The 112,050-nt window shown below is 72.5% G+C and carries 121 protein-coding genes and 1 pseudogene (2 of these 122 running past the window's edge); 32 read left to right on the top strand and 90 right to left on the bottom strand.

The genetic code is table 11. The features are described from left to right. Positions 1–468, top strand: partial view of an alpha/beta hydrolase gene (locus FB454_RS04465; RefSeq protein WP_013475373.1) — the 3' portion only. Its footprint begins 342 nt before the window's first position; the window shows 468 of its 810 coding nt (coding positions 343–810); the start codon falls outside the window, past its left edge; it ends in the stop codon at positions 466–468. Positions 469–472: 4 nt separating this feature from the next. On the opposite strand, the gene FB454_RS04460 is transcribed toward FB454_RS04465, so the two are convergent. The 5 genes from FB454_RS04460 to mce form a co-directional block, all read right to left on the bottom strand. Next, positions 473–1,570 (bottom strand): AI-2E family transporter, encoded by a 1,098-nt coding sequence (locus FB454_RS04460; RefSeq protein WP_174361816.1) that lies wholly within the window; start codon positions 1,568–1,570, stop codon positions 473–475. A 403-nt stretch (positions 1,571–1,973) separates the two neighbouring features. Further along, complete coding sequence (locus FB454_RS04455; RefSeq protein WP_145822565.1) at positions 1,974–4,070, bottom strand: hypothetical protein; 2,097 nt, start codon at positions 4,068–4,070, stop codon at positions 1,974–1,976. Between the two features lie 172 nt (positions 4,071–4,242). After that, complete coding sequence (locus tag FB454_RS04450; RefSeq protein WP_013475376.1) at positions 4,243–5,493, bottom strand: DivIVA domain-containing protein; 1,251 nt, start codon at positions 5,491–5,493, stop codon at positions 4,243–4,245. 263 nt (positions 5,494–5,756) lie between these two features. Continuing rightward, a complete protein-coding gene (gene ccrA / locus FB454_RS04445) occupies positions 5,757–7,112 on the bottom strand; it encodes a crotonyl-CoA carboxylase/reductase (protein ID WP_145822564.1) in 1,356 nt (451 codons plus the stop codon). Between the two features lie 300 nt (positions 7,113–7,412). Beyond that, positions 7,413–7,877, bottom strand: a complete 465-nt coding sequence (mce, locus tag FB454_RS04440) for a methylmalonyl-CoA epimerase (RefSeq protein WP_145822563.1) — start codon at positions 7,875–7,877, stop codon at positions 7,413–7,415. A 318-nt stretch (positions 7,878–8,195) separates the two neighbouring features. On the opposite strand from mce, the gene FB454_RS04435 reads away from it, so the two are divergent. Together FB454_RS04435 and FB454_RS04430 are read left to right on the top strand one after the other, a co-directional pair. After that, positions 8,196–8,432: a hypothetical protein gene (locus FB454_RS04435; protein WP_145822562.1), complete on the top strand. Its 237-nt coding sequence runs from the start codon at positions 8,196–8,198 to the stop codon at positions 8,430–8,432. Continuing rightward, positions 8,429–9,253 carry a tyrosine-type recombinase/integrase gene (locus FB454_RS04430; protein ID WP_145822561.1) on the top strand — a complete coding sequence of 275 codons (825 nt, stop codon included), beginning with the start codon at positions 8,429–8,431 and terminating at the stop codon, positions 9,251–9,253. The genes FB454_RS04435 and FB454_RS04430 overlap by 4 nt, the downstream gene beginning before the upstream one ends. A gap of 209 nt (positions 9,254–9,462) precedes the next feature. On the opposite strand, the gene FB454_RS04425 is transcribed toward FB454_RS04430, so the two are convergent. The 3 genes from FB454_RS04425 to FB454_RS04415 all read right to left on the bottom strand — a co-directional run bounded on the left by FB454_RS04425 (position 9,463) and on the right by FB454_RS04415 (position 12,276). Further along, positions 9,463–9,771 carry a hypothetical protein gene (locus FB454_RS04425; protein WP_145822560.1) on the bottom strand — a complete coding sequence of 103 codons (309 nt, stop codon included), beginning with the start codon at positions 9,769–9,771 and terminating at the stop codon, positions 9,463–9,465. A gap of 716 nt (positions 9,772–10,487) precedes the next feature. Then, on the bottom strand, positions 10,488–11,831 hold the full coding sequence (locus FB454_RS04420) for an NsdA family TPR-like regulatory protein (RefSeq protein ID WP_145822559.1): 1,344 nt from the start codon (positions 11,829–11,831) through the stop codon (positions 10,488–10,490). 184 nt (positions 11,832–12,015) lie between these two features. Beyond that, positions 12,016–12,276 (bottom strand): hypothetical protein, encoded by a 261-nt coding sequence (locus FB454_RS04415; RefSeq protein WP_145822558.1) that lies wholly within the window; start codon positions 12,274–12,276, stop codon positions 12,016–12,018. Between the two features lie 182 nt (positions 12,277–12,458). Here FB454_RS04415 and FB454_RS04410 point away from each other — a divergent pair, with 182 nt between their 5' ends. Both FB454_RS04410 and FB454_RS04405 read left to right on the top strand, forming a co-directional pair. Further along, a complete protein-coding gene (locus FB454_RS04410; protein ID WP_145822557.1) occupies positions 12,459–12,995 on the top strand; it encodes a hypothetical protein in 537 nt (178 codons plus the stop codon). A gap of 71 nt (positions 12,996–13,066) precedes the next feature. After that, complete coding sequence (locus FB454_RS04405; protein WP_145822556.1) at positions 13,067–13,366, top strand: response regulator transcription factor; 300 nt, start codon at positions 13,067–13,069, stop codon at positions 13,364–13,366. Between the two features lie 15 nt (positions 13,367–13,381). Here the strand turns inward: FB454_RS04405 and FB454_RS04400 are convergent, their stop codons facing one another. The 64 genes and pseudogenes from FB454_RS04400 to FB454_RS04100 all read right to left on the bottom strand — a co-directional run bounded on the left by FB454_RS04400 (position 13,382) and on the right by FB454_RS04100 (position 54,397). Then, a complete protein-coding gene (locus FB454_RS04400; RefSeq protein WP_145822555.1) occupies positions 13,382–13,681 on the bottom strand; it encodes a hypothetical protein in 300 nt (99 codons plus the stop codon). Positions 13,682–13,907: 226 nt separating this feature from the next. Next, positions 13,908–14,369 (bottom strand): hypothetical protein, encoded by a 462-nt coding sequence (locus FB454_RS04395; protein ID WP_145822554.1) that lies wholly within the window; start codon positions 14,367–14,369, stop codon positions 13,908–13,910. Between the two features lie 2 nt (positions 14,370–14,371). Continuing rightward, positions 14,372–14,641 carry a hypothetical protein gene (locus tag FB454_RS04390; RefSeq protein WP_145822553.1) on the bottom strand — a complete coding sequence of 90 codons (270 nt, stop codon included), beginning with the start codon at positions 14,639–14,641 and terminating at the stop codon, positions 14,372–14,374. After that, positions 14,638–14,922: a hypothetical protein gene (locus FB454_RS04385; RefSeq protein WP_145822552.1), complete on the bottom strand. Its 285-nt coding sequence runs from the start codon at positions 14,920–14,922 to the stop codon at positions 14,638–14,640. Before FB454_RS04385 ends, FB454_RS04390 begins: the two co-directional genes overlap by 4 nt. Then, positions 14,919–15,317 (bottom strand): hypothetical protein, encoded by a 399-nt coding sequence (locus FB454_RS04380; protein WP_145822551.1) that lies wholly within the window; start codon positions 15,315–15,317, stop codon positions 14,919–14,921. Before FB454_RS04380 ends, FB454_RS04385 begins: the two co-directional genes overlap by 4 nt. Next, on the bottom strand, positions 15,317–17,053 hold the full coding sequence (locus FB454_RS04375; RefSeq protein WP_145822550.1) for a hypothetical protein: 1,737 nt from the start codon (positions 17,051–17,053) through the stop codon (positions 15,317–15,319). Before FB454_RS04375 ends, FB454_RS04380 begins: the two co-directional genes overlap by 1 nt. A 76-nt stretch (positions 17,054–17,129) precedes the next feature. Beyond that, complete coding sequence (locus tag FB454_RS04370) at positions 17,130–18,191, bottom strand: glycoside hydrolase family 183 protein (protein ID WP_145822549.1); 1,062 nt, start codon at positions 18,189–18,191, stop codon at positions 17,130–17,132. A 20-nt stretch (positions 18,192–18,211) separates the two neighbouring features. Continuing rightward, a complete protein-coding gene (locus FB454_RS04365; RefSeq protein WP_145822548.1) occupies positions 18,212–20,779 on the bottom strand; it encodes a hypothetical protein in 2,568 nt (855 codons plus the stop codon). 12 nt (positions 20,780–20,791) lie between these two features. Next, positions 20,792–21,457 carry a hypothetical protein gene (locus tag FB454_RS04360; protein WP_145822547.1) on the bottom strand — a complete coding sequence of 222 codons (666 nt, stop codon included), beginning with the start codon at positions 21,455–21,457 and terminating at the stop codon, positions 20,792–20,794. Beyond that, complete coding sequence (locus FB454_RS04355; RefSeq protein ID WP_145822546.1) at positions 21,454–22,596, bottom strand: hypothetical protein; 1,143 nt, start codon at positions 22,594–22,596, stop codon at positions 21,454–21,456. The genes FB454_RS04360 and FB454_RS04355 overlap by 4 nt, the downstream gene beginning before the upstream one ends. Then, complete coding sequence (locus FB454_RS04350; RefSeq protein ID WP_145822545.1) at positions 22,593–22,976, bottom strand: hypothetical protein; 384 nt, start codon at positions 22,974–22,976, stop codon at positions 22,593–22,595. The genes FB454_RS04355 and FB454_RS04350 overlap by 4 nt, the downstream gene beginning before the upstream one ends. Positions 22,977–22,989: 13 nt before the next feature. After that, the gene (locus FB454_RS04345; protein WP_145822544.1) at positions 22,990–25,494 is read right to left on the bottom strand and encodes a hypothetical protein; all 2,505 of its coding nucleotides are present in this window, start codon (positions 25,492–25,494) and stop codon (positions 22,990–22,992) included. An 18-nt stretch (positions 25,495–25,512) separates the two neighbouring features. Next, positions 25,513–25,752 carry a hypothetical protein gene (locus FB454_RS04340; RefSeq protein ID WP_145822543.1) on the bottom strand — a complete coding sequence of 80 codons (240 nt, stop codon included), beginning with the start codon at positions 25,750–25,752 and terminating at the stop codon, positions 25,513–25,515. Between the two features lie 11 nt (positions 25,753–25,763). Then, positions 25,764–26,387 (bottom strand): hypothetical protein, encoded by a 624-nt coding sequence (locus FB454_RS04335; protein ID WP_222433923.1) that lies wholly within the window; start codon positions 26,385–26,387, stop codon positions 25,764–25,766. 22 nt (positions 26,388–26,409) lie between these two features. Next, the gene (locus FB454_RS04330) at positions 26,410–27,006 is read right to left on the bottom strand and encodes a hypothetical protein (protein ID WP_145822541.1); all 597 of its coding nucleotides are present in this window, start codon (positions 27,004–27,006) and stop codon (positions 26,410–26,412) included. After that, positions 27,006–27,488, bottom strand: coding sequence for a hypothetical protein (locus FB454_RS04325; protein ID WP_145822540.1), 483 nt, complete (start codon positions 27,486–27,488; stop codon positions 27,006–27,008). Before FB454_RS04325 ends, FB454_RS04330 begins: the two co-directional genes overlap by 1 nt. A 13-nt stretch (positions 27,489–27,501) precedes the next feature. Then, the gene (locus FB454_RS04320) at positions 27,502–27,807 is read right to left on the bottom strand and encodes an HK97-gp10 family putative phage morphogenesis protein (RefSeq protein WP_145822539.1); all 306 of its coding nucleotides are present in this window, start codon (positions 27,805–27,807) and stop codon (positions 27,502–27,504) included. Further along, on the bottom strand, positions 27,807–28,262 hold the full coding sequence (locus FB454_RS04315) for a hypothetical protein (protein WP_145822538.1): 456 nt from the start codon (positions 28,260–28,262) through the stop codon (positions 27,807–27,809). Before FB454_RS04315 ends, FB454_RS04320 begins: the two co-directional genes overlap by 1 nt. Continuing rightward, on the bottom strand, positions 28,259–29,089 hold the full coding sequence (locus FB454_RS04310) for a hypothetical protein (protein WP_145822537.1): 831 nt from the start codon (positions 29,087–29,089) through the stop codon (positions 28,259–28,261). Before FB454_RS04310 ends, FB454_RS04315 begins: the two co-directional genes overlap by 4 nt. 3 nt (positions 29,090–29,092) lie before the next feature. Beyond that, entirely contained in the window at positions 29,093–29,560 is a 468-nt protein-coding gene (locus FB454_RS04305; protein ID WP_145822536.1) for a hypothetical protein, read from the bottom strand. A 15-nt stretch (positions 29,561–29,575) separates the two neighbouring features. Next, entirely contained in the window at positions 29,576–29,983 is a 408-nt protein-coding gene (locus FB454_RS04300; RefSeq protein WP_145822535.1) for a hypothetical protein, read from the bottom strand. Beyond that, the gene (locus tag FB454_RS04295) at positions 29,983–30,219 is read right to left on the bottom strand and encodes a hypothetical protein (RefSeq protein WP_145822534.1); all 237 of its coding nucleotides are present in this window, start codon (positions 30,217–30,219) and stop codon (positions 29,983–29,985) included. The genes FB454_RS04300 and FB454_RS04295 overlap by 1 nt, the downstream gene beginning before the upstream one ends. A gap of 17 nt (positions 30,220–30,236) precedes the next feature. Then, positions 30,237–31,661 (bottom strand): phage major capsid protein, encoded by a 1,425-nt coding sequence (locus FB454_RS04290; RefSeq protein WP_145822533.1) that lies wholly within the window; start codon positions 31,659–31,661, stop codon positions 30,237–30,239. Between the two features lie 138 nt (positions 31,662–31,799). Continuing rightward, a complete protein-coding gene (locus FB454_RS04285; protein ID WP_145822532.1) occupies positions 31,800–33,464 on the bottom strand; it encodes a head maturation protease, ClpP-related in 1,665 nt (554 codons plus the stop codon). Beyond that, a complete protein-coding gene (locus tag FB454_RS04280) occupies positions 33,461–34,750 on the bottom strand; it encodes a phage portal protein (protein WP_145822531.1) in 1,290 nt (429 codons plus the stop codon). The genes FB454_RS04285 and FB454_RS04280 overlap by 4 nt, the downstream gene beginning before the upstream one ends. Next, a complete protein-coding gene (locus FB454_RS34765) occupies positions 34,732–34,896 on the bottom strand; it encodes a hypothetical protein (RefSeq protein ID WP_186461526.1) in 165 nt (54 codons plus the stop codon). Before FB454_RS34765 ends, FB454_RS04280 begins: the two co-directional genes overlap by 19 nt. A gap of 19 nt (positions 34,897–34,915) precedes the next feature. Next, entirely contained in the window at positions 34,916–36,574 is a 1,659-nt protein-coding gene (locus FB454_RS04275; protein WP_145822530.1) for a hypothetical protein, read from the bottom strand. A 478-nt stretch (positions 36,575–37,052) separates the two neighbouring features. Then, the gene (locus tag FB454_RS04270) at positions 37,053–37,367 is read right to left on the bottom strand and encodes a hypothetical protein (RefSeq protein WP_357087279.1); all 315 of its coding nucleotides are present in this window, start codon (positions 37,365–37,367) and stop codon (positions 37,053–37,055) included. Beyond that, a complete protein-coding gene (locus FB454_RS04265; protein WP_145822529.1) occupies positions 37,364–38,056 on the bottom strand; it encodes a hypothetical protein in 693 nt (230 codons plus the stop codon). Before FB454_RS04265 ends, FB454_RS04270 begins: the two co-directional genes overlap by 4 nt. 3 nt (positions 38,057–38,059) lie before the next feature. Then, entirely contained in the window at positions 38,060–38,293 is a 234-nt protein-coding gene (locus FB454_RS04260; RefSeq protein ID WP_145822528.1) for a hypothetical protein, read from the bottom strand. Next, a pseudogene (locus FB454_RS35275) lies at positions 38,290–39,002 on the bottom strand (DNA-methyltransferase). Before FB454_RS35275 ends, FB454_RS04260 begins: the two are co-directional and overlap by 4 nt. Before the next feature lie 50 nt (positions 39,003–39,052). Beyond that, positions 39,053–39,295, bottom strand: a complete 243-nt coding sequence (locus tag FB454_RS04250; RefSeq protein ID WP_145822527.1) for a hypothetical protein — start codon at positions 39,293–39,295, stop codon at positions 39,053–39,055. Between the two features lie 3 nt (positions 39,296–39,298). Continuing rightward, positions 39,299–39,709: a DUF6085 family protein gene (locus tag FB454_RS04245; protein ID WP_145822526.1), complete on the bottom strand. Its 411-nt coding sequence runs from the start codon at positions 39,707–39,709 to the stop codon at positions 39,299–39,301. Between the two features lie 3 nt (positions 39,710–39,712). Further along, positions 39,713–40,027 (bottom strand): hypothetical protein, encoded by a 315-nt coding sequence (locus FB454_RS04240; protein WP_145822525.1) that lies wholly within the window; start codon positions 40,025–40,027, stop codon positions 39,713–39,715. Further along, entirely contained in the window at positions 40,024–40,158 is a 135-nt protein-coding gene (locus FB454_RS35270; protein WP_357087273.1) for a hypothetical protein, read from the bottom strand. The genes FB454_RS04240 and FB454_RS35270 overlap by 4 nt, the downstream gene beginning before the upstream one ends. Further along, complete coding sequence (locus tag FB454_RS04235) at positions 40,155–40,352, bottom strand: hypothetical protein (RefSeq protein ID WP_145822524.1); 198 nt, start codon at positions 40,350–40,352, stop codon at positions 40,155–40,157. Before FB454_RS04235 ends, FB454_RS35270 begins: the two co-directional genes overlap by 4 nt. A gap of 10 nt (positions 40,353–40,362) precedes the next feature. Beyond that, entirely contained in the window at positions 40,363–40,860 is a 498-nt protein-coding gene (locus FB454_RS04230; protein WP_145822523.1) for a hypothetical protein, read from the bottom strand. After that, a complete protein-coding gene (locus FB454_RS35265) occupies positions 40,857–42,011 on the bottom strand; it encodes a hypothetical protein (RefSeq protein ID WP_435817923.1) in 1,155 nt (384 codons plus the stop codon). Before FB454_RS35265 ends, FB454_RS04230 begins: the two co-directional genes overlap by 4 nt. Further along, the gene (locus FB454_RS04215) at positions 42,008–42,370 is read right to left on the bottom strand and encodes a hypothetical protein (protein WP_145822520.1); all 363 of its coding nucleotides are present in this window, start codon (positions 42,368–42,370) and stop codon (positions 42,008–42,010) included. Before FB454_RS04215 ends, FB454_RS35265 begins: the two co-directional genes overlap by 4 nt. Further along, positions 42,370–42,804 carry a hypothetical protein gene (locus tag FB454_RS04210; RefSeq protein WP_145822519.1) on the bottom strand — a complete coding sequence of 145 codons (435 nt, stop codon included), beginning with the start codon at positions 42,802–42,804 and terminating at the stop codon, positions 42,370–42,372. The genes FB454_RS04215 and FB454_RS04210 overlap by 1 nt, the downstream gene beginning before the upstream one ends. Next, on the bottom strand, positions 42,804–43,106 hold the full coding sequence (locus FB454_RS04205; protein WP_145822518.1) for a hypothetical protein: 303 nt from the start codon (positions 43,104–43,106) through the stop codon (positions 42,804–42,806). Before FB454_RS04205 ends, FB454_RS04210 begins: the two co-directional genes overlap by 1 nt. Then, positions 43,103–43,423 carry a DUF6197 family protein gene (locus tag FB454_RS04200; protein ID WP_145822517.1) on the bottom strand — a complete coding sequence of 107 codons (321 nt, stop codon included), beginning with the start codon at positions 43,421–43,423 and terminating at the stop codon, positions 43,103–43,105. Before FB454_RS04200 ends, FB454_RS04205 begins: the two co-directional genes overlap by 4 nt. After that, positions 43,420–43,872, bottom strand: coding sequence for a hypothetical protein (locus tag FB454_RS04195; RefSeq protein WP_145822516.1), 453 nt, complete (start codon positions 43,870–43,872; stop codon positions 43,420–43,422). The genes FB454_RS04200 and FB454_RS04195 overlap by 4 nt, the downstream gene beginning before the upstream one ends. Continuing rightward, positions 43,869–44,189: a hypothetical protein gene (locus FB454_RS04190; RefSeq protein ID WP_145822515.1), complete on the bottom strand. Its 321-nt coding sequence runs from the start codon at positions 44,187–44,189 to the stop codon at positions 43,869–43,871. Before FB454_RS04190 ends, FB454_RS04195 begins: the two co-directional genes overlap by 4 nt. Positions 44,190–44,223: 34 nt before the next feature. Next, positions 44,224–44,466: a hypothetical protein gene (locus FB454_RS04185; protein WP_145822514.1), complete on the bottom strand. Its 243-nt coding sequence runs from the start codon at positions 44,464–44,466 to the stop codon at positions 44,224–44,226. After that, positions 44,463–45,059 (bottom strand): crossover junction endodeoxyribonuclease RuvC, encoded by a 597-nt coding sequence (locus FB454_RS04180; RefSeq protein WP_186461525.1) that lies wholly within the window; start codon positions 45,057–45,059, stop codon positions 44,463–44,465. Before FB454_RS04180 ends, FB454_RS04185 begins: the two co-directional genes overlap by 4 nt. Positions 45,060–45,204: 145 nt before the next feature. Continuing rightward, on the bottom strand, positions 45,205–45,495 hold the full coding sequence (locus FB454_RS04175) for a hypothetical protein (RefSeq protein ID WP_145822512.1): 291 nt from the start codon (positions 45,493–45,495) through the stop codon (positions 45,205–45,207). After that, a complete protein-coding gene (locus FB454_RS04170; RefSeq protein ID WP_145822511.1) occupies positions 45,492–45,962 on the bottom strand; it encodes a DUF3846 domain-containing protein in 471 nt (156 codons plus the stop codon). Before FB454_RS04170 ends, FB454_RS04175 begins: the two co-directional genes overlap by 4 nt. Next, positions 45,959–46,174, bottom strand: a complete 216-nt coding sequence (locus FB454_RS04165; RefSeq protein WP_145822510.1) for a hypothetical protein — start codon at positions 46,172–46,174, stop codon at positions 45,959–45,961. The genes FB454_RS04170 and FB454_RS04165 overlap by 4 nt, the downstream gene beginning before the upstream one ends. After that, entirely contained in the window at positions 46,171–47,100 is a 930-nt protein-coding gene (locus tag FB454_RS04160) for a recombinase RecT (protein ID WP_145822509.1), read from the bottom strand. Before FB454_RS04160 ends, FB454_RS04165 begins: the two co-directional genes overlap by 4 nt. After that, a complete protein-coding gene (locus tag FB454_RS04155; RefSeq protein ID WP_145822508.1) occupies positions 47,090–47,311 on the bottom strand; it encodes a hypothetical protein in 222 nt (73 codons plus the stop codon). The genes FB454_RS04160 and FB454_RS04155 overlap by 11 nt, the downstream gene beginning before the upstream one ends. Then, on the bottom strand, positions 47,292–47,435 hold the full coding sequence (locus FB454_RS34760; protein WP_162881454.1) for a hypothetical protein: 144 nt from the start codon (positions 47,433–47,435) through the stop codon (positions 47,292–47,294). Before FB454_RS34760 ends, FB454_RS04155 begins: the two co-directional genes overlap by 20 nt. Continuing rightward, positions 47,425–47,811: a hypothetical protein gene (locus FB454_RS04150; protein ID WP_145822507.1), complete on the bottom strand. Its 387-nt coding sequence runs from the start codon at positions 47,809–47,811 to the stop codon at positions 47,425–47,427. The genes FB454_RS34760 and FB454_RS04150 overlap by 11 nt, the downstream gene beginning before the upstream one ends. Next, complete coding sequence (locus tag FB454_RS04145) at positions 47,808–48,851, bottom strand: YqaJ viral recombinase family protein (protein WP_186461523.1); 1,044 nt, start codon at positions 48,849–48,851, stop codon at positions 47,808–47,810. Before FB454_RS04145 ends, FB454_RS04150 begins: the two co-directional genes overlap by 4 nt. Continuing rightward, positions 48,848–49,204 (bottom strand): DUF6197 family protein, encoded by a 357-nt coding sequence (locus tag FB454_RS04140; RefSeq protein ID WP_145822505.1) that lies wholly within the window; start codon positions 49,202–49,204, stop codon positions 48,848–48,850. The genes FB454_RS04145 and FB454_RS04140 overlap by 4 nt, the downstream gene beginning before the upstream one ends. Continuing rightward, positions 49,197–49,406: a hypothetical protein gene (locus FB454_RS04135; RefSeq protein WP_145822504.1), complete on the bottom strand. Its 210-nt coding sequence runs from the start codon at positions 49,404–49,406 to the stop codon at positions 49,197–49,199. The genes FB454_RS04140 and FB454_RS04135 overlap by 8 nt, the downstream gene beginning before the upstream one ends. Further along, on the bottom strand, positions 49,396–49,992 hold the full coding sequence (locus FB454_RS35260; RefSeq protein ID WP_486485394.1) for a hypothetical protein: 597 nt from the start codon (positions 49,990–49,992) through the stop codon (positions 49,396–49,398). The genes FB454_RS04135 and FB454_RS35260 overlap by 11 nt, the downstream gene beginning before the upstream one ends. Next, complete coding sequence (locus FB454_RS34755) at positions 49,989–50,153, bottom strand: hypothetical protein (RefSeq protein ID WP_186461520.1); 165 nt, start codon at positions 50,151–50,153, stop codon at positions 49,989–49,991. The genes FB454_RS35260 and FB454_RS34755 overlap by 4 nt, the downstream gene beginning before the upstream one ends. Continuing rightward, positions 50,150–50,395, bottom strand: coding sequence for a hypothetical protein (locus FB454_RS04125; RefSeq protein WP_145822503.1), 246 nt, complete (start codon positions 50,393–50,395; stop codon positions 50,150–50,152). Before FB454_RS04125 ends, FB454_RS34755 begins: the two co-directional genes overlap by 4 nt. Next, a complete protein-coding gene (locus FB454_RS04120; protein ID WP_145822502.1) occupies positions 50,395–50,748 on the bottom strand; it encodes a hypothetical protein in 354 nt (117 codons plus the stop codon). The genes FB454_RS04125 and FB454_RS04120 overlap by 1 nt, the downstream gene beginning before the upstream one ends. Next, positions 50,745–51,062 (bottom strand): hypothetical protein, encoded by a 318-nt coding sequence (locus tag FB454_RS04115; RefSeq protein WP_145822501.1) that lies wholly within the window; start codon positions 51,060–51,062, stop codon positions 50,745–50,747. Before FB454_RS04115 ends, FB454_RS04120 begins: the two co-directional genes overlap by 4 nt. A 79-nt stretch (positions 51,063–51,141) precedes the next feature. Then, positions 51,142–52,764, bottom strand: coding sequence for a hypothetical protein (locus FB454_RS04110; protein ID WP_145822500.1), 1,623 nt, complete (start codon positions 52,762–52,764; stop codon positions 51,142–51,144). Positions 52,765–52,883: 119 nt separating this feature from the next. Then, complete coding sequence (locus tag FB454_RS04105; protein WP_145822499.1) at positions 52,884–54,020, bottom strand: DUF932 domain-containing protein; 1,137 nt, start codon at positions 54,018–54,020, stop codon at positions 52,884–52,886. Positions 54,021–54,154: 134 nt separating this feature from the next. After that, complete coding sequence (locus FB454_RS04100; protein WP_145822498.1) at positions 54,155–54,397, bottom strand: helix-turn-helix domain-containing protein; 243 nt, start codon at positions 54,395–54,397, stop codon at positions 54,155–54,157. Between the two features lie 123 nt (positions 54,398–54,520). On the opposite strand from FB454_RS04100, the gene FB454_RS04095 reads away from it, so the two are divergent. Genes FB454_RS04095 through meaB form a run of 3 tightly spaced genes read left to right on the top strand, consistent with a single transcriptional unit; the run spans position 54,521 to position 57,013 of the window. Next, the gene (locus FB454_RS04095) at positions 54,521–54,778 is read left to right on the top strand and encodes a helix-turn-helix domain-containing protein (RefSeq protein WP_145822497.1); all 258 of its coding nucleotides are present in this window, start codon (positions 54,521–54,523) and stop codon (positions 54,776–54,778) included. Positions 54,779–54,812: 34 nt separating this feature from the next. Continuing rightward, on the top strand, positions 54,813–56,006 hold the full coding sequence (locus FB454_RS04090; protein WP_013288221.1) for an acetyl-CoA C-acetyltransferase: 1,194 nt from the start codon (positions 54,813–54,815) through the stop codon (positions 56,004–56,006). A gap of 5 nt (positions 56,007–56,011) precedes the next feature. Next, positions 56,012–57,013 carry a methylmalonyl Co-A mutase-associated GTPase MeaB gene (gene meaB / locus FB454_RS04085; RefSeq protein ID WP_013288220.1) on the top strand — a complete coding sequence of 334 codons (1,002 nt, stop codon included), beginning with the start codon at positions 56,012–56,014 and terminating at the stop codon, positions 57,011–57,013. Positions 57,014–57,046: 33 nt separating this feature from the next. On the opposite strand, the gene FB454_RS04080 is transcribed toward meaB, so the two are convergent. Beyond that, complete coding sequence (locus FB454_RS04080) at positions 57,047–57,694, bottom strand: TetR/AcrR family transcriptional regulator (RefSeq protein ID WP_013288219.1); 648 nt, start codon at positions 57,692–57,694, stop codon at positions 57,047–57,049. 151 nt (positions 57,695–57,845) lie between these two features. Here FB454_RS04080 and FB454_RS04075 point away from each other — a divergent pair, with 151 nt between their 5' ends. The 4 genes from FB454_RS04075 (at position 57,846) to FB454_RS04060 (ending at position 62,978) form a co-directional block, all read left to right on the top strand. Further along, complete coding sequence (locus FB454_RS04075) at positions 57,846–59,981, top strand: DUF3533 domain-containing protein (RefSeq protein WP_145822496.1); 2,136 nt, start codon at positions 57,846–57,848, stop codon at positions 59,979–59,981. 91 nt (positions 59,982–60,072) lie between these two features. Further along, complete coding sequence (locus tag FB454_RS04070) at positions 60,073–60,483, top strand: Asp23/Gls24 family envelope stress response protein (protein ID WP_013288217.1); 411 nt, start codon at positions 60,073–60,075, stop codon at positions 60,481–60,483. A gap of 114 nt (positions 60,484–60,597) precedes the next feature. Beyond that, entirely contained in the window at positions 60,598–61,314 is a 717-nt protein-coding gene (locus FB454_RS04065; RefSeq protein ID WP_225319458.1) for a FadR/GntR family transcriptional regulator, read from the top strand. Positions 61,315–61,505: 191 nt separating this feature from the next. Beyond that, entirely contained in the window at positions 61,506–62,978 is a 1,473-nt protein-coding gene (locus FB454_RS04060; RefSeq protein ID WP_145822495.1) for a P1 family peptidase, read from the top strand. 698 nt (positions 62,979–63,676) lie between these two features. On the opposite strand, the gene FB454_RS04055 is transcribed toward FB454_RS04060, so the two are convergent. From FB454_RS04055 to FB454_RS04045, 3 genes are all read right to left on the bottom strand, one after another. After that, entirely contained in the window at positions 63,677–65,194 is a 1,518-nt protein-coding gene (locus FB454_RS04055) for an ABC transporter substrate-binding protein (protein ID WP_145822494.1), read from the bottom strand. 124 nt (positions 65,195–65,318) lie between these two features. Next, positions 65,319–66,281, bottom strand: a complete 963-nt coding sequence (locus FB454_RS04050) for a formylglycine-generating enzyme family protein (RefSeq protein WP_071097935.1) — start codon at positions 66,279–66,281, stop codon at positions 65,319–65,321. 7 nt (positions 66,282–66,288) lie between these two features. Beyond that, positions 66,289–67,377, bottom strand: a complete 1,089-nt coding sequence (locus tag FB454_RS04045) for a 3-isopropylmalate dehydrogenase (protein WP_071097937.1) — start codon at positions 67,375–67,377, stop codon at positions 66,289–66,291. Positions 67,378–67,562: 185 nt separating this feature from the next. On the opposite strand from FB454_RS04045, the gene pdxR reads away from it, so the two are divergent. The 9 genes from pdxR to FB454_RS04000 are packed head-to-tail and all read left to right on the top strand — an operon-like array spanning position 67,563 to position 78,506. Further along, the gene (gene pdxR, locus FB454_RS04040; RefSeq protein ID WP_013288211.1) at positions 67,563–69,089 is read left to right on the top strand and encodes a MocR-like pyridoxine biosynthesis transcription factor PdxR; all 1,527 of its coding nucleotides are present in this window, start codon (positions 67,563–67,565) and stop codon (positions 69,087–69,089) included. 11 nt (positions 69,090–69,100) lie between these two features. Then, complete coding sequence (locus tag FB454_RS04035) at positions 69,101–70,345, top strand: M20 family metallopeptidase (protein WP_071097939.1); 1,245 nt, start codon at positions 69,101–69,103, stop codon at positions 70,343–70,345. Next, positions 70,342–71,784: an aldehyde dehydrogenase family protein gene (locus FB454_RS04030; protein WP_145822493.1), complete on the top strand. Its 1,443-nt coding sequence runs from the start codon at positions 70,342–70,344 to the stop codon at positions 71,782–71,784. Before FB454_RS04035 ends, FB454_RS04030 begins: the two co-directional genes overlap by 4 nt. A gap of 22 nt (positions 71,785–71,806) precedes the next feature. After that, entirely contained in the window at positions 71,807–72,751 is a 945-nt protein-coding gene (locus FB454_RS04025) for an ABC transporter permease (protein ID WP_013288208.1), read from the top strand. Continuing rightward, entirely contained in the window at positions 72,748–73,632 is an 885-nt protein-coding gene (locus FB454_RS04020; protein WP_013288207.1) for an ABC transporter permease, read from the top strand. The genes FB454_RS04025 and FB454_RS04020 overlap by 4 nt, the downstream gene beginning before the upstream one ends. Positions 73,633–73,637: 5 nt before the next feature. Continuing rightward, on the top strand, positions 73,638–74,624 hold the full coding sequence (locus tag FB454_RS04015; RefSeq protein WP_244879673.1) for an ABC transporter ATP-binding protein: 987 nt from the start codon (positions 73,638–73,640) through the stop codon (positions 74,622–74,624). Continuing rightward, positions 74,621–75,445: an ATP-binding cassette domain-containing protein gene (locus FB454_RS04010; protein ID WP_013288205.1), complete on the top strand. Its 825-nt coding sequence runs from the start codon at positions 74,621–74,623 to the stop codon at positions 75,443–75,445. The genes FB454_RS04015 and FB454_RS04010 overlap by 4 nt, the downstream gene beginning before the upstream one ends. After that, positions 75,442–76,197 carry an SDR family NAD(P)-dependent oxidoreductase gene (locus tag FB454_RS04005; RefSeq protein ID WP_121685035.1) on the top strand — a complete coding sequence of 252 codons (756 nt, stop codon included), beginning with the start codon at positions 75,442–75,444 and terminating at the stop codon, positions 76,195–76,197. The genes FB454_RS04010 and FB454_RS04005 overlap by 4 nt, the downstream gene beginning before the upstream one ends. A gap of 8 nt (positions 76,198–76,205) precedes the next feature. After that, positions 76,206–78,506, top strand: coding sequence for an arylsulfatase (locus tag FB454_RS04000; RefSeq protein ID WP_145822492.1), 2,301 nt, complete (start codon positions 76,206–76,208; stop codon positions 78,504–78,506). Positions 78,507–78,583: 77 nt separating this feature from the next. Here the strand turns inward: FB454_RS04000 and FB454_RS03995 are convergent, their stop codons facing one another. From FB454_RS03995 to FB454_RS03975, 5 genes are all read right to left on the bottom strand, one after another. Next, positions 78,584–79,861 (bottom strand): dihydrolipoamide acetyltransferase family protein, encoded by a 1,278-nt coding sequence (locus FB454_RS03995; protein ID WP_145822491.1) that lies wholly within the window; start codon positions 79,859–79,861, stop codon positions 78,584–78,586. A 14-nt stretch (positions 79,862–79,875) separates the two neighbouring features. Next, positions 79,876–80,844, bottom strand: coding sequence for an alpha-ketoacid dehydrogenase subunit beta (locus FB454_RS03990; RefSeq protein ID WP_145822490.1), 969 nt, complete (start codon positions 80,842–80,844; stop codon positions 79,876–79,878). Between the two features lie 27 nt (positions 80,845–80,871). Continuing rightward, positions 80,872–82,002, bottom strand: a complete 1,131-nt coding sequence (locus tag FB454_RS03985) for a thiamine pyrophosphate-dependent enzyme (RefSeq protein ID WP_145822489.1) — start codon at positions 82,000–82,002, stop codon at positions 80,872–80,874. Between the two features lie 118 nt (positions 82,003–82,120). Further along, the gene (locus FB454_RS03980) at positions 82,121–83,452 is read right to left on the bottom strand and encodes an aspartate aminotransferase family protein (RefSeq protein WP_052166165.1); all 1,332 of its coding nucleotides are present in this window, start codon (positions 83,450–83,452) and stop codon (positions 82,121–82,123) included. A 20-nt stretch (positions 83,453–83,472) separates the two neighbouring features. Continuing rightward, on the bottom strand, positions 83,473–85,005 hold the full coding sequence (locus tag FB454_RS03975) for a CoA-acylating methylmalonate-semialdehyde dehydrogenase (protein WP_145822488.1): 1,533 nt from the start codon (positions 85,003–85,005) through the stop codon (positions 83,473–83,475). Between the two features lie 107 nt (positions 85,006–85,112). Between FB454_RS03975 and FB454_RS03970 the strand changes: the two genes are divergently transcribed. Beyond that, positions 85,113–86,756: a PucR family transcriptional regulator ligand-binding domain-containing protein gene (locus tag FB454_RS03970; RefSeq protein ID WP_145822487.1), complete on the top strand. Its 1,644-nt coding sequence runs from the start codon at positions 85,113–85,115 to the stop codon at positions 86,754–86,756. A gap of 4 nt (positions 86,757–86,760) precedes the next feature. Here FB454_RS03970 and FB454_RS03965 read toward each other — a convergent pair whose 3' ends face one another. Further along, complete coding sequence (locus tag FB454_RS03965; RefSeq protein WP_013288196.1) at positions 86,761–87,141, bottom strand: hypothetical protein; 381 nt, start codon at positions 87,139–87,141, stop codon at positions 86,761–86,763. A gap of 318 nt (positions 87,142–87,459) precedes the next feature. Between FB454_RS03965 and icmA the strand changes: the two genes are divergently transcribed. The 3 genes from icmA to FB454_RS03950 all read left to right on the top strand — a co-directional run bounded on the left by icmA (position 87,460) and on the right by FB454_RS03950 (position 91,474). Further along, positions 87,460–89,148, top strand: coding sequence for a coenzyme B12-dependent isobutyryl-CoA mutase large subunit (icmA, locus tag FB454_RS03960; RefSeq protein WP_013288195.1), 1,689 nt, complete (start codon positions 87,460–87,462; stop codon positions 89,146–89,148). Between the two features lie 180 nt (positions 89,149–89,328). Further along, positions 89,329–90,246 (top strand): tetratricopeptide repeat protein, encoded by a 918-nt coding sequence (locus FB454_RS03955; protein WP_145752849.1) that lies wholly within the window; start codon positions 89,329–89,331, stop codon positions 90,244–90,246. A 58-nt stretch (positions 90,247–90,304) separates the two neighbouring features. After that, positions 90,305–91,474, top strand: a complete 1,170-nt coding sequence (locus tag FB454_RS03950) for an arginase family protein (RefSeq protein ID WP_013288193.1) — start codon at positions 90,305–90,307, stop codon at positions 91,472–91,474. A 10-nt stretch (positions 91,475–91,484) separates the two neighbouring features. Here the strand turns inward: FB454_RS03950 and FB454_RS03945 are convergent, their stop codons facing one another. Next, the gene (locus tag FB454_RS03945) at positions 91,485–93,452 is read right to left on the bottom strand and encodes a penicillin-binding transpeptidase domain-containing protein (RefSeq protein ID WP_145752847.1); all 1,968 of its coding nucleotides are present in this window, start codon (positions 93,450–93,452) and stop codon (positions 91,485–91,487) included. Positions 93,453–93,740: 288 nt separating this feature from the next. Here FB454_RS03945 and FB454_RS03940 point away from each other — a divergent pair, with 288 nt between their 5' ends. Next, the gene (locus FB454_RS03940; protein ID WP_145752845.1) at positions 93,741–98,804 is read left to right on the top strand and encodes an NAD-glutamate dehydrogenase; all 5,064 of its coding nucleotides are present in this window, start codon (positions 93,741–93,743) and stop codon (positions 98,802–98,804) included. Positions 98,805–98,868: 64 nt separating this feature from the next. Here the strand turns inward: FB454_RS03940 and FB454_RS03935 are convergent, their stop codons facing one another. Together FB454_RS03935 and FB454_RS03930 are read right to left on the bottom strand one after the other, a co-directional pair. Beyond that, complete coding sequence (locus FB454_RS03935) at positions 98,869–99,648, bottom strand: class F sortase (protein ID WP_145753062.1); 780 nt, start codon at positions 99,646–99,648, stop codon at positions 98,869–98,871. 79 nt (positions 99,649–99,727) lie between these two features. Next, on the bottom strand, positions 99,728–100,966 hold the full coding sequence (locus FB454_RS03930) for a hypothetical protein (protein WP_486481514.1): 1,239 nt from the start codon (positions 100,964–100,966) through the stop codon (positions 99,728–99,730). A 648-nt stretch (positions 100,967–101,614) separates the two neighbouring features. Between FB454_RS03930 and FB454_RS03925 the strand changes: the two genes are divergently transcribed. Then, positions 101,615–103,423: a glycoside hydrolase family 6 protein gene (locus FB454_RS03925; protein WP_013288188.1), complete on the top strand. Its 1,809-nt coding sequence runs from the start codon at positions 101,615–101,617 to the stop codon at positions 103,421–103,423. A gap of 108 nt (positions 103,424–103,531) precedes the next feature. Here FB454_RS03925 and FB454_RS03920 read toward each other — a convergent pair whose 3' ends face one another. From FB454_RS03920 to FB454_RS03900, 5 genes are all read right to left on the bottom strand, one after another. Further along, entirely contained in the window at positions 103,532–103,915 is a 384-nt protein-coding gene (locus FB454_RS03920; RefSeq protein ID WP_013288187.1) for a hypothetical protein, read from the bottom strand. A gap of 74 nt (positions 103,916–103,989) precedes the next feature. Further along, complete coding sequence (locus FB454_RS03915) at positions 103,990–104,313, bottom strand: hypothetical protein (RefSeq protein WP_013288186.1); 324 nt, start codon at positions 104,311–104,313, stop codon at positions 103,990–103,992. A 17-nt stretch (positions 104,314–104,330) separates the two neighbouring features. Continuing rightward, positions 104,331–105,989: a sodium:solute symporter family protein gene (locus tag FB454_RS03910; RefSeq protein ID WP_013288185.1), complete on the bottom strand. Its 1,659-nt coding sequence runs from the start codon at positions 105,987–105,989 to the stop codon at positions 104,331–104,333. A gap of 125 nt (positions 105,990–106,114) precedes the next feature. Then, positions 106,115–107,191: a hypothetical protein gene (locus FB454_RS03905; RefSeq protein WP_145752841.1), complete on the bottom strand. Its 1,077-nt coding sequence runs from the start codon at positions 107,189–107,191 to the stop codon at positions 106,115–106,117. Positions 107,192–107,204: 13 nt separating this feature from the next. Beyond that, positions 107,205–107,804: a hypothetical protein gene (locus FB454_RS03900; RefSeq protein WP_013288183.1), complete on the bottom strand. Its 600-nt coding sequence runs from the start codon at positions 107,802–107,804 to the stop codon at positions 107,205–107,207. A gap of 303 nt (positions 107,805–108,107) precedes the next feature. Between FB454_RS03900 and FB454_RS03895 the strand changes: the two genes are divergently transcribed. The 5 genes from FB454_RS03895 to FB454_RS03875 all read left to right on the top strand — a co-directional run. Then, positions 108,108–110,456 (top strand): nitrate- and nitrite sensing domain-containing protein, encoded by a 2,349-nt coding sequence (locus FB454_RS03895; RefSeq protein WP_145752838.1) that lies wholly within the window; start codon positions 108,108–108,110, stop codon positions 110,454–110,456. Further along, positions 110,456–110,878 carry a roadblock/LC7 domain-containing protein gene (locus FB454_RS03890; protein ID WP_013288181.1) on the top strand — a complete coding sequence of 141 codons (423 nt, stop codon included), beginning with the start codon at positions 110,456–110,458 and terminating at the stop codon, positions 110,876–110,878. Before FB454_RS03895 ends, FB454_RS03890 begins: the two co-directional genes overlap by 1 nt. Beyond that, a complete protein-coding gene (locus tag FB454_RS03885) occupies positions 110,868–111,257 on the top strand; it encodes a DUF742 domain-containing protein (protein ID WP_120573470.1) in 390 nt (129 codons plus the stop codon). The genes FB454_RS03890 and FB454_RS03885 overlap by 11 nt, the downstream gene beginning before the upstream one ends. After that, complete coding sequence (locus FB454_RS03880; RefSeq protein WP_047890560.1) at positions 111,238–111,840, top strand: GTP-binding protein; 603 nt, start codon at positions 111,238–111,240, stop codon at positions 111,838–111,840. The genes FB454_RS03885 and FB454_RS03880 overlap by 20 nt, the downstream gene beginning before the upstream one ends. Positions 111,841–111,941: 101 nt before the next feature. Next, positions 111,942–112,050, top strand: the start of a protein-coding gene (locus tag FB454_RS03875; RefSeq protein ID WP_186461518.1) for a lactonase family protein. The gene runs 926 nt beyond the window's last position; only the first 109 of its 1,035 coding nucleotides appear in the window; it begins with the start codon at positions 111,942–111,944; the stop codon falls past the right edge of the window.

The raw sequence follows: 112,050 nt of genomic DNA, 5'->3' as shown, positions 1-112,050 counted from the left end.
TTCCACGAGCTGCCGAACATCTGGCTGGTCGGGTGGTCGTTCGGCACCGACCTGGCGCTGAAGTACGGCTGCGACCCGGCGGTGGCCGGCGCGATCCTGCTCTCCCCGCCGCTGCGCTACTCCGCGCCGGAGGACCTGGGGGTCTGGGCCGAGACGGGTAAGCCGCTCACCGCGCTGGTCCCCGAGTTCGACGACTACCTGCGCCCGGAGGAGGCCCGGGAGCGGTTCGCCGCCGTGCCGCAGGCCGAGGTGGTGGGCGTGGACGGCGCCAAGCACCTGTGGGTCGGCGACGCGGAGAAGGTGCTGGACGAGATCGTCCGGCGGGTCGCCCCCGGCGTACCGCTGCCGCTGCCGACCACCTGGGACGGCCCGATGGAGACCGGCGACGTCAGCGCGTACGCCGACCGCACCGTCGCCGCGTTCGCGGACACCCCGGTTCCCGGCCCGGCCCAGCGGCGCGCCGAGTAACCGCTCAGCGGGCGTCCTGGCGGGGTAGCACCACCTCGCGCAGGATCAGCTGCAACGCGGCCACGGTGGGGATCGCGATGAGCGCGCCCACCACGCCCAGCAGCGCCACCCCGAGCAGCGCGGCGAGCAACGCCGCCACCTCGTTGACCGACACCGCCCGGCGCATGATCTTCGGGTAGATCAGGTAGTTCTCCACCTGCTGGTAGAGCACGAAGAACACCAGGCAGGCGATGCCCACCGGCAGGTCCGTGGCGAGCCCGACGAGCGTCACCACCACCGCGCCGAGCGTCGCGCCGATCTGCGGGATCAGATCGGTCACCGCGACCACCACGGCGAGGGCGAACGGGTACGGCAGGCCGACCGCCAGCGCGAACACGAACGTCGTCACCCCGGCCAGCACCGCGATGGCGAGCGCGCCGACCATGTACGCGCCGACCCGGGTGAGGATCTCGTCGCCGATCAGCCGGACCCGCTGCCGGCGCGAGCGCGGCACCATCGCGTACCCGAGTTCGCGCAGCTTGTCGAAGTACGCCAGGAAGTAGATCGTCAGCACCAGCACCGTGAGCAGGCGGAAGATCGTCCCGAAGATCAGTTGTGCCCCGCCGAGCACGCCGCCGAGCGCCCGCCCGATCGTGTCCGCGTTCGCCGCCGCCTGGACCCGCTCCATCACGTCGTACCGGATCACCAGGTCGTTGACAGTGGGATTGCGGCGCAGCTCCTCGACGTAGCCGGGTAGCTGCTGGAGGAACTGGCCGGACTGGGTCACCACCGGCGGCACCAGCGCCAGCAGGCCGGCGACGATCAGCAGCACCACGGTGAGCGTCACCACCGCCACCGCCAGCCCGCGCGGCAGGCCCCACTTGCGCAGCCGGACCACCGCCGGGTGCAGGCCGACCGCGAGGAACAGCGCGATCACCACGAGCACCAGGATGCCGGCGGCGTTGCGGATGCCCAGGAACAACGCGTACGCCAGCAGCACGCCGAGCGCGCCGGTGAACCCGACCAGGAAGGCGCTGCGCCGCAGCGGCCGCCCCGGTACGCCGAAGCGCCCGCTCGGCTCGAACTCACCCGGCTCGACGTCGACGGGCCGCTCGCCGCTCATGCCGGTGCCGGTCCGCGTGTGCTCCGCGGTGCGCGTGGTCTCACTCGCGGTGCCCGTGGTGTCGCTTGCGGGCCTCGCGTCGCCGGTGGGGGAGCCGGAGGTGTTCACGTCCGCGGCCTCGTCGTCCCGGGCGGCGGAACCCTCCTGTGACACCCGTGCCTCCCCGCTGCCCGGCTCGCCCGCCGGTGCCGTCCCCGGCCGACGCGCGGCCCTCTGCCCGCAGGGTAGTCGCCGCCGTCCGCCCCGACCATCCCACCACCACCCGCCGGGCCGTCCCGCCGGGCCGTCCCGGTGGGCCGCCCTGGCGCGGGTCGCCCGCCAGTTCGGGGAGGTGGTGTGGTCCGGGTGGGTGGGATGCCGCCACTTCGCCGACGTGGCGCTGGGCCCGCCAGTTCGGGGTGGATCAGTCCTTGTCGACCGTCACCGTGCTGGGCTTGGCGCTGCGCTCGTCGGTGGTCGGCTTTGTCGGGCGCTTGCCGTTCTCACCGGTGCTGGTGATCTTCGTGGGGGTGGCGCCCCGGCCGCCCTCACCCGGCACGGCAGCCACAGTGGGCTCCCCGTCGACGCCTGCTCCGCCAGGGGAGTCCATCGTGGTCACCGGTTCGCCGACCGGCTTCGCCTTGCCCGCGTCGGCGGGCTCGCCGTCACCCTTGGCCGGCCCGGCGCCGTTGGGGACCGCGGTGGCGGTGCCCTTCGCGGCCACCGGCGCACCGCCGCCGGCCGGGGTGTCGCCGGGGCTCTCCGCGCCGCTGGTGACCGGCGTGCCCTCGCCCGCCGGCGTGCCGTCGCCGGTGGACCGGCCGGTGGAGGCGGCGGCGAGATCGTCCGGGTCGACCGGGGTGGCCGCGATCCCGGCCGAGTCGGCGTCGCGCCGCAGGTCGGTGAGGCGGCGTTGCAGGTCGTCGGACTCCTGCCGCGACTTCCACGTCTCGGTACGCAGGTCGGCCAGCTCCTGCTGAGCCTTGGCGATCTCCAGCATCACGCCGGCGAGCTGCTGCCGGCCGGCGGCCACCTCCTGCTGGGTGGCGGCCAGGTGCTGCTGCGTCGTGGCGAGGTGCTGCTGGGTCGTGGCCGCGTACTCCTCGAACTGGCGTCGCGAGGCCGCGACGTGCTCGTCGGCCTTGCGGCGCTGCGCGCCGGCGTCCGCCTCGGCGCGGCGCAGCAGCTCGGCGGCCTCCAGCTCGGCCTGCTGCCGCATGCTCAGCGCGTCGGCCTCGGCGGCCTGCCGGACGTCGGCGGCGGTGCGCTCGATCTCGTCGCGCCGCGTGGTGTACGCCTGCTCCAACTCCTCCTGCCGCTTGGCGTGCTGCTTGTCCAGCTCGTCGCGGCGCTTGGCGAACTCCTGCTCGGCGGCGGCCCGGCGCTGGGCCAGCTCCTTCTCCGCGCCGTCCCGCCGCTCGGCGACCTCCTTCTCCACCCCGGCCCGCCACGCGCCCAGCTCCTGCTGGGTCTGCGCGCGGGCCTGCTGCACGTACGCCTCGGTCTCGGTGCGCATGCGCTGCACGTACGCCTCGACCTCGGCGCGGTTGCGCTTGCCGGCGTCGGCGGCCTCGGTGGTGAGCCGGTTGGCCTCGCTGCGGGCCCGGCCGCGGGTGGCCTTGGCGGCCTCCTCCGCGTCGTCCACGATCTTCTTGGCCTCGGCCAGCGCCTTGGCGTGCGTGGCCCGGCCGGCCTCGGCGGCGGCGTCGGTGAGCCGCTTGGCCTCCTGCTGGCCCTTGGCGTGCACCTCCTTGGCCGCCTCGCGGAGCTGGCTCGCCTCCTGCTGGGCCTTGGCCAGCGCCTCCTTGGCCGCCTCGCGCAGCCGCGCGGCCTCCTGCTGTGCCCGGGAGTGGATCTCCTTGGCGGTGTCGCGGAGCTGGGTGGCCTCCTGCTGGGCCTTCGCCAGCGCGTCCTGGGCGGTCCGGCGCAGCTTCTCGGCCTCGTCCTGGGCCGCCGTCCGCAGCCTCGTCGACTCGTCCTGCGCGTCCGTGCGCAGCTTCGCCGACTCGTCCTTGGCGGCCTTCAGCGTGGCCTCGGCCTCGGCCTTGCGGGCGGCGGTGTGCCGCTCCTCCTCGGTCCGGCGGGCCGCCAGCGCGATCTCGAAGTCCTTGAGCGCCTGGGCGGCCTGCTCCCGGGCCTCCTCGACGATGTGCTCGGCGGCGGCGCGACGGGCCTCGATCTCCTCGTTCGCGGCGGCCAGGATCTCGTCGGCCTGCTCCTCGGCCATCGTGAGGATCTGCTCGACGCGCGGACCCAGGTGCCGGAACGACGCCCGGTCAACGACCGCCGCCTGCTTGCGCACCTGGGCCAGGTCGCGCTGGAGCACCTCGACCTGACCGGCCAGCTTGTGGATCTGGGTGTACGCCTGTTCCCGCTCGGTGGTCAACGCCGCGATCTCGTGCTCCGCGCGAGCGACGTAGCGGTCGACCTGTCGTTTCTCGTATCCCCGCAGGGCGGACTCGAAGCTGGGCTCCGTCGTCACGTCCCCGCCGAGCGCGAACAGTTCCTCGCCGTGCGACATGCCCCCATCCTCACACGCATCCGGCTCTGCTGGGGCGATACGGACGCCCCTTCTGGGAGCTACTTCACCCTCCTGGCGAAACGGGCCGCACAAGCATGACGGCGCGGGGCGACACCGGTCACCCGGTGTCACCCCGCGCCGTGGCTCATGCCCCCGACAGCGGGTGTTCCGATCAGCCGGCCGACTCGGCCGTCACCTTCTGCCCGGAGGCGTCCGCCTTCGGCGTCTCGGCCTTGCCGCCGGCCGGCACGCCCGGCACGATGCCGGCCAGGCCGGACAGCATCTGGCCGAGCTGCGAGGTGACCGCGTCCTTCTGGCGGGTCAGGTCCTCGACCTCGCGGCGGGCCGCCTGCGTGGTCAGCTCGGCCTCGGTGCGGGCCTCGTTGAGCACCCGCTGCGCCTCGGCGCGCGCCTCGTTGAGCGTCTTGTCGGCCAGCGCCTTGGCCTTGTCAACGGTCTCGTTGGCGGTGCGCTCGGACTCGACCCGCCGGGCCTCGGCCCGCTGCTCGATCTCCTTGGCGCGCTCCTGCGCGGCACGGGCCCGCTGCTCGGCCTCGTTCACCAGCTTCTGGGTCTGCGCGACCTGGGCGGCGTGCCGCTCCGACTCCTCGCGCTCGGCCTTCTCCCGCCGCTCGGCGAGCTGGAGCTCCAGGGCCTGGAGGTCCTTGTCGCGCTTGTCGCGTGCGTCGGTGAGCAGCTTGGTCGCCTCGGCGCGCTTCTCCTCGGCCTCCCGGGCGGCCTTGGCCCGCTGCTGGGTGATCTCCCGCTCGGCGGTGGCGCGCAGCGTGGCGACCTCGCGCTCGACAGTCGACTTCAGCTCGGCCACCTCGTGCGCGGTGACCGTACGCAGCTGCTTGGTCTCGCGGTCGGCGTCGGCGCGCAGCGTGTCGGCCTCACGGCGGGCCTGCACCCGGACCTCGGCGGCCTCGCGCTCGGCGGCGGTGCGGACGCTGCCGGCCTCGCGCTCGGCGGTCGCCTTCATGGCGGCGGCCTCGGCGCGGGCCTTGTCGGTGATCTCACGCGCCTCGAGGCGGGCGGCGGAGAGGATGCCCTCCGACTCGCGCTTGGCCTCGTTGCGGTGGTCGTTGGCCTGCTCCTCGGCCAGCCGCAGGATCTGCTCGACGCGAGTGCCCAGGCCGGAGAGCGTCGGCCGGCTGTTCTCCTCGAGCTGCTTGTTGGTCTCGGTGAGCTTCTGCTCCAGCGCGCTCTGGCGCTGCTCGGCCTGCCGCAGCCGGCGCTGCGCGTCGTTCATCCGCTGCTCGGCCTCGGCACGGGCCTGCTCGGACTGGCTCAGGGCGGCGCTGAGGCGGCCGATGAAGTCGTCGACCTGGTTGGTGTTGTAACCACGCAGGCCAACGGTGAAATCGGGCTGTGAGTTCGCGTTATCGAAGAACGCAAGAGGGGAGGACTGCTGCTGGGGCATTGGGACATACTCGCAGACCCCCCAGGGTGGTTCGCAAGAGTGGTCGGCAGCTTTCGCGTCCGGTTTACATGGTCAACTCCGTCGGCCGTGCGGACCGGACCAATCGGCGATCTTGGCAGCTCCCGCGCGGGTCGGTCGAGTGGGACGTCACCGGGGAAGGTGGCGCGAAAGGGCCGCGGGTCGGAACCCGCGGCCCTTTGTTGCGTACGTCAGTCGAATGGTGACCGGGTCGGCCGGAAAGGCAATCCGGGGCGACCGTACGGTCAGTGACCGCGGAACCGGTTGATGGCGCTTTCGTGGCGCGAACGCATCTCGGTGTCGCGGACGCCGAGCCCGTCGGTGGGGGCGAGGCACCGCACGCCGACCTTGCCCTGGTGCGCGTTGCGGTGCACCTCGTACGCGGCCTGGCCGGTCTGCTCCAGCGCGTACGTCTTCGACACGGTCGGGTGCACCTTGCCGAGCGCGACCAGCCGGTTGGCCTGCCACGCCTCGTGGTAGTTGGCGAAGTGGCTGCCGACGATCCGCTTGAGGTGCATCCACAGGTAGCGGTTGTCGTACTGGTGGTTGAAGCCGCTGGTGGAGGCGCAGGTGACGATCGTGCCGCCCTTCTTGGCGACGTAGACGCTGGCGCCGAACGTCTCCCGGCCCGGGTGCTCGAAGACGATGTCCGGGTCCTCGCCGCCGGTCAGCTCGCGGATGCGCTCACCGAAGCGGCGCCACTCGTCCTGGTCCTGGGTCTGCTCGTCGGACCAGAACTTGAACCCCTCGGCGGTGCGGTCGATGACCAGCTCGGCGCCCATCTTGCGGCACAGCTCGGCCTTCTCCGGGGAGGAGACCACGCAGACCGGGATCGCGCCGCCGTTGAGGGCCATCTGGGTGGCGTACCCGCCGAGGCCGCCGGAGGCGCCCCAGATCAGCACCACGTCGCCCTGCTTCATGTTCGCGCCGTGGTGCGAGACGAGCTGCCGGTACGCGGTGGAGTTGACCAGCCCCGGGCTGGCCGCCTCCTCCCAGCTCAGGTGGCGCGGCTTCGGCATCAGCTGGTTGGCCTTGACGATCGCCAGCTCGGCCAGGCCGCCGAAGTTGGTCTCGAAGCCCCAGATCCGCTGCTGCGGGTCGAGCATCGTGTCGTCGTGACCGGCGGAGTCCTCCAGCTCGACCGACAGGCAGTGCGCCACCACCTCGTCGCCGGCCTTCCACTTGGTCACGCCCGGCCCGGTACGCAGCACCACGCCCGCGGCGTCCGAGCCGACCACGTGGTACGGCAGGTCGTGGCGGCGGGTCAGCTCGGAGAGCCGGCCGTAGCGCTGGAGGAACTTGAACGTGGGCAGCGGCTCGAAGATGCTCGTCCACACCGTGTTGTAGTTGATCGCGCTGGCCATCACCGCGACGAGCGCCTCACCCGGGCCCAGCTCGGGGGTGGGCACCTCCTGCACGTGCAGCGCCTTGCGCGGGTCCTTGTCGCGGGTGGCCATGCCCTCGAACATGCGGGTGTCCTCGGCACGCACCACCACGCCCCGGTAGCTCTCCGGCACGGGCAGTCCGGCGAGGCCGGCGAGCTCCCGCTCCGGCTGCGACGAACCCTCCGCCGCCATGATCGCTTCGAGGATGTCCTGCACGGTGACCTCCCGTTAGTCCACACCCGCACGACGCGGGCAGGGGTGCTGCCATCGTCGGCGCCGGTGCGACGGGACCGCCATGTCGGCAATCGACACTTCCGGCACCGGTCGCCGCTGCTGTTCGGGCGGACGTTACTGAACGGTAGCTAAAGCGGGAACCCCTCTGTGAAAAACTGCATCCACCGATGCGTGGAGGTGTCCGTGGGAACGTGCAAGCGCGCACTGCCGCGCGTGTTCCCACGTGTTAGGAAGGGCCCCTTCTTAACAGACGTCTGTTAAGAAGGGGCCCTTCCTTACACCTCAGGCGGGCTGGACCAGCTCGATCAGCACGCCGCCGGCGTCCTTGGGGTGCACGAAGTTGACCCGGGAGTCCGAGGTGCCGCGCCGGGGCGCGTCGTAGAGCAGCCGTACGCCGCGCTCGCGCAGCGCCGCGCAGGCCACGTCGATGTCCGCCACCGTGTACGCGACCTGCTGGATGCCGGGACCACGCTTGTCCAGGAACTTGCCGATCGTGGTGTCCGGCGAGAGCGGGGCGAGCAGCTGCACCATGCCGCCGGAGGCGTCCGGGCCGACCGCGAGCATCGCCTCGCGTACGCCCTGCTCGACGTTGGTCTCGGTGTGCACGCAGCGCATCCCGAACGTGCGCTGGTAGAAGTCGATCGCGGCGTCCAGGTCGGCAACGGCGATCCCGACGTGGTCGATGCGGCGCAGGCCGATGTCTGTGACAAACTCGGCAGCGGGCTCGACGGGGGAGTTCTCAGCCATGACGCTAGTCTGACCGAACAATCGTTCGGAAGCCGTGCCCAGTCGGCCATCTCACGCCGCTGAACGGACCACGCCCGAACGTCCCCGCCGCCCCCGTCCGCCGAACGGCCGACCTGCCGGCGAGTCCACCCGCCCGGCATCGGCCGTCCGCCCGACCCAGCGCAGGCCGAGTCCGGTTCGTCCGCCCGGCCGCCCGATGCACCGCTGACCAGCCTCGGAGCACGATCCGAAGCGGAACCCCGACAGCCAGTAGTCGGCCCCCGGTCAGCGACCGCACCGCAGACCGAGGGCCTTGATCGGACGACGGAGGTCCGACCCATGCGCACCCTAACCACGCCCAACGCGAAGCCGGTCAGCGAGATGACTTTCGCGGAGATCGATGCCGAGATCCGGGCAACGGCGCCCCCGCCCACGGACTACGAGCGCGGCCTGATCCAGGGGCAGATCATCGCCTTGGAGTCGCTGCTCGAAGCGCTCGCCGACGACGCGCCGGACCTCATCCAGGTACTGCTGACGCACTCGCGGCGGCGCGCGGCCGAGCGGGGCATCCGGTGACCGATCCGTACATCGCCGAGTACCTCCAAGACCTGCGCGCGAACGGCAAGCACGCCGACAGCACCCTCAGCACGTACGCCGACCTGCTGAACCGCCTCGACCGTCAACTCCCCGAGGGCCTCACCGGCGCGCACGCCGACGAACTGCGCGCCGCCATCTACACCGAGGGCCGTAAGCCCGGCACACGGCACCTCTACCGGGCCGCCGTCACCGGGTTCTTCCGGTGGGCGTGCGATCCGGACGAACCGCGCCTGGACTGGGATCCCAGCCGCTACCTGCCGTCCGTGCGCATCCCGCAGCGCGCCTCCCGGCCGATCACCCACGACCAGCTGCGCGACATCCTCGCCCGCGCCCGCGCCCCGTTCCGGGTGTGGTACCTGCTGGCCGCCGGCGAGGGCCTGCGGTGCGTCGAGATCTCCCGACTCGACCGGGAGGACATCACCGAGGCCGACACCCTCATTCGCGGCAAGGGCGGCCGGGAGCGGATCGTGCCCACCCCCGCCGCGCTGTGGCAGGCGGTGGTCGACCTGCCGTCCGGGCCGATCGCCCGCCACCCGGACGGCACGGGCCGGGCCGACCGCCGGCAGGTACGCGAACGCGCCAACTACCACCTCCAGCGCACGCTGCGGCACCGCGGCGTGAGCATGCACCGGCTGCGCCACTGGTACGGCACCTACGTGCACAAGGCCGGCGGCGGGGACCTGCGGGTCACGCAGGAGCTGCTGGGTCACGCCTCGCCGAACACCACTCAGGTGTACGTCGACACCAGCGGCGACAGCAAACGCGCCGCGGTGGACAACCTGCCGCTGCCCGTCGACTGACGGCCGGCGCCGGACCTTATCCGCTTCGAGGCTCGCCGAGGGGAGGTGGAGCAAAATGAGAACCGTCAAGCTGCTGGCCCTGGCCGGCCTGGCCGGTGCGGCGCTGGCGGCCGTCATCCTCGTGGTGACGGTCGAGCTGGTGCTCCCCAAGCTGGGGTACTGATCTCTGACAGCGGTGGGCCCCGTCCGGTTCGGACGGGGCCCACCGTTCATTGGAGGGTGTGTGGACGTCTACGCCGCGGCGGCACGGGGCCGCGGGGGTTCGGCGGCGACGTCGGCCAGATCGGCCGACCGTCGGCCACCTCGATCCGGGGCGTGCGGTCCGGCGGCAGGTGCGCCGGATCGGCGATCACCACCACCTCCACCTCCCCGTCGAGCACCATGCGTTCCACGGCCTCCCAGGGGGCGTGGATGATGCCCTCGAAGTGGTAGCCCCGCCGTAGCACATGGCCCATGCACCTGGCGGAGGGCTCCAGTGCCTCGATGGTCGGCGGCACCCAAATCACGGCTCTCTCCATGACATCTTCTCCTGATCAGCTCCGACACGGGCGAGTGATCAGAAACAGTCGCGGCGGCGGGGGACCGCGTTCGACGGGCCGGCTGGTGGCGTCCGTGTCGACGGCCGCCGCTGCTTCCCCCCGGTGCAGTGATGGTGGTGGTGCGGGCGCAGCGATGCTGGCCCAGGCCAGGGAACTCGGATCCCCGATCGCCCCTGCCGCGGTGCCGGCCGGTGCGGGTGACAGCCGCATCGGCAGCGCGGGCGGTGGGGGGTCGCCGACCGGCAAGTCGCGCGCCGTCATCGCGGCGTCGCTGACTGCCGTCGGCCGGATGACCACTGGCGGCCGTGCAGGCGGGCCGGTGCGCTCGGCTGGGTCCACGGTCGGCGGCCGGGCGGTCGACGTGACGGCCGGGGCCGGGCTGGCTGGCAGGGCGGCCGGCGTGGGCGAGGGTGACGGCGCAGATGTCGACGGGCTGGCGAAGGGTGTCGGCGACAGGGTGGGTACCGCCGTCGGCCCACTAGACGGCACCGCCGTCGCCGTCGCGGCCGGGTCCGGCACGGGGGTCGGGAGGGACGGTGTTCGGTTTGGCGCTGGTGTCTGCGTCAGCTCCGGCAGTGTCGGAGTGTCGACCGGCGTCGGGCTGACCGGCGCGGGGATCAGGTCGACCTCTGTGGGGTCAGCGGCCAGCCATCCGCCCGCCGCCGCCCCGAGCATCATTGCCCGTAGCCAGATCCTCACCCACCGCATTCTTCGTCACATGCAAGTTGCGGCGTCAACCTTGCGTGATCGGCTGTTCGCATTGCGCGTGAAGTGGCCTCCCTGGCTAGCTGCTCAAACTCCTCCACACAGGCCGTCTTCCGATACGGGCGCAGCAGCCGGCGGAGCGCCTGCACCCGGTCGTCTGCCCGCACCGATCCGGCCCCCGCCGCCAGGCGCAGAGCCCGGCCCGCGACATCGACCGCACGCTCCACCTCGCGCGCCTGCACCAGCGACTCCGCAAGCCACGTCAGGTACAGCGACGTCTCCCGACCGGTGTCCTCTCCGTAGTCCGCGGTGGCCTGCTCCAGGATCGGCACCGCCCGCAGCGGCCGGCGCAGCTGCGTCCACACCCGCCCGGCCATCACCGCGACCTCATCGGGGGACAGCCAGTACGTCCACACCGGGTCGTCGGCGGGCTGCCGCTGCGCGTACGTCTCAGCCACCGCGCCGAGCGCACGTTCGGCCTGGCTGGCCTCACCGGCGCGGGCATGCGCCCACGCCACCCGCTCCAGCAGCAGCGCCCGCGCCGTCGCCGTGGCCGCGTGCTGCGCGCCCCGGTACGCCGACCGGGCCAGCGTCACCGCCCTGCGCGGATCCCCGACGTTGGCCTCCTGGTAGGCCAGCGTCGACAGGTTGTTCGCCGCGCCCGCCACGTCACCGCCGGCGTGCGCCGCCCGCACCCCGGCCAGATAGAGGCGTTCGGCCTCGGCGTACCGGCCGGCGTCGTTGGCCACGTACCCGGCCAGCTGGCACAGCTCCCCGACCGCGACCAGCAGCCGCCGTCCCACCGGCTCGGTGTAGGAGGCGTCCCGCAGCAGGTTCGCGGTGACAGCCAGCTCCTGACTCACGACGTCGTGAGTCTGCACACCACCCACATGGTCGTCCAGTAGCCGCAGCTGCTGCACGCGCCGCTCCACCTGGTCGACCACCCGGGCGCCGATACGGCGGCCGGCGCGCACCTCGTACACCTGCGGCGGCTCGGCGATCAGCCACTCGTGAGCCAGGGCCACCGCGTTGTCGGCGGTTGGTGACTCGGCAAGCAGCCGCGCGGCGAGGGCTTCCGCGTCGACGCGCCTCCAGTCCCCGTCCAGCGGCCACCGCACCCGGCCGCTGGCCTCAGTGGCGAGTGCGGCCAGCTGGCCGCCTGCGTGCAGCGCGTTGTCCAACGCCGCGGCGATCGCCAGCGCCGGCGGGCGTCGGCCGCTCTCGACGCGGGACAGGTGTCCGGGATCGACGTGGGCGCGGCGTGCCAGCTCGCGCAGGGTGATCCCACACGCGGCGCGCCACCTGCGCACCGCCTCGCCGAACGTCTCGGTCACCGCCGCCCCCGGTGGTGTTGCCAGTGTTGCCAGCTCGGGCGTGGCATCACCTGACCTCTGGCCCGCCGCTCACTGTGGCGACCAAGCTACAGACAGATCGCGGACAGCGACAGGAGGTGGACGATGCAGGGCGGGGCTGGTGGCCAGTTTGTTCGATATCGAGGCGGCTGCCGCCGCGGTATGACTACTCCGCCTCGACGCCGCCGGCCCGCAGGATCTGGCGCACCCGTTCGCGGGAGTAGCCCGTTCGCCGGACGAGATCCACCTGCCGGGCGCCGCCGCGGAACTCGTCGACGATGGCCTGGTGCAGCTCGGCTCGCGCCTGGTCTACGCGCGCCTTGGCGTCGGCCTTGATCTGCCGGGCGCGCTGCTCGGCTCGCGCCTCCGCCTGCGGCAAGTCGGCCTCGGCCTTCTTCAGCGCGCGCATCGCCGCGTCGAGATCCACTTGGCCATCTTCGCTGCCGTCAGGGTAGGCAAAGCGAGCCGGGGTCCACAGTGGGCCAACCGCGCAGGTTCACAGATTGGGCCAACAGCGCTACCGTACGGAGTTGGCAGTGTAAGCCGCCCCCCGGCCAGCGCCGGTAACGCCGGACCGGGGGACTTGATCGACCCCAGGGAGGTCGACCCATGCGCACCCTACCCATCGCGCTCCCGCAGTGCGGAGAGCCGGCCACGACACGCATCGAGATCTATTCCGCCGACTCCCTCGACGCGAACGCCTACACCTGTCAGATGCACGCCGAGGCCGCGATCGCCGCCGTCGAGCGGGCGGGCCGGTCGGCTAGCCCCATCACCATGGCTCCCGGCGTCCAGCGGCCCTGCGGCTATGTGCACGTCTACCCCACCGGCAGGCTTGCCGAGCCGGAGGACGGCCCGGCGCACCCGCCGTGGTGCGATCACAAGAACTGTGACCAACGCGGCCGGCACCAGTCGGTTCGCCTGCCCGTCAGCACGGGTCGCCCGGAAGCGGTCATCGCCGACCTCGCGCTGACCGAAGCTCTCAGCGCCGGCGTCGATCCCATGATCGCGCTGACCGTAGTTGACGGCGACAGCGGACGGGAGATCGTGCTGTCTCTCGGACAGAGCCGCGTGCTGTCCTACCAGATCCGGCGGCTGCTCGACCTCAGCAACGGCCACCGCGGCAACCGGCGGCCGTCCTGGTAGCGCCGGAGGAACCATCGCGGCCCGCCACCGCACCTGGTGGCGGGCCGCCGTCACCCCGCGCCGTGATCGTGATGCCCCGAGAGGACCACGTGCGTCTGCTCGCCATCGCCGCGCAGTACGCCACCGACCGTGGCTACCATGTCATCGCCGCCGCGCCCGGCATGGTCGCGCTGCGGATGGTCCTCGACGGGCACGCCGACGTGGTGATCTCACCGACGGCGATCGACCTGCCCGAGGTGCAGATCGCCAACCAGGCACCGCCGCCGTTGATACCCCGCCCCCGCACCGCCTCCGACGTCGTTCCCCCGAGCCGCCGCCGCCCGCGCCGCCGCATCCCAGACGCGACACGTGACGCACCTGGCGGCCATTGAGTAGTAGTAGCGCCGCTAGCAGGCGCAGAACCCGAGGACCAACACGACCAGCACGCCCGCCACGGCGTACATCTGCCCGGTCGTCCACGCCGGCTTGATGACCACACCGCCGTGGGTCGGTGTGATCCACGCGGCCGTCGACCAATTCCGCTGCACGTACACCCGGTTGGGGCCACTGCGGGGCGTCACGTGGAAGCCGGCGGTGCGGGCGGCCTCCACCGCCTCATCCATGGTGATTTGCCAGGTCCGGGCGTACACCTTGCCGCGGGGGTAGAAGGGACGGCGCTCCGGGCGTGGCGGCGGTGTGGTGGACATCGGCGGAACTGCTCCCGAGAGGTTTGGAGCCAGACAGTCGGTCAATCGACGACTGTAGGTGTGCATGTCCAGCCGGGGCAACGGCACCGTGATGTAACACCGCATCCTGTGTGGACGCCTACAGCTCCGGATGCGGGGTGCGCGCATCCAAGTGCGGCAGGGACCGGGCCGTCCACTTCCTCCACGCCCCCGGGAGGGTGGTTCCGTCCCTGCCGCACCGAAGCCGTCAGCTGGGCTGGTTACCGGGCCAGCGCTGGTTGACGCCGCCCGGCCGTCGGGCGTCGGAGGGGCACGGCACCTCGGACAGCCACGGCCGGTCGGCGTCGACGCGCGGCGGGTGGCCGGTGAAGGCGATGCCCCACAGCTGGCGCAGGTGCTGCCAGTCCGGGTGCGCGTCGCAGTAGCGGCAGTCGCCGGGGGCGTGCAGCACCGCCTGGTCGCAGTGCGGCATCGTCGGCGGGCCGGTCACCGGCGAGGCGGCGCACGGTCCGTCGTGGCCGTACCCGCGAGGGCACGTCCACCCGGCTGGTGGGCGGTCGCAGTGTCCCGCCCGCCCCGGCCAGCCGCTGGGTGGGGGAGGCGGCGGTGGGGGAGAGGCCGCCGGCGGCGGGATCATCGCCGTCGGCACCAGGAACGGACTCTCGTGCACCTCGCGCCGGCGGGCGGCGTCGCGTCGGAATGGCCACACGGTCAGACCTCCGGCCGCGGGTCGGTCTTCGGGGCGGCGGCCAGTGGCGGGAACACCTGCTGGAAGAACGCGTTGACGGACGGCACGGCGAGCACGCGGGTGATGCCGCCGGCCACGGCGAGGATCGCGGTGACCCACGCGACCCGTTCGATACCGGCGGCCTTCGCCGCCTCGGGCAGCATGATCGCGACCGGGGGGATGTACGCGACGATGGTGCGCAGCACCGCCCGCCACGGGTGGCGGGCCTGAGTGATCTGGGTCGGGGCGGTCACGGTTGTCTCCTTCGCTGGCTGGGTGGGATCGGGTAGGGCTTGGGGGTGGCGCCCGCCTCCCGCAGCTCGGCGCGGGCGTCGTTGTACTGGTCGCGCCAGAAGTCGCGGTCGTCCTCGGCGTCGGCGGCCCGCTGTGCCAGGTCTGCCACGGCGGCCCGTTCGGTGGCGCGCACGCCGGCGCGCACGGACCCGACCCCGCGTAGCAGTGCCCGCGCCCAGGCGAGGCCGCCGGTGGTCAGCAGCGCGGCGACGATCGTGACGACGGCTTGCGTGGCGGTCACCGATCACCCCGGTTGCGGATCATGGCGGCTCGGGTGGCCTCCCGGCGCAGCACCTCGATATCGCGGCCTCTGGCCCACATCAGGAACGCCATGCCGGCCAGGAACAGGCCGCCCATGACCGCGGCGGCCCGGCCGGTGGCGAACAGCACCACCGCGTACGCGGCAAGGGAGGTGGACAGCAGCGGGCAGCCCAGGGCTTCCCCCAGCCACCGGTCCGACCACGCACCCCAGCCCGCGAGCAGACCGCCGGCGATGAGGAACCCCGCCCACAGGTACACCAGCGCGCCGGTGGCGTCGGTCACGCGCGGGTCGGGGACGATAGCCGCGCCGATCCCGGCCGCGGCCACGGCGGCGTAGCCGACGACCCGGGACCAGCGGCGCGGCCTGGCGACCATCAGCCGGCGTCCGGGGCGAGGCCGCCGGCGAACGCGTCCCGCACCGCGGCCTCCACGTCGTCGCGGGTCAGCGTGCCCGGCGGCAGCTTCGCCAGCACGGCGGCCACCAGGGCGTCACCGGCCGATGCGGCGCCCTCGCGGGCGGCGGCGCGGATCTGATCCAGCTCGGCCGGGTCGATGTCCACCTTCTCGGCCAGGAGACGGCTGGTGGCCACCAGCTCGTTGAGCACGCCGAGCGTGGACATGCCCTTCGGGATGCCTCCACCGACGTACCGCCAGGCGGTGCCACGCAGGTGCATGTCGACCGCGGGGTCCTTCAGCAGCGTCAGGAACTGGGCCGGGGTCATCATGTCGTCGTCGTCTCCTCGGATGCGGGCCACCGGGTCGTAGCCGGCGGCGATGGTGCTGGTCTCGTAGCCGGTCAGGCCGGACAGGTGGATGTGGCCGCGGTCGGTGGACGACCGGCGGGCGTAGGTCGGCTCCCACGACTCGTGCCAGCAGGGGCCGCCGTTGTTGCGCTCGGGCTCCCAGTTCATGTACTTCAGCCAGCGGATCCCGGCCACGCCTGCCTTGCGGTCGGCGAGCAGCTGCGCGCCGAGTTGCTGGAGCGACGGCAGCGGCAGGCCGTCGACCTTGGACCGCTGGCCGTCCTTCGGCGGCATGACGTCGCCGGCGTACCCGACGCCGTAGCGCGCCTTGCCCGGGAAGCCGGTGGCCGAGTACGGCGTGTGGTCCTCCGGCGGATCCGCCTCCAGGTGGGAGCGGTTGCCGATGTCGTAGACGGTGTAGCCGTGACCGCGCAGGGTGTCCCGCAGATCGGCCATCGGTGTCATCAGCCGGAACGGGCTACCGTCCTTGACCCATGTCAGTCGCCGTTGTCTGCCCACGTCGTTGGCCTCCTGTGTGATCAGCTGCCGCAGGACAGCCTGTTCGGCCGGCCGTTTGGTCAGGTCGCCGCGAGCCGCGCCCATGTCCCGGTGGAAGTGCGCCCACACCCGGCAGCCGGCTTCCCGGGCGGCGGTGTGTGTGGCCCGGTACCAGGCGGCGGCCAGCGTCCCGCTCGGGTCGAGGTCGACGGAGAAGCCGTTGGCGCGCAGGATCCGCGGGTGGTCGACCTCCGCGAGCCCCCAGTCCCGGCCGAGCTGCCCGGCGATGTCGATCGGCACCTTCAGCGCGCTGGCCGGGTCCTCGTACACCCGCGGCTTCCAGGGGTCCGGCTCGCCGGCCATGAACGGGTACCAGTCGAACAACAGCAGGTCCACGGCGTCGGCCTCATGCTCCGGCCACCAGATCCGCCAGTCGCCGCCGCGCCGGATCCACTGGAGCGTCCAGCACACGGCGAGCTGAAGGCGTCCCTCCGCCCGGGCCGGGTGGTCGCCGACCTGCTCGCGGGTGCGCGTCCAGCTGGCCCGGTACTGCGTCGGGGTGGGGTCGCCGCCCTCCTGTTGCTCCGGCTCGTGGTGCGTGATGAGGTCAACGTCGACGTCCGGCCGGTACTTCAGCCACGCCTGCACGAACGCCGCTCGGTCGGCCATCTGGTCCTTGAAGCTGACGATCGCCGTGCAGTTCTCCGGAAGGTCGACCAGCCGCTGCCGGCCGACCCGGGCCGGGTCCGTCCAGGCCGAGGCCGGGAGACCCTCGCCCGCGGCGAAGTACACGCGCACCGCGGTCGACCCCGGGTAGAGGTCCCGCATCTGGGTGATGGCCCGGTCGCCCGGACACCACCCGGTGGGCATCACCGCGCGCCCCTGTCGGCGCCGCGGTCACCCCCTCGAACCTCGGTCACATCGTCCCCTCCTTCGATGATCCACGTTACGCGGGCAGTGTGACCTCGTGGAATCGCGGCTTGTACAGGTCGGCGTCGCCCATGCTGTCCGCGAGGGTCTTGCCGTTCCACGCCATTGACACCAGCAGCTTCCCGCTGGCCAGGGTCTGTTCCGGGTGCAGCTGCGGGCAGTAGGTGACGTACTCCCGGCCCTGCCACACCCCAGCCGGGGACTCGAACAGCGGGTGCTGCGTCCACGGCCCCACCGGGCTGGTGCTGACCTCCGCGAACACGGTTGACCCGAACCCGTTCCAGGGCTTGTGTGCCACCACGATCCGCCCGCCGATGACGCGCACCGAGGACACCTGCGTCGGCAGGATCGCATCGTGCTGGTTGGCCGGGTCGGTGTCCCAGGCGCTGACCTTCGACACCCACTGGCCGGTCGACGCGGCGTAGAACCGCCACGCCGAGGGCAGCTCCACCTGGTCGACGGGCACCCGGGCGACGTAGGTGTAGTGCAGGACGAACGCGTTGCCGTCGGCCTCGGTGTAGCCGTACACGTACACGTAGCCGTCCCGCACGATCGCGTCGCCGGCCCACTGCACCGTCGCGGGCACGCCGCGCCGGCCGGTCACACCGGTTGACGGGGTGGCGAGCACCGCCTCCAGCGTCAGCGCGCCGTCGGCGGCCACGCGGTAGCGGAACATCTCGACGCCCGCGAAGGTGAAGCCCTGCCCGTCCGGGTTGTTGCGGACCCGCTGCGCCAGCACGTACAGCCGGTCGTTGGTGAAGAACCCGGCCTGCGGCCAGTACCGCTCCTGCGTGTGGTCATCCCGCGTTGCGGGGTCCGGCACCACATCCCCGGCGGCCACCGCGGTGACCAGCTGGTCGCCGCCGTGCTGCCGCAGAATCCGGTTGCTGACCATCGCCGTGCCGGCCGGGTACGCGCCGGCCGCGGTCTCCCCGGCGGACAGCATCGAGTCCCCGAACAGCCAGTACACGTGCCCGCCGGCCGGCACGCTGGTGGCCTGGTCACCGCCGGACCACTCCTGGTCCTGCTTGGCCGCGAACATGGCCGTGAAACCATCGGCGCTCGCCACGTGCGTCATCGGTCGCACCTCTCCCTCTCTCAGGCGGTCCACACGCCGCCGACGGTTGCGTTGTTGACCCCACGGACCTGCACCCGGTACTCGTAGGGCACCCCTGATGCGGCCTGCCAGTCGTCGAACACCGACCCGGACGGCAGGCCCGACGCGATGCGCACCCCCTGGCTGGGGTCGTTGACGCGCACCCGCACCTCATCGACCCACATGACGTCACCGGCGGCGGGGACGCTGTCGAGCACCGCGCATAGCCGCATGTGCGTCGCGTTGCCCGGGGCTGTCCCGATCGCCCACCGGTAGTCCCACGCGTTGGCCGCGGGCGGTGGCTTGCCGATGCCGTCGGAGACGGCCACGAACGTGCCGCCGCCGTCGTACCAGCGGATCTGCGCGAACGTGTTCTTGAGCACTGACGCGGTGGCCCACATGTCCAGGTAGTAGGTGACGCCCGCGGTGCACGGGATCAGCACCGTCTGGACGTGGGAGCCCAGCGCGTCGGTGCCGTCGCTGGTCAGCTGATACGACCACGACCCCTTGTGTGCCCGGGTGTTGGTGCGTACGGCGGTGCCGGCGTACGGGGCCGCCCACCCCGACATGTCCACGGTCTCGAAGTCGTGGTCGACGATGTACGGGTTGAGGATCGCCCGGCGGTACAGCTCCTGGCGGGCGACCGCGGGCTGCGCGCCGACCGGGGCGGGGTTGGTGATGGCGGCGCGGATGATGCCTTGCTGCGGCAGCGGGGTCAGCGTCACCGTGGCGGTGGCCGGCTCCACGAAGTCGACGGAGAAGATCACCTGCTGTTCGTCGCTGCCCAGCCCCTCGGCGTTGCGGGTCTCCACCACCGCCCCGTAGGAGAACCCGTCGCCGAGGGCGAGGTCGGGGGTGTGGCTGGTGTCGGTGCCCGCCCGCCACCCGGAGTCGTACACCGTCTCGGCGAGGATGCGCAGCCGCACCCGCCAGGCGGTCTGCTCCGCGGCCGTCCAGGTGACGGTCACGCTGTCTTGGGTGATGACCTGACTCGGGGTGGGTGCGGTGACCGTCGGATTGACCTTGCCGGAGGGGACGACCACCAGCGCCGCCGAGTACACGCTGGCGGTGTCGGTGGAATCCCACACCTTGACCCGGTAGCTGTGGTTGGGGTCGGAGGTCAGCCCCCACAGGAAGCCGGGCAGGGTGCGGGCGGTGGTCGCGCCGACGTTCTTCTGCTCGGTCGCCTGCCACGTGTTGTCACTGGCCCGCAGGTACTGGAGGGTGCCGGTGCCGATCTGCCGGGAGATCGCCCACGCCGACTGGGTGTCGGCGGTGTCCGGGTCGTCGAACGTCCACCGCAGGTCCAGGTCACGGGTGACGTCCCACGCCCGCCCGTTGGCGTCCAGGTTGTTGCCGCCCTCACCGAACCGCCACGTGGGCGTGAACGGCGCGTAGGTGAGGTCCTGGCTGACGTGGGTGATGGTCCAGGGCGACGCCGCTCCGTTCTGGTAGAGGACGTCGTAGCGGGCGCTGCCGAACGACTCCCGGCGCACCGAGTAGTTGTCGATACCGGCCACGTCCGTCGTGGACACGGTCGACCACCCGGACCACGCGGCGCCGGCCACCGAATAGTCGATGTAGTGCAGGTCCGGGTTGGCGGTGCCGACCGCGTACACCCGGAAGTCGCGGGTCACGTTGTTGTACGACAGGGCGCAGTGCTTCACCACCCCGGCCGGGTGGGCCGGCGTGATGAACGAGGCCGTCCGGGTGTTGCCCTGGTTTCGCTCCCAGACGATGACCTGCGTGGTGTCGTACTGGTAGGGCTGCGCGACCAGCCAGCCCGGGTTGCGCCACACCCCCGCCACCGAGTCCACCGCCGGTGGCGCGGGAATATCGGTGCCCTGCGGCGTCAACCGCACCGCGGTGTTCGGCCCCGTCCACCCGCTGCCGTTCCAGGTGAGCTTGACCGTCCACAGGTAGGTGCGGCCCCACGCCACCCACGCGTGCGCCGGCGACAGCTCGTAGCCCACCGCCGGCACCTGATGCCCGCCCGCCGGCTCATCGAAGAACCACAAGACCTTGTTGCGCACGGTGTTGCTGGCCACCGGCTGCCCCACCGCCGGGATCGCGAACCCGTACACGCGCACCGCCATCGACGTACCGCCCTGGTGGCCGACCGCCACGAAACCCACCGACCGGCCATCCGGGTACCGCACCACCAGCGGCGCCATGCCCGAGAAGTAGGAGCCGGGGGTGCCATCGTTGGCCGCGGCGGCCAGCCGCAGCGGCGAGTGCCACGACACGTTCGACGCGGTGATCACCCCGGCCTGCATCCAGATCCGGTCCTGCCCGGAGGTGTTGGTGCGGTAGGTGATGTACAGCCGGTTCTGCCAGTCGACGAAGAACCCGCCCATCTCCACGATCGCGGCCTCCGCGGTCCGCGCCGCACCGAACGCCGCCCACGACACACCCTTGTTGGTGGACCGGTACACCTGGTAGCCGCCGGTGTTCGTCACCGCCACGTAGAACAGGTGGCCCGTGGCCGGCTGCCGGTCGACGCGGCGGGTGCCCGGGTACCGCAGCTGCCCCGCCTGCGTGGTGGTGTGGATGGTGGCCGTCGACGCCATCGCCGCCCCCTCTCAGACCTGGTTGACCATGACGAAGCGGGCGTGAACCGTGCACGTGCCGCCGGGAGCCGACCAGAACCCGGCGCGGACGATGTACTCCCCGCCGGGCACCAGGTTCTCCACCGGCGAGGTGTTGACCGATCCGTCCTCGGGCGCGGCGCCGACGTTGACGGGCTGGCCGGCCATGATCCCCCGCCTGTACTCGAAGCCGATCACCTGCTGGCCGTCCGACCAGTCCGAGCCGGTGCGCATCGCGAACGACAGGTGCGCCGAGTTGTCGTTGACCGACTGTGCGACGTACCCGCCCACCGAGACCAGCACCTTGCCCGAGGGCGGCGCCAGGAACGTCACGCCGACCTCCGGGCTGCCCAGCGACGGCGTGGCGGTGGCGTTGTTCAGCACCGTCTGGTCGTAGGAGTAGCGCGGCCAGTACCCCTTGCCGAAGCTGCCGGTGACCGTCCAGTCGTCGCCGTACTTGTGCAGCACCACCCGCACGTCCGGGTACAGCGTCAACCCGGCCACGAACTTGCACGGCAGCGGCTGCGCGTCACCGTCCATCACCACGTACACGTACGCGCCGGACGTCGACACCACCGTGCCGGTGGCGGACTCCTTGCTCTGGTGGCGGCCGATCCGCTCGTCGACCAGATTCACCAGGTACGCGCTGATCGTGTTCATGCCAGCACCTGCCACTCGTGGCTCATGTCGCCGCCGTCCAACGGCAGCGTCCAATCCGTCGCGAGCGCGTCCGCCCACCGCCCGAGCCCACCGGCGGCCGGATCGTCGAGGGCGACCTTGTCGAAATGCCAGTGCAGCGGATTCGGCCCGGTGGTGTGGGTGATGGTCTGCGGGATCCGCATGTCCGCGTCGATCGCCAGCCACGCCTGCGTCTCCAACGCCGCCTGGTCGGCGGCGGAGATCCGCAGCGTCTTGGTGATGGTGCGGCCACCCCGCGCCTCGATACTGGTCGGCCCCGACGCCAAGTTCTCCCACGTGAAGATCCCGTTGCCCTCCACCGGCGTCGCCCCGTCGACGTCGTTGGAGCGGATCGCGACCCACCGGTTGGGGGCGGCGTACAGGTCCTGCGTGTAGGTGCGTTCCGGCGAGATGATCGACGTCTCCGGTGCCAGGTCGTACACCCACTCCACCGGCCGGTCCACCGGACGCGCGTACGGCTCACCGCGCAGGTAGCCGTTCCAGTCGCTCCACATGCCCTGGTAGCCGATGATCGCCAGCAGGTCGTTGACGATGCCCAGCCACGTCTTGTCGTCGTCCATCGGGCTGACGTAGGCGCTGGGCAGGGTCTTCCCGGCGGCGGCCGGGTCGAGGATGTAGCGGGTGTAGCCGCGGTCGACCAGGATCGTCTCGACCGCCGTCAGGACCTCGGTGCCGGCCTCCACCGCATACGACGTGCCCGTCTTGTCGTTCAGGCGGTCGAGGACGTCGTAGCCGACGACGGCGTGCGCCGGCAAGCTCCGCCCGGTGGTCCGCCTCGGCCGGGACGTGAGGTATGCGCCGAGGTTGAACCGCGCCTCGATCACCCCGTCGGTCAGCGTCAGGTAGGGGCGGACGATCGCCGTCCCCCAGTCCAAGTCCCGCGACACGATCAGGTTGGCGGATCCGTGCACCGTGTTGTACGACCGGCGCGAGACAGACCCGCCACCGAAGTCGGCGGAGATGTCTTCGATCACCTCCAGGTTCTGATCCAGCAGCTCGCAGCCATGCCGGGTGCCGATCGCCGGCACCTCCTGGATCAGCCACCGCACCTGCGCCTCGGTCAGGTGGTCACGCGGTGCGGCGGTCAGCGGCTGCATCATGCCGGCACCGCCTCCGACCACGTAACGCCCTGCAGGACGAAGCCCACGTTGTAGCGCTGCTTGTCGGCGATGTACTCGCGGTCGTCCAGCTGCCAGTACACGCCGACGATCCGGCGGCCCCGGTCGTCGCGGTACATGACGTGCTCGCCTTCCCATTCCTCCAGCAGCGCCTTCGACGACCCGGGCACCTGCACCAGGCGTACCGTCAGGTTCTCGATCCGGCCGACCTGGCTGACGGCCCGCCGCCGACCCTCGCCGTAGGTGCGAACCTCACCGTCCCTGCCCACCACTCCCCGCCGGTCAGGTTCGGCCCGCGCGGACACGAGCTCCCCGGACGCCATGTTGTTGATGAACACGTACGGCAGGATCAGCGTCGCCATCTCGGGAACCCCCTCACCGCAACCGCGCCTCGACGACCCACGCGTCCTCGACCGCCCCCGTCAACGCCCGGCCGACACCGGGCGCGATCCGCTCCACCGCCGCGATCAGCCGACGCAACAGCGCCTCGACGCCGGCATTCGACGTCACCGCGGCGACCGGGGCCGGCCGTTGCTCGAACACCGGAGGCGACCACCCCGACATCACCGCCCGCTCGGCCCGCGACGCGCCGATCGGCCCGCCCTCGGCGTACCGCGGAACACTCCCGGAGGTCGCCCCACGCCCGAACGCCATGAGCTGCCGGCGGAACGCGTACACGGCGCCGTGCCCACCCATCCGGTCCACCTCGGCAGCGGTCAGCATGTGCTCACCCGGTGCGGCGTAGATCAGCGTGGAGTCCTTGCCCTTCGGCCCGTCGCCCTCGACCGGGCCGCCGTCCTCCAACCGGCCGAGACGCAGCGCCAAGGCGACGTCAGAGTTGTTGATCAGATCGAATTCCGCCTTTATGAAGACGTTTCTCGGGATACCGCTGAGCGTCTTCTTCCACGCCGCGACACCCGCATTATCAGGTTGGAAGTCGGCCTTGGTGCTCACGTCACGCGGGATGCCGAACAACTGGTTCGCGAGGTTCCGGGCCTCGGCGGCGTTGACGCCCATCTGCGCGGCGGTCTTCAGGAACGCCGCCCGGCCCCGCTCCGTCGCGGCCGACGCCAGCTCCTGCGACTTCGTCTGCGCGAAGATGTCCTCGGCGGCAGCCAATGCGGCGTTCGCGATACCGACCAGCGCCTCCCTATTCGCCCTCTGTTTGGGGATGTTGGCGTTGATGCCGTCGCCGTTCTTCTTCGCCGCCTCGGTCGCCCGGTCAATCGACTCCTCCAACCGGATGTTCGATTCCTCGACGGACAGATTCCCGCTGTAGGTGGCGCCGAGGGTCCGGTTCATCTCGTCGAGCCGGCGGGTGAACTCTTCGACGGACTGGCTGGTGCTCGCGTACTGGCCTGCGGCTCGCTCCGTCGCCGCGCGGGCGGCGTCCAACTGGATCCGGTAGGCGCCGGAGGCGTCGGCGGCGGCGATCTGCGCGTCCGTCATCCCGGCGGCCTTCAGCGTGGCGAAGTCAGCGGCGTCAGCGGTGCCGATGCTGGCCCGGCGCATCGCCTCGGCCTCGGCCGTGCCCTTCTTGAAACCGTCGGCGGTCAGGTCCAGCTCGATGCCCACATCCCGCAGCGACTTGGCCAGGTAGCTGTTGTCCTCGATCCAGTAGCGGCCCTTGTCGATTGCCACGTCGAGCTGGTCGGTCCATCCCTTGATCACGAGCCCGACGTGCACGAGACCACCGGCTACCCGGATCAGGTTGTCGAGCAGGGTGGTGAGGTCCTCCACCGCCGACGCCGCCTGGTCAGCGTCACCCGCCAGTAAGGTGAACTGATCACCGATGCTGTCACCCAGCCGGTCAAGGCTCGCGCCGAACGCGTCGACCACCGGATCGGCTTCTTCGACGGCGTCCGCGATGCCGCCGATCACCCGGCGGGCCCCGGACACCGCGCCGGCCACCAGCGGATCTACCAGTCGGCTGCTCGCGAAGATCCGGGAGATGTCGGGGCCGAGGCTGATCCACCCGGCGCGGATGTCGTCGATGCCGTCCAGCACGACCGGCACGAAGTCCGCCGCCCGCTGCTCCAGGTCACCGAGGATGAATTGGCCGAGTTCCGCCCCCGCGGTCTTCACCCGCTGGTCCCGGACGGCCACCGCGGTGCCGCCGACGATGCCGAGCCCTGCCCCACCGCCGATCATCGCGGCGCCGATCACACCCGCCAACGTGGGAGCGGCGATAGCCGCGCCGGCCGCGACGGCGGCGACCATCGGCCCGGACAGGGGCATCGACGCGATCAGCGGCCCCAATCGGCTGGCGAACCGTGCGGAGAATCCGTCGGCGCTCTCATCCCCCAGGGCGGTGACGCGCTGCCGCAGCCGGTCGAGGTCACCTCGGGCCGACTCCACATCCATCCGCACCTGCACGTTAGATGCGGTGCGGGACACCTCCTCCAACCGGTCATCGACACGACGTATCGCCGCCAGCGCCGCATCCGGGTCCGCGTCGATCGTGACCGGCGGATCCACCCCGAGCGCGGTCAACCGGCGCTGCAACTGGTCGATCTGCCGCTGCGCCGGACTCAGCTCGACCTTCGGTTCCACCGGTGTGTCATCGACCGCCCCGAGCTGCTTGGCGAACCGGTCAAGCTGCGTCAGCGCCCGCTCCGTGCGGACCCGCACCTCCACGCTCTCGGCGTCGCGGGACATGTCCCGCAGCCGCTGCCGGGTCGTCTCGATCGCGGCCAGCGCGGTCTTCGGGTCCGCCTTGACGTCGATCGGATCCAGGCTGAGCGCCTTCAGCGCGTTGTTGAGCTGCGCCCCGAACGCCTTCGCCGCCTTCGTCGCCTTGACCTTGACGTCGCCGGTCAGTTTGCTGTCCTCGGCGCGCAGCTCCAGGTACGCGTCAGCGAGCTTCTTGGACTTGGCCACCGCGCACCTCCCCTTCTGCTACGCCACGCCGAGAGCACGCAGCTTGATGGCACGCGGACTGTCGTCGTCCGGATCGCCCTGGCCGCCGGGATCCGCCGCCAACTCGGCGTCGAACAGCGCCTTCGCCGTCTCCCAGTCGGCGCGGTCACCGCCGACCTGCCGGCCACCGAGGGCCTGCGCGACGGCCGCACCCACGGTGTGGGCGTGCACGTCGCGGGCCAGGTCATCCAGCCGCAGCACGTACGCCACGGCCAGCACGTCACCGAGACTCAGGCCAATCCGGCCGCCGCCAACTTGTCCCGGTCCCGCCTCTCCCGCTGCACGGCCTCGCGCCGTTGCCTCTCCTCCGCTTCGGCCTGCATCAGGTAGAACTCCTGGATGTCCGGGCGTCCCCTCTCCAGCACCAGCGCTTTCTCCAGGTCCGAAGCCGGCGCCGGTGAGGGCGAGCCGTCCCCGGATCCGGGCGGCGTTGTCGCGCGCCCAGGCGGCGAGGCGGACCGCGGCCCAGTAGGAAAATCCGTGGTCGCCTCCGTCACCGCCCGCGTGAGCGCCTTCATGTCGCGCATGCGGTCGGTGACGGTCTGCCCGTTCTCCATGCCGACCCGCCAGTACGTCTCCCAGTCGTCCGGGTGGATCAGCTGGTGCAGCGACTCCAGCAGCGCCCGGTAGCTCGCGTAGACGGCGCGGCCCATCGCGCTGGCGACCTTCGCCATCTGCTCCGGGTTGAGCGCGTCGACCTGCGACGTGTCGATGCCTTCCAGCGCGGACATGTCGACGCCGCGCGCGGCCTCCAGGAATTCGAGCTCCACGGCGTCGGTCGCCGCCGGGTGCACCCGGATCACCGTGTCGAAGTAGCGGAACTCCAGATCCAGACGCTCCCGGGGGCGGCCCAAGGTGCCGATGCTGCGCGCCACGTCATGCCCCCAGCCGGCCGGTGCCGGCGCCGTAGAACGCGAACGCCTTGCCGCTGGCGGGCCTCTCGAAGTTCCACACGGTGGCGATGCCGGCCGGCGTTGCGCCGCGGGCGAAGTTGGACTGGATCTCGCCGCCGTTGAGGCACTGCCGGCCGACCAGCCGCAGCGTGTGGTCCAGCGACTCCCAACCGATCATGCGGCGAACGATGGTCTCCGGGTCCGGTGGCTCCAGCTTGCTGGACAGGGTCGCGCCGGTGCCGGACACGGTGGTCACCGCCGACGACGGGGCGTTCATTGCCCGCGCCATGTTGTGCAGTGTGAAGTTGGTGACCGCGAACGCGAGGGTGGTGGTCACCTCCGTGACGCTGTACGCGACCGCCTCGAACAGCTCGGCGACCCGAACTGGCTCGACGTTCGTCGCGTGACCGAACACCGACCCTTCCAGCGTCGGACCCCACGGGATCCACGCCACCGGCCACGGGTCGGCGTCGTAGCTCGACCCGGCGGCGGCGTGCAGCGGCTCCGCCGACGCCAGCAGAGCACTGAACAAGAACCCTGGCTCGCGCAGCAACAGCGGTGTGGCCTGAGACAGCGGCATCAGCTATCGCCTCCCTCGGTGTCCGCGGCGGTGTCCGGCGCGGTGGTGGTCGTCTGGTCCGGGGCCGTCGACGCGGTGGAAGCATCCCCGGCCGTGGATGCGGTACTCCGGCGGCGCGGTGACCGCGTCCGCGTGGTCGACGCCGCCGTGGCGGTCGTGTTCTCGGCGGCGGCCTTGTCCTCGGCGGCCCACCGCTCGCGTTCCTCGGTGGTCGCGGCGCCGGTGCGCTCCAGCACCTCCCGGCCGGCCTTCGACGTCCGCTTGACGACGTAGCCGGACTGGTCCCACTTCAGCCGCTCCACCGTCGACGCCGGCACGGCCATGCCGGGCGTCGCGGCGAGCACCGTGCCCCAGGGGATGTTCTGCACGGCAACCCACACGCTGTACTCGGCCTCGCGGGCCTTGCGTAGTTCCTCCACCGCCAGCAGGTCCGGATTGACCTGCGGGGCGGTCGGATCGTGCTCGATTCCGGGGAAGGTCATCTGACGTCTCCGATCATGCGATCGCTGCTTCGAGGGCGGGTTCCATGAACGGCCGCTCCGGCAGGTGGACCGTGCCGCGATCATGGAAGTAGAGGTAGTAGTGCGGGCGGTCCCACGAGATCCGCACCGTCCAGGTGGCGAGGTCCATCACCGGTTCCCGGCGGATCGACGCGGCGCCCTCACCGGTGGCCTTCGGCGCGCCAATCTGCGCGTACCGCTCGACCGGCTGCCCGACATCCATGAGCAGATTGAGCACGTCGCCGCTGCGGGCGTACTCCTTCGCCGCCCGTTCGTCGACGACCACCCGCACGTCGGACATCACACGCCCCCGTACGTCAGCTGCGACCGCACCTGCACCTGCACGGACAGGATGCTCAGCGACTCGTCCTGCGGCTGGTCGTAGTCGCCCTGCCCTTGCGTGACGCCGGTGACGGTCAACCCGCCGCCGAGACTCGGGTAGGTGCGCAGGACGGCCACCGTCTGGCCCAGCATCTCGGCCGCGCGGGCATCCGTCAGGGCGACTGCACGAGGCTCCTTTCGGTGCACCCGGAAGTACACCGACACGAGCGCGGTCTCTTCGGTGGCCACCCAGTGTTCGGCGGTGAGATCCTCTTGGGTGAACCGCACCCCGCCGCCGTAGATGCACTCCAGCTCGACGTTGCCGGGGAACGCGTACGCGACCTGGATGCCCGCCAGGGGCTGCCCCTCGGTGGCGAGGAACGTCAGCCCGTCGAACAGGGCCTTCTTCGCGGCGTACACGTTCGTGCCAGTCACGCGAACCCTCCCATGTCGACGGTGTTGCCCTCGTACGCGGCGTCGACCTCAGGGATGCCGGTCTTCTCCCCGGTCGGCAGCGCGATCCGGTAGGTGCCGCCGTCCGCCGCCGACCAGCTGATCGCCCGGTCCGGTACACCCGAGGTCGTGATGTGCACCCGGGACCGCAGCCGCAGCATCGCCGCGGTGCGCAGGTCTTCCGGCGGCATGTCCATGCCGTGCTCGTACTCGACGACCACCGGCCCCACCGGCCAGCCGACCCGGTGGTGCAGCACCCCCGACGGGTCGACCTGTACCGCGGCGACGTCGGCGGGGCTCCACGCCGTGCCGGCCACGGTGACGGCGCGCAGCTCCCGCACCTGCACGCGGGGCAGCAGCAGCGCGGCGCGGCCGTCACCGCGCACTACGGTCCGCTCGAAGCGGGGCACGAACGCCTGACCGCAGATCCGCTCGCATTCGACCTCGACCTCCAGCCGTTTGCGGATCAGCTTCTCGGTGGGGTGCTGCGCCAGCGTCAGGCCGTGCTCCGTGCGGGCCTCGGCGAGGTCGAAGTAGTGCCCGCCGACGATCTCCAGCAGGTCCCGGTACCGGCCGAGGCTGCCCGACCAGTCGACGACCAGGGCGTCCAGCCGGGCCTGCGCCGGCACCGCGAACGTGTACTGGCCGGCGGGGCCCGGGTGCGCGGCGACGCCGGACACGACCGCCGTGCCGTCCAGCCGCGTCACGGTGACCGTGACGTCGCCGGTGACGTCGGTGGGTGTCTCGCCCACGTAGAAGGTGCGCGTCAGCTGCGCTGGCACGTCGCGTTGCACCCGGATCAGCCCCACCGGCTACTTGTCCTTGCCCGCGGGCTTGTCGCCGCCGGCGGCGGGCTTCGCGCCCGCCGCGCCCGCGCTGCCCGCGCCGCTGCCGGTGCCCGAGCTGCCGGACGTGCCGGACGTGCCGGACGTGGTGGCCTTCCCGGCCGCGCCGGTCCCGCCGGTCGGCGGCTTCGCCGGGGCGGGGGTGCGGCCCTGCGGTGCCTGCGTGCGGGCGTTCGGGTCGCCCTGCGCCGCCTCGCGGCGGGCCTGCGCGGCGGTCTGCCGCGGCGCCTGCTTCTGCACCTTCTCGATCTCCTTGCGCGCGGTCGTGGCGGCGGCGGTGTCACCGGTCGATTCGGCGCGGGCCAGCTGCGCCTTCAGGTCCCGCAGCCGCGAGTCCGGGTCACCGCCGGCCGCCGGCACGTCGGTCGGTCCGGTGGCCCACGACGGCGTGTTGTCGGCGTGCGCCCCGCGGGCGGTGTCGTTGTCCTGCGTCATGTGCTGCTCCCTCGATCAGGACCACGGCGGGGTCTGGGTGTCGTCGTAGAGCAGATCCGTGGTGTTGGTGACGTTCGTGTTGGCCGAGTAGGTCACCCGCACGTACCGCCACGGCGTCGGCTGCTTGACGATCTTCTGCACGGTCGTGGCCGTGGTGATCACGAACGTGCCGGTCGAGTTGACGGCCGGGGTGGCCAGGTCCGCCCACGTCGCCGGCGCCCACGTCACCCCGTCGGCCGACACCTCGATCTGGTAGGTGCACGTCGGGGTGCCGCCCACCGCGGTGGTGATCCGCACGACGGCGCCCTTGTGGGACGGCCCGCGGTCCGCGACGTTCGTCGACGGGCCGTTGCCGGCCTGCGCGGCCGACAACGACACCACCTCGGGGGTGCGCCCCGAAGCGTTGGCCGGCAGCGTCGCCATCAGCTCTCCAGCCAGTAATCCGTGGCCAGAGAGGGCTGCGGATCGTCGACGATCGAGATGGTGAGGCTGTGCGCCTCAGCGAAGGCGGCGACCTTCTCCACGCCGGCGCGTTGTTCGTCCTCGGTGAGGCCCCCCTGTCCGAGGTACATCACCGCCCGCGTGTGCCGGGCGAACACGGTGCCGTCCGTGTTGTAGGCGGTCAGCGTCTGTTCCTGGTAGCCGTTGAGAATCGTCATCGCGTCACCCCGGCGAATCAGGCAAACACCGGCTGGACCAGCGCGGTGCCGGACAGCTTCTGGTGCGAGCTGGCGTACCGCGCCATGGTGTAGGCGTAGTAGCCGTACAGCACCAGGTCGATGGACAGCTGCTTGGCCTGGTCGGCGCGGATGAACTGCGGCGCGTCGGGGTCCTCCCACAGGTAGGACTCCTCCGACGGTGCCACGAACAGTTCGTCCTGGGTGCCGCCGACTGCGGTCGAGATGTTGTTGTCGGTCACCACCGCCATGCCGTTGGGCAGCAGACCGCGGAAGCCGGACCCGTACCGCTCGGCGTAGTTCACGCCGCCGTTCTGCGCCGGGATGCCCGGCTGGCCGATCAGCGGCCACTTCGCCACCATCTGGCTCTGGAACCAGTACCAGCGGCGGGAGTGCATGACCACCAGGTCGGGGTTGGCCTGCCCCAGCAGCGCGGCCTCCGACTGCGACGCACCCTGGAGGATCTTCGGGTACAGCTTCTCGCCGCTCGGCGCGGCGTCGTCGGTGACGATCGTCTGGGAGATCGCGGACAGGCCGGTCGCCGCCTGGTTGATGATGGTCGAGTCGAGGTTGGTGGCGTACCGGCGCTGCATGTCCGACATCGTCACGTCCTCGACACCCAGGCCCCGGTCGACGGCCTGCCGGGACAGGGTCTGCGAACCGGCCGCGGTCTGCACGGGGATGGTCAGCAGCGTGTCGTCGATCTCCGGGGTGTTCGTCACGGGCGTGTTCTCGGTCGCCTGGTTGCCGACGCCGGTCGGGGTGGTGATCCGGGAGATGTTGACGGTCATGCCCTTGGGCGGCAGCGGCAGCTTCGTCATCGCGTCGGCGAACGGTCGGCGGGCGGCCACGGCCGGGGCGTACATCTCGGTCAGGTACTGCGGCACGACCAGGCCGGCGAAGCCGCCGGTGCCGACGGCGCGCTCCAGGTACTGGCCGCGCTCGACCTTTTCCTCCTGCATGTGCCGCGACAGCCGCAGCTCCGCGTCCATGTCGCGGTTGATCTGCGCCGCCACCACGTCGCGCAGGAACTCGGCGCCCTTGCGGCAGTTGCCCCGGTGGTAGGTGCGTTCCTCACGGCCGACCCGGGCCACCTGGTCGTAGGCGGCCTTGCGGGCGGGCACCGTCGCCGGGTCCTCCCGGCGCTCCTGCATCGCCTGGTCGTGGCGTTCCTCGGCGGCCTTCGCCGCCTTCAGCTGCGCGATCTTGTGCTGCGCGCCTGCCACGTCCTTCTCGGCCAGCGCGTGGGTTTCCATCGCCGCGGCGACCTCGGCGTCCTCGTCGTCGGTGAGACGGGCGCGGGCCTCCTGCTTGGCCTTGCCGTGGATGTACTTGACCGTCGCCAGGGCCTTCTCACGGCGGCGGATCGCCTGGGACTGCTCCGCCTCCGCGGAGATGATCAGATCGTCGAAGGTGGTCGTCATGGACCGGGCCTCTCGGGCAGAAGGATCAGGGATCCCCATGCGCCGTGGCGGCTCGAATCTCCGGCTCGCGCGTCAGCGTTCCCGCGCGGTCATCTGCGTTGCGGAGGGTGGGATGTAGTTGTGGTGCGGGCGGTGCTGCTACAGGTCGGCGCCGATCGTGGACAGCCAGGCGTCCAGCTGGGTGACGGTGCGGCCACCATGCTGCGGCAGGTCCGGGGCGGCGGGGGCGGCGGGCTGATCTCGCCTCTGCGCCAGGTCGACCCGGTGCGTCAGTCGGTCCATCGCGGCGCGGGCGGCCCCGGCCGGTAGCCGGTCCAGCTCGTCCAGAATCTCCCGGGCGGAGCGGGCTGCGATGAAGGTGTTCGGGTTAGCGCCGTAGTTTACGGCGCTGGTGTCGCCGCGGTCCAGGTCGTACACGTCGATGCGGTACTCGGTGAAGTCGGCGTTCCAGTGCCCGGCCTCGATCATGAACGCGAACGACTGCTCGGTGATCGTGCCGTCCTCGATGCCGTGGACCAGGTCCATGACGTCCTGACGCTGCGGGTTCAGCCACGCCGTGTTGCCGTCGCCGGTCCGGTCGGACCACAGCTCCAGCGTCCCGGCCGCCGTGCGGGCCATCGCCAGCCCGCGGTGGTTGACCAGGAAGATCACATCGGGGCGGGCGGCGATCGTCTTATCGCCGGCGCCCGCGGACACGATCTCCACGTACGGGCCGTTCTCGTCCCACATCTCGTAGCCGCGCTCGTGGACCGTGTAGTGGCCGCCGACCCGGTAGAACATCTTGCCGTCGCGTTCGACCCGCTGCGCGGACAGCCGCGGCGGCAGCGGCGCCAGCTCGCGGGCGCCCGCCACGGAGCGGTTCATCCACGCGGTCGACACCGACCGGGCCTGCCCGACCGGCGGCTGGCCGCGGTCCCGGCCGGCGGCGGCGCGGCGGCCGGCCGCGTCCCGGTACTGGTCGGCCGACGGCGGGCGCGGGCTGGTCCGGGCGGGCGCGCGGGCCTCGCGGACCGGGGCAGGCGCCGGGGCGGCGTGCCGGCGGGCCGGGGCGGGCGCGGCGTCCCGGCCGGCGTACCGGTAGCCGCCGAGGTCGAAGCTGCGGCGCATCCGCCGCCGCAGCTCGGGTTCCTCGGTCTCGTCGATCTCGACCGTCTCCACCCGGTCGGCGAGACCGGCCTCCACCGCTTCCCGGGCGAACATCCACGTCTCGGCGCGCATCAGGTCCCGCCACTCACCCGGCTCGCCCCCGCCGCGGCGGGCGTACAGCTCGGCGAGGTTGTCGGACTGCCGGTCGAGGAACACCGACATCTGCCGGTGGTCCTCGGCGTTGCCCTGCTCCACCGCCGACGCGTCGTGGATCATCAGCTGCGAGCCGGGCATCATGATCAGGTCGTCGCCGGCCATCGCGATGACCGACGCCGCCGACGCGGCCAGGCCGTCCACGTACACCTCGATACGCGCCTGGTGGTGCAGCAGCGCCGAATGGATCGCCAGCGCGTCGAACACGCTGCCGCCGGGGGAGTTGATCCGCACCCGGATCGTCGGGGCCTCGATCGCCTCGATCGTCTGCACGAACTCCTTGGCCTTCACGCCGAGGCTGCCGCCGATCTCGTCGAAGATCAGCACGGTGGGCGGCTGGCCCGGCCGGCCGCTGCCGTCGCCGTTGCGGACTTCGAACCACGGCAGACGCGCCTGCGGCAGGTCCGCGACGGTCAGGTTCTGCTGCGCGGCCAGCTCCAGGAACCGGGCGGTGGTCCGCGCGACCATCGTCGCCAGGCGGCGGGTGTGAATGCTGCTGGTCACAGCGGGCCCTCCCCGTAGGTGGCGGCCCACGCCGCCGAGTTGTCGTACGGCACCGCGGACAGCGGGTTGACCGGTTCGGCGCCGCGCGCCGGCGTCTGCGGCGGCGGCATGGCGGGCTGGCTGCGCGGCGGACCGAACAGGGTCTCGAACTCGGCGATCTCGCCCGGGGTCAGCGGCTTCTCGTTGTACAGCTCCCGCGCCCGGGTCACGGTCAGGGTGCGGTTCCTGATCCGCATGTCGATGACCTTCGCCTGGGTCTGCGGGTCCATGCGCAGCAGCGCGTCGGTGTTGAGCTTCACGTAGCGGGGGCGGGGCAGCAGCCCGGCCGACCAGGCGTCTTCCCGCCTGATGATCGCCGGACCCAACGCCATGATCAGGAACTGGAGGTTCCGGGTCACGGTCGTCTCGTAGCGCAGCGACCCGGGCGCGGACACGGCCGCCTCGATCAGGTCCACCGGGCAGTCGAAGTAGCGGGCGATGTCCGGCACGTTGATGCGGCGGCCGTCGATGAACTCGTTGCCGGCCGCCTCGGCCTGCATGAAGTCGTACTCCCAATCGACGCCGTGGACGAACAGGTCGCCGTTGCGGATCGCCGCGTTGTGCCGGTCCTTCATGATCCCGGCCTCTTTGGGGTCGATCTTGCGTTGGGTGTGCTTCAGCCGCGCCTTCGGCACCCCGGCGCCGCCGAACCAGTCCAGCGCGAACTGCTGCATCGACAGGCCCTCGCTGATCGACCAGGCGGCGTACGCGATCGGCGACAGCCCGACCGGCAGGCCGGGCACCGGGTACTGCACCTCGTGCCACACCTTGTCGGCGTCGTACTCCTTGCCGTCGATGCGGTACTTGTACTCGGTGGAGCCCTTCGGCTTGCGCACCGAACACGCCGACGACGGGTACAGGTCGATGCGCGAGGGCAGGCCCAGCGCGTTGACCTCGGTGATCAGCCCGATGGCGTTACCGGACCCGTCCAGTTCCCACTGTGAGGCGTGCACCCACGGGATCCACCGCCACCGCTTGCCGCCCGGCTCGACCAGCACCGGCGGTTTCGGTAGCTCCACCTGGTAGCCGTCGACGCGGCGGAACACGTCCACCGGCAGCGTCGAGATGAGGTTGGCGCGTAGCCGGCGGCACGCCCACACCGCCGAGTGCCGCAGCGCCTTGTCGTCGTTGATGCTGGCGGGGTCGACGCCGGGTCCGCCGCCGCGCGGCGGGATGACCGGCCCGGTGACCGCGGCGGCCCGCTTGCGGGCGGGGAACAGCAGGCCCATCAGCGGCGGGCCTGCCACTGGAAGAACGCCGAGCCTGCGAGGATCACCACCCCGGCCACACCGAAGGCCACCAGTCCGACATGCGGCCGGGCGGCGTAGAACGACCCGGCGGCCAGGGCCAGCAGGCCGGCCACGTCCAGGGCCGCCGTCACTGCGTCGCGCACACCTTCACGGTCTTCCTGTTCAGCACTGCCCGCTGTCGTCGTCGCAGTGCACCCACTGGCCATTGTTGCAGTACAGCTGCCGGCCGCACACCAGGCACGGCACCGTCTGGTCGACGGAGTCGGCGATGTCGTAGTCGCCGGGGTCCATCACCTCGTGGCCGTGCATCGCCAGGATCAGCGCGTACAGGTCGATCAGCTCGTCGCCCGAGCCGCGCTTGACGATCGTGAACGCGCCCTCCCCGACGTCGAGTTTCACCGCGGCGCCCAACGCCCGCGCCACCGACGCCTGCCCGAGGTGGAACAGCCGGGTGGGGTCGGCAGGTGCGTCATCCGTCGCATCAGCGTCCTCGCCGGTCGCGTCGTAGAACCGGCCGCACGCCGCGGCGACTTCCTGCTGGTTCGGGGTCAGCACCGTCACCCCGCGGTTGCGTAGCGGCGCGATCAGCGAGTTGGCCGGCCGCCGCGGGTCGATGACCACCGCGACCGCGTCGGCTTCGTCGATCAGCTCCAGCAGCCGCGGCATCATCCACTCCACGCCGGTCACCCCGGCGGGCACCTGGTAGCCGGGCTCGGCGACGGCCGCATGCCAGTGCCGGTCGGCGCGGCGGCCCGCCACGCCGATCACCCCGCGGGACCGGTCCCGGGCCATCTCCACGGCCAGGGCGGGCCGGCCGTGCACCGCCGACGCCGGGTCGTGCAGGTTCTCCCACGTCTCCTGGCGGATCAGCCGCCACTTCGGGGTCGTCACCATCGGCTCCCATCCCAGGTACTCGGCGCAGAAGTCCACCAGGTCCATCGCCTCGTAGTCCTCGCGGATCGCCTTCTCGGGCACGGTGTGGCCCAGGCCGGGCATGCACGACCACCACGTCTGCGGGTCGCCCGGGTCCAGGCCCGGCGCGGCCGAGAAGTCGAAGAACGCCGTGCCGCTGGTCATGCCGGCGGCGACCCGCGCCCGGCCCACCTGCCGCTTGTGCGCCAGGTACGGCCAGGTGCCCGGCATCGCCCGCGACAGGCCCGGGATCATCGACATCACCCACATCTGCCGCCACGGCCGGGTCATCGACGCCGGCCGCATGCCCAGCTCGGTACGCGAGTCCGGCCGCGACCACGCCTCGTCGATCACCGGCACGTCGATCGAATCACCCGTACCGGCGGTCTTGCCGGTCGTCGACGCCGGCGACCACCGCGACCCGTTACGCCAGATCATCGCCTCCGCGTTCAGCCGCAGCCGCGGCGTGAACTGGCGGCGGTACACCGACTTCTCCAGCCGCGCCACGTGCACGTCCCGCCACTTCTTGCGGGCGTCATCCGCCGTCTGCGCCGTGTACACCACCGTCTGCGGGCCGGGCTCGGGAACGACGTGCCCGAGGTGCTGGCGAATCCACCGCGTCAGCGGATCGCCGAACCCGACGCACCGGTGCGTCATCACCGGCAGCAGCAGTTCCGTCTTCCCGGTGGCCTGCCGCGGGCCGATCACGACGACTTCGCTGTACGCCAGTAGCCCGGTTTCCGGGTCCAGCTCCAGCGCCACGTCGGCGATGTGCCGCTGGTGCGGCATCAGCGGCTTTCCCAGCCGGTCCGCCACGGCCGCCAGCTGCCCGCCCAACGTCGGCCGGTCCGGGCTGCGCGGAGTCCCATACAGGGGCGGGCAGGTCAGCTCCGTCAGGGTCGCCGTCATTGCCGTCTCCCACCATCGCCGCGAGGGTCTGCCGTAGTTCCTGGTTCAGGCGGGCCAGCTTCGTCGGGTCCGCCCCCGTGTACGCGTCGAACGCCTGTGCCAACTTCAGCGCCATCTGCTCCAGCGTGCCGCGCACGCCCTGGTCCAGCTTGCCGAGCCGGGCCAGGTCGGCGCGCACCGCCGCCTCGACCGGCCCCGGCTTGGGCTCGGCCTGCCGCTTCCGGCCCGTCATCCGCCCACCCCGCCACTGAGCGTCACCGTCCGGCGGGTGTCCATCCGGGACAGTGCATGGATTTGCGGCGAGAGAGAGAAAACACGGAAGCGCCGGCGCGTTTCCGTTGGTCTGTTCACGAAAAACTCCCGTCGTTTCCGCAGGTCAGGGCCTTGATCGCGGGGGTGGGGGTGTTGCTGCTGGTCAGGGTGGCGGGGCTGGTGCTGCATGGTTATGCGTCCGTGGGTGTGTGGGGGTGACGGTGGGTCACCAGGGGCGGCGGGTGAGGGTGGGCAGGGGCTGGGTGCCTCGACGTTGGTTGCACAGGCCGCAGCCCTGCGGGCAGGGGTTCAGCGCCTGGTTGCCGAGGGTGCCGTGGGCGGGGGCGAGGTTGTCGGGGTCGTCGAGGCCGGGGAGGTGGCGGCCGTCGGGTCCGCGTGGCCAGTCTCGGGCGGTGATGATGTGGTCGACGGTGCGGGCGCCGTGGTGGTTGCACAGGTGGCACAGGTCGGAGTTGGCGAGGACGGCGGCGCGGTTACGCCGGTAGGGGCGGGCGCCGGTGCCGCTGCGTCCGCTGGTCATACCCGCGTCCAGGGCAGGGGTTCACGTGGGCATGCCTGGTGCACGGGTGTGGTGGCGTAGGGCCCGAGGATGGGATCAGCGCCGGTGAGGATGTGCCGGTACAGCTCGGCGCCGTGGTGTCCGCACAGCGCGATGGTGTGGCCGGGCATCAGCCAGGTGCCGGCCCACGGGACGGGCATGGTCAGCTCGTAGCGGTCGCGGGCCGGATCGGTGCACCCGCCGGGATGTTGGCAGCGGGGGGCGAGGCTGCGCAGCAGGTGGCGTTCGGTGCAACGCCAGGCGTCGACCAGGCCGCGCCGGTCGCGGCTGGGGTCGCGGGCCAGGTGGCCGGACACCTCGTACTGGTGTACGCGGTCGCCGTGCAGCAGCGTCAGCCGGTAGGCGTCGCAGCCAGTGAGGGCGAGGTACAGGGCGACGACGTGCGGACCGGGCGCGGCGGCCGAACAGGTGGGGCAGACGTTGCACGGCTCGGGTTCGGGCCAGTGCGGGGCGGCGCCCTCGATGGGGACAGGGACGGCGGGTGGCAGGCGGCGGCCCTCGACCGGGGTGCCGGTCCGGCCGCAGCCTGGGCAGCGGCGCAGCCAGGGCGCGGGGCTGGCGGGTGCGGCGAGGCGGTAGCCCTGGCGGAACAGGATGCGCAGCGGCTGGTGGGCGGGGGCCGGCGGCGGCGCGGGCGGTGGTGTGTCCACGGCTCAGAGGTACCTTCCGGACGGTTGCACGCTGGTGACGGGGCGGGGGACGACGTCGGCGGGCCACGGTTCGTCGTCGTCGGGCCAGCCGGCGTCGGGGTCGTCGTCGGTGCCCTGGCACAGGTAGGAGCTGCGGGCGACGCCGCAGCCGTGGTCGCAGCGGGGGCAGTCGCAGGAGCCGATGCCGTCGCCTTGGCCGTTGTAGGGGTCGGGCAGGCCGCACACGTCACAGGTCACGGTGTGCCTCCGATCGGGAGCACGTCTTGGGCGAGTCGGCGGGCGATGACCTCGCAGTACCGTTCGTTGGCCTCGATGAGGACGGCGCGACGGCCGGACAGCCGGGCGGTCTCGGCCGTGGAGCCGCTGCCGGCGAACGGGTCGAGCAGCACCCCCCCTCGGGGCAGGCGTACTCGATCAGCGGAGCGAGGATGCCGGGCGGCTTTTCCGTGGGGTGGAGGGCGAAGCCGCGCAAGTTTTTGGCGTCTATGACGCTGGGTGCCAGCCGGGTGCCGGTATCGACCCACGTTGTTTTTCTGTGCACGGATCCCATGTGCTGGCCTCGGAGGGCCCCATCTCGCTGGCTGGCGTCGCTTCGAACGGGATTCTCGCTACGGATACGAGGGGTGGCTTTGTACACGTCGCCCCATGGGCCGCGATACCAGTGCGTGGCATGTTCGTGGATGCGCCGAAAGCGATCGACGTGAAGGCCGGTTCCAGCGTTCTTTCGCCAGACCACGTCCTGGGACAGCTTCCAGGCGCCGAACTCGCCCCGGTGATCGAGGAACATGCGCATCGACCCAAAGCACCACAGCGACGACGTGACGTCGGCGACGACGGCGGGCCAGCCGTCCGGCCACCGGTCCCAGGCAAGAGAGGTCTCAGCGTAGGGCGGGTCGGCGACGCAGAGGTCAGGTCGGATGTCGAGGGCGGGAAGCACCTCTCGCATGTCGCCGTGGTAGAGGGTGACCATGTTGTCGGCGTAGTACGGGGTCATCGTCACGGGACGGTCCTTCCGCTGACCCGCACCCCGAGCATGCCGTGGCCGCCCATCAGCCGGTACCGGTCGGGGTGGGCGCGGGCGGCGGCCTGCGCCATGATCGCGTGCTGGATGGCGTGGATGTGCGTGGCCAGCTCGGCGAGGTCGCCGGCGCGGGCGGGGCCGTCGCCAGCGATGGCGCAGAGTGCGTTCCACAGCTGCGCGGTGAGGTCCATCGCGGTGTGTTCGGCGTCGGTCAGCATCGGTCAGCCCTCGGCCTGGTCGACGCGGTCGCCGATCCGCAGGTGACCGTCGATGTCGTCGACGGTCACCGCGTACCGGCCGGGTTCGGCCGGCGGCTCGTCGAGGTCTTCGGCGGCCTGGTTGACGGCGCAGCCGAACAGGTCGCCGAGGCGGCAGCTCAGCGGGTGCTTCAGGGTCCACCCGTCGGGCCGGAACTCGATGACGTGCCGGGGGTCGTCGTCGGCCGGCGCCAGGCGGCCGGCGGCGGTCAGGGCGTCGAGGGCGGCGCGCAGGCCGTGCCGGTCGCAGCAGTCCTCGGTGTTCATCTCGGCCGGGCAGTCGGGCCCCGGGTGCTGGCCGAGGTGCAGGGTCCACGCCTTGGCGAACGTCTCGTGGAGGTCGTCGACGTCGGCATCGGTGTACGGGGTGGCCATCGGTCAGCCTTCCGTGCTGGGGTCGGCCGGCTGCGCGGGCGGGGTGACGGGTTCGTACGGTCCGGCCCAGCCGCGGCGGCGGTGGGTGGCCAGGTGCTGCACGGGCGCGTTGTGGTCGTGGTGCAGGTTGGTGTGGACGTTCTGCGCGAGGGCGAGGACGTCGGCGGGCACTTGGTGGAGGTAGCCGCCGATCAGTACGCCGTTGCGGGAGGCGGACAGCTGCGGTTTGGCGGCGGGCAGCTGGTCGAGGGTGGTGCTGTCCGGGTACCAGCGGACGACGGTGCCGTCCATGAGGGTGTGGGTGACGGTGACGATCACGGGTTGCGTCTCCTGACGATGTCGGCGAGCAGGCGGGCGCGCAGGGGGCGGGTGCGCAGGCTGCGGATCAGGTGCGGCCAGGCGTACCGCAGGTAGGCGGCCCGGTCCCGACGGTCGGTGGGGTGGGTCACGTCGTGGTGGTCGTGGTCAGGCCGGCCCGCTGCGCGCAGTCGGCGTGGGACCAGCCGATGGGGTCGGTGAGCCACACGTGGGGCTGGTGGGCGAACACGCCGTAGGGGCACAGCTTGCACTGGCTGACGTACGCCTGGTCGGCGGTGCGCGACGCCGGCCGGGTGGTGCGGTGGCGTTTGGTGGTCAAGGGCATGGGTCTCCTGTCAGAGGAACTGGCGGATCCACCGCCACGGTGATCCGGGGTCGAGCTGGCGGCGGCCGACGGTTTGCGGGCCGGGGCTGGCCGGTTCGGCCGGTGGTGGCAGGGCTGCGGCGCCGGGCGGGTACGCGGAGTCGGGCAGCGGCGGCAGGGCCTCACCCGGTGCGGCGGTGTGTTCGGGCAGCGGCGCGGACGGGGGCGGCGGGGCCGGTGGTGTGTCCGTGGCGGCGCTGGCGGGCCTCGGCGCGGGTGTCGGGGTGGGTGCGGCGTCTGCGGGCGTCTCAGGGGCCCTGAACGGGTCGGTGGGGACTCGACGCGCCGGCGGGGTGGTCGCGGGGTCGTCGAGCGGGCCGGGGTCGGTGGTGGTGAACGCGGCGGGCCGCCACGGCGCGGTGCCGGTGCGGCGCCACCAGCTGGGGTCGCCGGGCGGCGTGTCGGGGTAGGTGGCGTAGCCGGGGCAGCTGGCGGCGGCGGCCCGCCAGGTCGCGTCGTCGTGGGTCATGAGGCGGCGTTCCGTTCGTGGAGGTGGGTGGGGCAGGCGTCGCCGTTGACGGGGTCGGCGGCGACGACGCCGGGATGCCCGGTGAGGTGGCAGGTGATGCACAGCCCGTACCCGCGGGTGGGCGGGGCCGGGGGCGGCGCGTCGGTCCGGGGCACCGGCGGCGGGCTGGTGCGGGTGTAGCGGGACAGGCTGGCGCGGCGGTGCCCGCGCAGCGTCTCGCGGATGTGGGCCTTGGCCTGTTCGGCGTTCACGGTCGTCACCTCCGGGGTGGGCACGGGTGCGGGCCACAGGGCGTGCTGTGCGGTGGTGCGCGGGTGGGGTGCAAGGCCCTGCCCGGTGATCAGCCGCAGCGGCGGCGGGTCGGGTCTGCTGTCACCGTCGGGCGGGTCGGGTTCGGGTACGGCGTCGCGGGCGCGCGCCACAGTGACGGCCGTACGAACATCAGCCCCGGTATTGGTAGGGGTTGGTGGGTGGTCCTGGTTGGTATAGCGGTCCATCGGACCCTGTACGGCCGGTCCATCGGACCCTGTACGGCGGTTTTCCGCGGGTCCATCGGACCCTGTACGACTGGCCGCGGCGGCGGGCTGTACCGGGTCCGTCGGACCCTGAACGGGCGTGTCCGTACCGGGTCCGTCGGACCTCTTTCGGTCGCGCCGGTTCCTGCGCCGGATGTCCTCCGTGGCCGCCCGCAGTTCCATCGGACCCCAATAGGTGAACCGGGCCAGCAAGTCGGCCGGGCGGGTCAGCCGGTAGTGGTTGCCCTCGCCGCGGCTGCGCGCCCCGGACCCCACGAACGTCAGCAGGCCGTGCGCCAGCAGCGCCGCGCGTACCGCCTTGACCTGCTTGATGTCGACCTCGGCGAGGGCGGCGACCAGGGCGTCACCGGGCCGCACGTTCGTGCCGTCCGGGTCGGCGTGCTGCGCGAGCACGAACGCGACCGCCCGCACAGCTGCCGGGCTGACCGCGCCGCGGGTCGGCCGGCCGTCCTTGCCGAGGTTCGACGACACCCGGATGACGCCCTTCCACCGGATCGACCGGATGATGCGCTCCCACTCGAACCGGTCGACGCCGGCGGCGACGTCGCCGGGCGGCGCCGGTTCCTGGTGCGGCACGGTGGCGTGCATGTCCTCGGGGTGGCCACCACCGTTCATCTCCTGCCTCTCCTTTCCGACCGGCGCGATGACCGCGTGAACGTGCGGCCACCGGCGGCGATCAGCCGCCAGCCGCAACCGTCGAGGCGGCGCACCCCGTCGACGACCGTGATGGTCTGCCGACGGCGGCACGCCGCCTCGTAGTCGATGCGCTGGGACGTGACCTCATCCGGGCGCGCGGGGATCAGGTAGTCCCCGCACTGCCGGCACGTGCCGACGAACTCCCCGGTCGCGCACGCGCGCAGCCAGGCGCCGTGCACGATGACTCCGTCGCTGTCGACCAGGTGCCGGTACAGGCCGTGGTCGAGCGGGTTGAACGGGATGCGCCCGGTTCCGGGCAGCGTCTCCTGATCGGGCATCACCGTCCCTTCGGTTGTTCGGGTGGCCACGCCCGCACGACGATGCGGGACACGACGGCCGCGCACGCCTGCCAGTGGGCGTGGTCGTCGTCGCCGGCCGGGACGCCCGGCAGGGTGCCGTGCACGACGGCCCGCATCAGGTGCCGCGCTGCTTCCCGGGCCTGCTGTGCGGTGGTCACGTCCAGCGGCTGCACCAGCAGGAACGCGACGCCGCCCGGCTCCTGGTCGGTCAGCCGGGTGATTGTCAGCATGTGCGGGCCGCACGGCGGCTTCACGACCACCACGCCCACCGGCTCGCCGTCGACGGGCCGCACCGTCCAGTCGTCGACGACCCGGCCGCGGAACTCGGCCGGGGCGTGGGTCAGGTCGGTGCGGGCGGCCACGCCGGCGGCGCCGGACAGCACCAGCACGGTGGCCAGGTCGGGCGCGGCCATCACAGCCACCCGCCGGTCAGGAAGTGCGCGATCAGCCACACCCCGCCGCACAGCACCACCGTGCGGGCCAGCCGCAGCGTCCACGTCGGGGTGACCTTCAGCGGCGGCACCACCAGGGCGGGGCCGCCGTCGTCCTGCGGGATGACCACCGGCCGGCGTCCGTCCTGCGGGCGCCGCACCCCCAGCCAGGCCCATACGTGTTCCGACAGGGTGTCGCCGTGGCGGGTGTTCAGCAGCGCCACCGTCTCGATGACCACCACGGCGGCGGCCACCGCGATCCACGCGGCGGTGAACGCGTTCACGACCGGGCCCCCGCCAGCTCGGCGGCGGTCGCGCGCAGCGTGGCCACGACCACCTCGGCCGGCTGGTCGTCGCTCCAGTTGGTCACCGACCGGTCGCCGATGCCGTTCTGGATGGCCTGGTGCGCGGTCAGGTACTGCTGCCGCGCCGCCGCGTCGACCCCGTGGTGGGTCGGCGCGGTCAGCGCGTTGCCGAACGCGACCTCCCGCATCGCGCCGACCGTGCACAACCGGCCGTCGTCGTCGCGGTACTCCCGTACGCACTTGCCGCGGGCCTCGATCAGCGTCGCGGCGCCGGTGAGGATGTCCGCCGGGCTCACTTCGGCCCGTCCAGCCACTCGTCGCGGCGGCGCTCCGACACCGGCCCGTCGTCCGGGTCGACGCCCGGGATGGTGGGCTCGTCCGCGCCGGGCAGGTTCCCGCCGGCGGCCGAGGGGCCCGGGTCGACGCCGGGCCGGTCGTCGACGTCGGCGACCGCGTCGAACAGGGTCTCCGCGACCGGCCCGAGGTTGACCAGCTTGCGGGCCTGGTCGAGCATCTGCCGGCCCTGCTCGGCCGCGTCGTCGGCCAGCGGTTCGATCGCCAGGAACTTGACCCGCGGCGACAGCGGTTCCCCCGGGCCGGGGATCGTCGCGCCGGCGAATTGCACGATGCCGACCACCACGTGGCGGCCGAGCTGGTTACGGATCAGGTCGTCGGCGATGCGTTCCAGGCCGTTGTTGGGCCGTTCGTCCTTGCTGAACGTGCCCGAGATCGTGACAGCCGTCATGGGGTGGGTCCTTCCTGCGTGGTGGTGGTCAGGCCGGGGGCCTGGTCGAGGGGCACTTCGGTGCCTTCCTCCCGGAACCAGCGGGCGATGAGCAGGTCAGCCACGCCCATCTGCGCCTGCACGTGGCCGGGCACCGACTCGTGGACCAGCAGTTCCTGCGCGAACGCGTGGGCGGGCTGGCCGGTGACCGGGTGCGGGAACACCCGCACGAACCGGCGCCGGTGGTAGGTGGTGGCGGTGACGATGTCCACGTAGGAGGTGGTGGTGTCGTCAACGGGGATGTCGCTGCCGTGGCGGGGACCGCCGATCATCAGCATGGGTTCGTCTCCGGTGGGGTGTCAGGGGCCGGTGTCAGGCCCGGCGAGGGCTGGCCGGCAGCACCAGCGCGGTCAGCAGCAGGGCCCGCACGGTGTCGGCGGGCGCCGTCTCCAGCAGGACGGTCAGGGAGGCGCTGGGGCACCGCGGCAGCGGGCAGCCGCTGTCGTCGTTCCAGTGCCGGCGCACCCGGGCCGCCAGGTCCCGCACCAGCGCGCACTGCTGGTCCAGCTCGGCCACCCACCCGGCGACGTCGTGCGCGTCGTTGCGATCGGTCACGGTGTCGTCTCCCTCGCCGGGTCGGTGTCGGGGTGCAGGCGGAACCCGGACGGCCAGGTGATGTCCGCCAGCACCTTGGCCCGCCACCGCGGGACCGGGCCGGGCAGCACCTGCCGGCCGTACCGGTGCAGGCCCATGACCAGCAGCCACAGCGCGTCGGCCTGGTCGTGGTCGGCGGGGAACGCGGCGGCCTCGCCGAGCTGGCTGCGGGCGGTGGCCAGCATCAGGTCTTTGTCGGCCGCGCCCGAGCCGGTGGCGTACTTCTTCAGCTGCTTGTCGTTGACGACCACGTACGGCACGCCGCGGCGGTGCAGGCCGTCGAGGATGACGCCGTGCAGCTCGGCCAGCCGCAGCGCCGTGTCGCCCTTCGCGCCCTGGAACACGGCCTCGACGACCGCGAGGGTGTTGGTGGTGACGCACGGCCAGATCGGCGCGGTGATCTGCGCCCACCGCGCCGGCCGCGGTGTCGTGTCCGCGCTGGTGCGCACGGTGTCGAGGTAGAACCGGCCGGGGCCGGGCGGCCGGTACCGCCACACGGCCACGCCGGTGGCCGCCAGGGCCGCGTCGATCCCGATGACGGTCGTGGCGGTCACCGCTGCCGCCTCCTTCGGATGTCCCGGCGGTGCACGCGGCGGCGGCAGGCGTGGGCGTTGACGCACACCCACCGCTGCCCGGCGTGACGCCGCGACTCGGTCAGCGGGGCCACGCCGGACCCGCACCGGCAGCACGACCGGGTCTTCACACGGCCCCCTGGATGCCGAGCTGCCCGCGCAGCGACCGGACCTCGGCGGTCTTCTCGGCCAGCAGGATCAGCGCGGCCACCAGCAGGTCGAACCGGTGGTGCTCGCACATGCCCGCGAGACGGCCGGTCAGCGGGGTGCCGGGGCACGCCGACGTGGCCGGGCAGCCGTCGTCGTGGTGCCGGCGCACCTGCCCGGCGAGGTCGGTCACCTCGGCGCGCCGCTGGTCGACGACGGCCTGGACGTGTGGCTGCGCCAGGTAGGCGGCGGAGTAGTGCGGGTCGGTCATGTCGGCAGTCCTCGGTGGATCGTCATGGTCGGGGTGTCGGCGGTGGCGACGAACGCGGCTGCCTCGCGTACCTGCGCGACCCACAGCGGGTCGCACCGGTCGCGGGGGACGCCGCCGTCGACGACCGTCCGGATGTCGGCGTGCAGGCCCCGCAGGGCCTCCAGCAGCTGCGGCGGCAGCGGCCGGATCTCGGTGCCGTCCCAGGCGTGCCGGTCCCAGCCGACGACCACGACGGGACCGGCGTACGGCTGGTGGGCGGCGCCGCAGCACATGAGCAGCAGCGACCCGACCACGTTGCGGGGCAGCCCCGCGAGGTGGCCGACGTCGTTGACGAACCCGCGGGCGTTCACGCCGAGGGGCACCCGGTCGGTGCCGCCGTCACCGACCTCCGCGTTGATCGCGTCGAGGGTCGGCGGCCGGTCACGCACGTGCAGCGCCCCGTCGGGGTCGATCACCAGGTAGGTCACGGCGTCGTCCCCCAGCCGGTCAGCCGGCGCACGGCGTGGACCTCCACCGCCGGGTCGACCCGCAGCACCAGCGTGCGTTCCCCGTCGGGGGCGATGACCACCGTGGCGCGGTCGGCGCGGGCGTTACGCACCGCGAACGCGCACGCCGGCCCCTTGTCGGTGAAGGTGCGGATCTGCCCGAACGAGTCGGTGACCGTCCAGTCCTCGATCACGCCGGGGACCCCGATCCGGGCTGACGGGTCTCGACGTCCGACCAGTCCGGGTCGGCGGGGCCGGACTGGTCGTCGACCAGCTCCGCGTCGACCACGTCGTCCGGCGACGGCCCGAACTCCCGCACCGGCCGGTCCGGGATACCGGTGAAGCCCCTGGACGCGCCCGCCTCCGACGACGCGACCTGCCACCGGTACTCCGCCGAGGTCGGCACGAACGTCTCCAGCCGGTGCAGCGCCGACTTCTTCCACATCGGCACCGTGTTCGGTCCCTCATCCGGCCACGGCGGCCCCCAGAAGTTCCCGCCCGGCGGCCCGTTACGCGGGTTGATCGACTTCGACATGGCGCGGATACGGGCCACGTCGTGCCGGTTCAGCCAGATCACCTGCGACGTGGCGCCGCCCATCAGCGTCGCCCACGCGTAGACCGCCTTCAGCGGGCCGCGGTCCTCCGGGGCGGCGAACTCGTCGTACTCGTGCACCGGCAGGCGGTCGCGGGTGCTGTTGAACCGCAGCACCGGGTCGTTCTCCCGGCCGACCTCCACGTGCACGGCCTGCACCCCGCCGCCGCGGAACATCCGCTCGATGACCCCGTGGTACGTCTCGATCCCCACGATCCGCTTGCCGCCCGGGGCGTTGCGGTCGTTGAACGCGGTCAGCGCGAACACCTTCGGCGTCGGCACGTGCCCCAGCGCCGCGCACTCCCGCAACGCCAGGATCAGCGACGCCGGGTTGACGCTGGCCGCGGCCCGCAGGTACTGGTCGCGGCGCACATAGGCGGCGGCCAGGCCGACGAACGCCTCCACGTTGACGTGCCGGGGCACCACCGCGGCGAAGTCACCCTCGTAGCTGGCGATGAAGTCGGACAGGGTGCCCTTCTTCTTGAGCGCGACGTCCGCGCCGGGCGTCGTCGTTGCCTCATCCGGCATCGCTGGACTTCCCTTCCTCGATCGACACGACCCGGTAGGCCGTCTGCTTGAAATCGGTGCCGGCCCACACCGTCTGCCGCCGGCACAGCAGCCGCCGCAGCGCGGTGACCACCGTCGACCGGTCCCGGCGGATCGGGCCGATGCGCTCCAGCACGACCACCAGGTCCACCCGCAGCACCTCGGGGGTCAGGTCACGCGGCTCGGTCTCCACGACGGCCACCACCCTTCGCGGCCACGTCGTCGCGAATGCGCCGCAGCCGGGCCAGCTGCCGGCGCTGCTTACGGCTGGCGCGACGCCGCCTCGCCCACTGCTGCTGCCGGTCGTCACCGGGCATCGCCGGCACCTCCCCGCCACGGGTCGTCGACGTAGCGGGCGTCGGCCATGTCCGCCCTGGGCAGCTCCGCCCGGCGCAGGATCGCGCCGCGGGCCTGCGCCTCCTGGTGGCCGGCCTTGTGGTTCAGCCGCCGCCGCTGGCGTGCCGTCAGGGTGTAGGGCGGGCCGTTCTGCTCCTGGTAGACCCCCAGCCGCGCCACGTAGTCCAGACCGGGGGCGTGGCGGGCGCGGGCCCCGGCGAGCCGGGACGCCACCGCCGGGTCCAGCCGGTGCGGCCCCGGCAGCCCGGTCGGGGGGCGGCGGCTCTCGGCGACGCCCACCACCTCGGTTGCGCCGCGGCGACCGCGAATGATCACCTTGCCGCTGGTGTGCTTCACTTCGTCCTCCTGATCTGGTCGACCATCCCGGCCGGCACCTCGTAGGCGCGTCGCTTGTAGATCAGCCGCTGCGCGAGGCGGCGGCCGTCGGCGTCGACGGCGAACTGCGCCGCGCCCATCCGGTCCCGCAGCCGGTTCTTCGCTTCCTCGGCCCGGTCCTTCGCCGCGTCCAGGGCGTCCAGGGCGGCGCGGAACTCCGCGGCCAGCGCGGCCGGGATCGGTTCCTCGGCGCCTTCCTCGACCGCCGGGTGCAGCTGGGTGAGGGTGTCGGTGGTCGCGTCGTGACCGTCGATGTCGGGGCTGATGCCCGTCTCCAGCGACACGACGAACGACCGGCCCTCGGCGAGCCACGCCGCCATCTCGGTGCGGGCCGCGGCGTCGTACTCCACGACGTAGGCGTGTTCCTTGCGGACCAGCCAGCCGCGCGGCGCGCCGAGGATTTCGCACTGCACCAGCAGCTGCACCCGGTGGTGCGGGGGCACCTGGTCGGTGCCGGGCTTGCCCCAGCCCTTGCCGCCGTCGTCGGACTTGCACTCCACCGGCTCGACGTGCACCCCGGGCAGGGGCCCGGAGGTGAGGCCGGTCGCGTCGTCACGCCAGCCCGGGTCGGCGTCGCTGGCGACAGCCAGGAAATCGGGGGTGGCCACCAGCCACCGCTCGACGGGATGCCCCCACAGACCGGCGCCGGGACGGCACACCAGCAGCTCCGGCCGGTCCTCGGCGAACAGGCCGGCGATGCCGTCCTCCACCGCGTGGCCGTAGCGCTGCCGGCGGCTGGCCGGTTCGGCGTCCCAGCCGTCCTGTTTCGACCACCACAGGGAGAACGGGGACGCGTACGGGGAGATCCCCAGCACGGCGGCCAGCTCCGACGCGCCGACCCGGTAGCCGTCCGGCCCGGCCCGCCGGGCGGCCAGCCACACATCCTCGGCCGGGCCGACCGGCAGCAGCGGCACCCCCGGCACCCGGGGTGACCGCCCGAACCGGGCGACCGCTTTCTTCGCGTCGCCGTTGGTCAACGGCACGACCGTCTTCGGTTTCACCGGGTCACCCGCGCACGGTTGGCGGCGGCGCGCATTGCGGCGACCACCTGGTCCTGCGTGGACGCGTCCGACCACTCGTAGATCGCGGGGGCGTTGGCGTCGACGGCCTCCAGGTGCCGGCCGAGGGCCTGCATGGCGTCGAGGTACGCGACCTGCCGGTCACGGTCGTCGAACGGCCGCGGCATGGCCTCGCCGGTGAGGACCAGCCGCAGCGCCCCCAGCGCGCACACCCGGCCCTGCTCGTCGGTGTAGTCGCCGGTGCACTTGCCGCGCTGCGCGATGACGTCGGCGGCGGCGGTGAGAATGTCCGCGGCCGGGGTGTCCGGCGGCAGCACGGTCAGGGTGTCACTCATTGCCGTTCCCTTCCGGGTCGGTCGGTTCGGCCGCCGCGGCGAGCACGGCGGCCACTTCGTCGGGGTCCAGGCGCAACACGATCTGGTCACCGAGGGGGCAGTAGTCGACGGCGACGACCGGCACCCGGCAGCCGCCGACGTCGGCGACCACGTCGTTGTCGCGGCGGGCGGCCAGCGCCGCGGTGAGACGGCTACGCAACATGACCGGCCTCCGGTGGGGTGACCTCGACGAACGCGCGCAGCCGGCCCATGACCCGCAGGGCGTTGGTGGAGTAGCGGTCGGCGAAGCCGCGGCAGATCGCGGGCGCGTACCCGGCCGGGGCCAGGCCCGGCAGGGTGGAGTGACAGACGATGAAGCTGTCCCGGGCCAGGGTGGTGCGCACCAGGTCGGCCAGGCGGCCGGGCCGCAGGTGCATGAGGTTGCCCGGCCGGAACACGCACGTGCCGCACATCGTGGCCAGCAGCCGCGGCCGGCGGGTCTGCGGGTCGGTGACGTCCGGTGCGGCCTCGGCGGCGGTCCACCGCTCCAGCAGCTCGGCGAACACGTCGTCTCGCTGCGCGGTGCTATCGAACGCGCCGCCGCCCTGCGTGTCGACGGCCGTCTCCACCCGGGACGCGCCGACGGTGCTGCGGACGGCCGCGTCGAAGGTGTGCCCGACGCCCAGCTGGGCCAGGCCATGACGCAACCGGAAGTAGAAGTGCCGGCCGTCGGTCAGGCGGCCCTCGTACTGCTCCGGGCAGGCCCCGCAGGACTGCCAGGATTCCGCCACCAGCGGGTGCCCGATCATCGCCGGTCCCCTCCGCGCCGGGCACCGGCCGGTACCACGGGCCGCACCGTGCACCAGCGGCAGCAGGTGCCCGGGTGGGTGGTGCTGACGTAGTGCGGGCAGCCGGTGGCCGCGACCACCGTGGGCGGGAACTCCACCGGCCCGTTCGTCGTCGGGGTCACCGTCGCCTCCACGTGTTCGCCTGCGGGCAGCTGCTGAAATGGGCCTTGTGCAGGTCCCGGCGCCCGAACCGGAACTTGACCTCCACCACCCGGGACCGGACCTGGTTGCCGGCGGCGGTCAGCGCGACCGTGCCGTCCGAGGTGGGCGTCGCGTCGACGGGCAGCCGCTTGCCGTTGGCGGTGACCGTCCAGATCACCGGCTTCTTGCACGACCCGCACGGCGTCGTCGGGTAGTCGGTCATCAGTGGGTCACCTCCCACCACTGCTGATGCCGGTCGACGGTCTGCGGCGTGTAGTCCGCGAGGGGACCGGCGGTGGTGGGCCGCTGGGCCGGGTGGCGGCGCAGGAACAGCAGCACCTCGGCCAGCAGGTAGCCGACGACGACCAGCGCGGCGATGCCCGCCTGCGGGAGCCGGCCGTGCGCGGCGAGCCACACCACCGCGGCGGCGCCGACGGCCACCGTCGTGGCCGTCGCCGCGGCGTGCCCGACAGCGCGGCGCAGGGTGCGGCGCGGCCGGCGGGCCGGGGCCGGGCGGGCGGCCGGGCGGGGCGCGGTGAACGGCCGCGCCGGGCGGGGACGGGTGTGGCCGGTCACCGCGCACACCCCCGCCGGCGGGCGTCTTCCTCCGCGTACAGGCGGGGCCGGGTGTCGGCGACCACCGACCAGCCGCCGACGTCGAGGACCAGGGCGTGCCGCTCGTAGCAGTGCCCGCACAGGGTCAGCTGCCGTTTCGGGCCGTCGGCCCGGGTGCCGTAGGGGCGGCCGGCGAACCACGGGGACTCCACCATCACCAGCGCGGTGGCGGACGGGTGCCGGTCGCAGACGGCGGGCTGTGTCTCCAGCGCGGTCTGTTCGGCCAGGCGGATCGTGCCGGCGGGTAGCGGCGGGGGGATGGACTGCTGGGTCATGAGAGGATGCCTTCCGGTTCTGGTGGCCGGCACGGGCGCCCGGAGTCCTACGTCGCGGGCGCCCGCACCGGAATCTCTGCTAGCCGTCGATGTCGTCGAGACGGCGGATCAGCTGGTCGAGCGACTGGCGCTGCGTGCGCACCGCGTGCTTCCACGCCGGGGCGTGGCCGCCCGCCTGGTGCAGCCAGGTGGCCAGGTCGCCGATGTGCATTTCGATCTGCGTGAGGGCGTTCTCGATCCGGTCGCGCAGCACCGCGTCGGGTGCGGACGGCTCGGGCACCGGTCCCGGGTCGTGCGGGTCGACGGCCGTTTCCGTGGCCTCCCCGTCGATCACTCGCACGTAGCCGGGGGCGTTGTCCGCGACCCACGCGGCCCGCTGCTGCGGGTCGGTGATGTACGGGTCGGGGGTGCCCCCCTCCCCGGCCGGGTCGGCCGGGGAGAGGGCTGAGGCGGCACCGGTCGGCGGCCGGGTCTCGCCCGCCGCGTCGTCCACCTCATCCGCCGGGGCCGGGTCGTCGGAGTCCACGGCGGCCGTGTCGACCTGCGGGGAGACCCCGGCCGCGCCCGCCCCCACGGGCGCGGCCGGGGCTGCGGAGGCGTCAACGGGACCGCTCGTGTCCGGCCCCTCACCGCCCGCATCTGCCGGGGCCAGGTCGCCAGCCTCGGCAGCCGTCATCGGCCGGGTGGACGCGTACCGCTTACCGTCCAGCCCGACAACTCGCTCAGGTGCGTCATCCGTCGCGCCTGCGTCCCGCAGGTCCCGGCGCACGGTCGCGTCGGAGGTGCCCAGCGCGCCGGCGATGGCCCGGGTCGACATGCCCTCGGCGTGCAGAGCAGCCGTCGCGGCCTGCCGTTCCTCCAGCGGCATTCGCAAGCCGCGCAGCTCCGCGTCGCAGTACGCCGCCCACGACGGGTACCCCAGCGCGAGGTCGGCGCGTCGCTGGAACGCCGTCTTGATCAGCGGCAACAGGTCGGTGACCCGGGCGCGGATCTCCGCGGTCAGCGCGCGGGCCTCGGCCTCGGTGAGCCGGTCCGGCGGCGGCGCCACGACGTCCACCGGGGCGGGCGACACCGGCCGGGCCGACTGCATCCACTCGGCCACCTCGGCGACACCACCCGAGGCGGGCGTGGCGGACACCGGGCGCGGGTCGTCGCCCGTGAGGGGCACCGGCGGCACGGGGCCGTCGGCGGTGCCGAGGTCGGCGCGGATGGCGTCGACCAGGTCGGCGACGACGTCGTCCGGGTCGGGCTGGTCCGGCGGCGAGGGAAGCTCCACCGCCGGACCAGCCGGCTCGCCTGCCTCAGCGGAGCCGCGATTCTCCGCGTCGGCTGCCGTCGCAGGCTCGCGCGAATCGGCCTGCGGTGCGGTTACCGGCCGGGCGTCGGCCGGGTCACCCGCTCGCGACTGCGGGTGCTGGCCCGGCCCGTCAGGTTGGGCGGCAGCGGTCGGTCGGACCGGTTCCTGACGGGCCGGAGTCTGCGGGGGCGAGGCGGGGGCGAGGCGGAACCACAGCACCGGCGCGCCGCGCTCGGTCGGGTCCACCTTGTCGGCGCGGCCCGCCGCGGCGAGCGCGCGCAGGTGGCGGGTGACGGTGGAGTAGCCCATGCCGGTCACCTCGGCGAGCAGGGCGGGGGAGATCGGTTCGTCGGTCGGGCCGGGCAGCTGCTGGTACACGACCTCGACGGGGGCGACCTTGGTCATCTCTGATCACGTCCTCTACGGAAGGGCTGGGGGTGGGGTGCCGGCGGTGGGGTCCGCCCGCGCGCTGCCGGATCAGCGGCCAAGGGCGGGCACCGCAGGCACCCCTGGGGGGAGGAGGGCTATCGGGCGGAGGCGGCGGCCAGCGCGAGGGCGGGCAGCGCGGCGGCCTCCATGTCCCAGGCGGCGTCGCCGTCGTCGAGGGTCTGCGCGGCCGAGGTGACCGCGTGCAGCACGCCCCCGGCGGTGACCTGTCCGCCCCGGATGAAGTGGTCGAGGATCGTGGTCTGCTGTGCCTCGGTGAACCCGAGCTTGCGGCTGACCGTGGTGATGACGCCCTGCGGGTCGGTGACCGACGCGTCGGCGGCCTGCTCCAGCTCGGCGACCTTCGCGGTGACGTAGTCCTTGTCGAGGAACGTCGCCACCGCGTCGGCGGTCTGCGCGGTCACCAGTTCCAGCGACTTGCGCTGCGTGTCCGCCGACCAGCGGATGACACCGGTGTCGAGCCGACCGCCGATGTGCACTTCCCGCATCGCGTCGCGGGTCATGGTCATGCCGTTGTTGCAGACCTCGACGACGATGCGCGGGGTGATGCTGAACGCGCCGTTGCCCGTCTCGGAGTTGGCGATCACGAACCCGGCGAACACGACCGGGTTATCGGTGCCGGTCCGGCCGCTGAACGGGGACCGGTAGCCGTCGAGCAGCTGCGGGGCGTAGACGGCGACGCCGGGGTGGGTGACCCGCACGTACATGCGCCGGTCGGTGAGGTCCGCGCTGATGTCCGGCATGTCGACGCCCGCCCGCTGGATGCCCTGCAACGCGGCCAGCAGAACGTCGAAGTTGTCGATGGTGCGGTACCGGTCGGACAGGAACGCGCGCAGCACGCCCCGGGACTCGACCGCGTCGGCGTCGCCGCGCAGCAGCCGCACCAGGTAGGAGTCGGCCGAGCGGGACAGCCAGCCGTTGACGTTGGCGTCGTACAGGTCGGGGGCCTCGGTGCGCAGCCGCCGCAGGTACTTGACCGGGATGCCCAGCTTCTCGGCGATGCCCTCGTCACCGACGCCGGTCGGCGCGTACCGGCCGTTGGGGTCGGTGACCCCGTCGTCGGTCAGGACCGGCGGGACGTCCCGCAGCCGCAGCGCGGCGCCGTCGAAGGTCATCTCCCGGGCCGGGACCACCAGGTCCAGGGCGCGGGTGCGCTGGTCGTTCAGGGCCGCCGCGAGGGCGGCGAGGTCGCTGTGTCGCAGGGTATCGGTCATCTCCAGTCATCCCCTCCGTGATGGCTTGGTGGGCTTCGGTGGCTTCGTGGGTTTCGGCGGCTTCCCCGGGTTCCGGGGCTGCGGGATGCTCGACGGGCGGGGTGCGCCGGTCGGCTTCTGCCAGGGGAAAGGGGTCACGCGGCGCGCGCCGTGGCCGGCAGGAACGCGGTCACGGGCACCGACAGTGCAGTGGCGATCAGCTCCAGGTCGTCGGTGGTGAACGGCATCTCGCCGGTCAGCCGCCGGCCGATGTAGCTCTGGCTCAGGCCGGTGGCTTCGGCCAGCCCCCGCTGGCTCATCCGGCGGCGGGCGAGTTCCACCCGCACGTTCTCCGCGATGACTTCCCTCAACCCGCCTGGCGGGTTAACTTCCTGCATGAGAGCTTTCTACCCGCATCCCCGGAGGTCTGTCAACCCGCTAGGCGGGTAGATGATGCAGGGATGTAAAGGATCAGGGGCAGGAGGTTGCGCATGACCCGCCTAGCGGGTCATGCTGTCGCCATGAGTAAGACGGGAACCGTGCGGCGGGGTCAGCTCCGCGAAGGCACCGCGGAGGAAATCCGCGTGCTGCTGGCTCGCCGCCGGATCAGCGCAGCCGAGCTCGCCCGTCGAGCCGGCATGAAGCAGAGCACCCTGGCCAGGCGGATGACCGGGGAGATCGCGTTCGACCTCGACGACCTGGAGGCGATCGCCGACGTGCTCGGTGTCACCATCCTCGACCTACTGCCCTCCGCTATGGTGCGTCCTAACAATCGTTAAGGCGTACAGGTCGGCACCCCCTCGGAGGCAGGCAATGGCTTCGGTGATCGTCAGCGGCGCGCGGACCCCCATGGGGCGCCTGCTGGGCAACCTCAAGGACCTCCCCGCGACCAAGCTGGGTGGCATCGCGATCAAGGCGGCCCTGGAGCGCGCCGGCGTCGCTCCCGAGCAGGTCCAGTACGTGATCATGGGCCAGGTGCTCCAGGCCGGCGCCGGGCAGATCCCGGCCCGGCAGGCGGCCGTCGAGGCCGGCATCCCGATGTCCACCCCGGCGCTGACCATCAACAAGGTCTGCCTCTCCGGGCTGGACGCGATCGCGCTCGCCGACCAGCTCATCCGGGCCGGTGAGTTCGACGTCGTGGTGGCCGGCGGCATGGAGTCCATGACCAACGCCCCGCACCTGCTGCTCGGTCAGCGCTCCGGCTACAAGTACGGCGACGTGACCGTCAAGGACCACATGGCCCTCGACGGCCTCACCGACGCCTGGGACTGCTGCTCGATGGGCGAGTCCACCGAGCGCCACGGCGCGAAGCACGGCATCACCCGCGAGGAGCAGGACGCGTTCTCCGCGGCCAGCCACCAGCGCGCCGCCGCCGCGCAGAAGAACGGCCACTTCGGCGACGAGATCACCCCGGTGGTCATCCCGCAGCGCAAGGGCGACCCGCTGGTGATCAGCGAGGACGAGGGCATCCGCCCGGACACCACCGCCGAGTCGCTCGGCAAGCTGCGTCCCGCCTTCGCCAAGGACGGCACCATCACCGCCGGCAGCTCCTCGCCGATCTCCGACGGCGCCGCCGCCGTGGTCGTGATGAGCAAGGCCAAGGCCAAGGAACTGGGCCTGACCTGGCTGGCCGAGATCGGCGCCCACGGCAACGTGGCCGGCCCGGACAACTCCCTGCACTCGCAGCCGTCGAACGCGATCAACCACGCCCTGAAGAAGGGTGGCCTGAGCATCGAGGACCTCGACCTCATCGAGATCAACGAGGCGTTCGCGGCGGTGGGCATCCAGTCCACCCGTGACCTCGGCATCAGCCCCGACAAGGTCAACGTCAACGGCGGCGCGATCGCGCTCGGCCACCCGATCGGCATGTCCGGCGCCCGCCTCGTCCTCACGCTCGCGATGGAGCTGAAGCGGCGCGGCGGCGGCACCGGCGCGGCCGCGCTCTGCGGCGGTGGCGGGCAGGGCGACGCGCTGATCATCCACGTACCGAACGGCGCCGAGAGCTGATTGTCTTGAACGACGCGAGTAACGCCCCGGCGGCGGCCACCGGCCCGGTGCGCCGCAGCCGGGACGTACCCATGCTGGTGGAACGGGCCCGCGCGGGTGACCCCCGCGCGGTGGCCCGGCTGATCACCCTGGTCGAGTCCGGCGACGAGGTGTTGCCGCAGGTGGCGGCGGCGCTCGCGCCGTACGCCGGGCACGCCCAGGTGGTCGGCCTGACCGGCTCGCCCGGCGTGGGCAAGTCGACGACCACGAACGAGCTGGTCCGGGCGCTGCGGGCGCGCGGTCACCGGGTCGGCGTGCTGGCCATCGACCCGTCCAGCCCGTTCACCGGCGGCGCGATCCTCGGTGACCGGGTCCGGATGCAGGACCACGCGACCGACCCGGGCGTCTACATCCGCTCGATGTCCAGCCGGGGCCACCTGGGCGGTCTCTCTGCGGCGACGCCGCAGGCGGTGCGGGTGCTGGAGGGCGCCGGCTGCGACGTGGTGCTCGTCGAGACCGTCGGCGTCGGGCAGGCTGAGGTGGAGGTGGCCTCGCTGGCCGACACCACGCTCGTGCTGCTCGCGCCGGGCATGGGCGACGCGATCCAGGCGGTCAAGGCCGGCATCCTGGAGATCGCCGACGTCTTCGTGGTGAACAAGGCCGACCGGGACGGCGCGGACGCCACCGTCCGCGACATCCAGGGCATGATCGCGCTCGGCGAGCGCGGGCCGGGGGAGTGGCGGCCGCAGGTGGTGCGCTCGATCGCCGCCCGCGCCGAGGGCATCGACGACATCGCCGCCGCGATCGACAAGCACCGCGACTGGCTGGAGCGCCACGGCGAGCTGCGCCGCCGCCGGGAGGCGCGGGCCGCCGCCGAGATCGAGGCCATCGCGCTGGGCGTGCTGCGCGCCCGGATCGGCTCACTGCGCGACGGTACGCAGCTCCCGACGCTCGCGGCCAAGGTGGCCGAGGGCGCCATCGATCCGTACGCCGCGGCGGAGGAACTGCTCTCCCAGCTCGGCTCCTGAGGCGCGGCCGGCCGGGTCGCCCCGGCCGGCCTCTCAGAGTTCCGCTTCGGTGAGCGGGTTGGCGGTTCCGGCGGCCCGGCTGACCGGGGCCGCCAGCATGCCGGCGATGGCGTCGGCGAGGAAGTCCCCGACGTCCAGCCAGCGCGGGTCCTGCCCGTCCTGTTCGGCGCGGGCCTCGACCTCGGCGGTGGCGGTCATGACGATGCGGGCGATCAGGGCTGCCCGGCCGGCCACCACCCCCGGATCGAGGTGCGCCAGGCGGGACGCCAGTGAGGCGCGGACCGGCAGGTCGACGAAGGCCGACTCGAACGCCTCGCGCATCAGCACCCGCAGCGTCGGGTCGTGCAGGGCCTGGGCGAGGAAACGTGCCCGCCAGCTCGGCCGGGGCAGGCCGGCGAGCACCGCCATGGACGGCTGTACGAGGCTGCGGACGTCGCCGAGCACCGAGTCGGGTTGCGCGGGCATCGCCCGGCGGGGTTCGGCCAGGGCGTCCATGTGCCGGGCGACCAGTGCCCGGAGCAGGCCCTCCCGGCCGCCGAAGTAGTACCGCACCGCGGAGTGGTTCGTGTTGCCCGCGACCTCGGCGATCCTGCGGTCGGAGACCTGCGCGATCCCGGTCTCGGCGAACAGGCGTTCGGCGGCGTCGAGCAGCGCGGTACGGGCCGCCTCCGACCGTGCCATGAACCCTCTCTTCCCCTGGACCGGCGCCCAGCTGTGGCGCAGGCCAAACCTAGTCGTTTCGTCTTCTGGGGGACGCGTCACCTACACTTCGTAAGTCACTTGACTTACGTTTGGCTGCCGACGCAGCCGTTGACCCCTCCGGAGCCTGCCTGTGCCGCCCTCCACCGACCCGGCGCCCGCCGAGCCGACCGCCGCCGACCGCAAGGAGCGGATCATCCGCTCGGTCGCCCTCTTCGTCATGCCGTTCCTCATGGTCACGATGATGTTCGCGACCTACGTGGGAACGATGCACTCGCCGCACCCCCGCCAGATGCCGGTGGCGGTGATCGGCAGCGGTGCCGAGGCCCAGGGCGTCGTCGACGCGTTGAACGCCGCAGCCGGCGAGCCGGTCGAGGCCCGGCTGGTCGCGTCCCGGGACGCCGCCGTGGAACTCCTGCGGGACCGGGAGATCAGCGGCGCGTTGCAGCTCCCGGTGGCGGGTTCGGACCAGGCGACGATCATCACCGCGTCGGCGGCCGGCGCCTCCCGCGCCGGCACCGCGCAACAGCTCCTCGCCCCGGTCGCCGTGCAGCAGCAGTGGGCGTCCACCACCGAGGACGTCGCGCCGCTGCCCGACGACGACCGGGCCGGCATCTCGGTGCTGTTCGCCGCGATGGGCATGATGCTCGCCGGCTACGTACCGCTGAGCATGCTCCTGATGGCCACCCCGCACCTGCTGCGCCTGCGGCGGTTCGTTCCGCTGGCGGCCGGCTGGTCGGCGCTGACCAGCACGATCATCTGGCTGATCCTCGGACCCGGTGTGGGCGCGGTCGACGGCCACTACCTCACGTTCCTCGGCGTCGGCATGCTCACGACCGGTGCCGTCGGTCTCGCCCAGCTGCTCTTCACCAAGGTGATGGGGCCGCTGGCGGTCCTGCTCGGGATGCTGTTCTTCGTCGTGCTCGGCATGCCCGCGTCGAACCTGGCGCTGCCGGTCGACACGATGCCCGGCTTCTTCCAGTTCCTGCACGGGGTGCTGCCCCTGCCGGCGGCCGGTGAGGCGCTGCGGTCGGCGCTCTACTTCGACGGCCGGGGCATCGGCGTCCACCTGCTGACGCTCGCCGCCTGGATCGTCGCCGCCGTGCTGCTCTGCCTGCTCAAGGAGCGCGGCGGGGCGCCGATCCCGCAGGCGCCGCAGGTCGACGGCCCGGACACGCCGCTGCCCGCACTCGCCGGCGGCCCGCCGCGGTCCAAGCGGTTCCGGTACGTGACGGTGGCGGCGTTCCCGCTGAGCATCCTGGTCGCCGTGGTGGGCTTGATGAGCTTCTCCATGCACAAGCCCGAGCCGCACGACATCCCGGTAGCCGTGGTCGCCGCCGTCCCCGAGCAGGCGGAGCAGGTCGCCGCCGGCCTGCGGGCCGGTCTCGGCGGGGTCGCCGACGTCTCCGTGGCCGCGTCGGTGGACGAGGCGAGGGAGCGCATCCTCGCCCAGGACCTGGTCGCCGCGTACGTGCTGCCCACGACACCGGGCGGCGAGGCCACCCTGTACTCGTCGTCGGCCGCCGGTTCCAGCCAGCACATGATGGTGCAGACCATGTTCCGCCAGGTCGCCGCCGGGCAGCAGACGCCGCTGGCGGTCACCGACGTGGCGCCGCTCAGCAGGACCGACACGATGGGCAGCAACAGCCTGTACGTCGGCATGTCCTGGATCATGTCCGGGTTCCTGATGCTCGCCGTGCTCCGGGGCGGGGCACCGCACCTGCGGCGGCTGCGCCAGTTCCTGCCGATCCTCGGCGGCTGGGCGATCGGCATGGCCACCTGGCTGTGGCTGCTGTTCGACGTGATCATCGGCGCGGTCGACGGGAGCGCCCTGGAGATGATCGGTTTCGGGGCCCTCACCATCTTCGCCGTGTCGTCGGTGACCGGGGTGTTCACCCGCACCTTCGGCCTCGCCGCGATCGTCCCGATGATGGTGGTGCTGATGATGGCCGGCGTACCGGCCTCCGGCGGCGGCCTGTCGATCTACATGGTGCCGGAGTTCTTCCGGACGCTCCAGGGCGTCCTGCCGCTGCCCGCCGCCGTGGACACGGCCCGGTCGCTCACCTACTTCGACGGCGTCGGCGTCGCTCGGAACCTCGCCGTCGTGGCGATCTGGGCAGCGGTCGGCCTGCTGCTCAACCTCGGCGTCGACTGGTGGCTCCGGCGCCGGGAGCGGACGGCCGGCGGAACCGGGCCGCACCCGGCGCCGGACACCTCCGGCGGGCTGGACGGGATCGTCGGCGAGCCGGCGCCGGCCGGGGCGCGCTGAACCGGGCTCCGTCCGCTGCGGAACGCCCGCGCCTAGTACGCTCGCACCGCCCCACGCCGTCGGCGCGGGGCGGTGCGACGGGTGGGAGAGCATGGCTGACGAGGCGACCCAGGAACTGTCGATCACGCCGGACGCGGTGGCGGGCGGGACCACGCACGTCTCCGACGAGGTGGTGGAGAAGATCGCGGTGGCCGCCACCCGCGGGGTGCCCGGGGTGGCCGAGCTGGGCGGTGACGTGGCCCGGTTCTTCAACGCGGTGCTCGACCGGGTCGGGCTCGATCAGGTCGGCGACGCCCGCCGGGGCTGCTCGGCCCACGTCACGAACGGCGCGGCGGTGATCAACCTGGTCCTCGTGATCGCGGCCGGTCACCCGGTTCCGCAGGTCACCGACGAGGTGCGGGCCGCTGTCGCGTCCGCCGTCGAGGCGTACGGGCTGCGGGTCGACGAGATCAACATCAAGGTCGACGACGTGGCGATGGGCTCGCCGCCTCCTGCCGCCTGACCCTGCCCCTCCGGCGGGCAGACGACCCGTACCGTTGTTCCCAGCGGCGCGAGGCCGCCGTGCGTCGGGAGGTTCGCCATGCCGAAGGCTGTCTCGTTCGCTCCAGTGCGAACCGTGAGGGCGTACGAGGGGATCGTCCGGCAGGTCGAGGAGCGGATCGCCGCCGGCGATCTGCGGCCGGGGGACCGGCTGCCCAGCGAGCGCGAGCTGACGACCCAGTTCGACGTCAGCCGGTCGACCGTGCGTGAGGCGCTGCGCGTGCTGGAGAGCAGCGGCCTGGTCCGCTCGCGCCCCGGTGACCCGCTCGGGCCCCAGGTGATCGCCTCGACCGCCTCGGCGATGCGCAAGCTGTTCGCCCGGGTCGTGGACAGCCGGCGGCTCGGCGTGGCGGAGCTGCTCCAGTTCCGCATGATCATCGAATCGGCGGCGGGATCGGTCGCGGCCCGGCAGGCGTCACCGTCCGAGTTGGACGAACTGGAGCAGGCGCTGGCGGGCATGCGGGACGCGGTGGCCGACGGCTACGAGGCGTTCAGCGCGGCGGACGTCCGCTTCCACGAGCACGTCGCCCGCCTGTCCGGGAACGAACTTCTGGTGCTCTGCCTCGACGCGGTCCGCAGCATGGTGCTCGATCTGATCTCCACGAAGCTCGCGGAGGCCCCGGATCGTGAGGCGCTGATGGAGCGCACGCTCGCGCACCACCGCCGGGTCATCGACGCGATGCGCGCGGGCGAGGCCGACGAGGTGGCCCGGCTGACCCGCCAGGAACTGCACCACTACTACGCCGAGTACGTGCCGGAGGCGCGGCGCTCGATGGTGGACGTATTGCTCTGAATCCGCCTGATGTGGCCTGACCTCGGATTATCCGAGGCGGCCATCAGCTGAGCAGGCTCTTCCCTTCAACTGGTCTGACCAGTAGCCTCCCCCACATCTCGTCGTGTACCACGGGGGACCACCAGTTGCCCAATGCATCGACCGCCCCGGATCGGGGCGGAGGTCGCACCGCTTCGCATGGGAGAAGCTGCATGAAGTCGTCCAGATTCGCCGCGCTCGCCGCGGCAGCCCTGGTCTGTCCGGGACTCGTGCTCGTCGCGTCGCCCGCGTCGGCCAACCCCGCCGCCGGCGCACCGGGTGCCCACAACGCCATCACCGACGTTCCCGGCATCCAGGTCGGCCAGGTCCAGTCCGACACCGCTCCGTACCTGACCGGCACCTCGGTCGTCTACATGCCGCAGATGTCCGTGGCGAGTGTGGACCAGCGTGGTGGCGCCCCCGCCACCAAGGAGACCGACCTGCTCAGCCCGCTCAACTCCAACCCGGGCGTCAACGCGATCCAGCTCGGCGGCAGCAGCATGTACGGGCTGTCGGCCACCAACGGCATCATCCGCTGGCTGGAGGACCGGGGCGAGGGCGTACGCGTCGGCGCCGGCGGCGTGGCCCCGATCGTGCCGGCCGCGGACATCTTCGACCTCGGCCGTGGCGGCGACCCGAAGGCCCGCACCTCCGCCGAGTGGGGTTACCTCGCGGCACAGGCCACCTCGGACGGTCCGGTTCGCCAGGGCGGCGTCGGCGGCGGCACCGGCGCCCGTGGCGGCGGCATGCGCGGCGGCGTCGGCACCGCGAGCGTCCACCTCGGCGACGGCATCTACGTCGGCGCGATGGTGATCGTGAACCCGGCCGGCTCCCCGGTCGACCCGGCCGACTGCACCCTGTACGGCGTCAAGTACGGCATCGGCAACGAGTTCGCCGGGTACAAGGCTCCCAAGAAGAAGGAGTGCAACCCGCCGACCCCGCCGGCCGCCGCCGCCGAGCAGCCGGCCAACACCACGATCGCCGTGGTGGCCACCAACGCCCCGCTGGAGAAGGCCGCCGCGCAGCGCATGTCCGGCAACGCGCACGACGGCATGGCCCGCGCGATCAGCCCGATCCACACGCTCGGCGACGGCGACACCGTGTTCGCGGTGTCCACCGGCAAGGGCGAGGCGCTCCAGATCAACGACCCGGCCGACAGCCGCCAGCTCAACGCCATCTTCAACGCCGGCGCCAGCACGCTCGCCCGTGCCATCGCCAAGGCGGTCCTCTCGTCCGAGAGCATCGGCAACACCACCAGCTACTGCGACCGCTACCCCTCGGCCTGCAAGGGCATGAAGCAGCTCAAGCAGTGGCGTACGCAGGGCAACGCCCCGGACGTGACGCCGGAGACCTTCGCCCAGGCGACCCAGGCGCTGGCGCAGATCCCGGTCCCCGCGCCGGCCGGTGCCGACAAGGGCAAGGACAAGGGCAAGGGCAAGCCGAACGCCGCTCCGGCGGGCAACACCACGAACGACGCCGGTCAGGAGTCGCAGAACGGCATGGTTCTCGCCTCCGGCAACACCGGTGGCCCCACGCTCTCGACGGGCGTGACCACGGGCCTGCTGGCCGCCGCCGTCCTCGGTGTCGGCCTGCTGGGCATGCACCTGCGGGGACGTCGCCGGGCGCCGTCCACCCGGCTCAGCTGACACACACGCTGTCTCACCTCGCGCCGGCACAGTAGGCGCGTGACGATCGAGGCGGGTTCCGTCCACCCGGACGGGGCCCGCCTCGCGTCGTTCCCAGGTCGCCGGCCGGTGGATCGTCCGCGCCCGGCATGACCGTCGATCTTGGAGTTGTGGCACCTCGCGCAGCTCGCATACAGGGCATCCCAGGCGCTACAACTCCAAGATCGACGGAGGAGGGCGTTCAAAGCCGAGCCACTTGGCAGCACGTCAGCCCTTCGGTGTGCCGAGGGAGCGGGAATGAGCTGCCCTCGGCAGCTCGTTGCGTCGCGCTGGCGCAGAGCACGGAGGCCACACCGTAGGGCTGGGCGTGGTCGTCGACGGGGCGGAACGCGTACACCCGAGGTTCAGCCCTCGCTCGGCAGTGCGTTGTGTCGACGCCCCGAGCCCTCGGGCACGCAGGGTTTCACGGAGGCGACACACCTCGACTGCGTCAGTCCACTGCGCACCGATCACGGCTCCCGGGCAACCCCGGCCCTCCTGGACCCTCGATCTTGCACTTGGTGTCCCGACGAACGGGGTCAAATCCCCCGCACCAGGGGCAGCAAGTGCAAGATCGCGGGGAGGGGGAGGGGGAGGGGGAGCGGGGAGGGGGAGCGGGGGAATGACAGAAGGACCTGGTGGGCGGGAGCCCACCAGGTCCTTCTGTGCGTGGTGCTGGGCTACTTCTTGGACACCTTGGTGACGTCGAAGGACTGGGTCACCGCGTCCTTCGGGTAACCCTCGACGCCGTCGCGGATCACCGCGAGGTTCGGCAGCAGGAACAGCCAGTCGCTGGCGGCCTCCTGCGAGATGACCTTCGCGGCCTCGGCGAACTTCTTGTCCCGGGTCGCCGCGTCCAGAGCCGTGTCGGCCTCGTTCATGAGCTGCGTGACGGCCGGGTTCTTGTAGCGGTAGTAGTACTCCGGCTGGCCGTAGCGGACCAGGTCACGCGGCTCGACGTGGGCGATGATCGACAGGTCGTAGTTGGCCTTGCCGAGCACCTTGTCGAGCCACTGCGGCATCTCGACGTTGTTCTGGGTCACCTTGATGCCGACCTCGGCGAGCTGCGAGGCGACGAACTGCGCGGACGCGCGGGCGTAGCCGGGCGGCGGGACGTCCATGGTCAGGGTGAGCCCGCCTGCGTGGCCGGCCTCGGCGAGCAGCTGCTTGGCCTTGGCGGGGTCGTGCGGGAAGTCCCCGGTGCGGTCCTCGTACCAGGGGTCGCTGGGCGGCACCATGCTGCCGATCTTCGTGCCGTAGCCGGACCAGACGGTCTTGATGAGCGCGTCGTGGTCGATCGCGTGGCGGATGGCCTGGCGCACCCGGGCGTCGGCCAGCGGGCCCTTGCCGTTGTTCATGGCCAGGACGACCTCACCGGTCGTCTTGCCCTCGACCACCTCGAACTGCTTGTTGCCCTTGAACACCTCGAGCAGCTGCGGCGCCTGGATGTTCGCCACGATGTCGAGCTGGCCGGAGAGCATCGCGTTGTTGAGCGCGTTGGCGTCGGTGATGTACCGGAAGACGGCGGTGCCGACCTTCGCCTTCTCGCCCCAGTAGCCGTCGTTGCGGACCAGGGTGATGCTGTCGCCGCGGTTCCACTTGTCGAACTTGAACGGGCCGGTGCCGTTCGGCTTCGTCCCCAGGTCGGTGGCGTTCTCCTTGAGCACCACGCCGACGCGGCCGGCGACGTCGAACAGCCAGCTCTGGCTGGGCCGGGACAGCGTCACGTCCACTGTGGACGCGTCCGGCGCCTCGACGGTCTTCACGACTGTCATCTGCGACTTGAACGGGTTCGTCGAGCCCTCGGCGGTCACCCGCTTGAAGCTCCACACCACGTCCTGCGCGGTGAGCTTCTGGCCGTCGTGGAAGGTCACGCCGTCGCGGAGCTTGAACGAGTACTTGGTGCCGTCGTCGGACACCTTCCACTCGCTGGCCAGCAGCGGCTCCACCTCGCCGGTGTCGGCGTTCTGGCGCACCAGGCCCTCGTACACGTTGTAGAGCAGGACCTGCGGGATCGCGGCGCCGGCCTCGGCGGTCAGGTCGAGGCTCACCGGCTCGAGGTAGGCGCCGAGGGTGACCGTACCGTTGCCGGAACCACCGCCGGTGGTGGTCTTCGAGTCGCCGTCGCTACTGCACGCGGTCAGAGCCAGCGCCGTGGCGAGCAGCACGGCGGGCAGCGTTATCTTCAGCCGATTCATTCGTGTGTCCCATCGCGAAGAACGCCAAGGGCGCTCGTAGCCTGTGAGGCGGGACACTATGAGCGTGCTACCCGATGCAAAAGGGCCAGTTCAGCGGGGTCGGCAGGTACCAATCAGCGCCGGACTACCGCGCCACGCGGAACCCGGTGTTGCCACTTGAGGAGTCAACGGTGGTCCGACTCCGTGCTGCCACGCGGTAACGGTTGCAATAAGAGTCGTGGCACAGGTACGAACCACCCCTGATGACGCTCTCACCTGGTGAGATACGGCCGCGGCGGTCGCGCCAGGGTTCGGCCGTGAGTTCCCAAACGTTGCCCGCGACGTCGTACAGGCCGTAGCCGTTCGGCGGAAACGCGGTCACCGGAGAGGTGCCTGCGAACCCGTCTTCAGCGGTGTTGACAGCAGGGAAGGCACCCTGCCAGATGTTGCACAGGTGCCGCCCGTCCGGGGTCAGCTCGTCGCCCCAGGCGTAGCGCGCCTGGGACAGGCCGCCGCGCGCCGCGTACTCCCACTCGGCCTCGGTGGCCAACCGGGTGCCGGACCACAGGCAGTACGCCTCGGCGTCCCGGTGGGAGACGTGCACGACGGGGTGCCGCTCGCGCCCGCGTACGTCCGAACCGGGCCCGTCCGGGGCGGCCCAGTGCGCTCCCTCGACCGCCAGCCACCACGGCGCCTGCGGCACCGACGCGTCCAGCACGTACCGGTGCGCGGACGGTGCCAGCAGCAGGTGGAAGACGAACGACCAGCCGTACCGTTCCGCGTCCGTGCGGTAGCCGGTGGCGTCGACGAAGCGGGCGAACTGCCGGTTCGTCACCGGTGTCGCGGCGATCGCGAACGGGGCCACAGCCACCGGCCGGACCGGTCCCTCCAGGTCCTCCGGGAAGCCCTCCGGGTCGTCGGTGCCCATGAGGAAGGTGCCGCCGGGCAGCGCGATCAGGTCGTCCGTACCCCGGAATGGTGAGCGGACGGCGCTCGCGCCCGCCGCGGCGCCGGTGCCGGCGGCGGCGGGCGGGCGTCGCGGCGCGCAACACGGCGACGGCGGGGGAGTGCCCCCGCCGTCGCCCGGATCGACCGGTTCGGTGCTCACATCCGTGTCACGCCGGCAGGGCGTCCGCCTGGTACGCGCCCTCGCCGATGACGGCGGCGACCGCGTCGCCGAAGTCCTCGGTCGACATGCCCATCTCCGGCCCGCGCATGGCGCCCAGACGCGGCAGCACCGCCTTCACCCCGTCCTCCAGGCAGCGGGCCGCCTCGGGGTGGCCCAGGTGCTCCAGCATCAGCGCGGCGCTGAGGATCGAGCCCGCGGGGTTGGCCCAGCCGCGGCCGGCGATGTCCGGCGCGGAACCGTGCACCGGCTCGAACATGCTCGGCGCCGACCCGGTCGGGTTGAGGTTGCCGCTCGCGGCCAGGCCGAGACCGCCCTGCACGGCCGCGCCCAGGTCGGTGATGATGTCGCCGAACAGGTTGTCGGTGACCACGACGTCGAACCGCTCCGGCTGCGTCACCAGGTAGAGGCACATCGCGTCGACGTGCACGTAGTCCACCTCGATGTCCGGATACTCCGCGGCGACCTCCTCGAAGGTCCGCTGCCACAGGTCGCCGGCGTACGTGAGGATGTTCGCCTTGTGCACCAGGGTGACGTGCTTGCGGCGGCTCAGGGCCAGCCGGAAGCCGTGCCGGATGAGGCGTTCGACGCCCTTGCGGGTGTTCACCGACTCCTGGGTGGCGATCTCGTCCGGCCCGCCCCGGTGGATGAAGCCGCCGGCGCCGACGTAGGCGCCCTCGGTGTTCTCCCGCAGGATCACCAGGTCGCACTGCTCCGGGCGGAGCCCGCCGATGGGCGTGGGCACGCCTGGCAGCAGCTTGACCGGCCGCAGGTTCACATACTGGTCGAACGCGGTCCGCAGGTGGATGACCAGGCCGCGTTCCAGCACGCCGGGCGGCACCGACGGGTCACCGACGGCCCCGAAGAGAATGGCGTCCGCCTTGGCCAGTTCCTGTTCCACGTCCGGCGGCACGACCTGGCCGGTTATCCGCCAGTAGTCCGCGCCGAGTTCGTAGTCCTCCCAGACCAGGTCGATCCCGAACCGTCGGGCGGCGGCGTCGCACGCCTTGACCGCCTGCGCGGTGACCTCCGGTCCGATGCCGTCGCCGGGCACCAGCGCGATTCGCTGGGCGCTCATGAGTCCACCCCTGTCCGCGTGCAGGAGACCGTCACCTGCCATCGCCCGGCCAAGCGTGGCGGGAACGGGCCCTCCGCAACAGGTCCAGGTCTCCGGCTAGGCTAGTACCAGCGGGACGCACAGGGCGTGTGCAGGGCGTACGACGACGGGACGAGGCGAGACCCCCGCGGGAGTGGGAGGTCGAGGTGGCGGATTTCCTGCTGCCGGTCAACCCGCAGAGCACGGTTCCGCTCTACGAGCAGATCATCACCGGGCTCGAGGACGCCATCCTCGCGGGGCAGTACGACGACGGCCCGCTGCCCAGCACGCGCCGCCTGGCCGAGGCGCTCGGCGTCTCCCGGAACACCGTGCTGACCGCGTACGACCGGCTCATGGAGCAGGGTCTGATCGTGACCGTCCCGCGGCGCGGTCTCTACGTCTCCTCCGACGCGGTGGTGCGGATGCGGGCCGCGCGGCGGACCGCCCGCTCGCCGATGCAGCCGATCGACTGGGAGGCGCGGCTGCCGGAACCGCCGCCCACTCCGGTGCACCGGGATCCGGCCTGGGCGCGGGCGCCGTTCCCGTTCGTGGTCGGCCAGCCCGACCCGTCCATGTTCCCGATCGGCGCGTGGGAGCGGGCGCAGCGTGAGGCGCTGCGGCAGGACGGGCTGTCCCGGGTCATCGGGGACGCCGGCCAGGCCGACGACCCGGAACTGGTGCGTCAGCTCTGCGAGCACGTGCTGCCCGCGCGCGGCATCTCCGCCCACCCGGACCAGGTGATGATCACGCTGGGTTCGACGCACGCGCTGCACCTGCTGGCGAGCGTCCTCGTCCGGCCGGGCAGCGTGGTGCTCGTCGAGGACCCCGGCTACCCCGACGCCCGGACGATCATGCAGATGGCCGGCGCCGACGTGGTGCCCGGCCGGGTCGACGAGGACGGCCTGGTCGTCGAGGACCTGCCGGCGGACCTGCACGGCGCCCAGCTCGTGTACGTCACGCCGAGCCACCAGTACCCGACCGGCGCGACCATGTCGGCGTCCCGGCGTGAGGAGCTGCTGCGCCGGGCCGGGGCGGCGGACGCGGTCGTGATCGAGGACGACTACGACCCGGAGATGACGTTCCGGGGGATGCCCGCGGTGGCGGTGCGGGCGCTCGACGACGAGGACCGCGTGGTCTACCTCGGCAGCTTCAGCAAGCTGCTGGCACCCGGGCTGCGGCTCGGCTACGTGGTGGCGTCCCCGGCGCTCGTGGACGCCATGCGGGCCCGCTCCCGCTACGTGCTGCGTCACCCGCCCGGCCCGATGCAACGCGCCCTCGCGCAGATGATCGCCAGCCGGGACCTGGCCCGCCACGTGCGCCGCGTCCGCGCCCACTACCAGGGGCTGTACGAGGAGATGGTGCGGGCGGTCGAGCGGCACGTGCGCTGGGGACCGCAGCCGGTGCCGCGCGGCGGGCTGGCCCGCTGGATCACCGGCCCGCCGGGGCTGGACGCCGGAGAACTGGCCCGGGAGTTGCGCCGCCAGGGCGTCCTGCTGGACCCGGGCGCGCCGTACTGGGCCACCCGGCCGGCGCCGCGTCACCACCTGCGCCTGGGGTACCAGGTGATGCCGCTGGACCGCATCGAGGAGGGGGTGCGGCGGGTCGCCGCGGCCGTAGAAGACCAGGTCCGGCCACGGCTGGTACCCCCACCGACCCGGAAACTGGACGTTCCCCTCCGAGGGCGGAGTTCGTAACCTCCGACGCCATGACGTCGGACACCCACGCCTCCCTCCGCGCCGGCCATCTCGTGGACGAACAAGCCGTCGTGTCGCTCACCCAGGACCTGGTCCGCATCCCCTCGACCTGGGACGCGGGCCGAGGGCGTAGCGAGCAGCCAGTGGCGGAACTCGTCGCGCAGGTCATGCGGGGATTCGGCTGGCGGCCGGAGGTCACCGAGGTCGTCCCCGGGCGCCCCAACGTCGTCGCGGTGGTGGACGGCGGCCTGCCCGGCCCGACGCTGATGTTCGAGGGGCACACCGACGTCGTCACCGAGGGCGCTCCCGAGGAGTGGACCGTCGACCCGTTCGGCGGCGACATCGTCGACGGGCGGCTGTACGGTCGCGGCTCCGCCGACATGAAGGCCGGTGTCGCCGCGATGATCCACGCGACCCGGGCCGTCGAGCTGGCCGGGCCGTTCCCGGGCCGGATCGTGGTGGCGGCCCTGGTGGACGAGGAGGGCCAGATGCTCGGGGCGAAGCACTTCACCACCACCGCGCTCGCCCGTGAGGTGGACGCCGCGATCATCTGTGAGCCGGAGGCGGAGGAGATCTGCGCGGTCGCCAAGGGCGCCGTCCGGCTGCTTGTCACCTGCACCGGCAAGATGGCGCACGGCGCGATGCCGCAGCACGGCCGCAACCCCGTACCGGCGGTGGCCGAGCTGGTCGCCGCGCTCGGCCGGTACCAGAAGGAGCTGCAGGCCGACCCGGGTGAGCACGAGCACCTCGGCCTGACGTACCTGACCCCCACGGTCCTGGACGCCGGCTCCGCCGACCAGCTCAACGTCATCCCCGGCCGCGCCGTCCTCGGCGTGGACTGCCGGACCGTACCCGGTGTCGACCACGCCGCGCTCGCCGCGCGCGTCCGCTCCGACGCCGACGCCATCGGCACCAGGCACGGCGTCACCTTCGCCGTCGAGGTCGTCGACGACCGGCCGTGCGCGGTCACCCCGGAGGACCACCCCGTCTCGCTCGCCGTGGCCGAGGCGCACCGCGCCGTCACCGGCGCCGAGCCCGTCTTCGGCGGCGTGCCCGGCGCGACCGACGGCACCATCCTGTGGCGCGACAGCGGCATCCCGAACGTGGTGTACGGACCCGGCCCGAAGTGGATCGCCCACCAGCCCGACGAGTACGTCGAGGTCGACGACGTCGTCCGCAAGACGAAGGTCTACGCCGAGGCGGCCCTGGCCTTCCTCACCGGGGCCACCGGCGCCCGGGCGGGTGCGGCGTCGTGACCGCGCAGGAGCTGCTGACCGCGCTGCCCACCGGCCTGCCGATCGGCGCGGGCTGGACCAGCACCGCGCAGACCGCGCCGGTGCGCTTCCCGTACGACGGCAGCACCGTCACCCAGGCGCCGTGGGGCGACCCCGGCGACGCGGAAGCGGCTGTCGAAGCCGCGCAGGAGGTCGCCGCGGAGATGGCCGGGCTGCCCGGCCACCGGCGGCGCGCGATCCTGACGGCAGTCGCCGCCGAGGTCCGCGCCCGCGCCGGCTCGCTGGCCGAACTGCTGGTCCTGGAGACCGGCAAGCCGCTCGTGGACTGCCGGGTCGAGGTCGCCCGCACGCTGGTCACGCTGGAGACGGCCGCCGAGGAGGTCGGGCACCTGACCGGCGAGACGGTGGCGCTGGACATGCAGCCGGCCGGCGAGGGCATGCTCGGTTTCTGGGTACGCCGTCCGGTCGGTGTCGTCGTCGGCATCACCGGGTTCAACTACCCGCTGCTCCTGGCCGCCCACAAGGTCGCGCCGTCGGTCGCGGCGGGCTGCCCGGTGATCGTCAAGCCGGCGCCGAACACGCCGCTGGCCACGCTGGTGCTGGTCGACCTGTTCCGCCGGGCCGGCTGCCCGGCCGCCGGGGTCCAGCTCGTCACCGGCGGCGTCGAGGTCGGCAAGCTCCTGACCACGCACCCCGGCGTCGCCGCCGTGTCCTTCACCGGGTCGGCGCACGTCGGCCACCAGATCGCCCGCGCCGCGGCCCCGCGCAAGGTGCTGCTCGAACTCGGGTCCAACGCGGCGCTCGTCGTCGGCCGCGACGCCGACCTCGACCGGGCCGCCGAAGCCGTCGTACGCGGCGGGTTCTACGCCTCCGGCCAGGCGTGCATCAGCGTGCAGCGGGTGATCGTCGAGGAGCCGGTCCGGGAGGCGCTGCTGGACCGCCTCCGGCCGCTGCTGGCCTCGGTCACCACCGGCGACCCCCGGTCCGCCGACACCCGCGTGTCCGCCCTGGTGGACGAGGCGTCCACCGAGCGGGTCCACTCGTGGGTGGACCGCGCGGTCGCCGCCGGGGCGCGCTGCCTGGCCGGCGGTACGGCGCAGGGCCGGGTGCTGCAACCGACTGTGCTCGTCGACGTCCCCGAGGACGCCGAGTGCTGGGCGGAGGAGATCTTCGGTCCGGTGGTCTGCGTCCGGTCGGTGCCCGACATGGACGCCGCGGTCGAGCTGGTCAACCGGTCCCGCTACGGGCTCCAGGCCGCCGTCTTCACCCGCGACCTGGCTGTCGCCCTGGACGTCGTACGCCGTCTCGACGTCGGCGGCGTGCTCGTCAACGAGGTGCCCGGCTTCCGCGCCGACAACATGCCGTACGGCGGCGTCAAGGACTCCGGCATCGGCCGGGAGGGACCGCGCTTCGCCATGGAGGAGCTGACCGTGACCAAGATGGTGATGATCAGGCCATGACTCGGAGTGGGAGCACACACGCATGGTGATCTACTTCGTCCGGCGGCTGGCCATCCTCGCGGTATCGCTGTTCGCCGCGTCGATCCTCGTCTTCACGATGCTGGCGCTGCTGCCGGGCGACCAGGCGCAGGCGATGCTCGGCGTCAACGCCACCCCGGAGGCGCTGGAGGCGCTGCGGGAGCAGTTCGGGACGAACCGGCCGTTCACCGAGCGGTACCTCGAATGGGCCGGCGGCCTGATCCGCGGTGACTTCGGCATCTCGCCGCTCAGCGGGGTGTCGGTCGGCTCGGAGATCGCCGACAAGCTCGGCGTGACGGTGCCGCTGATTCTGGCCGGGATGACGCTGGCGCTGCTCATCGCCGTACCGCTGGGCATCCTCGCCGCGGTGAAGAGCCGTACCGCGATCGGAACGGCGCTGTCGGCGCTGAGCCAGGTCGGCATCGCCGTGCCGTCGTTCTGGCTGGGCATCCTGCTCATCACCGTGTTCGCGGTGAAGTTGCAGTGGCTGCCCGCCGGCGGGTTCACCGGATGGGACGACGTCGGCGGCGCCGTGCAGGCCCTGCTGATGCCGGCGCTGGTCCTCGGCGTGGCCCAGGGCGCGATCCTGATGCGCTACGTCCGGTCCGCTGTGGTCGAGGTCATGCAGGAGGACTTCATCCAGACCGCGCGGGCCAAGGGGCTGAGCCGCTCGCAGGCGCTGACCCGGCACGCGCTGCGCAACGCGGCCATCCCGGTCATCACGGTCCTCGGTCTGCAACTCGCGACGCTGCTCATCGGCACCGTCGTGATCGAGAACGTCTTCGGCCTGCCCGGTCTCGGCCGGATGCTGCTCCAGGACGTGGGCAACCGCGACCTGCTGAAGGTGCAGGGCACCGTGATGGTGCTGACCGCCGCGGTGCTTCTGATCAACTTCGTCGTCGACGTGGTGTACCACGCGGTCGACCCCAGGCTGAGGAGCAAGGCATGACATCAGTCGCCGACGCCCCACCGGACGCCACCGCCGACGTCGTCGCGGCCGGCCCGGTCAAGCCGCGCCGCCGCTGGAACCTCACGCTGGTGATCGGCGCCGGCCTGGTGGGCCTGGTCGTCCTCACCGCGCTCGTGTCGTTCCTCTGGACGCCGTACGACCCCACCCGGGTCGACCCGTCGCAGACGCTGCTGTCCCCGGGCGGGGACCACTGGCTCGGCACCGACCACTTCGGCCGGGACATCGTCAGCCAGCTCCTCGTCGGCGCGCGGACCACACTGTTCGTCGGTGTGGTCGCCGTCGCGATCGCCGCCGCCGTCGGCGTACCGCTGGGTCTGCTCGCCGCCACCGGGCACCGCTGGCTCAGCGAGCCGGTGATGCGGGCGCTGGACATCGTGTTCGCGTTCCCGGCCATCCTGCTGGCGATCATCCTGGCCGCCGGCTTCGGCGCCTCCACGCTCACCGGCATGATCGCGATCGGCGTCGCGAACGTCCCGGTGTTCGGCCGTCTCACCCGGGCCGGCGCGATGCAGGTGCTGCAGAGCGACTTCGTGCTGGCCGCGCGCAGCTACGGCCGCCGGGGCGTGGTGCTCATGGTCCGGTACGTGCTGCCCAACATCGCGGCCCTGCTCATCGTGCAGGCGTCGGTGTCGTTCGCGCACGCGGTGCTCGCCGAGGCGGCGCTGTCCTACCTCGGGTACGGCACCCCGCCGCCGACCCCCACCTGGGGCCGGATGCTCCAGGAGGCCCAGAACTACTTCGTCGTGCAGCCGATGCTCGCCGTCTGGCCCGGTCTGGCCATCGCCCTGTCGGTGCTCGGCTTCAACCTCATGGGCGACGGGTTGCGCGACGCCCTCGACCCGCGGCTGAGAGGACGGTGAGCGGCGTGAGCGGGCTCGTGGTGGAGGACCTCGTCGTCGAGGTCCACGACATCCAGGCCGTCAAGGGCGTCTCGTTCGAGATCGGGCCGGGCCGCCGGATGGGACTCATCGGCGAGTCCGGCTGCGGCAAGTCCCTGACCGCGCTCGCGCTGATGGGCCTGCTGCCCCACGGCGTGACAGCGTCCGGCCGGGTGCTGCTGAACGGCCGTAACCTGCTCGACCTGTCCGACAAGCAGATGTGCGCGGTCCGCGGCAACGACATCGCCATGGTGTTCCAGGAGCCGATGACGGCGCTCAACCCGCTGATGCGGGTCGGCAACCAGGTCGCCGAGTCGCTGCGGCTGCACAAGGGGATGAGCCGCACGGCGGCCTCGGCCCGGGCCGTCGAACTGCTCGAACGGGTCCAGCTGCCCGAGCCCGACCGCACCGCGCGCAAGTACCCGCACCAGCTCTCCGGCGGCCAGCGCCAGCGTGTCGTCCTGGCCATCGCGCTGGCGTGCGACCCCGCCGTGCTGATCGCGGACGAGCCCACCACGGCGCTGGACGTCACGGTGCAGGCGGAGATGCTGCGGCTGATGGACACGCTGGTGCGTGAGGAGGGCGCGTCGCTGCTGCTCATCACCCACGACCTGCCGGTGGTCGCCAGCATCTGCGAGGAACTGCTCGTCATGTACGGCGGCTCGATCGTCGAGCACGGCGACGTGGCGACGGTGTTCGACTCGCCCCGGCACCCGTACACGGCGGGCCTGCGGGCGTCCACAGTGCTGGAGAGCACCGACGGAAGCGGCCGGCTGTCGACGATCCCGGGCCGCGTCCCGTCGCTCGGGTCGTTCCCCACCGGCTGCGTCTACCGCAACCGCTGCCCGCGCGCCGACGACGTCTGCGGCACGGTGCCGCTGCTGACGGCGCCGCCCGGCAGCACCCAGCGGGCGGCCTGCCACCACCCGATCGAGAGCGACCAGCCCCTAGGAAGCGGGAAGGCCAGCGCATGACCACCACCCCGTTGCTGGAAGCCGTCGACGTGGTGCGCGAGTACCGCGCCCCGCGGAGGTCGCTGCGTACGCCGGGCCGGCCGATCCGCGCGCTCGACGGCGTGAGCGTGCAGGTCCACGAGGGCGAGGCGTTCGGCATCGTGGGGGAGAGCGGCTCCGGCAAGTCCACGCTGTCGCGCATCCTCATGGCCCTCGACCAGCCGACCTCCGGCACCGCGTTCTACCAGGGGCAGCGGATCAGCGGCGTACCGGAGCGGCGGCTCGGGTTCCTGCGCCGCGACGTGCAGATGGTGCTCCAGGACCCGATGTCGTCGCTGAACCCGCGCATGCGCGTCGCGGACATCATCGCGGAGCCGATGCGCGCGCTGCGCCTGCCCGGCGACCACCGGGCCCGCGTCGCCGAGCTGATGCACTCCGTGGGTCTGCCCGAGGAGGCGGTGACCCGCTACCCGCACCAGTTCTCCGGCGGCCAGCGGCAGCGCATCGCCATCGCCCGCGCCCTCGCGGCCGGGCCGAAGGTCATCGTGGGGGACGAGCCGGTCAGCGCGCTCGACGTCTCGGTGCGCGCGCAGATCCTCAACCTGCTCACCGACCTGGCCGAACAGTTCAAGCTGACCCTGATCCTGGTCTCCCACGACCTGTCCGTCGTCCGGTACCTCTGCGACCGGATCGCGGTGATGAACCAGGGCCGGATCGTCGAGACGGGTGACACCGAATCGATCTACTCCGACCCCCGGCACCCCTACACCCAGAGGCTGCTGTCCGCGGTGCCCACCCTGAGCGGCGACCTCCTGGACCGATTCAACAGGAGCAGCACATGAGGTTGGTTGACCGCGTCGCCGTCGTCACCGGAGGCGCCAGCGGCATCGGACTGGCCACAGTCGGCCGGCTCGTCGAGGAGGGCGCGCGCGTCGTCATCGCCGACCTCGACGGCGACCGCGCCGCCGAGGCGGCCGCCGGGTTCGGGTCCGCCGTCGTGGGCGTGGCCTGCGACGTCACCCGGGCCGCTGATTGCCGCGCCGCCGTCGAGACCGCCGTCGAGCGGTTCGGCCGGCTCGACCTCATGCACGCAAACGCCGGTACGCCGTTCACCGGCCCGCTCGACGAGGTGGACCAGGCGACGCTGGACCGCGTGGTCGACGTCAACCTCAAGGGGGCGTTCTGGACCGCGCAGGCCGCCGCGCCCGCGCTGATCGAGGCCGGTGGCGGCGCGATCGTGTTCACCGCTTCCCTCCAGGCCGTCATCGCCCGCCCCCGGTACGCGCCGTACACCGCCGCCAAGCACGGCGTCATCGGCCTGATGAAGGCGCTGGCGCTGGAACTCGCGCCGCACGGCGTCCGGGTCAACGCGATCGCCCCGGCGGCGACCGAGACGCCGATGCTCTCGGCGTTCCTCGGCGGGATGGGTGACGTGCCGGACAGCGCGCGGGAGAACTTCCGGGCGTCGATCCCGCTGGGCCGCATGGCGACGCCGCGCGACTCCGCCGACGCGGTGGTGTTCCTCGCCAGCGACGAGGCGCGCATGATCACGGGCCACACGCTCGTCCTCGACGGCGGCACGACGGCCGGCTGAGGCGTACCGTGACCGGACCTCTGGCGGACCCTCCGTACGAGGGGACCATCGGACGCACCTACGGCGAGTCGACGGAGCACTGGAGCACGCCGCCGTCGGCCGCCGCGGGTACCCCGAACGTGGTGTACGTGCTGCTGGACGACGTCGGGTTCGCCGACTTCGGCTGCTTCGGCGCCGAGATCGACACCCCGACGATCGACCGGCTGGCCGCCTCCGGGCTGCGGTACACCAACTTCCACACCTCGCCGCTGTGCTCGCCGACCCGGGCCAGCGTGCTCACCGGCCGCAACCACCACAGCGTCGGCATGCGCATGCTGTCCAACTTCGACAGCGGCTTCCCCAGCGGCCGGGGGCGGATCACCCACGCCGCCGCCACCGTCGCGGAGATGCTCGCCGACGCCGGGTTCAACACCATGGCGGTCGGCAAGTGGCACGTCGCGCCGCTGGAGCAGACCACGCCGTCCGGGCCGTACGACCAGTGGCCGCTGGGACGCGGCTTCGAGCGGTACTACGGCTTCCTGGAGGCCGAGACCGACAACTTCTATCCGGAGCTGGTGTACGACAACCATCAGGTGGACCCGCCGGCCACCCCGGAGGAGGGCTACCACCTCACCGAGGACCTGACCGACCGGGCCATCGGGTTCGTCCGGGACCAGACGTCGTTCACCCCGGAGAAGCCGTTCTTCCTCTATCTGGCGTACGCCGCGGCGCACGCGCCGCACCAGGCCCCGCCGGAGTACCTGGCGAAGTACCGCGGCCGCTACGACGCCGGCTGGGACGTCATCCGCGCGGACCGGCACCGGCGGCAGATCGGGCTGGGCATCATCCCGCCGGACGCGCCGCTGCCGCCGCACAACCCGGGCGTCGTGCCGTGGGACGACGTGCCGCCGGAGCAGCGGCGCCTGTTCGCCCGCATGCAGGAGGCGTACGCGGCGATGGTCGACCACACCGACGCCCAGCTCGGGCGCCTGGTCGACTTCCTGGAGCGGATCGGCCGGCTGGACGACACGATCTTCGTGGTCATGTCGGACAACGGCGCGAGCCCCGAGGGCACGCCGCTCGGCACGCTCAACCCCACCGCGTTCCAGAACCGGGTGCCGGAGAACCTCCAGGACAGCCTGGACCGGATCGACGAGATCGGCGGCCCGCGGGCGCAGAGCAACTATCCGCTGGGCTGGGCGCAGGTCAGCAACACCCCGTTCCGCCGCTACAAGCAGCACACCCACGAGGGCGGGGTGCGGGTGCCGTTCGTGCTGAGCTGGCCGGCCGGTGACGTACCCGGCGGGCAGGTGCGGACGCAGTTCCAGCACAGCATCGACGTCACCGCGACGGTGCTGGACCTGGTCGGGGTGCGGCCGCCGGCGGTGCGCCGGGGCATCCCGCAGATGCCGCTGCACGGCCGCAGCTTCCGCGACGGGCTGCGCGACCCGGCGGCGCCGCCGTCGCGGGACCGCCAGTACTTCGAGATGTTCGGCCACCGCGGCATCTACCACCAGGGCTGGAAGGCGGTGGCGTTCCACGAGCGGGGCACCTCCTGGGACGAGGACCGCTGGGAGCTGTACCGGATCGACGAGGACCCGACCGAGAGCCGGGACCTGGCCGCCGAACATCCGGAGGTGCTGCGGCGTCTCATCGAGGAGTTCTGGATCGAGGCGGCCCGCTACGACGTGCTGCCGCTGGACGACAGGGGATTCGCGATCCGGGCCCGGGTGCCGCGCCCCGGATCGGTGCGGGACCGGCTGGACTTCACCTACCTGGCCGGCGTGCCGACGATCTCCGGCGCGGCGGTGCCGCCGACGATGAACCGCTCGCACGCCATCACCGCGCGGGTGCACCGCACCGACGCCACCCAGGGCGGCGTGATCGTGGTGCTCGGCAACGTCAGCGGCGGCTACGTGCTGCACATCAAGGACAACCACCTGGTGTACGAGTACAACCACCTCGGCACCCACTACGTGCTGCGGTCGGAGGGCGAACTGCCGCTGGGCCCGGTGGAGCTGACCTTCGAGCTGACGAAGACCGCCGACTGCCAGGGCACCGGCCGCCTGTACGTGGACGGCGAGGCGGCGGGGGAGGCGCTGTTCCCGCGCCTGCTGCCGTTCTTCCACGGCTTCGCCGGCATGGACGTCGGTCGCAGCATCCACTCGCCGGTGTCACAGAGCTACCCGGCCCGGCACGAGTTCTCCGGCGAACTGGAGTACGTGCGGTTCCGGCTCGCCGCCTCCGAGGACGTCGGCGAGCCCATCGCGCCGGCGGGCGGCGTCGCGCCGCGTCCGTCGGCCGGCGTCGGGTTCGAGGTGGTGGACTGACGCGCGCCCGCGCGTACGACGACGGCGCGTGGACGGACCTCCTCGTCCGTCCACGCGCCGTCCGTCTGTCGGGGGCCTCAGCGCAGGGCCAGGCCCCAGAGCGGGTCCTCCAGGAACCGCCCGACGTGGGCGAGCACCCGGCTGCCCAGCTCCCCGTCCACCAGCCGGTGGTCGAACGACAGCGACAACTGCGCCGTCCACCGGGGAACGACCTGCTCGTCGACCACCCACGGCATCCGGCGCAGCGCGCCGAGGCAGAGGATCGCCGCCTCACCCGGGTTGAGGATCGGGGTGCCGGCATCCACCCCGAACACCCCGATGTTGGTGATGGTGATGGTCCCGCCGGACAGGTCGGCGGGACGGGTGCGGCCCTCCCGCGCGGTGCTCGCCAGCTCGTTCAGCGCGACCGCGAGATCGCGTACCGGAAGGTTCTGCGCGGCCTTGACGTTCGGCACCAGCAGGCCGCGCGGCGTCGCGGCGGCGATGCCCAGGTTGACGTCGGCGAACCGGACGATCTCCTGGTTCTCCTCGTCCCACCGGGCGTTGACGTCCGGATACCGGCGGACCGCGTCCAGCACCGCGAGCGACGCCACGAGCAGCGGGCTGACCTTCACCCCCTGGAACGCCGGGTCCTGCTTCAGCCGGTCCACGAACTCGACGGTGCCTGTCATGTCGACGGTGAGGAACTCGGTGACGTGCGGCGCGGTGAACGCGCTGGCGACCATCGCGGCGGCTGTCGCCTTGCGCACCCCGCGCACGGGCAGGCGCTCGTCCCGCCGCTGGTCGGCCACCGGCGCCGGGCCGGTGGTGTGGTCGAGCAGGTCCTGGCGCGTGATCCGGCCGTCGGGGCCGCTGCCGCGGACGTCCGCCAGCTCCACGCCGAGGTCCTTGGCGAGCTTGCGCAGCGGCGGCTTGGTGAGCACCGGCGGCCGGGACGTGTGCGCCGGGCGGGAGGTGTCGGCCGGCCGGACGGACGGTGTGGCGCGACGGGGCCGCCGCGTCCGCGCCTGGGCGGACACCCCGTAGCCGACGAGCACCGCGGTGCGTTCCTCGGCGGGCTCCTCGGCCGGCGGCGATGCGGCGGCCGGCGCGGCATCCGGGGCGTCCGAGCCGTCCCCGGTCCGGATCGCGATGATCGGCGAGCCGACCTCGACGGTCTGCCCCTCCCCGGCCAGGAGGCGATCCACCACTCCGGCGTACGGACTGGGCAGCTCGACCACGGCCTTGGCGGTCTCGATGTCCACGATGACGTCGTTGAGGCCGACCGGATCGCCCGGGGCGACCCGCCAGGTGACGATCTCGGCCTCGGTGAGGCCCTCGCCGACGTCGGGCAGACGGAACTGCTGAACGCTCACGGGTACCTCTCCCTTCACGCGGCCAGGACGCGGTCGACGGCGTCGAGGATCCGGTCCAGGTCGGGCAGGTACTCCTCCTCGACCTTGGCCGGCGGGTACGGCAGGTTGAATCCGCCGACCCGCTCGACCGGCGCCTCCAGCGAGTAGAAGCACCGGCTCGTCACCTGCGCGACGACCTCGGCGCCGAACCCGGCGAACGTGGGGGCCTCGTGGACCACCACCGCCCGGCCGGTGCGGCGCACCGACTCCTCGACGGTGGCCACGTCCAGCGGCGAGATGGACCGCAGGTCGATCACCTCGATGTCGCGCCCCTCCTGTGCCGCGGCCTCGGCGGCGGCGACGCAGGTGGCGACAGTGCCGCCGTACGTCAGCAGCGTCACGTCGGTGCCCGGCCGCACGGTCCGGGCGCGGTCCAGCGGCAGCGGCGGCCCGGCGGTTGTCACCTCGCCCTTGACCCAGTAGCGGCGCTTCGGCTCGTAGAAGATCACCGGGTCGTCACCGGCGACGGCCTGCCGGATCATCCAGTGCGCGTCGTCCGGGCTGGCGCAGTAGACGACCCGCAGCCCGGCGGTGTGCGCGAAGTACGCCTCGTTCGACTCGCTGTGGTGCTCCACCGCGCCGATGCCGCCACCGACCGGAATGCGCACCACCACCGGAAGGGCGGTACGGCCGCCGGTGCGGGCCCGCATCTTGGCGAGCTGGGAGACGATCTGGTTGAACGCGGGGTAGACGAAGCCGTCGAACTGGATCTCGCAGACCGGGCGGTACCCGCGCAGCGCCAGCCCGATGGCGGTGCCGACGATCCCGGACTCGGCGAGGGTGGTGTCCACCACCCGGGCCTCGCCGAAGTCCTTCTGGAGACCGTCGGTGACCCGGAAGACGCCGCCGAGCCGGCCGACGTCCTCGCCCATCAGGAGGACCTTGTCGTCGTCCTCCATGGCACGGCGCAGGCCGGAGTTCAGTGCCTGACAGAGAGTGAGCATGAACGAGTTCTCCGATCGGGGCGGGCGTCAGTCGAGGAAGGAGGCGCGGTAGGCGACGAACGCGTCGTGCTCCTCCCGCAGAAGCGGGGGCACGTCGGCCAGCACTGTGGCGAAGGCGTCGGCGAGGTCCGGCGCCTCCAGCGCCAGGCACTCCCGGCGGGTACGGTCGGCCAGTTCGTCCGCCTCGGCCTGGATCCCGCCGAGGAACGCCTCGTCGCTCCAGCCCTCGGCGCGCATGAGCGCCTCGACCCGGGCCAGCGGATCCCGCGCCCGCCACGCCGCCAGCTCGTCGTCGGTGCGGTACCGGGTCGGGTCGTCCGACGTGCTGTGCCCGCCCATCCGGTACGTGGTGGCCTCGACGATCGCAGGGCCGTGGCCGGACCGGGCGTGTTCGGTCACCGCGGACGTCACCGCGTACACCGCCAGCACGTCGTTGCCGTCGACCCACTCGCTGCGCAGGCCGAATCCGGCGCCGCGCCGGTGGATCGGGGTACGCGTCTGCGACGCGGTCGGGGTCGAGATGGCCCACTGGTTGTTCTGGCAGAAGAACACCATCGGCGCGGCGTTGACGGCGGCGATGTTCATGGCCTCGCTCGCGTCGCCCTCGCTCGCGGCGCCGTCACCGAAGTACGTCACGACCACCGTGTCGCTGCCGTCGCGCTGCACCCCGAGGGCGTACCCGGTGGCGTGCAGCAGCTGGGCGGCCAGGACCAGCGTGTAGATGTGGAACGAGTACGGCTCCGGATCCCAGCCGCTGTGCGCGACGCCGCGCCACTGCCGCAGCAGGTCGGCCGGGCCGATGCCGCGCCACAGCGCCGCGGCGTGCTCCCGGTAGCTCGGGAAGACGTAGTCGTCGGCGCGTACCGCCGCGACCGAGCCGACCTGGGCGGCCTCCTGGCCGCGGCACTGCAACCACAGGCCCAGCTCGCCCTGCCGCTGCAACGCGAACGCCTCGTCGTCGAGGCGGCGGGCGAGCCGCATCCCCCGGTACAGGTCACGGGTGAGTCGGCCGAGGGCGTCACGGTCGGCGTCGACGTCCGGGTGCAGGCGCCCGTCCGGGGTGACGAGCTGGGTCCAGCCCTCGGACGTACGCGGAAGGTCGGTGGTGCCGGTGAAGGGGTTGGTGACCGGTGGGTCGGCGAGATCTACGGTAGTCATTCGTCACCTTCTGGGTGCGTCGGTCTCCGCGTCACCGGGGTCGCCGGCCGTCTCGCGGATCTCTCGGATACGGGACCGCCCGCCGGGGTGGACCCGGCGGGCGGTGGTGGGCAGTGCCTCAGACCGTGTGGCGGTCGGCGAGTGTCAGCGCCTCGTCGAGGATCGCCAGGCCCGCCTTGGCCTCCGTCTCCGACACGGTGCACGGCGGCACCACGTGGATCCGGTTGAAGTTCGCGAACGCGACCAGGCCGCCGCGCTTGCACGCGGCCAGCACCTCGTTCATCTCCGGCGACGACGACCCGTACGGCGCCAGCGGCTCCTTCGTCCCGCGGTCGCGTACCAGTTCCAGCGCCCAGAACACGCCGAGCCCACGGACGTCACCGACGCTCGGGTGCCGGTCGGCGAGTTCGCGCAGCCCCGGGCCCAGCACGTCGGCGCCGATCGTGGCGGCGTTCTCGACGATCCGCTCGTCCCGCATCACGTTGATGGTCGCGACGGCGGCGGCGGTGGCCAGCGGGTGACCGGAGTAGGTCAGGCCGCCGGGGTAGGCACGGGTGGCGAACGTCTCCGCGACGTGCTCGGCGATCACCACACCGCCGAGCGGGACGTAACCGGAGTTGACGCCCTTGGCGAAGGTGATCAGGTCGGGCGTCACGCCGTAGTGGTCCAGCGCGAACCAGGCGCCGGTACGCCCGAAGCCCGCCATCACCTCGTCGGCGATGTAGAGGATGCCGTGCCTGTCGCACAGCTCCCGTACGCCCGCGAGGAAGCCCGGCGGCGGCGGCATGATGCCGGCGGTGCCCGGCACCGTCTCCAGCACGATCGCCGCGATGGTGGACGGGCCCTCCATCTCCACGACGCGTTCGAGGTGGCGCAGCGCGAGCGCGCACTCCTCCTCCTCGGTCGTGGCGCCGAACTCCGACCGGTACAGGAACGGGCCGAAGAAGTGCACCACCCCGGCGGTGCCGTTGTCGCTGGGCCAGCGGCGCGGGTCGCCGGTGAGGTTCACCGCGGTCTGGGTGCCGCCGTGGTAGCTGCGGTACTGCGACAGCACCTTCGGCCGGCCGGTGTGCAGCCGGGCCATCCGGACGGCGTGCTCGATCGCGTCCGCGCCGCCGTTGGTGAAGAACACCTTGGAAAGGCCGGCCGGGGTCAGCTCCGTGATCAGCCGGGCCGCCTCGCCGCGGGCGTCGTTGGCGTACGACGGCGCGATCGTGCACAGGCGGGCCGCCTGCTCCTGGATCGCCGCGACCACCACCGGGTGCTGGTGGCCGATGTTGGTGTTGACGAGCTGCGACGAGAAGTCCAGGTAGCGGTTCCCGTCGCCGTCCCAGAAGTACGAGCCCTCGGCCCGCTCGACCACCATCGGGTCGAGCAGCGACTGGGCGGACCAGGAGTGGAAGACGTGCGCGCGGTCGAGTTCGTAGGTGCGTTGTGCGCTGCTGCTCATCGGCGTTCTCTCTTCGCTGCTCAGACGTTCTCGGGGAAGCCGAGGTTGATGCCGCCGTGGCTGGGGTCGAGCCACCGGGAGGTGACGACCTTGCCGCGGGTGAAGAAGTGCACGCCCTCGGCGCCGTGGGCGTGCGAGTCGCCGAAGAGGCTGTCCTTCCAGCCGCCGAAGGAGTAGTAGGCCATCGGCACCGGGATCGGCACGTTGACGCCGACCATGCCGACCTCGACCTCGTTCTGGAAGCGGCGGGCCGCGCCGCCGTCGTTGGTGAAGATGGCCGTCCCGTTGCCGTACCGGTTGGCGTTCACCAGCGCGAGCGCCTCGTCGTAGCTGCCGACGCGCACCACTGAGAGCACCGGCCCGAAGATCTCGTCGGTGTAGACGCTCATCTCGGGCGCCACCCGGTCGAGCAGGCTCGGCCCGAGCCAGAACCCGGACTCGTCGCCGTCGGCCCGCACGTCGCGGCCGTCCACCACCAGCTCGGCGCCGGCCTCGACACCCGCGTCGAGGTACGACGCGACGCGGTCGCGGTGCTCCTTGGTGACCAGCGGACCCATGTCGCAGGAGCGCCGCCCGTCACCGACCTTCAGGGTGGCGATGCGCTCCCGGATCCGGGCCACCAGGTCGTCGGCGACGGGCTCGACGACCACCAGGGCCGAGATGGCCATGCACCGCTCGCCGGCCGAGCCGAACCCGGCGTTGACCGCCGCGTCGGCGGCCAGGTCGAGGTCGGCGTCCGGCAGCACCACCATGTGGTTCTTCGCGCCGCCGAGGGCCTGGACGCGCTTGCCGTTGCGGGTGCCGGTCTCGTACACGTACCGGGCGATCGGCGTGGAGCCGACGAACGACACCGCCTTGACCTCGGGGTGCTCCAGCAGCCGGTCGACCGCGACCTTGTCGCCGTGCACGACGTTGAAGACGCCCGCGGGCAGGCCGGCCTGCTCCCACAGCCGGGCCACGAGCAGCGACGCGGACGGGTCCTTCTCGCTGGGCTTGAGCACGACGGTGTTGCCCGCCGCGATGGCGATGGGCACGAACCACATCGGGACCATCACCGGGAAGTTGAACGGCGAGATGACGGCGCAGACGCCGACCGGCTGCCGGATCGAGTAGACGTCCACGTTCGTGGACACTCCCTCGGAGTAGCCGCCCTTGAGCAGGTGCGGAATGCCGCAGGCGAACTCGACGACCTCCAGGCCGCGGGTGACCTCGCCGAGGGCGTCCGAGACGACCTTGCCGTGCTCGGCCGTGATCAGCTCGGCCAGCTCCTGCTTGTGCTGGTTGACCAGCTCCCGGAACGCGAACAGCACCTGGGTGCGCTTGGTCAGCGACGAGGTCCGCCAGGAGGCGAACGCGGCGGCGGCGGACGCGACCGCCTGGTCCACCTCGTCGACCGAGGCCAGCGGCACCTCCGTCCGGACCGCGCCCAGCGCCGGATCGTAAACTGGGGCCGTACGCTCGGTGACGCCGGCGAACGGCTTGCCGTCGATCCAGTGGGTCACCCGCTCCAGCGGGACGGGAGCGGGCGCGGTGCCGGGTGCTGTCTGGGTCATGCCCGGGATCATCTGTGCTTCCCCAGGTCCGGGCAATGGGCACTGTGTCGTTCCCGTCCGCGGGAAGCGCACATACTGTGCGCCGGAGGAGAGGGGGAGGCGCTCCGATGCCGATGACCGTCCGTGACGTGCTCGAACTGCCGGCTCTGCAGCAGGCCGGGCCGCGCGTCCTGGCGGGCCGGGACCGGCTGGACGCGCCGGTGCGCTGGGTGCACGTCGCCGAGATCCCCGAGATCGCCGACCTGCTCCGCGGTGGCGAGCTGGTCCTGACCACGGGCATCGGCCTGCCCCCGGACGACGACGGGCTGCGCCGGTGGATCGACGGCCTGGCGGCCGTCGGGGTGGCGGGTGTGGTGGTCGAGCTGGGCCGCCGGTTCGGCGGCACGCTGCCGGCCGGCCTGGTCGAGCACGCCCGCAGCCGGAACCTGCCTCTGATCGCGCTGCGGCGCGAGATGCGGTTCGTCGCGGTGACCGAGGTCGTCCACTCGGTGATCGTCGAGGAGCAGACGGCGGACCTGCTCGCGAAGGACGAGATCCACCGCATCTTCACCGAGCTGTCGGTGGAGGGCGCCGAGCCCCGGCAGGTGCTCCGCGAGGTCACCCGCCTGTCCCGGCGTCCCGCGGTGCTGGAGAACCTCGCCCACCAGGTGCTGGCGTACGAGACCGGCCCGCTGACCGCCGAGGAGCTGCTCGACCGCTGGGAGACCCGCTCGCGCGCGGTCGAGGTCCCGTCCGGCACCGGCTACGAGCCGCGATCGGGCTGGCTGGTGACGAGCGTCGAGGCGCGGGGCAACCGGTGGGGGCGGCTCGTGCTGCTGTGCGACCAGGAGCCACCGGCCCGGACCCGGGTGCTGCTGGAACGCGCCGCGTCCACCATCGCGCTGAACCAGCTCGTCGCCCGGGACTCGTCGTCGGTCGAGCGGCAGGCCCGCAGCAGTCTGCTGCTGAGCATCGTCAACCACTCCGCGCCCACCCGGGACGTGGCGCTGCGGGCGCGCGGGCTCGGTGTCGTCCTGGAGCAGCGACTGCTGCTCGGCGTCGTGGTCCGGCGGCGCCGGCCGGCCCCGGACACCGGCGTCGACGGGAACGCGAACCGGCGGGCACTGCTCGACGCGGTGGAGACGGCGGTACGCGAGTGCGGGCTCGCCGCGCTCGCCGGCGACGTGGACGAGGCGGCAGGCGGCACCGGCGTCACCCTCCTCGTCGCGCTCGACGAGACCGGCTCCGACGAGGCGGCGCTGGGGAGCCTGTCCGCCGCACTCACCCGGGCGGGCCACCGGGCCGGCGCGGACGTCGTGGTCGCCGCCGGGTCGGTGGTCCGGACGCTCGACCTGGCCCGGCGCTCGCTGGTCGAGGCGGCGCAGGTGGCCGATGCGACAGTGCACACCGCCGAGCCGCGCCCGTTCTACCGGCTGCACGACGTCCGCCTCCGGGGCCTGCTGTACCTGCTGCGCGACGACGTGCGCCTCCAGACGTTCGTCGAGCGCGAGCTGGGCCCGCTGCTCTCCTACGACCAGCGCCACGGCACGAACCACGTCGCGCTGCTGGAGACGTACCTGGTGGAGGGGCGCAACAAGCGGCGCGCGGCGGATGCGATGTCGCTGTCGCGGTCGGCGCTCTACCAGCGGCTGGAGCTGATCGAGCGGGTGCTCGGCGTCGACCTGGATTCGAGCGAGCGGCGCCTGTCGCTGCACGTGGCGCTCACCGCCCGGGGCGTCATGCGCGCCGGTGGCCCGGAGCCCCCCGGCTGACCCGTCACCTGTGGGTGCCGCGGCCCGACCGCAGGCGCCGGACGCCGTCGCGGGCCGGCGCGCTGTGCACGCTGACGCTGACGACAGGTACGGCGTTCGCGACGCTCTTGCGGACCGTCTCCAGCGGCGCCGTGCCGGGGGTGCACTCGACGATCATCACAGCGGAGCGGTCGGGGCACTGCACGTACTGGACGTGTGAGACGGCGACCCGGCGGGAGTGCAGCACGGACAGCACCTTGAGCAGGCCGGTCGTGGAGTGGCCGACGCCGAGGTGGATCACCATCGTGCTCGGCGTGCCGTGCTCGGCGGCGGGCTCGTCGTACGGGCGGCCGGGGGCGGGCCGGGGATGGTCGACGGTTGCGGGGGTGGATGCGGACACGCTCACGGGGGCCTCACTAGGACGAGCCGACAGGATCGCTTGGCCGGCGACGCACGCGGAGGCGTACGCCGCCTAGGTAATCAGCCGGGTCGCGATTCGATTGCCCACGGCGGGAGTGTGGCACGGGAACCGGCTCGCCGGGAGGCTGCGCCGGGCAGCCGTCCGCCACGTGAGACAGGGCCCTGACCTGCGGATCGACGGTGATGGGTCGCCTCGGTGGGGCCGATCGCCGGGTTACCGGCCGGTACGCGAGCCCTTAAGGATCGTTCAGGATCTCGCTCTACACTCGGACTCGGGACGACGACTTGAGAAGGAGCTCCGCGCATGGACGCTGACGAGATCGCCGCCGGTCGGGCCCGCTGGCAGGCCCGCTACGACGCCGCCCGCAAGCGCGACGCGGACTTCACCACGCTGTCCGGAATGCCGGTCGAGCCGGTGTACGGCCCGCCGGAGGACACCGCGTACCCCGGGTTCGAGCGGATCGGCTGGCCGGGCGAGTTCCCGTACACCAGGGGTCTGTATCCGACCGGCTACCGCGGGCGGACCTGGACCATCAGGCAGTTCGCCGGCTTCGGCAACGCCCGGCAGACCAACGAGCGCTACAAGATGATCCTCGGCGCGGGCGGCGGCGGTCTCTCCGTGGCCTTCGACATGCCGACGCTGATGGGCCGCGACTCCGACGACCCGCAGTCCCTCGGCGAGGTCGGCCACTGTGGTGTCGCCGTGGACTCGGCCGCCGACATGGAGGTGCTGTTCGACGGCATCGACCTGGCCGGCGTGACCACCTCGATGACCATCTCCGGCCCGGCCGTGCCGGTCTTCTGCATGTACCTGGTCGCCGCCGAACGGCAGGGCGCCGACCTGTCCACGCTGGACGGAACACTCCAGACGGACATCTTCAAGGAGTACATCGCGCAGAAGGAGTGGCTGTTCGACCCCGAGCCGCACCTGCGCCTCATCGGCGACCTGATGGAGTACTGCGCGCGGGAGATCCCGCGGTACAAGCCGCTGTCCGTCTCCGGTTACCACATCCGCGAGGCCGGCTCGACCGCCGCGCAGGAGCTGGCGTACACGCTGGCCGACGGATTCGGGTACGTCGAGCTGGGCCTGTCGCGCGGCCTGGACGTGAACACGTTCGCCCCCGGCCTGAGCTTCTTCTTCGACTCCCACGTGGACTTCTTCGAGGAGATCGCCAAGTTCCGCGCCGCGCGCCGGATCTGGGCCCGCTGGCTGCGCGACGTGTACGGCGCCACCAGCGAGAAGGCCCAGTGGCTGCGGTTCCACACGCAGACCGCCGGGGTGTCGCTGACCGCTCAGCAGCCGGTGAACAACGTGGTACGCACCGCCGTGGAGGCCCTGGCCGCGGTGCTCGGCGGCACCAACTCGCTGCACACCAACGCCCTCGACGAGACGCTCGCCCTGCCCACCGACGAGTCGGCCGAGATCGCCCTGCGTACCCAGCAGGTGCTGATGGAGGAGACCGGGGTGACGAACGTGGCCGACCCGCTCGGCGGCTCCTGGTACGTCGAGGCGCTCACCGACCGGATCGAGGCCGAGGCGGAGGAGATCTTCGCCCGGATCAAGCAGCTCGGCGGCGAGGGTCCGCACACCATCGGCCCGATGACCTCCGGCATCCTGCGCGGCATCGAGGACGGCTGGTTCACCGGGCACATCGCCGAGTCGGCGTTCGTCTACCAGCAGGCGCTGGAGAAGGGCGACAAGCGGATCGTCGGCGTCAACTGCCACACCGGCACCGTCGCCAAGGACCTGGAGATCCTGCGCATCTCGCACGAGGTGGAGCTGGAGCAGCGCCGGGTGCTGACCGAGCGCAAGTCGGCCCGCGACGACGCCGCGGTCACCGCCGCCGTCGCGCGGATGGTCGAGGTGGCGAGGACCGGCGAGAACATGATCCCCGCCATGCTCGACGCCGTCCGCGCCGAGGCCACCCTCGGCGAGATCTGCGACGCCCTCCGCGCCGAGTGGGGCGTCTACCGAGAGCCCGCCCGCTTCTGACCCGCTGCTCTGCAAGGAAGGGCCCCTTGTTAACAGCTGCTGTTAAGAAGGGGCCCTTCCTCTACCGGAGGCGTTAACAGGGGGCCCTTCCTTGCGGGCGGGCTGAGCTGGGGGAGAGTGGTGACTGTCGCCGTCGCGGCTGGTCGGAGATCCGTCGCGTACGTGCGAGACTAGACAACCATGAGCGACCCACGGATCACCTCGTCGATCTTCACCCGCGGCGCGGTCGACCTCAGCGCGCTGCGCACCCCCGCACCGGCCGACACCTCCTCCGCCACACCGTCCCAGGGCGCTGGGCCGGCCGGGCTGCCGGGCAGCCCCGCCGGCTCCGCCGCCGTGATCGACGTGACCGAGGCGAACATCCAGTCCGAGGTGCTCGAACGCTCGCTCACCACACCGGTGGTGGTCTTCTTCGGCGCCGCCGGCTACCCGGAGAGCGACCAGTTCGCCCCGGTGCTGGAGCGGCTGGCCGCCGAGGGCGGCGGAGCGTGGCTGCTGGCCCGGGTCGACGTGCAGCAGCAGCCGCGGCTCGCGCAGATGTTCCAGCTCCAGACGCTGCCCACCACGTACGCCATCGTCGGCGGCCGTCCGATCGACGCCTTCCCCGGCCCGGTGCCGGAGTCGCAGTTGCGACAGTGGCTCCAGGCGGTCCTCAAGGCCGGTGGCGTCACAGTCGCCGAGCCGGAGGACCCGCGCCTCGACGCCGCCGACGACGCGCTGATGAGCGGTGACCTCGACGCGGCCGAGGCGGCGTACCGGAAGATCCTGGCCGAGTCGCCGGCGGACGCGGCTGCGGAGGCGGGCCTGGCGCAGGTCGGGCTGGCCCGCCGGGTGGCGGGCGCCGACCCGCAGGGCGCGCTGGACGCCGCTGCGGCCGCCCCCGACGACGTGGACGCCCAGCTGCTGGCCGCCGACATCGAGGTGCTCAGCGGCCTCGCCGACGAGGCGTACAAGCGGCTGGTCGGCCTGGTCCGGCGCACCGCCGGGGACGACCGGGACCGGGTACGCCAGCACCTGCTCGGCCTGTTCACCATCGCCGGCCCGGACGACCCCGCCGTGGCCTCCGCCCGACGCGCCCTGGCCAGCGCGCTGTTCTGAGTCAACCCGCGCGGGCCGGCGCACCGCCGGCCCGCCCGACCGCCGAGGACGGGAGCCCATGATGCGCCGGATCGCCGTCCTCGACGCGCCGACGAACCTCGGACTGCGCCCGCCCACTGCGAGCTCCGTCCCCGGTTGCGGCAAGGCGCCTGGTGCGCTGCGCGACCACGGCCTGCTCGCGCGGCTGCGGGCCCGCGACGCCGGCTGCCTCACCCCGCCGCGGTACGACCCGGGCGACTGGCGGCCCGGCGACGGCGTCTGCCACGCGCCGGAGATCTCCGCGTACTCGGTGGCGCTCGCCGACCGGATCGGCGCGATCATCGACCGGGGCGAGTTCCCGCTGGTGCTCGGCGGCGACTGCTCGGTGCTGCTCGGCTCGGCGCTGGCCATGCACCGCCTCGGCGAGGCGGTCGGCGGGCGGATCGGGCTGGTCTTCGTCGACGGCCACTCCGACTTCCGGCACCCCGGCAACGCCTCCTACGTCGGCGCCGCAGCCGGGGAGGATCTCGCCCTGGTCACCGGCCGGGGACAGCCCGACCTGGCCGCGATCGAGGGCCGCAGGCCGTACTTCCGGGACATCGACGTGGTGGTGCTCGGCATCCGCGCGCAGGACGAGTACCGGCTCGACCTCCAGGCCGCCGGCATCACCACCCGGCCGGTGCCGGCGCTGCGCGCCGAGGGTGCCGCCCGTACCGCCCAGTGGGCGCACGAGCAGCTCGTCGACTGCGCCGGCTACTGGGTGCACATCGACGTGGACGTGCTCGACCCGGCGGTGATGCCCGCCGTGGACGCGCCCGACCCGGGCGGCATCGCCTTCGCCGAGCTGGAGATCCTGCTCGCCGGGCTGGTCGACACCCCGCACTGCCTCGGCGTCGAGCTGACAGTCTTCGACCCCGACTACGACCCGGACGGGGCGTACGCGGCCGAGATCGTGAACACAGTGGTGGCCGGGCTCGCCCCTGTGGTCGCGCCGGGCGCCGTGCCGCCCCGGTTGCTGCCGGCCGGGCCTGTCGCACCGGCGCCCCGCGCCGCCGACAGCCGGCCGGAGCCCGAGCCGCTGCCCGCCCCGGCGGCCGTACCGGCGCCGGCGGTCGCGGTGGAGCCGATCGGCCCCGACCCGACCGTCGGCGACGACCTCGGCGACGACCCGCTGGGGCCCGGCCTGCTGCGCCGCGCCCCCGCCGGAGACGAGCCGGACCCGGCCCGCTCCGGCATCGACATCGCCTGACCGGTACGCCTCAGCTCGCGGCCAGGCCGCGCAGGAACTTCTCGGCGATCGGCGCCGCCACCTTCGAGCCCGCCCCGCCCTGCTCGACGAAGACGGCGAAGGCCACGTCGCCCTGCCAGCCGACGAACCAGGCGTGCGTGTGCGCCGGGTTGTTGTCGTACTCCGCGGTGCCGGTCTTGCCGTGCACCGGCTCGCCCGGCACGTCCGCCAGCGCGCTGCCGCTGCCCGCTGTCACCACCCCGCGCATCATCGACTTCAGCGCCGTCACCGACTCCGGCTTGAGCGCCTCGCCGGCCGGTGCGGGCTTGGCCGGCGCCGGGTCGAGCAGCAGCTTGGGCTGCTCGAACCTGCCCCGGGCCACCGCCGCCGTGGCGCTCGCCATGGCCAGCGGGCTCACCAGCGTGGTGCCCTGGCCGATCGCGGCGGCGGCCTGCTCGGTGGCCGAGCCGTTGGCGGAGATCTTGCCGGTGAACGCGTCGGTGCCCAGATCCCACGCGGCCTCCAGGCCGAGCGTACGGCCGGCCTGGGCCAGCCCGTCCGGGCCGAGCTTCGGCGCCAGCGCGGTGAACGCGGTGTTGCACGACTTGGCGAAGTCGGTGGCGAACGGCACCGGGCCCAGCTCGAAGTTGTCCGAGTTCTTGAAGACCCGGCCCTCGACTGTCGACGTCTTCGGGCAGTCCACTGTCGTCTGCGGCGTCACCGCGCCCCGGTCGAGCAGGCCGAGCGCGCTGACCATCTTGAACGTCGAGCCGGGCGGCACCTGGGCGGTGAAGGCGAGGTTGTCGCCCGCCGCACCCGGGCCGTTCGCGGCGGCCAGCACCGCGCCGTCGCTGATCCGCACGGCGACCAGGGCGGAGCGGCGGGTCTGCCCGCGCAACGCGGCGTCGGCGGCGTTCTGGGTGGCCGCGTCGATTGTCGTCTTCACCGGCTGACCGGGCTTCGGGTCGGCGCGGAACAGCTCCGTGCCGGTCGGCTCCACCTTGCCGTCCGGGGTGGTCCGCTGGGTGATCACGGTGACGCCGGGGACGCCGCGCAGCCGCTCGTCGTACCGGCCCTGGAGACCGCCGTGGCCGACCAGGTCGCCGCGCGCGTACCGGTCGGGGTGGGCCTGGAGGTCGTCGGCGGTGGCCTGGTCGACCGAGCCGAGCAGCGCCCGGGCGAACTCGCGGGTCGGCGCCAGCATGAGCTGCTCCGAGACGAACCGGGTGCCGGGCAGGTCGTAGATGCGCGGCTTGATCTGCCGGTACGCCTCGTCGCGCAACGTCACCACCTCGACCAGGCCGTCCGGCTTGGCCTCCTTGAGCCGCTTCGGCAGGTCGCCCAGGTCGACCGGCGGGGTGAGCGCGGGCCGGATCGCCTTGAACGCGGCGTCCAGCTTCCGGACCATGCCGGGGACGTCGTCGACCTCGCCGGGAACGAGCTGCACCCGGACCACCGGGCGTGGCGCGACGATCGGCTGACCGGCCGCGTCCAGCACACCGGCGCGCTGCGCCGGCTCCCGCCGCAGCGCGATCTTGTCACCGCTCTCCAGCTTCTCGTGCACCACCGACGGCTCCCAGATCACCTGCCACCGGTCGTCGCCGCCGCGCTTGAGGCGTACCGGATTCTCGTAGGCCCAGGTGCCGCCGCCGGGCAGCGCCCAGCTCACCTTGACCCGGGCGGTGGCGACGTCGCCCTTGGTGGTGATGTCGCCGGTGCGGGCCAGCTCCGGCGGGTCGGCCGCGAGCGCGCCGGCGAGTGCCTGGATCTGCTTGGTCACCTCACCGGCGGGCAGCCGCCCGCCGGTCGGCTCGACGAAGCCGACCGCCTGGAGGTCACCGGAGCGCCAGCCGCCGAGGAACGCCTCGACGGCTGTCTCCGGGCCGTCGTCCCCGGAGCATCCGGTCAGCGCGCCGGCCGTGACCAGGACGGCGGTCAGCGCCGCGAGGGCGCGGTGACGGGTGTGACGGCGGGGGCGGACGGGGTACGACACGGGCATGAAGCAGTCCCTCCGGTGCTCAACTGCCCTGCACGCTAGTACGGCCCGGCGTTCCCCACCGCCCCGCCACGGCCTCCGGCAGCGCCAGAAGCGGCGTGTGGCAGTGTGATGAACATCGCCAGTCGGGGTACTCCGCGAGCGGCCGACCACGGACCCGCAACGGGTGAAAGGACAGAGTCCCGATCCGGACGTCCGGCCAGTGGTCCGCCGCGGGAGGTACCGCGCGGTAGGGCCTAGGCTGGGCGGCAGAGTGACCCACAACGCGGTGGGTCGAGGGGAGTGGCACCGATGGACCGGCGTCCGGCGATCAAACCGGGACCCGACCTCCGGCAGGCTGACACCGGCCGGGACGACGACAGCTTCGATTCGGCGACCGACGGAGACGGTTTCAGCCGTCTCGACACAGGAGTGACCGGGATGACCGGTTCCAGCATCGACACCCTCTACGACCTGGGCCTGCCTGCGCAGGCACTGGCCGACGAGTCGGAGGACGCCGAGCTGGACGAGCCCGTTCCCAACGCGGAGCGGCTGGTCGCCCAGGCGGTCGCGCTGGCAGGCGACGACCACGACGCGGCCACACTCGTGGACCGCTTCTGGCGGTTCGCGCCGGACGAGGAGCTGATCGGCTTCACCGCCGAGGAGATGCTGGAGGCGGCCCGGGCCCACCGGGACCTGGCCCAGCAGCGGGTGCCGGGCGAGCTGAAGCTCCGCATCCACGAGCCGGACGCCGAGCAGCACCACACGGTCGTGGAGATCGTCACCGACGACATGCCGTTCCTGGTCGACTCGGTGACCGCCCTGCTGAACTCCCGCCACCTGGACGTGCACCTGCTCGTGCACCCGCTGGTCGTGGTGCGGCGCGAGCCGCTGGGCCGGCTCACCGAGGTGTCGGCGGACGTGGAGCCGGACGACGCGATCGCCGGTGACCTGGTCGAGAGCTGGATGCGGATCGAGATCGACCCGGTCCGCGACCCGGCCGAGCGGGAGACGTTGCGGCGCGAGTTGCAGCGGGTGCTCACCGACGTGCGCGAGGCGGTCGAGGACTGGCCGAAGATGCGACAGCGGGCCCTCGCGCTCGCCGACGAGCTGGCCGCCGCCCGGACGTCGGACAACCGCCCGCCGGTGCCGGAGAAGGACATCACCGACTCGGTGGAGCTGCTGCGCTGGCTGGCGCACGACCACTTCACGTTCCTCGGCTACCGGGAGTACCGGCTGGTCGACACCGACGGCGCGCGCGGCGGGCAGGCCCTGGAGGCGGTGCTCGGCACCGGGCTGGGCATCCTGCGCTCCGACTCGCCGGAGGCCCGGTCGCTGAACTCGATGACGCCCGAGGCGCACGAGAAGGTGCTGGAGAAGCGCCTGCTCATCATCACCAAGGCCAACTCGCGTGCCACTGTGCACCGCTCGGCGTACCTCGACTACATCGGCTTCAAGATCTTCAACGAGGCCGGTGAGGTGGTCGGGGAGCGGCGCTTCCTGGGCCTGTTCTCCACCGCCGCGTACCGGACCAGCGTGCAGGAGTTGCCCGTGGTCCGGCGCAAGGTCGCCGAGGTGCTCGACCGCTCGGGCCTGAGCCTGCGCAGCCACTCCGGCAAGGACCTGTTGCAGATCCTGGAGACCTACCCGCGCGACGAGCTGTTCCAGATCAAGACCGACGACCTCTACCACGCGGTGATCGGCGTGCTGCGGATGGCGGGTCGCCGGCAGCTGCGGGTGTTCCTGCGCCGCGACGCGTACGGGCGGTTCATCTCCTGCCTGATCTACCTGCCGCGGGACCGGTTCACCACGCAGAACCGGCTGCGCATGCAGGACATCCTGCTGCGTGAGCTGAACGGCGTCGGCGTCGACTACACCACGCGGGTGACCGAGTCGATGCTGGCCCGGGTGCACTTCATCGTGCGTACCGACCCGAACAACCCGCCCGGCGACATCGACGCCGACCTGCTCGCCGAGGAGCTGGCCGACGCGACCCGCCTCTGGGACGACGACTACCGGCTGGTGCTGGAACGCAAGCTCGGCGACGAGCAGGCCAAGCACCTGTTCGCCCGGTACGCCGACGCGTTCCCGGAGGGCTACAAGGACGGGCACACGCCGTACGAGGCGATGAAGGACCTGGCGAAGCTGGAGCTGCTGGAGGAGCCCGGCCAGCTGGAGATGCACCTGTTCCGCAAGCAGGCGCCGCCGCGTCCGTACGCGGCCCGCGCCGCCGACGCCGACGAGGCGATGGACGTGCGGTTCAAGGTCTACCGGTACGGCGAGCCGATGATGCTCTCCGCCGTGCTGCCGGTGCTGCACTCGCTCGGCGTGAAGGTGGTCGACGAGCACCCGTACGAGGTGGAGCGCGTCGACGGCCGGATCTGGCTCTACGACTTCGGTCTGGAGCTGCCCGAGCGGCACCAGGACCTGGCCGAGGTGCGTCCGCACGTGGAGAACGCCTTCGCCGCCGCCTGGCGGGGCGAGGCCGAGGTGGACGGCTTCAACGAGCTGGTGCTCCGGGCCGGGCTCACCTGGCGGCAGGTCGTCGTGCTGCGCGCGTACGCGAAGTACCTGCGGCAGGCCGGCACCGTGTTCTCCCAGGAGTACATGGAGCAGACGTTCATCGCGTACCCGCAGATCGCGGAACTGCTGGTGAAGCTGTTCGAGACCCGGTTCGCCCCGGGCGCCATCACGCTCGACGAGCGGCGGCAGCGCAGCGGCGAACTGGTCGACGCGATCGGCGAGGCGCTGGACGAGGTGGCCAGCCTCGACCAGGACCGCATCCTGCGGTCGTACCTGACGTTGATCCAGGCCACGCTGCGTACCAGCTTCTACCAGAAGCCGGTGGGCGGGCGGCCCAAGGCGTACGTGGCGTTCAAGCTGGACCCGCAGGCCATCCCGGACCTGCCGGCGCCGCGGCCCAAGTTCGAGATCTTCGTCTACTCGCCCCGGTTCGAGGGCGTGCACCTGCGCTACGGGCCGGTGGCCCGAGGCGGCCTGCGCTGGTCCGACCGGCGTGAGGACTTCCGGACCGAGGTGCTCGGCCTGGTCAAGGCGCAGATGGTGAAGAACGCCGTGATCGTGCCGGTCGGCGCCAAGGGCGGCTTCGTGCTCAAGCAGAAGCCGGGTGACCGGGACGAGGCGGTGATCTGCTACAAGGAGTTCATCTCCGCGCTGCTCGACGTCACGGACAACATCGTCAGCGGCGAGATCGTGCCGCCCGAGGACGTGGTCCGGCACGACGGCGACGACCCGTACCTGGTGGTGGCCGCCGACAAGGGCACGGCGACGTTCTCCGACATCGCCAACGAGATCTCCGAGGCGCACAGCTTCTGGCTGGGCGACGCGTTCGCCTCCGGCGGCTCGGCCGGCTACGACCACAAGAAGATGGGCATCACCGCCCGGGGCGCCTGGGAGTCGGTCAAGCGGCACTTCCGGGAGCTGGGGCACGACACCCAGACGCAGGACTTCACTGTGGTCGGCGTCGGCGACATGTCCGGTGACGTGTTCGGCAACGGGATGCTGCTGTCGCGGCACATCCGGCTGGTGGCCGCGTTCGACCACAGGCACATCTTCCTCGACCCGGACCCGGACTCGGCCCGGTCGTGGGAGGAGCGCAAGCGGCTGTTCGACATGCCGCGCTCGTCGTGGGAGGACTACGACCGCGAGCTGATCTCCGAAGGCGGCGGCGTCTACCCGCGTACGGCGAAGTCGGTGCCGGTTTCGCCGCAGGTCCGCGCGGTGCTCGGCCTCGACGAGGACGTCACGCAGATCAGCCCGCAGGAGCTGATGAAGGCGATCCTCACCGCGCCGGTCGACCTGTTCTGGAACGGCGGCATCGGCACCTACGTCAAGGCGTCCAGCCAGACCAACGCCGAGGTGGGGGACAAGTCCAACGACGCCATCCGGGTGGACGGCAAGAGCCTGCGCTGCCGGGTGGTCGGCGAGGGCGGCAACCTGGGCTTCACCCAGCAGGGCCGGATCGAGTACGCCTCGACCGGCGGCCGCATCTACACCGACTTCATCGACAACGCGGCCGGTGTGGACTGCTCCGACCACGAGGTCAACATCAAGATCCTGCTCAACACGGCCGTGGCCGACGGCGAGCTGGACCGGCCGGAGCGCGACGAGCTGCTGGCCCAGATGACCGACGAGGTCGCCGAGCTGGTGCTGCGGGACAACTACGACCAGGCGCGGGCGCTCAACAACGCCCAGGCCCAGGCCGCCTCGCTGCTCCCGGTGCACCGGCGGATGATCAACGAGCTGGAGCGGTCCGGCGCGCTGAACCGGTCGCTGGAGGCGTTGCCGTCGGACGAGGAACTGGCGGTCCGCACCGAGAGCGGCCTGACCGCGCCGGAGTTCGCGGTGCTGCTCGCGTACGTCAAGATCGTGCTGGAGCGCGAGATCGTCGGCGAGGGCCTGGCGGACGAGGAGTGGACGACCGACGTCCTGGTCAACTACTTCCCGACGCCGCTGCGGCAGCGCTTCGCCGAGCGGATGGGCCGGCACCGGCTGCGCCGGGACATCGTCACCACCGTCCTCGTCAACGAGGCGATCAACCGGGGCGGCATCTCGTTCGTCTTCCGGGTGGTCGAGGAGACGGCGGCGTCGGCTGCGGACGTGCTCCGGGCGTACGTGGTGGTCCGCGAGGTGTTCGGCCTGCGCGACCTGTGGGACGCGGTCGAGGCGCTGGACAACAAGGTCTCGCCCGAGTTGCAGACGGCCGTCTACCTGGACACCCGGCGGCTGCTCGACCGCGCGGTGCGCTGGCTGGTCACCAACCGGCGCTCGCCGATCGACGTGCCGGCGGAGATCGCCCGGCTGCGCGACGGTGTGGCCCGGCTCCTGCCGGACCTGGAGAACCGGTTCTGGGGCACCGAGCGGGAGGCCATCGCGGCGCACATCGAGTCGCTGGTCGAGCGCGGGCTGCCGCGTGACCTGGCCGAGCAGGCGACCCGCCTGATGTACAGCTTCGGCCTGCTGGACATCGTGGAGACGGCGCAGGGCACCGGGCGGGACGTGAGCGAGGTGGCCTCGGTCTACTTCGTGCTCTCCGACCGGTTCCGGGTCGACGCGTTGCTGTCGAAGATCTCCCTGCTGCCCCGCGAGGACCGGTGGCAGACGCTGGCCCGGATGGCGCTGCGCTACGACCTGTACGCCGCGCTGGCCGCGCTCACCGCCGAGGTGCTCGGGTCCACGCCGGAGGACGTGCCGCCGGTGGAGCGGGTGCAGGAGTGGGAGCAGGCGAACGCCACCTCGATCCACCGGGCGCACCGGGCGATGGGGGAGTTCGACGAGTCCCGCGCCGACCTGTCCGCGCTGTCGGTGCTGCTGCGCCAGATCCGTACCCTGGTCCGGACCTCGGCGGCGGCCTGACCGCTGACGCACGAGTGGCCCGGTGGTCGGTTCCCCGACCACCGGGCCACTGCCGTTCCCGCCCTCAGCTGGTCATCGGGGCGTAGACGACGATGTTGTTCAGGTAGCTCCCGGCCGTCTTGTCGAACACCCCGCCGCAGGTCACCACGCGCAGGGCCGGGACGTCCGACGGACCGTAGACCTGCGCGGCGGGAAAGGCGGTCTTCGGGTACGACGCGACCTCCCGCACGGTGAACGTGGCGGACGAGCCGTCCTGCCGGGCGACCACTATCGTGTCGCCCGCCACCAGCGCGCCGAGGTTGAAGAACACCGCCGGGCCGAGCTGGGCGGAGTCGACGTGACCGACGATCACCGCGTTGCCGGCCTCGCCCGGGCTGGCGCCGGGGGAGTACCAGCCGGCGTTCATGGCCTGGTCCAGCGGGGGCACCTGGACCGTGCCGTCCGGGTTCGTGCCGAGCGACATGATCGGCGCCTGCACCCCGATGCGGGGGATCGAGATGGTGACCGGCGCCGACCGGGGAAGTGGAGCCGGGGCGGCGCCCGTCGTGTCCGGGGTGCCCGGGACGGCTGCGGCGCCCGGGGTGGCGCCGGGTGCGCCGGTCAGTGGGCCCGGCGTCGCCGGGCCGCCCCCGGCGGCGTCCGCTGCCGGCTGGCCGGTGCCGCCCGGTGTGGACTGGCCGGTGGTGCCCGGTGCGGGTTGGCCCTCGGCGTCCGGGTCGGCGTAGGCGCCGGGGGGATCGCTCAGCGGGTCGGTGGTGACGGGAGCCGCCTGCGAGATCGGCTGCGGTGGGGACGGTGTCGGGGCGGTCCGTACGGACGCGCCGATCAGACCGGCCCCGGCCATGGCGAGCAGGACGACGACGGCCGCGCCGGCGGCACGCCACGGACTTCCGTGACGGCCGCCGGCCCGGGTCGTCGTCCGGTCAGACCAGGCCACCGGCCCGCCGCCGACGCAGCAGCACCAGGCCGCCCAGCGCCGCGGCGCCGATCATGCCCGCGCCACCGGTGGCGAGGTTGCGGTCCACGCCGGTGGTCGTCATGCCACCGTCGCCGCCGTCGACCCCACCGCGCGGCAGGACCACCAGCTCGCCCTCACCGCAGGTGCCCCGCAGCTCGTACCGGCCCGGCCGGGCGTCGTGCGACACGGTGGCCTCGCCGTAGTAGACGAAGTCCTTCCCGTGCTCCCACTCGTCCTTGCCGTAGTCGCGCTCGGCGTCCTTGCCGTAGTCGCCCTTGTCCTCCTGCCAGGCGCCTCCGCTCGCCTGCCAGTCGTCCTTGCCGCCCTGCCAGTCGTCCTTGCCGCCCTGCCAGTCGTCCTTGCCGTCCTGCCAGGAGCCGTGCTCGTCCTTGCCGTCCTTGCCCTTGTCGTCCGGCCGGCCGCCACGGTCGTCCTTGCCGTGCTCGTCCTTGGCGTCCTTGCCGTACCGGTCCTTGCCGTCGGGGCCGTGCTCGTCCTTGGTCCAGTCCGGCGCGCCCGCCTTCTCCTTCTCCCAGCCCGGCTCGGCGTCCTGGCCGTACTCGTCGTGCCCCTGCCAGTCGCCCGGGTCGACGGCCGCGCCGGCGCCCGCGCCACCCGGCTGCGGCTGCCCTTCCGGCTGGCCGGCGGGCGGCTGGGGCTGGTTCGCCGGAGGCTGCGGCATGCCGTCGCCACCCGGCCCGTTCCCGCCCGGCCCGTCGCCACCCGGGCCGTTGCCACCGGGGCCGTTCCCACCCGGACCGCTGCCGCCGGGGCCGTTGCCGTCCGGGCCGTGCCCCTCCCCGCCCGGCTCGCCGCGGCCGTCCGGGCCCTTGCCGTGCTCGTCCTTGCCGTGGTCGTCCTTGCCGTGGTCGTCCTTGCCGTCCGGGCCCTTGTCGTCCCAGCCCCAGTCCTGGTCGCCGCCCCAGTCGCCGCCGCGGTCGGCCCAGTCGCCGTGCTCGCCGTCGCGGGCCGGGTGCAGGTCGACCTTGCCGGTCACCTTCGACCAGACGGTGGCGTGCTTCTGCGGCTCGGAGCAGATCGCGAGCAGCTCGACGGTGTCCCCCGCCTTCACCACGTGGGGCTTGGCGATGACCTTGCCCTCGTCGTGCCCGCCCGCGTAGGCCATTCCCGGGGTGAACGCGAGAAGGCCGGCTCCGCCGAGGGCGGCGCCCGCGACCACCTTCCCGAGCATCTTCTTAGCCATGACCAGCGTCTCCATCCCTGTTCGTCCTGAGCCCGACGTCAGTCGAGCTAAGGCTGACGTTAGACCTTTTCGCGACTTATCCGGGGAAAGATTCGCTTTTAGGGATTTGCCGGTGATGTGGCCCCGGCGCGTGCTGCCCGACCGGTAGCGCCGATCAGGCTCTCCACGGCGGTCCCGCGACGCCGGTCCCACTCGTGCTGTCGGCGCCCCTCCGCGCGGTCCGCGTACCGAGTGGAACGTCATGGGTGTCTCCGGGTCGTTTTGACACCCATGACGTTCCACCCGAGCTGAAGGGCGCCGGTGGGCGGCGGGGAGTGGGGGTGTGGTGGCGCCGGGCGCCGGTAGGGTGGGCGGCAGGCGTATCGAGCCATTGCCATGGAAGCGCTCCCATGCGAGAATCGCTGCACGCGGTTCGGGGAGCCACACCGCGAGCTCAGACGTCGAGGGCAGCCGGCACCACCGGCCGACGTCCGGCTCCATCGGCCGGTCCTGCGGACCGGTCGGCACCACCACCCCCACAACGCCCGTCCGGGTCGGGCGTCCCCCGAAGAAACCCGTGGCGCGCACGGTCGTTCCCGCAGGACGACTGCCGCCGCCATTTGCGCCGGGCCGTACGCGGATCCGGTCTCGCCCAAGGAGATCAGTGGCATGAATCTGTGGAGAAGGCTGTCCGGCCGGAACCGGACGCTCGCGCTCACCGGCGCCGGCGTCCTGGTAGCCGGTGGACTGGTGACCCTCCCGGTCACCGCGGCGCAGGCCGCCACCCAGTGCAGCGTGACGTACACGACCAGCGACTGGCCCGGTGGATTCACCGGCACCGTGACCATCAAGAACATCGGTGACGCGCTCAGCTCGTGGAACCTCGGCTTCACCTTCCCGAACAGCTCGCAGCGGGTGGTGAACGGCTGGTCCGCGAGGTGGTCCCAGAGCGGCCAGAACGTCACCGCGCAGAACGAGTCGTACAACGGGTCGCTCGCCAGCGGCGCCAGCACCACCATCGGCTTCAACGGCTCCTGGAGCGGCAGCAACCCGAAGCCGACCCAGTTCACGCTCAACGGCACTGTGTGCAACGGCGGCACGCCGTCCACCAGCACGCCGCCGACGAGCACGCCGCCGACCAGCACGCCGCCCACGAGCACGCCGCCGACGTCGACCCCGCCGACCTCGACGCCGCCGACGAGCACCCCGCCGCCCGGGCAGCGGGTCGACAACCCGTACGTCGGTGTGAAGGGGTACGTGAACCCCGAGTGGAAGGCCAAGGCCGAATCGGTGTCCGGCGGCAGCCGGGTGTCGAACAACCCGACCGCGGTCTGGATCGACCGGATCGCCGCCATCAACGGCACGCCGGACAGCAGCTCCAACGGCGCGATGGGCGTCCGTGACCACCTGGACGCCGCGCTCGCCCAGGGCGCCGGCTACATCCAGTTCGTCATCTACAACCTGCCCGGCCGGGACTGCGCAGCGCTGGCCTCCAACGGCGAGCTGGGCCCGGACGAGCTGCCCCGCTACAAGGCCGAGTACATCGACCCGATCGCCGCGATCCAGGGTGACTCGAAGTACCGGAACCTGCGCATCGTCAACATCATCGAGATCGACTCGCTGCCCAACCTGGTGACCAACACCTCGGGCAACCCGGGCGGCACGGTCATGTGCGACACGGTGAAGGCCAACGGCGCGTACGTGAACGGTGTCGGCTACGCCCTGGCGAAGCTGGGCGCGATCGGCAACGTCTACAACTACATCGACGCCGCCCACCACGGCTGGATCGGCTGGGACAGCAACTTCGGCCCGGTCGCCGACCAGCTCAAGGCCGCCGCCGTCGCGTCCGGCAGCACCGTCGCCAACGTGCAGGGCTTCATCGTCAACACGGCGAACTACTCCGCCCTGAAGGAGCCGTACGTCAAGGTCACCGACTCGGTGAACGGCCAGACGGTCCGGCAGTCCAAGTGGATCGACTGGAACCAGTACGTCGACGAGCTGTCGTTCGCCCAGGCGTTCCGGCAGAAGCTGGTCTCGGTCGGCTTCGACAGCAACATCGGCATGCTGATCGACACCTCCCGTAACGGTTGGGGCGGCTCCGCCCGGCCCACCGGCCCGGGCCCCATGACCAGCGTGGACGCCTACGTCGACGGCGGCCGGGTCGACCGGCGCATTCACGCCGGCAACTGGTGCAACCAGGCCGGCGCGGGTCTCGGCGAGCGGCCGCGGGCCAACCCGGAGACCGGGATCGACGCCTACGTCTGGGTGAAGCCCCCGGGTGAGTCGGACGGCTCCAGCAAGGAGATCCCGAACAACGAGGGCAAGGGCTTCGACCGGATGTGCGACCCGACCTACACCGGTAACGCCCGCAACGGCAACAGCATGTCCGGCGCCCTGCCGGACGCGCCGATCTCCGGCGCGTGGTTCCCGGCCCAGTTCCAGCAGCTCATGCAGAACGCGTACCCGCCGCTCTCCTGAGCCGCGGTGAGGGCCACCCGCGGCGGCGGGAGTGAGGCACCGCCGCACGGGTTCCCCGGGCCCCTGGTCGACGCCCACGTCGGCCAGGGGCCCTCGGCCGTTCCGGTGTCAGGGAACGGTGCGCTCGATCGCCGCCCGGCCCAGCTCGGCCAGGTCGCGGCGGGCCCGCTCCAGGTTCTCCGGCGTCACGTCCTGACCCCGGGCCTGCACCAGGTCCTCCGGATCCCAGGGCTGCTCGGCGCCGGTGCGGATGTCGTCCGGGGCGGCGCCGGTACCGGTGCCGGTCGCGCCGGTCCCGGCCGCGTACGGGTCACCGATGAGGTTCGGCGACCCGGTGTCCGGCACCGCGCCGTCGGGCTCGGTGAAGGTCGGGTTGTCCGGGTCGGTGCCGTCGTTGCGCAACTGGGGCACCGTGCTGTCGTCGTCCACCGCCGCGGCCACCTCGGGGGTCTCCTCCAGCGGCCGCTCGCCACCGCGGTCACGATCGGTCATGCTGCTGCCCTCCTGTCCCTTCGCGTGATCCCCGTGGCCTACCCGGTGCGGGCCGCGCCATGCGGGCGGAGGGGTCAGGACTCGTCGCGGTGCGGCTCCGGCGTCTCGGTCGGGCGCAGCCGCTGCCACAGCAGCATCAGCAGGCCGAACACCAGCATCGCCGCGCCGGCCCACAGGTTGATCCGGACGCCCTGCGCCTTGTCGATCTCGGCGGACGTGTCGAACAGCCCCATCAGGCCGACGATCAGCCCGTACACCACGAACAGGCCGCCGATGACCCGGCGGATGTCGAACAGCCGGGCCGCGGCGGAGCGTTCCTCCCGGGCGTCCTCGGTCTCGTCGACCAGCGGGTCGTGCGCCTCGCCGCCCTGGTAGTGGCGGTCCGCGTTGTCTGCCATGGCGTGCGTCCCCTCCTTCAGAAGACCGGGATGTAGAACAGGGCGGCGAGGATCACGGCGACGACGCCGAGCAGCACCGGGGAGCGGTACCAGGCGGTGTCGCCGGCCAGCGAGTCGTCGGCGAGCGTGGTGTCGCTGAGGCCGTACACCAGCCCGGTCAGCTGGTCGTCGGTCTTCGGCCGGGTCAGCGGCGTGACGATCGCGGCCACCACAGCGACCGTGGCGAAGGCCAGGCCCGCGCCCCAGAAGCTCTCCTCCAGGTCGGAGTTGAAGCTGATCACGCCGCCCTTGTAGAGCAGGTACGTGGCGGTGGCGACGACAGTGCCGGACAGCAGCGACCAGAACCCGGCCAGCGGCGTCATCCGCCGCCAGAACATGCCGATGATGAACGTGCCGAACAGCGGCGCGTTGAAGACCGAGAACAGCGCCTGGATGTAGTTCATGATGTTGCTGAACCCGGCCGCGATGAACGCGGTGCCGATGCCGATGACCACGGCGCCGACGGTGGCGATCCGGCCCACCTTCACGTAGTGCTCGTCCGGCAGGTCCCGCCGGAAGTACGCCTGCCAGATGTCGTACGTGAAGACGGTGTTGAACCCGCTGACGTTCGCCGCCATGCCGGCCATGAACGAGGCCACCAGGCCGGTGACCGCGATACCGAGGACGCCGTTGGGCAGCAGGTCGCGCATGAGCAGCGGGATCGCGTTGTTGTAGACCAGGTCGCCCTCGTCGGCGCCCAGCCCTTTCACGGTGACCAGGGCGATCAGGCCGGGGATCACGGTGACCGCCGGGATGAGCAGCTTCGGGTACGCGGCGATGATCGGCGTACGCCGGGCGGCGCTCATGTTCCGTGCGGACAGGGCGCGCTGCACCTCGGCGAAGTTGGTGGTCCAGTAGCCGAAGGAGAGCACGAAGCCCAGGCCGAACACGATGCCCAGCCAGTGCGCGCCGAGCGGGTTGCCGGTGCTGCCGGTGCCCTCCCAGGCGTGCAGTCCGGCCTCGCCGAGTCTGGAGTCGCGGACCGCGTCCATCAGGCCGCTGACGCCGCCGACCTTGACCAGCCCGATCACCGTGATCGGCACCAGACCGGCGATGATCACGAAGAACTGGAGCACCTCGTTGTAGATCGCGCCGGAGAGCCCGCCGACGGTGATGTACGCCAGCACGATCACCGCACCGACGATGATCGCGAACCAGAGCGGCCAGCCCAGCAGCGCCTGCATGATCAGGGCCAGCGCGTAGAGGTTCACGCCCGCGATGAGCACCTGCGCGACAGCGAAGCTGATCGCGTTGAGCAGGTGGGTGGGGCGGTTGAAGCGCAGCCGCAGGTACTCGGGGACGCTGCGGACCTTGGAGCCGTAGTAGAACGGCATCATCACGATGCCGAGGAAGACCATCGCCGGCACGGCGCCGATCCAGTAGTAGTGCACCGTCATGATGCCGTACTGGGCGCCGTTGGCGGCCATGCCGATGATCTCCAGCGCGCCCAGGTTGGCCGAGACGAACGCCAGGCCGGTGACCCAGGCGGGGAGCGAGCGGCCGGAGAGGAAGAAGTCCACGCTGGTACGGATCGCGCGCCGGGCGGCGAAACCGACGCCGAGCACCGTGACGAAGTAGAGCGCCAGGATCAGATAGTCCAGGGCGTTCATGTTCAACCGCAGGCCGCCGCCGCCCATGCCCGTGCTCCCCTCGTGTGCACCGCTGCCCGCACCTACCCGGATTGCGAGGTTTCATACCTGCTGTTCGGTCCGGGTACGCGGAAGCCCCGGCCGGTCACCGGCCGGGGCTTCGTGGCGGTTCCTCAGCGGCCCAGCACGCGGTCCAGGAAGTCGCGGTAGCCGCGTACGGCCACCCGGAGCTGCTCGGTGTCGGTGGAGCCGGACTCCTGCCAGGCGCCGAGCCGGGTGCGCTGCTCCCGCAGGGCGGTGGAGAGCGCCTCGATCGCCTCCTCGACCAGCGACTCCGCCTCGCCGACCGCGGCGCGCGGGTCGTCCACGAAGCGAAGCTGCACGTCGCGCCAGCGGTCCCGGAAACCCTGCGCGGCCTCCGGCGCGAACAGCGTCGCCGCGTCGGCGGGTACCGCGCCGGGCGTGGGCCGCTCCGCGCCGGACAGCGCCGTGCCGGCCGCGCCGGCGGCTGCCGCGCCCGCCGCAGCGGTGGCGGTGTCGGTGTCCACCCGGTCGTGCCGCCGGTCGGCGCCGTCGGCCGCGGGGACGGCCTCGGCGTCCGGGTCGACCAGGCCGGGCTCGGCGCTGCCGTACCCGACCGCGCCGTCGGCGACCGCGTCGTCCCGGCGGACGCCGTCGACCACGCGGTCGTCCCGGGCCACGTCGTCGCCGGTTCGGTCGTCCCGGCCGTCGCCGTCGGTGTGCTCGGCGTCCCAGCGGTCGCGGTCGTGCAGGCGGTCCCCGGCCGTCGGGTCGGCCCGCTCGTCGTCCAGCGGGTCGGTACGTCCCGGCGCGCCGTCGCCCGGCGCCGCGGTGTCCTCGTCGCGCGCGTCGCGCTCGTCCTGCGGGCGACCGCCCGCCAGGGCCGAGGCGGCGACCGCGTCGCCCACCGTGGCCGCCCCGAACGCCGTCGGCAGCGGCGCCGGCTCGTGGTACGGGGCCCGCCCGTCGTCGTCGGTCCGGTCGGCCGCGTCGCGCAGCTCCCCGGCGTCGTAGGCGCGGGTCTCGTCGACCTCGGCGTCGCGCCGCTCGTCGGCGACCGCCGGGTCGTCGAAGGTGCCCCGGTCGTCCAGTGCGTCCTCGGGTACGTCGGCCCGGTCGGCGTCGCGCCGGCCGGCGTCGGTGTGCTCACCCGGCTGCGGCACCGGCACCGGTGCGGACCGGACGGCCTCGGGGTGGTCCTGCGTGACCTGCTGTTCCTCCTGGCGCATGGCGGCGGCCTCCTCAGCGGCTCGGGACGTCGTGGTCGTGGTCGGGGTGGCGCTGCTCCGGCTGCTGCGTGGACGTGGGCACCGGCTCCTCGCCGAGCAGGTCGGCGAAGAGAGCTCGGTAGTGCACGAGCGCCTGCCGGAGGTCCTCGGTGCCGGCCTCACCGCGCTCGTTGCGCTGCCGGATCTCGTGGGCGTCGCGGTAGTGGGTGAGGGTGCGGGCGTGCTCGACGGAGAGGTGGGCGATCTGGTCCGAGAAGTCCCCGGTGGGGTATCCGCGCTCGGCGATCAGGCGGCTCACCAGCTCGTCGGCCTCGCCGACGGTCTCCGCGGGGGAGTCGACGAAGCGCACCTGGAGTTCCTCCCAGGCGGCGGCGTAGCGGGCCCGGGACTCCGGGCTCAGCGGGGTCAGCTCCAGCTCGGCGTGCCGGCGCTCGCGTTCCCGCAGCTCACGCTCGGCGGCGCTGCGGCTGTCCTGCTCGGCGACGACCCGGTCGTACTCGGGGCCGAAGCGCTCGCGCAGCGCCCGGCGGCGGCTGGCGACCACGGCGACCGCGACGAGCGCGGCGATGACGGCGACGACGATGACTATGACGACTACCTGGGTGGACGACATGGCTCCTCCTTCGCACGCTGGTATTCCCTCGCGCGGGTGATCGCCAATCCCGTTGTGCCGTACTTTCCGCCCCGGCCGGGAAAAGGCGCGATGTCGCGACCGCCGTCCGGTGCCGGGCCGATGTCCGACTGAGGCCCTCCTGCCCGTCTCGGACCGTAGCGAGAGCCGAGACGGCCGGTAGTGCATCCGCCCCGGATTACGTATCCTGCCCAAGGCGTCCGGGCCGGGGCCCGGCGTCGTGGCCGGCGAACGTGACGGCCGCTGCCGGCGCCACCGAGCGACACCTTCCCGGGCGAGGTCTGATTGAACACCCGTGACTGGCCGATCCGCGCCAAGCTGACCGCGCTGGTCATCGGCCCGGTGACCGGGCTGCTGGCGTTGTGGATCTTCGCCACCACGCTCACCTTCGGGCCTGCGCTCGACCTGCTCTCCGCGCGTACCCTCCTCTACGACCTGGGTCGTCCCGGCGAGGCCGTGGTGGCCGAGCTGCAACGGGAGCGGCGGCTGTCGGTGGTCCAGCTCGCCGGTGACCGCGCCCTCCCCGAGCTGACCGAGCAGCGGGTACGCACCGACGACGCGATCGTCGAGCTGCGCCGCAAGGTCGACGGCGGGGACCTGCGCGACGTCGCCGACGCCCAGCTCGACAACCGGCTCGACCAACTGGTCTCGGCGCTCGACGCGCTGCCCGCCGGGCGCGCCTTCATCGACGACCGGAAGGTCGACCGGGCCGGCGCCGTCGGGCTCTACAGCGGCATGATCGGCTCGGCGTTCCAGGCGTTCGGCGCGATGGCCGCGCTGCCCGACGCGCAGCTCAACCGGGAGGCGACGGCGCTCACCGCGCTGGGTCGCTCCCGGGAGCTGCTCGGCCAGGCCGACGCGCTGCTGGCCGGCGCCGTCACCGCGGGCCGGTACGCCGAGGGCGAGCACGAGCAACTGGTACGCACAGTCGAGAACCAGCGTTTCCTGGCTGAGATCGCGGTCGCCGACCTGCCGCCGGGGGAGCGGACCGCGTACCAGCGGATGACCGAGGGCGCCGGGTTCCTCAAGCTGCGCGCGCTCCAGGACAGCCTGATCCGCTCGTCCGCGCTGCCCGCCCGGTTCGACATGCGGGCGTGGGACACCGGTCACGCCGAGGTCTGGCAGAGCCTGCGCGACTTCGAGCTGCGCGGCGCGGACGCCCTGGCCGAGCGGTCGGTGCCGATGGCCACCCGGATCCTCGCGCAGCTCGCCGCCGCCGGTGTGCTGGGCCTGATCGCGATCGTGGTGTGCGTGCTGGTGGCGCTGCGGGTCGGCCGGTCGCTGGCGCAGCGGCTGACCGGCGTACGCGCCGCCGCGACCGAGGTGGCCGAACGCCGGCTGCCCGACGTGGTCGCGCGGCTGCGCCGGGGCGAGGAGGTCGACGTGGCCCGGGAGGCGCCCGAGCTGGACCACGGCGGCGACGAGATCGGCCAGGTGGCGCGCGCCTTCAACGAGGTGCGCCGGACCGCTGTCCGCGCCGCCGTGGACGAGGTGACGCTGCGCCGGGGCTTCAACGAGGTGATCCTCAACCTCGCCCGCCGCAGCCAGGGGCTGGTGCACCGGCAGCTGGCGCTGCTGGACCGGCTGGAACGGCGTACCGAGGACCCGGACGAGCTGGCCGGACTGTTCCAGGTCGACCACCTGGCGACGCGGCTGCGGCGGCACGCCGAGGATCTGGTCATCCTCGCCGGTGCCGCGCCCGGACGCGGCTGGCGGCGCCCGGTCGCCGCTGTCGACGTGATGCGCGGCGCGATCTCCGAGGTCGAGGCGTACGACCGGGTCGACGTGGGCGAGGTGGCATCCGCCGGAGTGCTGGGCCGGGCCGTCGGCGACGTGATCCACCTGCTCGCCGAGCTGATCGAGAACGCGACCGCGTTCTCCCCGCCCGGCACGCGGGTGGACGTCACCGGCCGGAGCGTCCCGGGCGGCTACACCATCGAGATCACCGACCGGGGGCTGGGCATGTCCGCGCCGGCCCTGGCCGAGGCCAACCGCAAGCTGGCCGAGCCGCCGGAGTTCGACCCGGCCGGCAGCGCCCGGCTGGGACTGTTCGTGGTGGCGCGCCTGGCCGCCCGGCACGGCGTACGGGTGGAGCTGCGGCCGTCCCGCCCGGCCGGGATCGTCGCCGCGGTGTTCGTACCGTCGGAACTGATCACCGACGAGCCGCCGGTGGGCGCGGACGCCTCCGCCGGGCCGGAACGGCGGCGCCTGGCCAAGGTGACCCGCCTGACCACTGTGCCCCGGCCGGGGCGGCCGGCCCGGCCGGGCCGGGACCGGTCGGAGAACACAGTCGTCCCGTTGCAGTCGGCCCGCGCCTCGACCGTGGAGCCACCCGCCGACGGCGACGGCCTGCCTCGCCGGATCCGGCGCCGCGGCGCGACCGCGCGACCCCGCGCGGCGGTCGCCGACACCCCGGCCCACCGCACCCCGGAGGAGGCCCGCCGGGCCATGTCCGCGTTGCAGGCCGGCACCGCGCGCGGACGCCGGGACGGCTCCCGCGCCGCCGGAACCGGCCCGGCCACCCCCGCCACCGAACCGCGCGACACCGGTACGCCGTCCACCACCGCGGGGCCGGCCGTGGAGCCCGCCCCGCCGGCGCCGGACCAACGAACCGCGACTGAGAGGGACGCCTAGTGGTGCACACGACGCGGCAGAACGCCGATCTCGACTGGCTGCTCGACGACCTGGTGGAGCGTGTTCCCGCCGCCCGCCAGGCGGTGGTGCTCTCGGCGGACGGGCTCCTGCTCGGCGCCTCCACCGACCAGGACCGGACCGACGCGGAACACCTCTGCGCGCTGGCGTCCGGCTTCTCCGGGCTGGCCAAGGGCGCCACCCGGCACCTGGGCGGCGGCGCGGTCCGCCAGACGGTGGTGGAGATGGAGTCGGCCTACCTGTTCGTGACCGCCGCCGGGCAGGGCGCCTGCCTGGCGGTGGCCAGCGACGCCGACGCCGACATCGGCCTGGTGGCGTACGAGATGGCGATGCTCGTCATCCGGGTCGGGGAGAACCTGGCCGCGCCGAGCCGGGTGGCGGGGGAGCGGACCGATGCGCGCTGAGTCGCCGGGGCCGCAGCACGAGTGGCTGGACGCCGACGCCGGCCCGGTGGTGCGCCCGTACACGCTCACCGGCGGCCGGGTACGCCCACCCGTCGACGGCTTCGACCTGCTGGCGTTCGTGCTCGCCGCCCCCGGCGCGGACCCGGCCGGCACGCCCGGGCTCCAGCCGGAGCACCGCCGCCTGATCGAGCTGGCCCGGCGGCCGAAGGCCGTGGCCGACCTCGCCGCCGACCTGGACCTCGCCGTGGGCGTGGTCCGGGTGCTGCTCGGCGACCTTCTCGCCCATGAGCTCGTCGCGGTGCACCGGCCACCGGCCACCGCGTACCTGCCCGACGACAACATCCTCAAGGCGGTGGTCAGTGGACTCCGTGCGTTATGACCGGGAGCCGGGGGCGCCCCGGGTGCCGCTGGCTCTGAAGATCCTCATCGCCGGTGGCTTCGGCGCCGGAAAGACGACGCTGGTCAGCGCGTTGAGTGAGGTCCGGCCGTTGCAGACCGAGGAGGTCCTGACCGGGGCCGGGCTCGGCACCGACGACGTCTCCGGGGTCGAGCAGAAGTCGACGACGACGGTGGCGATGGACTTCGGCCGGATCACCATCAACGACGACCTCCAGGTCTACCTGTTCGGCACCCCGGGCCAGGACCGGTTCTGGTTCCTCTGGGACGAGCTGGCGTTCGGCGCGCTCGGCGCGGTGGTGCTCGCCGACACCCGGCGGCTGGCCGACTGCTTCCCCTCGATCGACTACTTCGAGCAGCGGGGCATCCCGTTCGTGGTGGGCGTCAACTGCTTCGAGGGCTCCCGCCGGTTCGGCCTGGAGGCGGTCCGCGACGCCCTGGACCTGGATCCGGACGTCCCGCTCGTGCTCTGCGACGCGCGGGAGCGGCAGTCCGGCAAGCTGGTGCTGATCTCGCTGGTCGAGCACGTGGCGCGGCAGCGCGGCGAGCCGGTGCCGGTGGGCTGAGCACCCCGCGCCCGATCCGTCGGGCCCGGCGGGACTGACCGGGCGCGCCACCGGGAAGCCTCTGGTTGGATCGCAGGCAGGACCGACGAGAGGTGGGAGCGGTGACCGGGCAGGACGAGATCGTCCACATCGGCGGCTACACGGCGGAGACGGGTGGGCGGGCCGAGGGCGTCGTGGCGGCCCGGCGGGACCGGGCGACCGGGGAACTGA

Source organism: Micromonospora sp. CNZ297, assembly GCF_007827625.1.
The sequence above is the reverse complement of the archived record's forward strand: the minus strand, read 5'-3'. Positions and strand labels throughout refer to the sequence as shown.

Coding starts and splice junctions, on each gene's coding strand:
- FB454_RS04360 (WP_145822547.1), bottom strand. CDS start 21,457: ATGAACACGATCAGCGCGTACCTGGTGAATCTGGTCGACGAGCGGATC.
- FB454_RS04365 (WP_145822548.1), bottom strand. CDS start 20,779: ATGGCGTCGACGGCCACCATCCACACCACCACGCAGGCGGGGCAGCTG.
- FB454_RS04215 (WP_145822520.1), bottom strand. CDS start 42,370: ATGCCCGATCAGGAGACGCTGCCCGGAACCGGGCGCATCCCGTTCAAC.
- FB454_RS03990 (WP_145822490.1), bottom strand. CDS start 80,844: ATGCTCACTCTCTGTCAGGCACTGAACTCCGGCCTGCGCCGTGCCATG.
- FB454_RS04275 (WP_145822530.1), bottom strand. CDS start 36,574: ATGACGGCGACCCTGACGGAGCTGACCTGCCCGCCCCTGTATGGGACT.
- FB454_RS04410 (WP_145822557.1), top strand. CDS start 12,459: ATGCGCACCCTACCCATCGCGCTCCCGCAGTGCGGAGAGCCGGCCACG.
- FB454_RS04250 (WP_145822527.1), bottom strand. CDS start 39,295: ATGCTGACCGACGCCGAACACACCGCGATGGACCTCACCGCGCAGCTG.
- FB454_RS04070 (WP_013288217.1), top strand. CDS start 60,073: ATGGCTGACGAGGCGACCCAGGAACTGTCGATCACGCCGGACGCGGTG.
- FB454_RS03980 (WP_052166165.1), bottom strand. CDS start 83,452: ATGAGCAGCAGCGCACAACGCACCTACGAACTCGACCGCGCGCACGTC.
- FB454_RS04355 (WP_145822546.1), bottom strand. CDS start 22,596: ATGATGCAGCCGCTGACCGCCGCACCGCGTGACCACCTGACCGAGGCG.
- icmA (WP_013288195.1), top strand. CDS start 87,460: ATGGACGCTGACGAGATCGCCGCCGGTCGGGCCCGCTGGCAGGCCCGC.
- FB454_RS04080 (WP_013288219.1), bottom strand. CDS start 57,694: ATGGCACGGTCGGAGGCGGCCCGTACCGCGCTGCTCGACGCCGCCGAA.
- FB454_RS04320 (WP_145822539.1), bottom strand. CDS start 27,807: ATGTCCGACGTGCGGGTGGTCGTCGACGAACGGGCGGCGAAGGAGTAC.
- FB454_RS04090 (WP_013288221.1), top strand. CDS start 54,813: ATGGCTTCGGTGATCGTCAGCGGCGCGCGGACCCCCATGGGGCGCCTG.
- FB454_RS04290 (WP_145822533.1), bottom strand. CDS start 31,661: ATGACGACCACCTTCGACGATCTGATCATCTCCGCGGAGGCGGAGCAG.
- FB454_RS04100 (WP_145822498.1), bottom strand. CDS start 54,397: ATGCAGGAAGTTAACCCGCCAGGCGGGTTGAGGGAAGTCATCGCGGAG.
- FB454_RS04450 (WP_013475376.1), bottom strand. CDS start 5,493: ATGCCCCAGCAGCAGTCCTCCCCTCTTGCGTTCTTCGATAACGCGAAC.
- FB454_RS03975 (WP_145822488.1), bottom strand. CDS start 85,005: ATGACCCAGACAGCACCCGGCACCGCGCCCGCTCCCGTCCCGCTGGAG.
- FB454_RS04105 (WP_145822499.1), bottom strand. CDS start 54,020: ATGACCGATACCCTGCGACACAGCGACCTCGCCGCCCTCGCGGCGGCC.
- FB454_RS03900 (WP_013288183.1), bottom strand. CDS start 107,804: ATGTCGTCCACCCAGGTAGTCGTCATAGTCATCGTCGTCGCCGTCATC.
- FB454_RS04045 (WP_071097937.1), bottom strand. CDS start 67,377: ATGAGCGCCCAGCGAATCGCGCTGGTGCCCGGCGACGGCATCGGACCG.
- FB454_RS34760 (WP_162881454.1), bottom strand. CDS start 47,435: ATGCCCGGTGACGACCGGCAGCAGCAGTGGGCGAGGCGGCGTCGCGCC.
- FB454_RS04370 (WP_145822549.1), bottom strand. CDS start 18,191: ATGACGCACGTGGCGAGCGCCGATGGTTTCACGGCCATGTTCGCGGCC.
- FB454_RS03955 (WP_145752849.1), top strand. CDS start 89,329: ATGAGCGACCCACGGATCACCTCGTCGATCTTCACCCGCGGCGCGGTC.
- FB454_RS04055 (WP_145822494.1), bottom strand. CDS start 65,194: ATGAATCGGCTGAAGATAACGCTGCCCGCCGTGCTGCTCGCCACGGCG.
- FB454_RS04005 (WP_121685035.1), top strand. CDS start 75,442: ATGAGGTTGGTTGACCGCGTCGCCGTCGTCACCGGAGGCGCCAGCGGC.
- FB454_RS03985 (WP_145822489.1), bottom strand. CDS start 82,002: ATGACTACCGTAGATCTCGCCGACCCACCGGTCACCAACCCCTTCACC.
- FB454_RS04235 (WP_145822524.1), bottom strand. CDS start 40,352: ATGCCCTTGACCACCAAACGCCACCGCACCACCCGGCCGGCGTCGCGC.
- FB454_RS04350 (WP_145822545.1), bottom strand. CDS start 22,976: ATGGCGACGCTGATCCTGCCGTACGTGTTCATCAACAACATGGCGTCC.
- FB454_RS03885 (WP_120573470.1), top strand. CDS start 110,868: ATGCGCGCTGAGTCGCCGGGGCCGCAGCACGAGTGGCTGGACGCCGAC.
- FB454_RS04300 (WP_145822535.1), bottom strand. CDS start 29,983: ATGGCGACGCTGCCGGCCAACGCTTCGGGGCGCACCCCCGAGGTGGTG.
- FB454_RS04110 (WP_145822500.1), bottom strand. CDS start 52,764: ATGACCAAGGTCGCCCCCGTCGAGGTCGTGTACCAGCAGCTGCCCGGC.
- FB454_RS03950 (WP_013288193.1), top strand. CDS start 90,305: ATGATGCGCCGGATCGCCGTCCTCGACGCGCCGACGAACCTCGGACTG.
- FB454_RS04135 (WP_145822504.1), bottom strand. CDS start 49,406: ATGTTGCGTAGCCGTCTCACCGCGGCGCTGGCCGCCCGCCGCGACAAC.
- FB454_RS04425 (WP_145822560.1), bottom strand. CDS start 9,771: ATGGAGAGAGCCGTGATTTGGGTGCCGCCGACCATCGAGGCACTGGAG.
- FB454_RS04115 (WP_145822501.1), bottom strand. CDS start 51,062: ATGACCCAGCAGTCCATCCCCCCGCCGCTACCCGCCGGCACGATCCGC.
- FB454_RS04380 (WP_145822551.1), bottom strand. CDS start 15,317: ATGGTCGCCAGGCCGCGCCGCTGGTCCCGGGTCGTCGGCTACGCCGCC.
- FB454_RS04405 (WP_145822556.1), top strand. CDS start 13,067: ATGCCCCGAGAGGACCACGTGCGTCTGCTCGCCATCGCCGCGCAGTAC.
- FB454_RS03905 (WP_145752841.1), bottom strand. CDS start 107,191: ATGCGCCAGGAGGAACAGCAGGTCACGCAGGACCACCCCGAGGCCGTC.
- FB454_RS04375 (WP_145822550.1), bottom strand. CDS start 17,053: ATGCCCACCGGGTGGTGTCCGGGCGACCGGGCCATCACCCAGATGCGG.
- FB454_RS04325 (WP_145822540.1), bottom strand. CDS start 27,488: ATGACCTTCCCCGGAATCGAGCACGATCCGACCGCCCCGCAGGTCAAT.
- FB454_RS03920 (WP_013288187.1), bottom strand. CDS start 103,915: ATGACCGATCGTGACCGCGGTGGCGAGCGGCCGCTGGAGGAGACCCCC.
- FB454_RS04460 (WP_174361816.1), bottom strand. CDS start 1,570: ATGAGCGGCGAGCGGCCCGTCGACGTCGAGCCGGGTGAGTTCGAGCCG.
- FB454_RS04010 (WP_013288205.1), top strand. CDS start 74,621: ATGACCACCACCCCGTTGCTGGAAGCCGTCGACGTGGTGCGCGAGTAC.
- FB454_RS03945 (WP_145752847.1), bottom strand. CDS start 93,452: ATGCCCGTGTCGTACCCCGTCCGCCCCCGCCGTCACACCCGTCACCGC.
- FB454_RS35260 (WP_486485394.1), bottom strand. CDS start 49,992: ATGATCGGGCACCCGCTGGTGGCGGAATCCTGGCAGTCCTGCGGGGCC.
- FB454_RS03915 (WP_013288186.1), bottom strand. CDS start 104,313: ATGGCAGACAACGCGGACCGCCACTACCAGGGCGGCGAGGCGCACGAC.
- FB454_RS03925 (WP_013288188.1), top strand. CDS start 101,615: ATGAATCTGTGGAGAAGGCTGTCCGGCCGGAACCGGACGCTCGCGCTC.
- FB454_RS04095 (WP_145822497.1), top strand. CDS start 54,521: ATGAGTAAGACGGGAACCGTGCGGCGGGGTCAGCTCCGCGAAGGCACC.
- FB454_RS35265 (WP_435817923.1), bottom strand. CDS start 42,011: ATGAACGGTGGTGGCCACCCCGAGGACATGCACGCCACCGTGCCGCAC.
- mce (WP_145822563.1), bottom strand. CDS start 7,877: ATGGCTGAGAACTCCCCCGTCGAGCCCGCTGCCGAGTTTGTCACAGAC.
- FB454_RS04330 (WP_145822541.1), bottom strand. CDS start 27,006: ATGCCGCTGTCTCAGGCCACACCGCTGTTGCTGCGCGAGCCAGGGTTC.
- FB454_RS03910 (WP_013288185.1), bottom strand. CDS start 105,989: ATGGGCGGCGGCGGCCTGCGGTTGAACATGAACGCCCTGGACTATCTG.
- FB454_RS04455 (WP_145822565.1), bottom strand. CDS start 4,070: ATGTCGCACGGCGAGGAACTGTTCGCGCTCGGCGGGGACGTGACGACG.
- FB454_RS04305 (WP_145822536.1), bottom strand. CDS start 29,560: ATGACGCAGGACAACGACACCGCCCGCGGGGCGCACGCCGACAACACG.
- FB454_RS03935 (WP_145753062.1), bottom strand. CDS start 99,648: ATGGCCGGGGCCGGTCTGATCGGCGCGTCCGTACGGACCGCCCCGACA.
- FB454_RS04060 (WP_145822495.1), top strand. CDS start 61,506: ATGAAGTCGTCCAGATTCGCCGCGCTCGCCGCGGCAGCCCTGGTCTGT.
- FB454_RS04035 (WP_071097939.1), top strand. CDS start 69,101: ATGACGTCGGACACCCACGCCTCCCTCCGCGCCGGCCATCTCGTGGAC.
- FB454_RS04210 (WP_145822519.1), bottom strand. CDS start 42,804: ATGGCCGCGCCCGACCTGGCCACCGTGCTGGTGCTGTCCGGCGCCGCC.
- FB454_RS04020 (WP_013288207.1), top strand. CDS start 72,748: ATGACATCAGTCGCCGACGCCCCACCGGACGCCACCGCCGACGTCGTC.
- FB454_RS04140 (WP_145822505.1), bottom strand. CDS start 49,204: ATGAGTGACACCCTGACCGTGCTGCCGCCGGACACCCCGGCCGCGGAC.
- FB454_RS04190 (WP_145822515.1), bottom strand. CDS start 44,189: ATGCTGATGATCGGCGGTCCCCGCCACGGCAGCGACATCCCCGTTGAC.
- FB454_RS04295 (WP_145822534.1), bottom strand. CDS start 30,219: ATGACGATTCTCAACGGCTACCAGGAACAGACGCTGACCGCCTACAAC.
- FB454_RS04175 (WP_145822512.1), bottom strand. CDS start 45,495: ATGACCGACCCGCACTACTCCGCCGCCTACCTGGCGCAGCCACACGTC.
- FB454_RS03940 (WP_145752845.1), top strand. CDS start 93,741: ATGGACCGGCGTCCGGCGATCAAACCGGGACCCGACCTCCGGCAGGCT.
- FB454_RS04400 (WP_145822555.1), bottom strand. CDS start 13,681: ATGTCCACCACACCGCCGCCACGCCCGGAGCGCCGTCCCTTCTACCCC.
- FB454_RS04160 (WP_145822509.1), bottom strand. CDS start 47,100: ATGCCGGATGAGGCAACGACGACGCCCGGCGCGGACGTCGCGCTCAAG.
- FB454_RS04245 (WP_145822526.1), bottom strand. CDS start 39,709: ATGGCCACCCCGTACACCGATGCCGACGTCGACGACCTCCACGAGACG.
- FB454_RS03970 (WP_145822487.1), top strand. CDS start 85,113: ATGCCGATGACCGTCCGTGACGTGCTCGAACTGCCGGCTCTGCAGCAG.
- FB454_RS04270 (WP_357087279.1), bottom strand. CDS start 37,367: ATGACCAGCGGACGCAGCGGCACCGGCGCCCGCCCCTACCGGCGTAAC.
- FB454_RS04025 (WP_013288208.1), top strand. CDS start 71,807: ATGGTGATCTACTTCGTCCGGCGGCTGGCCATCCTCGCGGTATCGCTG.
- FB454_RS03930 (WP_486481514.1), bottom strand. CDS start 100,966: ATGGCTAAGAAGATGCTCGGGAAGGTGGTCGCGGGCGCCGCCCTCGGC.
- FB454_RS04230 (WP_145822523.1), bottom strand. CDS start 40,860: ATGACCCACGACGACGCGACCTGGCGGGCCGCCGCCGCCAGCTGCCCC.
- FB454_RS04125 (WP_145822503.1), bottom strand. CDS start 50,395: ATGACCGACTACCCGACGACGCCGTGCGGGTCGTGCAAGAAGCCGGTG.
- FB454_RS04195 (WP_145822516.1), bottom strand. CDS start 43,872: ATGACGGCTGTCACGATCTCGGGCACGTTCAGCAAGGACGAACGGCCC.
- FB454_RS04435 (WP_145822562.1), top strand. CDS start 8,196: ATGCGCACCCTAACCACGCCCAACGCGAAGCCGGTCAGCGAGATGACT.